At 61.0% G+C, this 111877-nt stretch carries 111 protein-coding genes, 1 other RNA gene and 1 riboswitch (2 of these 113 cut by a window edge); of the genes, 62 read left to right on the forward strand and 50 right to left on the reverse strand.

Features of this window, described 5'->3' with window-relative positions; translation table 11 throughout:
* The 3 genes in view from BLW22_RS01695 to tldD are tightly spaced (at most 48 nt apart) and all read left to right on the forward strand, a layout consistent with a single transcriptional unit that may run on beyond the window.
* Nucleotides 1-2417, forward strand: the 3' portion of a protein-coding gene (locus BLW22_RS01695) for a YhdP family protein (protein WP_074843902.1). It extends 1399 nt beyond the left edge of the window; the window shows 2417 of its 3816 coding nt (coding positions 1400-3816); its start codon lies beyond the left edge, outside the window; its stop codon occupies nt 2415-2417.
* 48 nt (nt 2418-2465) lie between these two features.
* Nucleotides 2466-3314, forward strand: a complete 849-nt coding sequence (locus tag BLW22_RS01700; protein ID WP_065924299.1) for a carbon-nitrogen hydrolase family protein — start codon at nt 2466-2468, stop codon at nt 3312-3314.
* 16 nt (nt 3315-3330) lie between these two features.
* Nucleotides 3331-4773 carry a metalloprotease TldD gene (tldD, locus tag BLW22_RS01705; RefSeq protein ID WP_065924298.1) on the forward strand — a complete coding sequence of 481 codons (1443 nt, stop codon included), beginning with the start codon at nt 3331-3333 and terminating at the stop codon, nt 4771-4773.
* Between the two features lie 44 nt (nt 4774-4817).
* On the opposite strand, the gene yjgA is transcribed toward tldD, so the two are convergent.
* The gene (gene yjgA / locus BLW22_RS01710) at nt 4818-5339 is read right to left on the reverse strand and encodes a ribosome biogenesis factor YjgA (protein ID WP_017138246.1); all 522 of its coding nucleotides are present in this window, start codon (nt 5337-5339) and stop codon (nt 4818-4820) included.
* Between the two features lie 108 nt (nt 5340-5447).
* Here yjgA and pmbA point away from each other — a divergent pair, with 108 nt between their 5' ends.
* The 6 genes from pmbA to BLW22_RS01740 all read left to right on the forward strand — a co-directional run bounded on the left by pmbA (nt 5448) and on the right by BLW22_RS01740 (nt 10702).
* Nucleotides 5448-6794 (forward strand): metalloprotease PmbA, encoded by a 1347-nt coding sequence (gene pmbA, locus BLW22_RS01715; protein WP_074843904.1) that lies wholly within the window; start codon nt 5448-5450, stop codon nt 6792-6794.
* A gap of 147 nt (nt 6795-6941) precedes the next feature.
* A complete protein-coding gene (locus BLW22_RS01720; protein ID WP_027604820.1) occupies nt 6942-7337 on the forward strand; it encodes a hypothetical protein in 396 nt (131 codons plus the stop codon).
* A complete protein-coding gene (locus BLW22_RS01725; RefSeq protein ID WP_065947116.1) occupies nt 7330-8706 on the forward strand; it encodes a class II fumarate hydratase in 1377 nt (458 codons plus the stop codon). Before BLW22_RS01720 ends, BLW22_RS01725 begins: the two co-directional genes overlap by 8 nt.
* 27 nt (nt 8707-8733) lie before the next feature.
* Entirely contained in the window at nt 8734-9162 is a 429-nt protein-coding gene (locus tag BLW22_RS01730; protein ID WP_024073462.1) for a hypothetical protein, read from the forward strand.
* Between the two features lies 1 nt (nt 9163).
* Nucleotides 9164-9775 carry a superoxide dismutase gene (locus BLW22_RS01735; protein WP_065924295.1) on the forward strand — a complete coding sequence of 204 codons (612 nt, stop codon included), beginning with the start codon at nt 9164-9166 and terminating at the stop codon, nt 9773-9775.
* A gap of 33 nt (nt 9776-9808) precedes the next feature.
* Nucleotides 9809-10702, forward strand: a complete 894-nt coding sequence (locus BLW22_RS01740; protein WP_065924294.1) for a ZIP family metal transporter — start codon at nt 9809-9811, stop codon at nt 10700-10702.
* A gap of 23 nt (nt 10703-10725) precedes the next feature.
* Here BLW22_RS01740 and BLW22_RS01745 read toward each other — a convergent pair whose 3' ends face one another.
* The 10 genes from BLW22_RS01745 to BLW22_RS01790 all read right to left on the reverse strand — a co-directional run bounded on the left by BLW22_RS01745 (nt 10726) and on the right by BLW22_RS01790 (nt 17746).
* The gene (locus tag BLW22_RS01745; RefSeq protein WP_027604815.1) at nt 10726-10998 is read right to left on the reverse strand and encodes an HPr family phosphocarrier protein; all 273 of its coding nucleotides are present in this window, start codon (nt 10996-10998) and stop codon (nt 10726-10728) included.
* Between the two features lie 16 nt (nt 10999-11014).
* A complete protein-coding gene (gene rapZ, locus BLW22_RS01750) occupies nt 11015-11872 on the reverse strand; it encodes an RNase adapter RapZ (protein WP_027604814.1) in 858 nt (285 codons plus the stop codon).
* 2 nt (nt 11873-11874) lie between these two features.
* A complete protein-coding gene (gene ptsN, locus BLW22_RS01755) occupies nt 11875-12339 on the reverse strand; it encodes a PTS IIA-like nitrogen regulatory protein PtsN (RefSeq protein ID WP_065924293.1) in 465 nt (154 codons plus the stop codon).
* A gap of 10 nt (nt 12340-12349) precedes the next feature.
* Nucleotides 12350-12655, reverse strand: coding sequence for a ribosome hibernation-promoting factor, HPF/YfiA family (hpf, locus tag BLW22_RS01760; protein ID WP_027604812.1), 306 nt, complete (start codon nt 12653-12655; stop codon nt 12350-12352).
* Between the two features lie 75 nt (nt 12656-12730).
* Nucleotides 12731-14224 carry an RNA polymerase factor sigma-54 gene (locus BLW22_RS01765; protein WP_065924292.1) on the reverse strand — a complete coding sequence of 498 codons (1494 nt, stop codon included), beginning with the start codon at nt 14222-14224 and terminating at the stop codon, nt 12731-12733.
* Between the two features lie 196 nt (nt 14225-14420).
* Nucleotides 14421-15146, reverse strand: a complete 726-nt coding sequence (gene lptB / locus BLW22_RS01770) for an LPS export ABC transporter ATP-binding protein (protein ID WP_027604810.1) — start codon at nt 15144-15146, stop codon at nt 14421-14423.
* Nucleotides 15146-15679, reverse strand: a complete 534-nt coding sequence (gene lptA / locus BLW22_RS01775; RefSeq protein ID WP_027604809.1) for a lipopolysaccharide transport periplasmic protein LptA — start codon at nt 15677-15679, stop codon at nt 15146-15148. The genes lptB and lptA overlap by 1 nt, the downstream gene beginning before the upstream one ends.
* Complete coding sequence (lptC, locus tag BLW22_RS01780; RefSeq protein WP_065924291.1) at nt 15666-16238, reverse strand: LPS export ABC transporter periplasmic protein LptC; 573 nt, start codon at nt 16236-16238, stop codon at nt 15666-15668. The genes lptA and lptC overlap by 14 nt, the downstream gene beginning before the upstream one ends.
* 8 nt (nt 16239-16246) lie before the next feature.
* Complete coding sequence (locus BLW22_RS01785; protein ID WP_027604807.1) at nt 16247-16771, reverse strand: KdsC family phosphatase; 525 nt, start codon at nt 16769-16771, stop codon at nt 16247-16249.
* On the reverse strand, nt 16772-17746 hold the full coding sequence (locus BLW22_RS01790; RefSeq protein ID WP_027604806.1) for a KpsF/GutQ family sugar-phosphate isomerase: 975 nt from the start codon (nt 17744-17746) through the stop codon (nt 16772-16774). It abuts the gene before it with no gap.
* Nucleotides 17747-18057: 311 nt separating this feature from the next.
* On the opposite strand from BLW22_RS01790, the gene BLW22_RS01795 reads away from it, so the two are divergent.
* The 10 genes from BLW22_RS01795 to hisC all read left to right on the forward strand — a co-directional run bounded on the left by BLW22_RS01795 (nt 18058) and on the right by hisC (nt 26087).
* Complete coding sequence (locus BLW22_RS01795; RefSeq protein WP_003171811.1) at nt 18058-18867, forward strand: ATP-binding cassette domain-containing protein; 810 nt, start codon at nt 18058-18060, stop codon at nt 18865-18867.
* The gene (gene mlaE, locus BLW22_RS01800) at nt 18867-19664 is read left to right on the forward strand and encodes a lipid asymmetry maintenance ABC transporter permease subunit MlaE (protein WP_010213107.1); all 798 of its coding nucleotides are present in this window, start codon (nt 18867-18869) and stop codon (nt 19662-19664) included. Before BLW22_RS01795 ends, mlaE begins: the two co-directional genes overlap by 1 nt.
* Nucleotides 19664-20131, forward strand: a complete 468-nt coding sequence (gene mlaD, locus BLW22_RS01805; RefSeq protein ID WP_003171814.1) for an outer membrane lipid asymmetry maintenance protein MlaD — start codon at nt 19664-19666, stop codon at nt 20129-20131. Before mlaE ends, mlaD begins: the two co-directional genes overlap by 1 nt.
* An 11-nt stretch (nt 20132-20142) precedes the next feature.
* Nucleotides 20143-20790: an MlaC/ttg2D family ABC transporter substrate-binding protein gene (locus BLW22_RS01810; RefSeq protein ID WP_065924288.1), complete on the forward strand. Its 648-nt coding sequence runs from the start codon at nt 20143-20145 to the stop codon at nt 20788-20790.
* The gene (locus BLW22_RS01815; protein ID WP_065924287.1) at nt 20787-21092 is read left to right on the forward strand and encodes an STAS domain-containing protein; all 306 of its coding nucleotides are present in this window, start codon (nt 20787-20789) and stop codon (nt 21090-21092) included. The genes BLW22_RS01810 and BLW22_RS01815 overlap by 4 nt, the downstream gene beginning before the upstream one ends.
* A 114-nt stretch (nt 21093-21206) precedes the next feature.
* Entirely contained in the window at nt 21207-21446 is a 240-nt protein-coding gene (locus BLW22_RS01820) for a BolA family protein (RefSeq protein ID WP_027604803.1), read from the forward strand.
* 23 nt (nt 21447-21469) lie between these two features.
* A complete protein-coding gene (murA, locus tag BLW22_RS01825; RefSeq protein WP_034102217.1) occupies nt 21470-22735 on the forward strand; it encodes a UDP-N-acetylglucosamine 1-carboxyvinyltransferase in 1266 nt (421 codons plus the stop codon).
* Nucleotides 22736-22947: 212 nt separating this feature from the next.
* On the forward strand, nt 22948-23583 hold the full coding sequence (gene hisG, locus BLW22_RS01830) for an ATP phosphoribosyltransferase (RefSeq protein ID WP_027604802.1): 636 nt from the start codon (nt 22948-22950) through the stop codon (nt 23581-23583).
* A gap of 128 nt (nt 23584-23711) precedes the next feature.
* On the forward strand, nt 23712-25031 hold the full coding sequence (gene hisD, locus BLW22_RS01835; protein ID WP_065924286.1) for a histidinol dehydrogenase: 1320 nt from the start codon (nt 23712-23714) through the stop codon (nt 25029-25031).
* Between the two features lie 3 nt (nt 25032-25034).
* Nucleotides 25035-26087, forward strand: coding sequence for a histidinol-phosphate transaminase (hisC, locus tag BLW22_RS01840; RefSeq protein WP_074843905.1), 1053 nt, complete (start codon nt 25035-25037; stop codon nt 26085-26087).
* A 234-nt stretch (nt 26088-26321) separates the two neighbouring features.
* Here hisC and BLW22_RS01845 read toward each other — a convergent pair whose 3' ends face one another.
* Nucleotides 26322-27596 (reverse strand): uracil-xanthine permease family protein, encoded by a 1275-nt coding sequence (locus BLW22_RS01845; RefSeq protein ID WP_027604799.1) that lies wholly within the window; start codon nt 27594-27596, stop codon nt 26322-26324.
* Nucleotides 27597-27598: 2 nt separating this feature from the next.
* Nucleotides 27599-28237, reverse strand: coding sequence for a uracil phosphoribosyltransferase (gene upp / locus BLW22_RS01850; protein WP_027604798.1), 639 nt, complete (start codon nt 28235-28237; stop codon nt 27599-27601).
* A 163-nt stretch (nt 28238-28400) separates the two neighbouring features.
* Here upp and BLW22_RS01855 point away from each other — a divergent pair, with 163 nt between their 5' ends.
* The 4 genes from BLW22_RS01855 (at nt 28401) to BLW22_RS01870 (ending at nt 30367) form a co-directional block, all read left to right on the forward strand.
* A complete protein-coding gene (locus BLW22_RS01855) occupies nt 28401-28958 on the forward strand; it encodes a hypoxanthine-guanine phosphoribosyltransferase (RefSeq protein WP_027604797.1) in 558 nt (185 codons plus the stop codon).
* Between the two features lie 3 nt (nt 28959-28961).
* Nucleotides 28962-29429, forward strand: a complete 468-nt coding sequence (locus BLW22_RS01860; RefSeq protein ID WP_065924284.1) for a WbuC family cupin fold metalloprotein — start codon at nt 28962-28964, stop codon at nt 29427-29429.
* 35 nt (nt 29430-29464) lie between these two features.
* On the forward strand, nt 29465-29950 hold the full coding sequence (locus tag BLW22_RS01865) for a hypothetical protein (protein WP_065924283.1): 486 nt from the start codon (nt 29465-29467) through the stop codon (nt 29948-29950).
* A 129-nt stretch (nt 29951-30079) separates the two neighbouring features.
* A complete protein-coding gene (locus tag BLW22_RS01870) occupies nt 30080-30367 on the forward strand; it encodes a PA4642 family protein (RefSeq protein WP_027604794.1) in 288 nt (95 codons plus the stop codon).
* 130 nt (nt 30368-30497) lie between these two features.
* Here the strand turns inward: BLW22_RS01870 and mqo are convergent, their stop codons facing one another.
* Entirely contained in the window at nt 30498-32024 is a 1527-nt protein-coding gene (mqo, locus tag BLW22_RS01875; RefSeq protein WP_074843907.1) for a malate dehydrogenase (quinone), read from the reverse strand.
* A 728-nt stretch (nt 32025-32752) separates the two neighbouring features.
* Nucleotides 32753-32986, reverse strand: a complete 234-nt coding sequence (locus tag BLW22_RS01880; protein WP_065924281.1) for a hypothetical protein — start codon at nt 32984-32986, stop codon at nt 32753-32755.
* 194 nt (nt 32987-33180) lie between these two features.
* Between BLW22_RS01880 and BLW22_RS01885 the strand changes: the two genes are divergently transcribed.
* Nucleotides 33181-33768 carry a YajG family lipoprotein gene (locus tag BLW22_RS01885; protein WP_065924280.1) on the forward strand — a complete coding sequence of 196 codons (588 nt, stop codon included), beginning with the start codon at nt 33181-33183 and terminating at the stop codon, nt 33766-33768.
* A gap of 58 nt (nt 33769-33826) precedes the next feature.
* Here the strand turns inward: BLW22_RS01885 and BLW22_RS01890 are convergent, their stop codons facing one another.
* Nucleotides 33827-34036 carry a hypothetical protein gene (locus tag BLW22_RS01890; RefSeq protein ID WP_027604790.1) on the reverse strand — a complete coding sequence of 70 codons (210 nt, stop codon included), beginning with the start codon at nt 34034-34036 and terminating at the stop codon, nt 33827-33829.
* Nucleotides 34037-34219: 183 nt separating this feature from the next.
* On the opposite strand from BLW22_RS01890, the gene BLW22_RS01895 reads away from it, so the two are divergent.
* Nucleotides 34220-34477 (forward strand): hypothetical protein, encoded by a 258-nt coding sequence (locus BLW22_RS01895; protein WP_065924279.1) that lies wholly within the window; start codon nt 34220-34222, stop codon nt 34475-34477.
* Between the two features lie 60 nt (nt 34478-34537).
* Here BLW22_RS01895 and BLW22_RS01900 read toward each other — a convergent pair whose 3' ends face one another.
* The gene (locus BLW22_RS01900; RefSeq protein WP_174562722.1) at nt 34538-35701 is read right to left on the reverse strand and encodes a 1-acyl-sn-glycerol-3-phosphate acyltransferase; all 1164 of its coding nucleotides are present in this window, start codon (nt 35699-35701) and stop codon (nt 34538-34540) included.
* Between the two features lie 132 nt (nt 35702-35833).
* On the opposite strand from BLW22_RS01900, the gene BLW22_RS01905 reads away from it, so the two are divergent.
* The 4 genes from BLW22_RS01905 (at nt 35834) to BLW22_RS01920 (ending at nt 37915) form a co-directional block, all read left to right on the forward strand.
* Nucleotides 35834-36016, forward strand: a complete 183-nt coding sequence (locus BLW22_RS01905) for a CPXCG motif-containing cysteine-rich protein (RefSeq protein ID WP_027604787.1) — start codon at nt 35834-35836, stop codon at nt 36014-36016.
* 11 nt (nt 36017-36027) lie between these two features.
* Nucleotides 36028-36288 carry a putative signal transducing protein gene (locus BLW22_RS01910; protein WP_027604786.1) on the forward strand — a complete coding sequence of 87 codons (261 nt, stop codon included), beginning with the start codon at nt 36028-36030 and terminating at the stop codon, nt 36286-36288.
* Between the two features lie 36 nt (nt 36289-36324).
* Nucleotides 36325-36945 (forward strand): SOS response-associated peptidase, encoded by a 621-nt coding sequence (locus tag BLW22_RS01915; RefSeq protein ID WP_074843909.1) that lies wholly within the window; start codon nt 36325-36327, stop codon nt 36943-36945.
* A gap of 151 nt (nt 36946-37096) precedes the next feature.
* Nucleotides 37097-37915, forward strand: a complete 819-nt coding sequence (locus BLW22_RS01920; protein ID WP_027604784.1) for a M48 family metallopeptidase — start codon at nt 37097-37099, stop codon at nt 37913-37915.
* Between the two features lie 141 nt (nt 37916-38056).
* Here BLW22_RS01920 and BLW22_RS01925 read toward each other — a convergent pair whose 3' ends face one another.
* The 3 genes from BLW22_RS01925 to BLW22_RS01935 all read right to left on the reverse strand — a co-directional run bounded on the left by BLW22_RS01925 (nt 38057) and on the right by BLW22_RS01935 (nt 40896).
* Nucleotides 38057-38641 (reverse strand): TMEM165/GDT1 family protein, encoded by a 585-nt coding sequence (locus tag BLW22_RS01925; RefSeq protein WP_005784895.1) that lies wholly within the window; start codon nt 38639-38641, stop codon nt 38057-38059.
* An 88-nt stretch (nt 38642-38729) separates the two neighbouring features.
* Nucleotides 38730-38851, reverse strand: a riboswitch (yybP-ykoY riboswitch).
* Nucleotides 38852-38901: 50 nt separating this feature from the next.
* A complete protein-coding gene (locus BLW22_RS01930; protein WP_074843911.1) occupies nt 38902-39900 on the reverse strand; it encodes a class I SAM-dependent methyltransferase in 999 nt (332 codons plus the stop codon).
* A gap of 30 nt (nt 39901-39930) precedes the next feature.
* A complete protein-coding gene (locus BLW22_RS01935) occupies nt 39931-40896 on the reverse strand; it encodes a 2-hydroxyacid dehydrogenase (RefSeq protein WP_074843913.1) in 966 nt (321 codons plus the stop codon).
* An 84-nt stretch (nt 40897-40980) separates the two neighbouring features.
* On the opposite strand from BLW22_RS01935, the gene BLW22_RS01940 reads away from it, so the two are divergent.
* From BLW22_RS01940 to BLW22_RS01960, 5 genes are all read left to right on the forward strand, one after another.
* Nucleotides 40981-41613: a LysE family translocator gene (locus BLW22_RS01940; RefSeq protein WP_065924273.1), complete on the forward strand. Its 633-nt coding sequence runs from the start codon at nt 40981-40983 to the stop codon at nt 41611-41613.
* A 203-nt stretch (nt 41614-41816) separates the two neighbouring features.
* On the forward strand, nt 41817-43499 hold the full coding sequence (locus BLW22_RS01945) for a fatty acid--CoA ligase (RefSeq protein ID WP_065947123.1): 1683 nt from the start codon (nt 41817-41819) through the stop codon (nt 43497-43499).
* A 330-nt stretch (nt 43500-43829) separates the two neighbouring features.
* A complete protein-coding gene (locus tag BLW22_RS01950) occupies nt 43830-45698 on the forward strand; it encodes a DUF1302 domain-containing protein (RefSeq protein ID WP_065924271.1) in 1869 nt (622 codons plus the stop codon).
* 29 nt (nt 45699-45727) lie between these two features.
* Nucleotides 45728-47092: a DUF1329 domain-containing protein gene (locus BLW22_RS01955; protein WP_074843915.1), complete on the forward strand. Its 1365-nt coding sequence runs from the start codon at nt 45728-45730 to the stop codon at nt 47090-47092.
* 241 nt (nt 47093-47333) lie between these two features.
* Nucleotides 47334-50063, forward strand: a complete 2730-nt coding sequence (locus BLW22_RS01960) for a winged helix-turn-helix domain-containing protein (RefSeq protein ID WP_074843917.1) — start codon at nt 47334-47336, stop codon at nt 50061-50063.
* 12 nt (nt 50064-50075) lie between these two features.
* Here BLW22_RS01960 and BLW22_RS01965 read toward each other — a convergent pair whose 3' ends face one another.
* From BLW22_RS01965 to BLW22_RS01980, 4 genes are read right to left on the reverse strand one after another with little or no spacing between them, the layout of a single operon-like run.
* Nucleotides 50076-50636, reverse strand: coding sequence for a PqiC family protein (locus tag BLW22_RS01965; protein ID WP_074843920.1), 561 nt, complete (start codon nt 50634-50636; stop codon nt 50076-50078).
* A gap of 17 nt (nt 50637-50653) precedes the next feature.
* Nucleotides 50654-52309 (reverse strand): PqiB family protein, encoded by a 1656-nt coding sequence (locus tag BLW22_RS01970; protein WP_065924267.1) that lies wholly within the window; start codon nt 52307-52309, stop codon nt 50654-50656.
* Complete coding sequence (locus tag BLW22_RS01975; RefSeq protein WP_065924266.1) at nt 52290-52934, reverse strand: paraquat-inducible protein A; 645 nt, start codon at nt 52932-52934, stop codon at nt 52290-52292. The genes BLW22_RS01970 and BLW22_RS01975 overlap by 20 nt, the downstream gene beginning before the upstream one ends.
* On the reverse strand, nt 52931-53521 hold the full coding sequence (locus tag BLW22_RS01980; RefSeq protein ID WP_027604773.1) for a paraquat-inducible protein A: 591 nt from the start codon (nt 53519-53521) through the stop codon (nt 52931-52933). Before BLW22_RS01980 ends, BLW22_RS01975 begins: the two co-directional genes overlap by 4 nt.
* Nucleotides 53522-53866: 345 nt before the next feature.
* Between BLW22_RS01980 and BLW22_RS01985 the strand changes: the two genes are divergently transcribed.
* The 4 genes from BLW22_RS01985 (at nt 53867) to BLW22_RS02000 (ending at nt 57450) form a co-directional block, all read left to right on the forward strand.
* The gene (locus BLW22_RS01985) at nt 53867-54898 is read left to right on the forward strand and encodes a hypothetical protein (RefSeq protein WP_074843922.1); all 1032 of its coding nucleotides are present in this window, start codon (nt 53867-53869) and stop codon (nt 54896-54898) included.
* Entirely contained in the window at nt 54877-55656 is a 780-nt protein-coding gene (locus BLW22_RS01990; protein WP_065924264.1) for a hypothetical protein, read from the forward strand. Before BLW22_RS01985 ends, BLW22_RS01990 begins: the two co-directional genes overlap by 22 nt.
* A gap of 161 nt (nt 55657-55817) precedes the next feature.
* Entirely contained in the window at nt 55818-56462 is a 645-nt protein-coding gene (locus tag BLW22_RS01995) for an MBL fold metallo-hydrolase (RefSeq protein ID WP_065924263.1), read from the forward strand.
* Nucleotides 56463-56676: 214 nt separating this feature from the next.
* Nucleotides 56677-57450 (forward strand): YiaD family glycine zipper/OmpA-like lipoprotein, encoded by a 774-nt coding sequence (locus BLW22_RS02000; protein WP_027604771.1) that lies wholly within the window; start codon nt 56677-56679, stop codon nt 57448-57450.
* Between the two features lie 68 nt (nt 57451-57518).
* On the opposite strand, the gene BLW22_RS02005 is transcribed toward BLW22_RS02000, so the two are convergent.
* The 4 genes from BLW22_RS02005 to BLW22_RS02020 all read right to left on the reverse strand — a co-directional run bounded on the left by BLW22_RS02005 (nt 57519) and on the right by BLW22_RS02020 (nt 60965).
* Nucleotides 57519-58100, reverse strand: a complete 582-nt coding sequence (locus BLW22_RS02005; protein ID WP_027604770.1) for a BON domain-containing protein — start codon at nt 58098-58100, stop codon at nt 57519-57521.
* The gene (locus tag BLW22_RS02010) at nt 58097-58690 is read right to left on the reverse strand and encodes a phosphoheptose isomerase (protein WP_007904374.1); all 594 of its coding nucleotides are present in this window, start codon (nt 58688-58690) and stop codon (nt 58097-58099) included. The genes BLW22_RS02005 and BLW22_RS02010 overlap by 4 nt, the downstream gene beginning before the upstream one ends.
* Nucleotides 58691-58782: 92 nt before the next feature.
* Nucleotides 58783-59154 carry a YraN family protein gene (locus BLW22_RS02015; protein ID WP_074843924.1) on the reverse strand — a complete coding sequence of 124 codons (372 nt, stop codon included), beginning with the start codon at nt 59152-59154 and terminating at the stop codon, nt 58783-58785.
* Nucleotides 59154-60965: a penicillin-binding protein activator gene (locus tag BLW22_RS02020; protein WP_074843926.1), complete on the reverse strand. Its 1812-nt coding sequence runs from the start codon at nt 60963-60965 to the stop codon at nt 59154-59156. The genes BLW22_RS02015 and BLW22_RS02020 overlap by 1 nt, the downstream gene beginning before the upstream one ends.
* A gap of 209 nt (nt 60966-61174) precedes the next feature.
* Here BLW22_RS02020 and rsmI point away from each other — a divergent pair, with 209 nt between their 5' ends.
* From rsmI to lpxC, 18 genes are all read left to right on the forward strand, one after another.
* Complete coding sequence (gene rsmI / locus BLW22_RS02025; RefSeq protein ID WP_027604767.1) at nt 61175-62047, forward strand: 16S rRNA (cytidine(1402)-2'-O)-methyltransferase; 873 nt, start codon at nt 61175-61177, stop codon at nt 62045-62047.
* A 96-nt stretch (nt 62048-62143) separates the two neighbouring features.
* Nucleotides 62144-62497: RNase P RNA component class A (rnpB, locus tag BLW22_RS02030), an RNA gene on the forward strand.
* Nucleotides 62498-62851: 354 nt separating this feature from the next.
* Nucleotides 62852-63307 (forward strand): division/cell wall cluster transcriptional repressor MraZ, encoded by a 456-nt coding sequence (gene mraZ / locus BLW22_RS02035; RefSeq protein WP_003171868.1) that lies wholly within the window; start codon nt 62852-62854, stop codon nt 63305-63307.
* Nucleotides 63304-64251 carry a 16S rRNA (cytosine(1402)-N(4))-methyltransferase RsmH gene (rsmH, locus tag BLW22_RS02040; RefSeq protein WP_010213048.1) on the forward strand — a complete coding sequence of 316 codons (948 nt, stop codon included), beginning with the start codon at nt 63304-63306 and terminating at the stop codon, nt 64249-64251. The genes mraZ and rsmH overlap by 4 nt, the downstream gene beginning before the upstream one ends.
* A complete protein-coding gene (gene ftsL, locus BLW22_RS02045) occupies nt 64248-64541 on the forward strand; it encodes a cell division protein FtsL (RefSeq protein ID WP_003216203.1) in 294 nt (97 codons plus the stop codon). Before rsmH ends, ftsL begins: the two co-directional genes overlap by 4 nt.
* Nucleotides 64541-66283 (forward strand): peptidoglycan D,D-transpeptidase FtsI family protein, encoded by a 1743-nt coding sequence (locus tag BLW22_RS02050; protein WP_162844256.1) that lies wholly within the window; start codon nt 64541-64543, stop codon nt 66281-66283. The genes ftsL and BLW22_RS02050 overlap by 1 nt, the downstream gene beginning before the upstream one ends.
* Complete coding sequence (locus BLW22_RS02055) at nt 66283-67746, forward strand: UDP-N-acetylmuramoyl-L-alanyl-D-glutamate--2,6-diaminopimelate ligase (RefSeq protein WP_065924259.1); 1464 nt, start codon at nt 66283-66285, stop codon at nt 67744-67746. Before BLW22_RS02050 ends, BLW22_RS02055 begins: the two co-directional genes overlap by 1 nt.
* Nucleotides 67739-69109 carry a UDP-N-acetylmuramoyl-tripeptide--D-alanyl-D-alanine ligase gene (locus BLW22_RS02060; protein WP_065924258.1) on the forward strand — a complete coding sequence of 457 codons (1371 nt, stop codon included), beginning with the start codon at nt 67739-67741 and terminating at the stop codon, nt 69107-69109. Before BLW22_RS02055 ends, BLW22_RS02060 begins: the two co-directional genes overlap by 8 nt.
* Nucleotides 69109-70191 (forward strand): phospho-N-acetylmuramoyl-pentapeptide-transferase, encoded by a 1083-nt coding sequence (gene mraY, locus BLW22_RS02065; protein ID WP_003171875.1) that lies wholly within the window; start codon nt 69109-69111, stop codon nt 70189-70191. Before BLW22_RS02060 ends, mraY begins: the two co-directional genes overlap by 1 nt.
* Nucleotides 70192-70197: 6 nt before the next feature.
* Nucleotides 70198-71544 (forward strand): UDP-N-acetylmuramoyl-L-alanine--D-glutamate ligase, encoded by a 1347-nt coding sequence (murD, locus tag BLW22_RS02070; protein WP_065924257.1) that lies wholly within the window; start codon nt 70198-70200, stop codon nt 71542-71544.
* Nucleotides 71541-72764 carry a putative lipid II flippase FtsW gene (gene ftsW / locus BLW22_RS02075; RefSeq protein ID WP_065924256.1) on the forward strand — a complete coding sequence of 408 codons (1224 nt, stop codon included), beginning with the start codon at nt 71541-71543 and terminating at the stop codon, nt 72762-72764. The genes murD and ftsW overlap by 4 nt, the downstream gene beginning before the upstream one ends.
* Entirely contained in the window at nt 72754-73824 is a 1071-nt protein-coding gene (gene murG / locus BLW22_RS02080) for an undecaprenyldiphospho-muramoylpentapeptide beta-N-acetylglucosaminyltransferase (RefSeq protein ID WP_065949002.1), read from the forward strand. Before ftsW ends, murG begins: the two co-directional genes overlap by 11 nt.
* A complete protein-coding gene (gene murC / locus BLW22_RS02085; RefSeq protein ID WP_074843928.1) occupies nt 73817-75265 on the forward strand; it encodes a UDP-N-acetylmuramate--L-alanine ligase in 1449 nt (482 codons plus the stop codon). The genes murG and murC overlap by 8 nt, the downstream gene beginning before the upstream one ends.
* Nucleotides 75262-76218, forward strand: a complete 957-nt coding sequence (locus BLW22_RS02090) for a D-alanine--D-alanine ligase (protein WP_065949001.1) — start codon at nt 75262-75264, stop codon at nt 76216-76218. The genes murC and BLW22_RS02090 overlap by 4 nt, the downstream gene beginning before the upstream one ends.
* A gap of 4 nt (nt 76219-76222) precedes the next feature.
* Complete coding sequence (locus BLW22_RS02095) at nt 76223-77092, forward strand: cell division protein FtsQ/DivIB (RefSeq protein WP_027604758.1); 870 nt, start codon at nt 76223-76225, stop codon at nt 77090-77092.
* Between the two features lie 15 nt (nt 77093-77107).
* On the forward strand, nt 77108-78370 hold the full coding sequence (gene ftsA, locus BLW22_RS02100) for a cell division protein FtsA (RefSeq protein WP_027604757.1): 1263 nt from the start codon (nt 77108-77110) through the stop codon (nt 78368-78370).
* A gap of 66 nt (nt 78371-78436) precedes the next feature.
* A complete protein-coding gene (ftsZ, locus tag BLW22_RS02105) occupies nt 78437-79642 on the forward strand; it encodes a cell division protein FtsZ (RefSeq protein ID WP_017526184.1) in 1206 nt (401 codons plus the stop codon).
* 112 nt (nt 79643-79754) lie between these two features.
* Entirely contained in the window at nt 79755-80666 is a 912-nt protein-coding gene (gene lpxC / locus BLW22_RS02110) for a UDP-3-O-acyl-N-acetylglucosamine deacetylase (RefSeq protein ID WP_003171886.1), read from the forward strand.
* Between the two features lie 106 nt (nt 80667-80772).
* Here lpxC and BLW22_RS02115 read toward each other — a convergent pair whose 3' ends face one another.
* The 6 genes from BLW22_RS02115 to BLW22_RS02140 form a co-directional block, all read right to left on the reverse strand.
* On the reverse strand, nt 80773-82266 hold the full coding sequence (locus BLW22_RS02115) for a sensor domain-containing diguanylate cyclase (RefSeq protein WP_074843930.1): 1494 nt from the start codon (nt 82264-82266) through the stop codon (nt 80773-80775).
* 86 nt (nt 82267-82352) lie between these two features.
* Nucleotides 82353-83681 carry an OprD family porin gene (locus BLW22_RS02120; RefSeq protein WP_074843932.1) on the reverse strand — a complete coding sequence of 443 codons (1329 nt, stop codon included), beginning with the start codon at nt 83679-83681 and terminating at the stop codon, nt 82353-82355.
* 287 nt (nt 83682-83968) lie between these two features.
* Nucleotides 83969-85333 (reverse strand): heavy metal sensor histidine kinase, encoded by a 1365-nt coding sequence (locus BLW22_RS02125; RefSeq protein ID WP_074843934.1) that lies wholly within the window; start codon nt 85331-85333, stop codon nt 83969-83971.
* Nucleotides 85323-86000 (reverse strand): heavy metal response regulator transcription factor, encoded by a 678-nt coding sequence (locus BLW22_RS02130; protein WP_027604753.1) that lies wholly within the window; start codon nt 85998-86000, stop codon nt 85323-85325. Before BLW22_RS02130 ends, BLW22_RS02125 begins: the two co-directional genes overlap by 11 nt.
* A gap of 31 nt (nt 86001-86031) precedes the next feature.
* Nucleotides 86032-89127, reverse strand: coding sequence for a multidrug efflux RND transporter permease subunit (locus BLW22_RS02135; RefSeq protein ID WP_074843935.1), 3096 nt, complete (start codon nt 89125-89127; stop codon nt 86032-86034).
* On the reverse strand, nt 89124-90290 hold the full coding sequence (locus BLW22_RS02140; protein WP_065924249.1) for an efflux RND transporter periplasmic adaptor subunit: 1167 nt from the start codon (nt 90288-90290) through the stop codon (nt 89124-89126). The genes BLW22_RS02135 and BLW22_RS02140 overlap by 4 nt, the downstream gene beginning before the upstream one ends.
* A gap of 213 nt (nt 90291-90503) precedes the next feature.
* Between BLW22_RS02140 and BLW22_RS02145 the strand changes: the two genes are divergently transcribed.
* Nucleotides 90504-90737 (forward strand): hypothetical protein, encoded by a 234-nt coding sequence (locus tag BLW22_RS02145; RefSeq protein ID WP_027604750.1) that lies wholly within the window; start codon nt 90504-90506, stop codon nt 90735-90737.
* A 166-nt stretch (nt 90738-90903) separates the two neighbouring features.
* On the forward strand, nt 90904-91686 hold the full coding sequence (locus BLW22_RS02150; RefSeq protein ID WP_065924248.1) for a transporter substrate-binding domain-containing protein: 783 nt from the start codon (nt 90904-90906) through the stop codon (nt 91684-91686).
* Between the two features lie 30 nt (nt 91687-91716).
* Here BLW22_RS02150 and BLW22_RS02155 read toward each other — a convergent pair whose 3' ends face one another.
* From BLW22_RS02155 to BLW22_RS02175, 5 genes are all read right to left on the reverse strand, one after another.
* Entirely contained in the window at nt 91717-92460 is a 744-nt protein-coding gene (locus BLW22_RS02155; RefSeq protein ID WP_074843937.1) for a YkgJ family cysteine cluster protein, read from the reverse strand.
* Between the two features lie 108 nt (nt 92461-92568).
* On the reverse strand, nt 92569-93051 hold the full coding sequence (locus BLW22_RS02160) for a GNAT family N-acetyltransferase (RefSeq protein ID WP_074843939.1): 483 nt from the start codon (nt 93049-93051) through the stop codon (nt 92569-92571).
* Nucleotides 93052-93054: 3 nt separating this feature from the next.
* Nucleotides 93055-93957 (reverse strand): chemotaxis protein CheV, encoded by a 903-nt coding sequence (locus BLW22_RS02165; RefSeq protein ID WP_027604746.1) that lies wholly within the window; start codon nt 93955-93957, stop codon nt 93055-93057.
* A gap of 99 nt (nt 93958-94056) precedes the next feature.
* Nucleotides 94057-95031, reverse strand: a complete 975-nt coding sequence (locus BLW22_RS02170) for a 2-hydroxyacid dehydrogenase (protein WP_065924245.1) — start codon at nt 95029-95031, stop codon at nt 94057-94059.
* Nucleotides 95032-95143: 112 nt separating this feature from the next.
* On the reverse strand, nt 95144-96112 hold the full coding sequence (locus BLW22_RS02175; protein WP_027604744.1) for a LysR family transcriptional regulator: 969 nt from the start codon (nt 96110-96112) through the stop codon (nt 95144-95146).
* Between the two features lie 183 nt (nt 96113-96295).
* Here BLW22_RS02175 and BLW22_RS02180 point away from each other — a divergent pair, with 183 nt between their 5' ends.
* From BLW22_RS02180 to BLW22_RS02195, 4 genes are read left to right on the forward strand one after another with little or no spacing between them, the layout of a single operon-like run.
* A complete protein-coding gene (locus tag BLW22_RS02180) occupies nt 96296-97831 on the forward strand; it encodes an efflux transporter outer membrane subunit (RefSeq protein ID WP_074843941.1) in 1536 nt (511 codons plus the stop codon).
* 26 nt (nt 97832-97857) lie between these two features.
* Entirely contained in the window at nt 97858-100035 is a 2178-nt protein-coding gene (locus tag BLW22_RS02185; RefSeq protein WP_074843943.1) for an FUSC family protein, read from the forward strand.
* Complete coding sequence (locus BLW22_RS02190) at nt 100025-100225, forward strand: DUF1656 domain-containing protein (protein WP_027604741.1); 201 nt, start codon at nt 100025-100027, stop codon at nt 100223-100225. The genes BLW22_RS02185 and BLW22_RS02190 overlap by 11 nt, the downstream gene beginning before the upstream one ends.
* A 10-nt stretch (nt 100226-100235) precedes the next feature.
* Nucleotides 100236-101096, forward strand: a complete 861-nt coding sequence (locus BLW22_RS02195; RefSeq protein ID WP_074843945.1) for an efflux RND transporter periplasmic adaptor subunit — start codon at nt 100236-100238, stop codon at nt 101094-101096.
* A 127-nt stretch (nt 101097-101223) separates the two neighbouring features.
* On the opposite strand, the gene BLW22_RS02200 is transcribed toward BLW22_RS02195, so the two are convergent.
* The 11 genes from BLW22_RS02200 to BLW22_RS02250 form a co-directional block, all read right to left on the reverse strand.
* A complete protein-coding gene (locus BLW22_RS02200) occupies nt 101224-101679 on the reverse strand; it encodes a hypothetical protein (protein WP_235865552.1) in 456 nt (151 codons plus the stop codon).
* Nucleotides 101669-102595: an Ssp4 family T6SS effector gene (locus BLW22_RS02205; protein ID WP_083221296.1), complete on the reverse strand. Its 927-nt coding sequence runs from the start codon at nt 102593-102595 to the stop codon at nt 101669-101671. Before BLW22_RS02205 ends, BLW22_RS02200 begins: the two co-directional genes overlap by 11 nt.
* Nucleotides 102596-102700: 105 nt before the next feature.
* A complete protein-coding gene (locus BLW22_RS02210; protein WP_074843947.1) occupies nt 102701-103102 on the reverse strand; it encodes a DUF4440 domain-containing protein in 402 nt (133 codons plus the stop codon).
* Nucleotides 103103-103915 carry an SDR family oxidoreductase gene (locus tag BLW22_RS02215; protein ID WP_074843949.1) on the reverse strand — a complete coding sequence of 271 codons (813 nt, stop codon included), beginning with the start codon at nt 103913-103915 and terminating at the stop codon, nt 103103-103105.
* Between the two features lie 14 nt (nt 103916-103929).
* Complete coding sequence (locus BLW22_RS02220; protein ID WP_074843951.1) at nt 103930-104394, reverse strand: multidrug transporter; 465 nt, start codon at nt 104392-104394, stop codon at nt 103930-103932.
* 381 nt (nt 104395-104775) lie between these two features.
* Nucleotides 104776-106227, reverse strand: coding sequence for a mannose-1-phosphate guanylyltransferase/mannose-6-phosphate isomerase (locus tag BLW22_RS02225; RefSeq protein WP_027604735.1), 1452 nt, complete (start codon nt 106225-106227; stop codon nt 104776-104778).
* Between the two features lie 105 nt (nt 106228-106332).
* Nucleotides 106333-106986, reverse strand: a complete 654-nt coding sequence (locus tag BLW22_RS02230) for an alginate O-acetyltransferase AlgF (RefSeq protein ID WP_065924236.1) — start codon at nt 106984-106986, stop codon at nt 106333-106335.
* Nucleotides 106987-107002: 16 nt separating this feature from the next.
* On the reverse strand, nt 107003-108187 hold the full coding sequence (locus BLW22_RS02235) for an alginate O-acetyltransferase (RefSeq protein ID WP_074843953.1): 1185 nt from the start codon (nt 108185-108187) through the stop codon (nt 107003-107005).
* A gap of 11 nt (nt 108188-108198) precedes the next feature.
* Entirely contained in the window at nt 108199-109731 is a 1533-nt protein-coding gene (locus BLW22_RS02240; protein WP_074843955.1) for an MBOAT family O-acyltransferase, read from the reverse strand.
* Between the two features lie 234 nt (nt 109732-109965).
* Nucleotides 109966-111075: a mannuronate-specific alginate lyase gene (locus BLW22_RS02245; RefSeq protein ID WP_143045088.1), complete on the reverse strand. Its 1110-nt coding sequence runs from the start codon at nt 111073-111075 to the stop codon at nt 109966-109968.
* A 24-nt stretch (nt 111076-111099) separates the two neighbouring features.
* Nucleotides 111100-111877, reverse strand: the 3' portion of a protein-coding gene (locus BLW22_RS02250; protein WP_074845124.1) for an alginate O-acetyltransferase. 668 nt of this gene lie beyond the right edge of the window; only the last 778 of its 1446 coding nucleotides appear in the window; the start codon falls outside the window, past its right edge; its stop codon occupies nt 111100-111102.

Raw genomic sequence — 111877 nt, forward strand, 5'->3', positions numbered from 1 at the left:
ATAAACAAGGCTTCACCCTGATCGCCCCGTATATCAAGGTGCTGGGGGAAGAGGGCAAGATCGCCGCCGATTTCCTGATTCGCCTGCATTTCGACCATAGCCAGGAAGACTATATGGACCTGCGGGTCGGTATGGTCGATGGCGATGGACGCTTTACCCCTAAATACCTGCCGGCCGTACTGAGCCCCGCGTTGGATGAGTGGCTGCGCACGGCAATTCTCAAGGGCGCGGTGGACCAGGGGTTCTTCCAGTACCAGGGCTCGCTGAACCACGACGCATTGCCGGCCGCGCGCAATATCAGCCTGTTCTTCAAGGTGCATGACGCCGAACTGGCGTTCCAGCCGGGTTGGCCCCATGTGAACAAGGTCAATGGTGAAGTGTTTGTCGAAGAGACGGGCGTACGCATCCTGGCCAGCAAGGGGCAGTTGCTCGACACCAAGGTCAAGGACGTCTACGTCAATATTCCCCACGCGCCGTCCGGCAAGGAAAGCCATCTGCTGCTTACCGGTGGTTTTGCCGGTGGCCTGGGTGATGGGCTGAAGATTCTCCAGGAAGCGCCAATTGGTACGGCCTCCACCTTCGCCGGCTGGAAAGGCGAGGGAGACCTGCAGGGCTCGCTGGATCTGGACGTTCCGCTGGTCAAGGGCATCGAGCCCAGGATCGTGGTGGATTTCCAGACTGACAAGGCACGCCTGCAATTGGCGGAACCGCCTCTGGACCTGACGCAGCTCAAGGGTAATTTCCGCTTCGATAGCGCCAAGGGCTTGAGCGGCGAAAAGATTACCGCCCAGGCATTTGACCGGCCGATCACCGCGCAGATCTTTGCCGATGGCAAGCCAGGCAATATCAGCACCCGTGTCGCTGCCAAGGGGCAGGTGACGGTCAAGCGTCTGACGGATTGGTTGAAAGTCAGTCAGCCGTTGCCGGTGTCCGGTGATATTTCGTATCAGTTACAGCTCAACCTGGACGGTGCCGACAGCCAACTGATGGTCAGCTCCAACCTCAAGGGCGTTGCGGTGGACTTGCCGGCGCCGTTCGGCATGCCGGCCAGCCAGGGACGTGACAGCGTATTCCGCATGACCTTGCAGGGGGCTGAGCGCCGCTACTGGTTTGATTACGGTGAGTTGGCCAACTTCACCTTTGCCGCGCCGCCGGACAAACTCAATGACGGCCGTGGCGAGTTGTTCCTTGGCGATGGCGATGCCGTGCTGCCAGGCGCCAAGGGTTTGCGCATCCGTGGCGTACTCTCGGAGCTGGATATCGACCCGTGGAAAAAACTGGTGAACCAGTATGCTGGCAATGACCCAGGTGGCAGTGCCAAGCAGCTGCTGAGCGGTGCCGAATTCAAGATTGGCAAGCTCACCGGCCCGGGTACCCAGTTCGATCAGGTTAACCTGCAGTTGGATCGAAAGCCCGCTGCCTGGGGCTTACAGTTCGACAGCCAGCAGGCCAAGGGGGCGGTGAACCTGCCGGATGCCAAGGGCGCGCCGATTGCGGTCAACCTGCAATACGTGAAGCTGCCGGCGGTGGACCCGACGGTACAGGCTGATGAAAATGCACCGGACCCGTTGGCCAGTATCGATCCCAAGGATATTCCGGCGCTGGATATCGCCATTGACCAGCTGTTCCAGGGGCCGGACCTGATTGGCGCCTGGTCACTCAAGATCCGGCCAACGGCCAAAGGCCTGGCCTTCAATACGCTGGACCTGGGCCTCAAGGGCATGCAACTCAAGGGCGCCGGCGGATGGGAAGGTGTCCCGGGTGACAGCAGCAGTTGGTACAAGGGGCGCCTGGACGGCAAGAACATCGCCGATGTACTCAAAGGCTGGGGCTATGCGCCCACGGTCACCAGCGAGGATTTCCACCTGGATGTGGATGGGCGGTGGCCGGGTTCGCCGGCCTGGGTCGGGCCTAAACGTTTCTCCGGCAGCCTGGATGCGACGTTCCGTAAAGGTCAGTTTGTCGAGGTGGAAGGTGGCGCCCAGGCGCTGCGGGTATTCGGCCTGCTCAACTTCAACTCCATCGGGCGCCGCCTGCGCCTGGACTTCTCCGACCTGCTGGGCAAGGGCTTGAGTTATGACCGGGTCAAGGGCCAATTGGTCGCCAGCAATGGCGTGTTCGTGACGCGCGAGCCGATCACCATGACCGGCCCGTCGAGCAACCTGGAGCTCAACGGCACCCTGGACCTGGTGGCTGACCGTGTCGATGCGAAGTTGCTGGTGACGTTGCCGGTGACCAACAACCTGCCGATTGCCGCGCTGATCGTGGGCGCGCCGGCGATTGGTGGCGCACTGTTCCTGATCGACAAGCTGATCGGTGACCGTGTTTCGCGTTTCGCCAGCGTGCAATACAAGGTGGAAGGCCCATGGAAGGATCCAAAAATCACCTTCGACAAGCCCTTTGAAAAACCAAACTGAGAGCCTGTGGAGTAGCATGGCCCCATGCCTTTTACGGAGTATCGGCCCATGTCCTTTGCAGTAATCCAAATGGTCAGTCAGAGCGATGTGCTGGCCAACCTGGTCCAGGCCCGGCGCTTGTTGGAACAAGCGGCGGCCGGCGGTGCGAAGCTGGCGGTGCTGCCGGAAAACTTTGCCGCCATGGGCCGCCGCGACGTGGCGGATATCGGCCGCGCCGAGGCGCTGGGTGAAGGTCCGATCCTGCCATGGTTGAAACAGACCGCCCGCGACCTCACCTTATGGATAGTGGCTGGCACACTGCCGTTGCCGCCCAAGGATCAACCGCACGCCAAATCCAATGCCTGCTCGCTGCTGATCGATGATCGCGGCGAAGTCGTCGCCCGTTACGACAAGCTGCATTTGTTTGATGTGGACGTGGCGGACGCCCGGGGTCGCTATCGGGAGTCCGATGACTATGCTTTCGGGAGTAACGTGGTGGTGGCGGATACGCCGGTCGGCCGTTTGGGCCTGACGGTGTGCTACGACTTGCGCTTCCCCGAGCTGTACAGCGAGCTGCGCGCGGCGGGGGCTGAATTGATTACTGCGCCCTCGGCCTTTACCGCCGTGACCGGTGCCGCCCACTGGGATGTGCTGATTCGTGCACGGGCCATCGAAACCCAGTGTTACCTGCTGGCGGCCGCCCAGGGCGGTGTGCATCCAGGGCCACGGGAAACCTATGGTCATGCGGCGATCGTCGACCCATGGGGCCAGGTGCTGGCACAACAGGATCAAGGCGAAGCGGTGTTGCTGGCCGAACGCGATAGCAGTGAACAGGCGTCGATACGGGCGCGCATGCCGGTGGTCAACCATCGGCGCTTTTTCTCGCAGGGCGCCCAGCGGCCTGCTTCAGAACGATGAATTTAAGGCCAAACCTATGAGCGAGTTGTTGTCCTCAGTCAGTGAACACCTCCTGGCACCCGGTGGCGTGACCATCGAAAGCTTGCAAACCGTGCTCGGCGATCTGGCCGGGCCAGGCATCGATGCCGCCGACCTGTATTTCCAGGGGCAGATCTCCGAGTCCTGGGCCCTGGAAGATGGCATCGTCAAGGAAGGCAGTTTCAATCTTGACCAAGGTGTAGGCGTCCGCGCGCAATCAGGTGAAAAGACCGGTTTTGCCTACAGTAACGCGATCACCCTGGAGGCGTTGGGCCTGGCCGCACGTGCTGCGCGTTCGATCTCCCGTGCCGGTCAACATGGCACGGTACAGGCGTTCAGTACCCAGGACGTGGCGCAGTTGTATGCGCCGGACAACCCCCTGGAAGTGATCAGCCGCGCGGAAAAGGTCGAGTTGCTCAAGCGTATCGATGCGGCCACTCGCGCTCTGGACCCGCGTATCCAGCAGGTCTCCGTGAGCATGGCCGGTGTGTGGGAACGCATCCTGGTGGCGTCCACCGACGGGGGGCTGGCGGCGGACGTACGGCCGCTGGTGCGTTTCAATGTCAGCGTGATCGTCGAGCAGAACGGCCGCCGCGAGCGTGGCGGCCACGGCGGCGGCGGGCGTACCGACTACCGTTACTTCCTCACCGACGACCGTGCCATGGGCTATGCCCGTGAGGCTTTGCGCCAGGCGTTGGTGAACCTGGAAGCCATTCCTGCGCCGGCCGGCACGCTGCCGGTGGTGTTGGGCTCGGGCTGGTCCGGCGTATTGCTGCACGAGGCCGTGGGCCATGGCCTGGAAGGCGATTTCAACCGCAAGGGCAGTTCCGCCTACAGCGGGCGCATGGGCGAGATGGTTGCGTCCAAGCTCTGCACCATTGTCGATGATGGCACCCTGGCCGGTCGCCGCGGCTCGCTGAGCGTCGATGATGAAGGCACGCCGACCGAATGCACCACCTTGATTGAAAACGGTGTGCTCAAGGGCTACATGCAGGACAAGCTCAATGCCCGCCTGATGGGCGTTGCGCGCACCGGTAATGGCCGTCGCGAATCTTATGCGCACCTGCCGATGCCACGCATGACCAACACCTACATGCTCGGTGGCGAAAGCGACCCGGCGGAGATCATCGCCTCGGTGAAGCGTGGCATCTACTGCGCCAACCTCGGCGGCGGCCAGGTGGATATCACCAGCGGCAAGTTCGTGTTCTCTACCAGCGAGGCATACCTGATCGAAGACGGCAGGATTACCGCGCCGGTCAAAGGGGCAACGTTGATTGGCAATGGCCCGGAAGCCATGAGCAAGGTGTCGATGGTCGGCAATGACCTGGCCCTGGACAGTGGTGTGGGCATGTGCGGGAAGGATGGGCAGTCGGTGCCGGTAGGGGTCGGCCAGCCAACGCTGAAAATTGATGCGATCACCGTGGGTGGCACGGGGTCGTAAGGGGGGAGCTTCGGGTGGCGAAGACCGCCACCCGGGGAAGGGCATCAACGCAGGCCGCGTTGAGTCTCGTCCAGCTCACGGATGTATTTGAAGATTTTACGGCTGGTGGCCGGCGCCTTGTTATGCGCCTGCTCGTGCTGGGCCTGACGGATCAGGGAGCGCAGTTGCTGGCGGTCCGCGTCCGGGTAGTCCAGCACGAATTTCTCCAGCACCGCGTCATCGCCCGAGATCAGGCGGTCACGCCAACGTTCCAGGTTATGGAAACGTTCGTTGTACTGGCGAGTGGAGGCATCGGTTTGATCAAGCAAGGCGAGAATGGCGTCAGTGTCCTGATCGCGCATCAGCTTGCCGATAAACATGATGTGTCGTTTACGCGCGATATTCGCGGTGTGCTTGGGTGCGTCCGCAAGCGCCCGGCGCATTTCGTCGGTCAGTGGCAGTTTTGCAATCAAGTCTTTCTTGAGCGTTGTAAGGCGCTCGCCCAGGTCAACCAGAGCATGCAGCTCACGTTTGACCTGGGTTTTGCTTTTCTCCCCATCGAGGGAGTCGTCGTAAGAATCAACCATGGTGGCAGTCCGTAAAGAAACGCCGCCATGATAACCAGTCGGGGGCCGCTTGTCCGGCCCGGTCGCTCGATGGCCTTAGCCGAAAGCAGAATTTGAGTGGAGAAAACCATGAGTGCAGCCCAAAGCGTCGGTCCGCAAGCGTTACCGGCCCTGCAGGAACAAGTCGAGCAGATCCTTGCCGAGGCCAAGCGCCAGGGGGCCAGTGCCTGTGAAGTGGCGGTGTCGCTGGAGCAGGGGTTGTCGACGTCGGTACGTCAACGGGAAGTGGAAACCGTCGAATTCAACCGTGACCAAGGCTTTGGCATCACCTTGTATGTGGGGCAGCGCAAAGGTTCGGCCAGTACGTCGGCCAGCGGTCCGGAGGCCATACGCGAAACGGTTGCCGCGGCATTGGCGATTGCCCAGCACACTTCCGAGGATGAAAGCTCGGGCTTGGCCGATAAGGCGCTGATGGCCAAGGACTTGAAGGATTTCGATCTGTTCCATGCCTGGGACATCACGCCCGAACGGGCCATCGAGCTGGCGCTGACCTGCGAAGCGGCGGCGTTCGATGCCGATGCCCGCATCAAGAACGCCGATGGCACCACGTTGAACACGCATCAGGGCTGTCGCGTCTACGGCAACAGCCACGGGTTTATCGGCGGGTATGCGTCCACGCGCCATAGTCTGAGCTGCGTGATGATCGCCGAGGCCAATGGCCAGATGCAGCGTGATTACTGGTACGACGTAAGTCGTCAGGGTGAGTTGCTGGCAGACCCGGTCAGCATTGGTCAGCGTGCCGCACAACGTGCCGCGAGCCGCCTGGGCGCGCGCCCGGTGCCGACGTGTGAAGTGCCTGTACTGTTTTCGGCGGAGCTGGCAGGCGGTCTGTTTGGCAGTTTCCTGGGGGCCATTTCTGGCGGCAACCTGTATCGCAAGTCTTCGTTCCTTGAAGGGGCGATTGGCCAGACGTTGTTTCCCGATTGGCTGACCATTGATGAGCGTCCGCACTTGATGCGGGCCATGGGCAGTTCGGCGTTCGATGGGGACGGCCTGGCCACGTATGCCAAGCCGTTCGTCGAAAACGGGGAGCTGGTGTCTTACGTACTCGGCACCTACTCAGGCCGCAAACTCGGCCTGCCAAGCACTGCCAACGCCGGTGGCGTGCATAACCTGTTCGTGACCCATGGCGATGAAGACCAGGCGGGGCTGTTGCGTCGCATGGGACGTGGTCTGTTGGTGACCGAATTGATGGGCCATGGCCTGAATATGGTCACTGGGGATTATTCCCGTGGCGCGGCGGGCTTCTGGGTGGAAAACGGTGAGATTCAGTTCGCCGTCCAGGAAGTGACCATCGCCGGCAATATGCGCGATATGTTCAAGCAGATCGTTGCCGTGGGAAATGACCTGGAGCTGCGCAGCAATATTCGCACAGGCTCGGTGCTGATCGAGCGGATGACTGTCGCAGGCAGCTAATCCCGCTACAGCGGCACAAAAAGGCGCGCCCTCTTACGGAGGGCGCGCCTTTTTTGTGGCCGTGTTTCAGGGGGATTGAGGTGCTACTCTTGTTTTGATTCTCAATATCATTTAATAATAAATATCATTACCGGATGAGTGTGGATCATGAGTTCTGTCCTGCATGAGGATCCTTACCTGGAAAGCTGGCGCTGGATGAGTCGCCAGATTCGCTGTGGTCTGGATCCCAATGAGCCTCGCCTGATCGAACATTACCTCAATGAGGGCCGATACCTGGCGTGCTGTACCGCGACCCATCCGTGGACCATCGCTGAAACCTCATTCCGCCTGCTGATCGACACCGCCAGCGATATCGCACTGCCGTGGCATTGGCGATCCCTGTGTCTGGATCAAGCCTGGCGCCCACTGCGCGACCTGGAAAAACTCTCTCACTGTGCGTGCCGCCTCAAGCGCTGGCAGACCTTTGCCTGGCAATTGGCGACCTGCGAACTGCTTCCCTCCATTTCCGTTTCTGACCTGGTGCAAGGATCTTCCGATGAGTAACACCCGTATCGAACGCGACAGCATGGGCGAACTGCAAGTCCCCGCCGAGGCCTTGTACGGTGCGCAAACCCAGCGCGCGGTGAACAACTTTCCGATCAGCCACCAACGCATGCCGGCGCAATTCATTCGCGCACTGATCCTGGCCAAGGCGGCGGCTGCCAAGGTCAACGTCGACCTCAAGCAGATCAGTGAAGGGCAGGGCAAAGCCATCGTCGATGCCGCCCAAGGCTTGCTCGAAGGCGATTACATGCGGCACTTCCCGGTGGATATCTTCCAGACCGGTTCCGGCACCAGTTCGAATATGAATGCCAACGAAGTGATTGCGACGCTCGCCAGCCGCTTGCTCGGCGAAGCGGTCAATCCCAACGATCATGTGAACTGCGGCCAAAGCAGCAACGACATCATTCCGACCACCATCCATGTCAGTGCTGCGCTGGTGCTGCACGAGCAAACGCTGCCGGCCCTGCTGCACCTGGTGCAGGTGATCGAGCAGAAAGCCGAAGAGGTTCACCCATTCATCAAGACCGGCCGCACGCACCTGATGGACGCCATGCCCGTGCGCATGAGCCAGGTGCTCAATGGTTGGGCCCAGCAACTCAAGGCCAACATCGGCCATCTGCAAGATTTGCTGCCGAGCCTGCAGGCTTTGGCCCAGGGCGGTACGGCGGTGGGCACCGGGATCAACGCGCACCCGGAATTCGCCGCGCGTTTCAGTCAACAGCTCAGTAGCCTGGCGGGTGTGAAATTCACCCCCGGCAAGAACCTGTTCGCGCTGATCGGCTCCCAGGACACTGCTGTCGCCGTCTCCGGCCAGTTGAAAGCCACCGCCGTATCGCTGATGAAAATTGCCAATGACCTGCGCTGGATGAACTCCGGCCCGCTGGCCGGCCTGGGGGAAATCGAACTGGAGGGCCTGCAGCCGGGGTCTTCGATCATGCCAGGCAAGGTCAATCCAGTGATTCCGGAAGCGACCGCCATGGTCGCTGCACAAGTCATCGGCAATGACACGGTGATCACCGTTGCCGGCCAATCCGGCAACTTCGAATTAAACGTGATGTTGCCGATCATTGCCCAGAACCTGCTCAGCAGCCTCGAGTTGCTGGCCAATTCCAGCCGTCTGCTGGCAGACAAGGCCATCGCCAGCTTCAAGGTCAACGAAGCCAAGCTCAAGGAAGCGCTGTCGCGCAACCCGATCCTGGTCACCGCACTCAACCCGATCATTGGTTACCAAAAGGCCGCTGAGATTGCCAAGAAAGCTTATCAGCAGGGCCGTCCGGTGATTGAGGTGGCCCTTGAGCACACCGACCTGCCCCGTAGCCAACTGGAAGTCCTGTTGGATCCGGAAAAACTCACGGCTGGCGGCGTGTAATCACCGACCCTGCTTTGGAGGCTCACCATGGAGCACTGGAAACGCACGATCGAACGGGCCAATCGCTGCTTTATGCAGGGCGAATTGGTTGACGCTCGCGAGGCCTATCTGCAAGCCCTGGCCCTGGCTCAAGTGCTGTTCGAGCGCTGGGCGAATGCCGACGAAGCAGTGGCGGCCTGCGTCATTTCCCATCACAACCTGGCGGATTTGCACCTGCGCCTGAATCAGCCCGAGGAAAGCGCCGAATACCTCTGCGCTATTCACCAGCGCTTGCTCCAGGCCATGCAGGACGTGCGCCTGAGCCCGCAGCTGCGGGAAGCGGCCCTGCGCCAGAGCAGTAAGACTTACGTCGAACTGTTGAATTTCATCAGCGATCACGGTGAGTACCCGCGCACCCATCGCTTGCTGGGCGGTACTGCGGTGCAGCCGACCACGTCTCAATACGGAGCACATTGATATGACCTACACCTTGCCTGCCTTGCCCTATGCCTACGATGCCCTGGAACCGCATATCGATGCGCAAACCATGGAGATTCACTACACCAAGCACCACCAGACCTACATCAATAACCTCAATGCGGCGGTCGAGGGCACCGAGTTTGCGGGCTGGCCTGTAGAGAAACTGGTGTCCAGCGTGCAGCAACTGCCGGAAAAACTGCGTGCGGCCGTCATCAACCAAGGCGGTGGCCACGCCAACCATTCACTGTTCTGGGCGGTGATGTCGCCTAAAGGTGGCGGCAAGCCCGACGGCGCGTTGGGAAAAGCCGTAGAAGAGCAACTCGGCGGTTTCGACAGTTTCAAGGAAGCCTTCACCAAAGCCGCCTTGACCCGTTTCGGCAGCGGTTGGGCGTGGTTGAGTGTCACTCCGCACAAGACGCTGATAGTGGAAAGCAGCGGCAACCAGGACAGCCCGTTGATGAATGGCAACACGCCAATCCTCGGCCTGGACGTCTGGGAGCATGCTTATTACCTGCGCTACCAGAACCGTCGCCCTGAATACATCAATGCGTTCTACAGCGTCATCAACTGGCCGGAAGTTGCCGCACGCTATCAGGCCGCGTTGGCCTGACATTCACCTCGATAACAAGATCTAAGGCCGACTATGGGCACTGAAACACTGGCGATCAGCAGCGTGCGAATGTTTCGTTATGCGTTTGGCTCGCTGCTGCTATTGGCAGGTACTGCATTGCTGGTGGCCCACGGGCTGGCCTGGCTGGATCTGGAGCCGCGCATCATGCGCGCCTTGCAGGGCGGGGCGATTTGCGCGCTTGGCACGGCGCTGGGGGCGGTTCCGGTCTTGGTGATTCGGCGGATGCCGGTGGCGTTGAGCGATACCTTGTTGGGCTTCGGTGCCGGTGTGATGCTGGCGGCGACCGCGTTTTCGCTGGTCGTGCCGGGAATTGCTGCGGCCGAAGCCCTTGGTCTTTCGCCCTGGGGTGCAGGTGGGCTGATCAGCTTCGGCATCATGCTGGGGGCATTCGGTTTGTATCTGGTGGACCGCAAGGTCTCCGGCGCCAGTCCGGAAATGTTGGTGGGCACACCGGATAAACCGGTGATTCCACCGCGTATCTGGCTGTTCGTGTTTGCCATCATCGCCCACAACATCCCCGAAGGCATGGCGGTTGGCGTCTCAGCCGGCGGCGGCATGCCGGATGCCGATAGCTTGGCCATGGGCATTGCTTTGCAGGATGTGCCCGAAGGTCTGGTCATTGCGCTGGTATTGGCTGGGGCAGGGATGTCGCGGATCAGGGCGTTCCTGATCGGCGCCGCGTCAGGCTTGGTGGAGCCGGTGTTCGCCGTGCTTTGCGCCTGGCTGGTGACCCTGGCCGAGGTGCTGTTACCGTTGGGCCTGGCACTGGCCGCTGGCGCGATGCTGTTGGTGGTCACCCACGAAGTGATCCCGGAGTCGCGCCGCAACGGTCACGAAAAACTCGCGAGCCTGGGGTTGTGCATGGGGTTCTGCTTGATGATGGTGATGGATACCGCCTTGGGGTGAGGCCTCAGCGGGGATAGGGGTTACTACTCACCCTCATCAAAGAAGTTGTTGATCAGCGCTACCAGGGCGTCCATTGCTTCCTGCTCTTGCTCGCCCTCGGTGCTCAAATGAATCTTGGTGCCCTTGCCGGCCGCCAACATCATCATCGCCATGATGCTTTTGCCATCGACCATGCTCTCCGGTGTACGCCCGGCGCGGATCTGGCAAGGGAACTGCCCGGCAATACCGACGAATTTGGCCGAGGCGCGGGCATGCAGGCCCAGCTTGTTGATGATTTCAATTTCCAGAGCGGGCATCGCGGGGGTGTTCCTTTCAGCTAAGGTCGCGGTGGCGAACCTGGACGTTCTTGAGGGTTTGTTGCAGCACCTGGCCCAGGCGCTCGGTCAGGTAGACAGAGCGGTGGTGACCGCCGGTGCAGCCGATGGCAATGGTGACATAGGCTCGGTTGCTCGCGGCAAAGCGCGGCAACCATTTGAGCAGGTAGCTGGAAATGTCCTGGAACATCTCCTCCACATCCGGTTGCGCGGCCAGGTAATCGGCCACAGGCTGATCCAGCCCCGACTGGTCGCGCAGTTCCGGCTTCCAATAAGGATTGGGCAGGCAGCGCACGTCGAACACCAGGTCGGCATCCACCGGCATGCCACGCTTGAAACCAAAGGACTCGACCAGAAATGCAGTGCCAGGCTCCGGCTGGTTCAGCAGGCGTAGCTTGATGGCATCGCGCAACTGGTACAGGTTGAGGCTGGTGGTGTTGATCTTGAGGTCAGCGAGGTCAATGATCGGCCCGAGCAGCTTGGTTTCATCCTCGATGGCTTCGGCCAGGGAGCGGTGTGGGCTGCTGAGGGGGTGACGTCTACGGGTCTCTGAGAAGCGCTTGAGCAGGGTTTCTTCGTCGGCGTCCAGATATAGCACATCGCAATGAATGTGTTTGGCACGCACCTCTTCGAGCAATTCCGGAAAACGCGTGAGGTGGCTCGGCAGGTTGCGGGCGTCAATCGAAACGGCGACCAGAGGTTGTGCCAATTCGGTATGGATCAGTGCCCGCTCCGCCAATTCCGGGAGCAGGCCGGCGGGCAGGTTGTCGATGCAATAGAAGCCGTTGTCCTCAAGGACGTTGAGGGCGGTACTTTTACCCGAGCCGGAGCGGCCGCTGACGATGATCAAACGCATGATTACTGCCCGTTTTGCTCATCCAGGACAACTTGATACAGCGCCTCGTTGCTACTGGCACTGCGCAGTTTGTCGCGTACTTCCTTGCGGTCGAGCATGCTTGCGATCTGCCGAAGCAGTTCCAGGTGTGCATCGGTGGCGGCCTGTGGGACCAGCAGAACAAACAGCAGGTCTACCGGGGCGCCGTCGATCGCGTCGAAATCTATAGGTGCGTCCAGGTGCAGCAGGGCGCTGACAGGTGACTCGCAGCCTTTGAGGCGGCAGTGGGGAATGGCGATGCCGTTGCCAAAACCGGTGGAGCCGAGTTTTTCACGGGCAATCAGAGCCTCAAAGACATCTTGCATCTCCAGTTCAGGCACTTGGCTGCTGATCAGGTTGGCAATTTGTTCGAGGGCTTTCTTCTTGCTGCCGCCCGGCACGTTCACGAGGGAACGGCCGGGGGTCAGGATGGTTTCAAGTCGGATCATGGGGGGAGAGTTAACGACCTGTGCCCTGAAGCAGGCTCAGATTCTTTTCCTTATGCTTTTTGAGTTGGCGGTCAAGCTTGTCTGTGAGCAAGTCGATTGATGCATACATGTCTTCATGTTCGGCATTGGCGACCACTTCTCCACCGGGTATCTGAAGAGTCGCTTCGATTTTCTGCTGAAGCTTGTCGACCTTCATGATGACCTGCACGTTGGTGATCTTGTCGAAATGACCCTCAAGCTTCCTCAGCTTCTGCTCGACGTAGTCGCGTAGTGGAGGGGTGACTTCTACATGGTGTCCACTGATGTTGACTTGCATACAGCTTCTCCTTCGTTGCCAGTGCATAAAGCGGCGGGTAGGAATACCCACCACTGGAACGCTGTGGCCCGCCCGTCACATCAAACGCTTACGCTCGCTGGAAGGCGCGATCCCAAGGGACTCGCGGTACTTGGCGACGGTTCGACGGGCGACCTGAATGCCTTGTGCCTCCAGTAAACCAGCGATCTTGCTGTCACTCAACGGCTTTTTCTGATTTTCCGCAGCAACCAGTTTTTTGATGATTGCGCGGATCGCCGTGGACGAGCATTCGCCGCCTTCGGATGTACTGACATGACTGGAGAAAAAGTATTTCAGCTCATATATGCCCCGTGGGGTATGCATGAATTTTTGTGTGGTCACCCGGGAAATCGTCGATTCGTGCATGCCCACCGCTTCTGCGATGTCGTGCAGGACCAGCGGTTTCATCGCCTCGTCACCATATTCCAGGAAGCCGCGCTGATGCTCGACGATCTGGGTGGCCACTTTCATCAGGGTTTCGTTGCGGCTCTGCAGGCTCTTGATGAACCAGCGCGCTTCCTGCAACTGGTTGCGCATGAAGGTGTTGTCGGCGCTGGTGTCGGCACGGCGCACAAAACCGGCATATTGCGGGTTGACCCGCAGGCGCGGCACCGACTCCTGGTTCAGTTCCACCAACCAGCGCTCGTTGTCCTTGCGCACGATCACGTCGGGAACGACGTATTCGGCTTCGCTGGACTCGATCTGCGAGCCTGGACGCGGGTTGAGGCTTTGCACCAGCTCGATGACCTGGCGCAGGTCGTCTTCCTTGAGCTTCATGCGCCGCATCAACTGGCTATAGTCGCGGCTGCCCAGCAGGTCGATATAGTCGGTGACCAGGCGCTGGGCCTCGGCGAGCCATGGGGTCTTGGCGGGCAGTTGGCGCAGTTGCAGCAGCAGGCATTCGCTCAGGGTGCGGGCACCGATGCCGGCGGGCTCGAACTGTTGGATGCGGTGCAGGACCGCTTCGATTTCGTCCAGCTCGATGTCCAGTTCCGGGTCGAAGGCCTCGAGAATCTCTTCGAGCGTCTCGTCCAGGTAACCCTGGTTATTGATGCAGTCGATCAGGGTCACGGCGATCAGGCGATCGGTGTCCGACATCGGCGCGAGGTTCAGTTGCCACAGCAGATGGCTCTGCAGGCTCTCGCCGGCGGAAGTGCGGGTGGTGAAGTCCCACTCGTCATCGTCATTACTGGGCAAGCTGCTGGCGCTGGTCTGGTAGACGTCCTCCCAGGCGGTGTCCACCGGGAGTTCGTTGGGAATGCGTTCGTTCCAATCGCCTTCCTCAAGGTTATCCACCGTGGGGGCGGTTTCCTGGTAGGAGGGTTCCTGTACGTCGGAATTGGGTTTTTGCTCGATGTTGTCGGCCAATGGGTCTGCATTATCGAAGTCGTCGCCTTCTTCCTGGCGTTCGAGCATCGGATTGGACTCCAGGGCCTCCTGGATTTCCTGTTGCAGGTCCAGGGTCGACAATTGGAGCAGGCGGATGGCCTGTTGCAGCTGCGGTGTCATCGTCAGCTGCTGGCCCATTCTCAGGACTAGCGATGGTTTCATGGCAGGGGCTTAACACCTTATTCGCCGGCGCAATGCGCCATCCACGACAGGGCGCGTGAGCGCCAAACATAAGCAAATTATATGCCTGATATCGGGGCTTTGCCTAGAGCGCGGTAACAATAAAAATCCGGAGGTTTTCATTGACTCCCGCGCGTCGGGCAAACGACCTGCCGCCGCCTTGTTTTTGCAGGCGGCCTTACAGGCGGAACTCGTGACCCAGGTACACTTCCTTGACCAGTTCGTTGGCCAGGATGGTGGCAGAGTCGCCCTCGGCGATCAGCTGGCCATCGTTGACGATATACGCGGTTTCGCAGATATCGAGGGTCTCACGCACGTTGTGGTCAGTGATCAGTACACCGATGCCCTTGGCCTTGAGGTGGTGGATGATCTGCTTGATGTCGCCGACCGAGATGGGGTCGACGCCGGCAAACGGTTCGTCCAGCAGGATGAACTTGGGGGCAGTGGCCAGGGCGCGGGCGATTTCCACGCGACGACGCTCACCACCGGACAGGCTCATGCCAAGGTTGTCGCGAATATGGTTGATGTGGAATTCCTGGAGCAGGCTTTCCAATTCTTTGCGGCGGCCTTCACGGTCGAGTTCCTTGCGGGTTTCAAGGATGGCCATGATGTTGTCGGATACCGACAGCTTGCGGAAGATCGACGCTTCCTGCGGAAGATAGCCGATACCTGCGCGGGCACGGCCATGCATTGGCTGGTGGCTGACATCCAGGTCGTCGATCAGTACGCGACCTTGGTCCGCCTGGACCAGGCCGACGATCATGTAGAAGCAGGTGGTCTTGCCGGCGCCGTTAGGGCCAAGCAAGCCGACGATCTGGCCGCTGTCGATCGACAGGCTGACGTCGCGCACGACCTGACGGCTTTTATAGGCCTTGGCCAGATGCTGGGCTTTCAGGGTTGCCATTACTCGGCCTTCTTCTTCGGCTGGATAACCATGTCGATACGTGGGCGTGGCGCGGTGACCTTGCTGCCATTGGCGCGACCGGCGTTGGCGATCTGCTTCACGGTGTCATAGGTGATCTTCTCGCCTTCCGTGGAGTTGCCATCGGGGCTGAGTACCTTGGCCTGGTCGATCAGCACGATGCGATTCTGCTGGGCGTGATACTGGATGGTCTTGCCGTAGCCCTTCATCGGGCCGGTGTCGGTAGCCGACTGCTTCTGTTCGAAGTAAGCCAGGTTGCCCACCGAAGTCACCACGTCGATATCGCCCGCCTGGGTGCGCGTCAGTGTCACCGTGTTGCCGGTGATCTTCATCGAGCCCTGGGTGATGATCACGCCGCCGGTATAGGTGGCGACGCCTTGCTTGTCATCCAGCTGCGCATCGTCAGCCGAGATGTGGATCGGTTGCTGGCTATCGTTCGGCAGAGCCCAGGCGCTCACGCTTCCCAGTGCTGCGCCCAGACCGAGCAAAATAGGGAGAGTTTTAACGAGCCTCATACTGTCCTCTTACGTTCGATAGCAGGTGTATCCTGCTTTCTTTCAAATACGCTTTCATTCCCTTGCCAGTCGATACACCGCCAGCGCCGTCGATTCTAACGTCTTGCTCGGTCTGCGCATATTGCTTCTGTGGGAATACGGTCATGCGACTGCTGGTAATCACGGTGTCACGGTTTTTGGCGTCAGTACGCGCAACGCGTACCGAGTCAATCAGTTCTACCTCGGTGCCGTCCGGGTTCACCTCGCCACGCTTGCTCGTGACATGCCATGGGAACTCGGTGCCGCGGTACAGGTTCAGGTCCGGGTTAGTCAGCAGGGTGACTTCGGTGGCCTTCAAATGCTCGACTTTGTCCGAGGTCATTTCGTACTGCACCTTGCCGTCAGGCAGGAACTGCACGCTGTAGGCATTGGTTGCGTAATAGTCGATAGCCCCTTCTTCAACCTGCGCTGCAGGCTGGTCGAGGAAGCGCCCCGGGCTGATATTCCAGTAGCCCACCGCGAGGAACAGTGCGGCGATGACTCCGAATAGCAGGAAGTTGCGAATCTTTTTACTCAGCATAAAACGCTCTATAGGTAGGCGGCGTGGGCCGCTTCAAGACTGCCCTGGGCTCGCAGGATCAGTTCACAGAACTCGCGGGCGGCACCTTCGCCGCCACGGGCGGTGGTGACGCCATGGGCGTGCTCGCGAACAAACGTCGCCGCATTGGCGACGGCCATGCCCAGGCCCACTCGGCGAATGACCGGCAAGTCGGGCAGATCATCGCCCAGATAGGCGACCTGCTCATAGCTTAGGTTGAGTTGGCCAAGAAGCTCGTCCAGAACCACCAGTTTATCCTCGCGGCCCTGATACAGGTGAGGAATACCGAGGTTTTGTGCGCGGCGTTCCACAACGGGGGTTTTTCTGCCGCTGATAATCGCCGTTTGCACGCCCGAAGCCATCAGCATCTTGATGCCCTGGCCGTCGAGGGTATTGAACGTCTTGAATTCGCTGCCATCTTCGAGAAAGTACAGGCGGCCATCGGTCAGCACGCCGTCAACGTCGAAAATCGCCAGTTTGATGTGTTTGCCGCGTTGCAACAGGTCGCTGGTCATTTACATCACTCCCGCACGCAGCAAGTCGTGCATGTTCAGGGCGCCAACCGGGTGGTCGTCGCTATCGACCACCACCAGCGCGCCGATCTTGTGGTCTTCCATGATCTTCAAAGCTTCGGCCGCCAGCATTTCAGGGCGTGCAGTCTTGCCATGGGGGGTCATCACGGCGTCGATGGTCGCGGTGCGGATATCGATGGTGCGGTCCAGGGTGCGGCGCAGGTCACCGTCAGTGAATACCCCGGCCAGGCGCCCGTCGGCTTCCAGGATCACGGTCATGCCCAGGCCCTTGCGGGTCATTTCCATCAGCGCATCCTTCAGCAGGGTGCCGCGCTGGACGTGGGGCAATTCCTCGCCCGAATGCATGACGTTTTCCACTTTCAGCAGCAGGCGGCGGCCCAAGGCACCACCCGGGTGGGAAAATGCGAAGTCTTCAGCGGTGAATCCACGGGCTTCCAGCAGCGCCACGGCCAGGGCGTCGCCCATGACCAGGGCGGCGGTGGTGGAGGAGGTCGGCGCCAGGTTCAGCGGGCAGGCCTCGTGGTCCACGTGAACATTCAGGTTCACGTCGGCGGCCTTGGCCAGGGTGGATTCCGGGTTGCCGGTGAGGCTGATCATCTTGATGCCCAGGCGCTTGATCAGCGGCAGCAGGGTCACGATTTCGTTGGTGGTGCCGGAGTTGGACAGCGCCAGGATGATGTCATCCTTGGTGATCATGCCCATGTCGCCGTGGCTGGCTTCGGCCGGATGCACGAAAAATGCGGTAGTCCCGGTGCTGGCCAGGGTGGCGGCGATCTTGTTGCCGACGTGGCCCGATTTGCCCATGCCAACCACGACAACACGGCCCTTGCTGGCCAGGATCATCTCGCAGGCGCGTACGAAATCTGCGTCGATATGGGCCAGCAAGCCTTCTACGGCTTCAACTTCGAGGCGGATGGTGCGTTGCGCGGATTGAATAAGGTCGCTGGATTGGCTCATGTCTGAAGTCGTATAGCCTGACGAAAAGTCGGCGATTATAGCGGTAATGATCAATTCCCTCACGCAAGTTCGTCAGGCTTTATTCAACGAATGCCTGAGATCGATCCTCAGTAACATAGCCAGCAACGTTTTTTCCCTGTCCTTAAACTGAACTAGCGCAGTTCCGGCCTTGGGCGCCCTGTACCAGCAGTGATATAGTTCGCCGCCAGTTCGGTCCGCCCAGCCCATGTGGCTATCTATATGCGTCACCGTTGCAAACGTTTGTCGCATGCATGGTGTCTGAGTGAGAGGCTGCATCCCAAGGAGTTTAGATGAGTGCCGATAACGCCTACGCGGTCGAGCTGAAGGGACTGACCTTCAAGCGCGGGACGCGCAGCATCTTCAATAACGTCGATATTCGCATTCCCCGCGGCAAGGTCACGGGCATCATGGGTCCGTCCGGTTGCGGCAAGACCACGCTGCTGCGTCTGATGGGCATGCAATTGCGCCCCAGCGCCGGTGAAGTATGGGTCAACGGCCAGAACCTGCCGACACTGTCGCGCAGCGATCTGTTCGATGCGCGCAAGCATATGGGGGTGCTGTTCCAGAGCGGTGCGCTGTTTACCGACCTCGATGTGTTCGAGAACGTGGCATTTCCGTTGCGGGTGCATACCCAGCTGTCCGATGAAATGATTCGTGACATTGTGTTGCTGAAATTGCAGGCCGTGGGCCTTCGCGGCGCCATCGACCTGATGCCCGACGAACTGTCCGGCGGCATGAAGCGCCGCGTGGCCCTGGCGCGCGCCATTGCCCTCGACCCGCAGATCCTCATGTACGACGAGCCCTTCGTCGGCCAGGATCCGATTGCCATGGGCGTGCTGGTACGCCTGATCCGTCTGCTCAACGATGCCCTGGGTATCACCAGCATCGTGGTCTCCCACGACCTTGCAGAAACCGCGAGCATTGCCGATTACCTTTATGTAGTCGGCGATGGCCAGGTGCTGGGGCAGGGTACGCCTGAAGAACTGATGAACGCCGACAACCCGCGTATTCGCCAATTCATGACCGGCGATCCCGATGGCCCCGTGCCTTTTCACTTTCCGGCAGCGGATTACCGCTCAGACCTTCTGGGGAAGCGCTGATGCGCAAGACATCTCTTATCGAGAAGGTTCGCCTTTTCGGTCGATCCGGTATCGACATCGTCGAAGTGCTGGGCCGCTCGACGATTTTCCTGTTCCACGCGTTGCTCGGCCGCGGTGGCATTGGTGGCGGCTTCGGCCTGTTGATCAAGCAGTTGCATTCGGTGGGCGTGATGTCCCTGGTGATCATTGTGGTCTCCGGGGTGTTCATCGGGATGGTGCTGGCGTTGCAGGGCTTCAATATCCTGTCCAGCTACGGTTCGGAGCAGGCAGTGGGGCAGATGGTTGCCCTGACGCTGCTGCGTGAGCTGGGGCCGGTCGTGACTGCGTTGCTGTTCGCCGGGCGTGCAGGTTCTGCGTTGACCGCCGAAATCGGCAACATGAAGTCCACCGAGCAGTTGTCCAGCCTGGAAATGATCGGCGTGGACCCGCTCAAGTACATTGTTGCCCCGCGCCTGTGGGCCGGCTTTATTTCCCTGCCGTTGCTGGCGATGATCTTCAGCGTGGTCGGTATCTGGGGCGGCTCGTGGGTGGCGGTGGACTGGCTGGGCGTCTATGACGGCTCCTACTGGGCCAACATGCAAAACAGCGTGACCTTCAGCGGTGACGTGCTCAACGGCATCATAAAGAGCATCGTCTTCGCCTTTGTAGTGACCTGGATCGCCGTATTCCAAGGCTATGACTGTGAGCCCACTTCAGAAGGGATCAGTCGCGCCACCACCAAGACCGTTGTGTACGCCTCGTTGGCAGTACTGGGCCTTGACTTCATTTTGACCGCCTTGATGTTTGGAGATTTCTGATGCAAAACCGCACTGTGGAAATCGGTGTCGGCCTTTTCTTGCTGGCTGGCATCCTGGCTTTACTGTTGCTGGCCCTGCGAGTCAGCGGCCTTTCGGCCAGCCCCACCGCCGATACTTATAAACTTTACGCGTACTTCGACAATATCGCCGGTTTGACTGTCAGAGCTAAAGTGACCATGGCCGGTGTGACCATCGGCAAGGTCACGGCAATCGATCTGGATCGCGACAGCTTCACCGGGCGAGTGACGATGCAACTGGACAAGAAGGTAGATAATCTGCCGACCGACTCCACTGCATCTATCCTCACTGCGGGTCTGCTGGGCGAGAAGTACATCGGTGTCAGCGTGGGCGGGGAAACAGCCCTGCTCAAGGATGGCTCGACCATCCACGACACGCAGTCGTCGCTGGTACTTGAAGACCTGATCGGTAAATTCCTGCTCAATACGGTCAATAAAGACGCCAAATGAGGAATCTGTACATGATCTCTACCTTGCGACGTGGCCTCCTGGTACTGCTGGCAGCGCTGCCGTTGATGGCCAACGCAGCGGGTTCTGCGCACGAACTGGTGCAGGACACTACCAACAGGATGTTGGCTGACCTGACTGCCAATAAAGAGCAGTACAAGCAAGACCCGAGCAAATTCTACGAAGCACTGAATACCATCGTCGGCCCGGTCGTCGATGCTGAAGGTATTTCGCGCAGCATCATGACGGTCAAATATTCGCGCAAGGCCACCCCTGCGCAAATGCAGACGTTCCAGGAAAACTTCAAGCGCGGCCTGTTCCAGTTCTATGGCAACGCTTTGCTTGAGTACAACAACCAGGGCATTACCGTCGCTCCCGCCGGGGATGAGTCGGGCGACCGCACCAGTGTCAACATGAGTGTCAAGGGCAACAATGGTGCCGTCTACCCTGTGCAGTACACGCTGGAGAAGATCAATGGCGAGTGGAAACTGCGCAATGTGATCATCAATGGCATCAACATCGGCAAGCTGTTCCGTGACCAGTTCGCCGACGCCATGCAGCGCAATGGCAACGACCTGGACAAAACCATCAATGGTTGGGCCGGTGAAGTCGCCAAGGCCAAGGAAGAGACCGATAAAGCCGCTGGGAAACCTGCCCAATGACCGAGTCGGCTGTTCGTCTCGGCGACGCGGGCGAGCTGTTCCTCAGCGGCGTGCTCGATTACCGCACCGGGCCTGACCTGCGCAAGCAGGGCCAGGCGCTGATCAAGACCAGCACGGCCCCTGCGTTGGTGCTGGATTGCTCGGCGGTAACCAAGTCCAGCAGTGTCGGCTTGTCGTTGCTGCTGTGTTTCATGCGCGATGCCGAAGCGGCCAAAAAGTCGGTCACCCTTCGTGCATTGCCCGAAGACATGCGTGAAATCGCCGAAGTTTCCGGTTTGACCGAGCTGTTGGCGCATCCTTAATACACATTATCGATAAAGCCCCCCGTCAGAGTCCTGCTATGCGGGGTTCGCAGGCGCGGGGCTTTTTTGTATGATGTGCGACCCGTGCGCACTGGGCGCCGATAGAGGTTGATCATGCAGGCCCTAGAAGTTAAGAGCTTTCTCGAAGGAAAGCTGCCGGATACGAACGTAGAAGTTGAAGGCGAAGGCTGCAACTTCCAGCTGAACGTGATTAGCGATGAACTGGCGGCACTCAGCCCGGTCAAGCGTCAGCAGCAGATCTATGCCCATTTGAACCCGTGGATCACCGATGGCAGCATCCACGCGGTCACTATGAAATTTTTCAGCCGCGCGGCCTGGGCCGAGCGCACCTGAGCCCCCAAGGCGTCGAGATTCTTATGGATAAATTGATTATTACCGGCGGTGCCCGCCTTGATGGCGAGATTCGCATTTCCGGTGCGAAAAACTCTGCCTTGCCGATCCTGGCTGCGACCCTGCTGTGCGATGGCCCTGTGACCGTGGCCAACCTGCCGCACCTGCACGACATCACCACCATGATCGAGCTGTTTGGTCGCATGGGTATCGAGCCGGTAATCGACGAAAAGTTGGCCGTCGAAATCGACCCGCGCACCATCAAGACCCTGATCGCCCCGTACGAACTGGTAAAAACCATGCGTGCGTCGATCCTGGTACTGGGCCCGATGGTCGCTCGTTTCGGCGAAGCCGAAGTCGCATTGCCTGGCGGCTGCGCCATTGGCTCGCGTCCGGTGGACCTGCACATCCGTGGCCTCGAGGCCATGGGCGCGACCATCGACGTCGAAGGCGGCTACATCAAGGCCAAGGCTCCGGAGGGCGGCCTGCGTGGCGCCAACTTCTTCTTTGATACCGTCAGTGTGACCGGTACCGAGAACATCATGATGGCTGCCGCCCTGGCCAACGGCCGCAGTGTGCTGCAAAACGCTGCGCGCGAGCCTGAAGTGGTCGACCTGGCCAACTTCCTGATCGCCATGGGTGCCAACATCACCGGCGCCGGCACCGACACCATCACCATCGACGGTGTGAAACGCCTGCACCCGGCCACCTACAAAGTGATGCCGGACCGCATCGAGACCGGTACCTACCTGGTTGCTGCCGCCGTCACCGGTGGTCGCGTCAAGGTCAAGGACACCGATCCGACCATCCTGGAAGCGGTCCTGGAAAAACTGCGCGAAGCCGGTGCCGAAATCACCACCGGTGAAGACTGGATCGAGCTGAACATGCACGGCAAGCGGCCAAAAGCCGTTAACGTGCGTACCGCTCCGTACCCGGCGTTCCCGACCGACATGCAGGCGCAGTTCATCTCCTTGAACGCCATTGCCGAAGGCACGGGGGCCGTGATCGAGACCATCTTCGAAAACCGTTTCATGCACGTGTACGAACTGCACCGCATGGGCGCGAAGATCCAGGTCGAAGGCAACACTGCCATCGTGACCGGCACCGAGAAGCTCAAGGGCGCGCCAGTCATGGCTACCGACCTGCGCGCTTCGGCCAGCCTGGTGATCTCGGCGCTGATCGCCGAAGGCGATACCCTGATCGACCGCATCTACCACATAGACCGTGGTTACGAGTGCATCGAAGAAAAACTGCAGATGCTCGGCGCGAAAATCCGCCGCGTACCGGGCTAGTCCCTCTGCATTGTAGGAGCGAGCTTGCTCGCGAAGAACTCGTGGGCACCGCGTTGAGTCTGAATAAACGCGTTATCGTTGACGTTTTTCGCGAGCAAGCTCGCTCCTACAGACACTGGTTTGTTTCAAATCGAGGCTGTCATGGCCTCGATCTGTGTCTGGCGCCGTTTGCGACCGGACAGCAATAGCCTGATGAAGGACTGACGTTTCCCATGTTGACCATCGCACTGTCCAAGGGCCGCATCCTTGACGACACTTTGCCGCTTCTGGCTGAAGCGGGCATCGTGCCGACCGAGAATCCGGACAAGAGCCGCAAGCTGATCATCCCAACGACCCAGGACGACGTTCGCCTGCTGATCGTACGGGCTACCGACGTGCCGACCTATGTTGAACATGGCGCGGCCGACCTCGGTGTCGCCGGTAAAGACGTGCTGATGGAATACGGCGGCCAAGGCCTGTACGAGCCGCTGGACCTGCGCATTGCCCTGTGCAAGCTGATGACCGCCGGCCGTGTCGGTGATGTCGAGCCTAAAGGCCGCCTGCGCGTGGCCACCAAGTTCGTCAACGTCGCCAAGCGCTACTACGCCGAGCAAGGCCGCCAGGTCGACATCATCAAGCTCTACGGCTCGATGGAGCTGGCGCCGCTGATCGGCCTGGCCGACAAGATCATCGACGTGGTCGACACCGGTAACACCCTGCGTGCCAACGGTCTCGAGCCACAGGACTTTATCGCCGACATCAGCTCTCGGCTGATCGTCAACAAAGCGTCGATGAAGATGCAGCACGCCCGTATCCAGGCGTTGATCGACACCCTGCGCCAGGCAGTGGAGTCTCGACACCGCGGTTGACTCACCCGCGTAGCTGAAAAGCTGCGCCCGTCTATCCGCCTCATAGCCAGAATTCTCAGGTGCCCAAGCGGAAACGACTGCTAGTTTAGGGCGCCTGAGTTTTTGCCAATTCTATTGAGGCCCTCGCTATGACCACGTCCACTGCAATTGCCCGACTCAACGCTGCCGACCCGGATTTCGCCCATCATCTGGATCATCTGCTGAGCTGGGAAAGCGTGTCCGACGACTCGGTCAACCAGCGGGTCCTCGACATTATCAAGGCCGTGCGCGAGCGCGGTGATGCGGCGCTGGTGGATTTCACCCGGCAGTTCGACGGTCTGGACGTCAAGTCCATGTCCGACCTGATCCTGCCCCGCGAACGCCTGGAACTGGCCCTGACGCGCATCACCGCGCCCCAGCGCCAGGCCCTCGAAGTCGCCGCGACCCGAGTGCGCAGCTACCACGAAAAACAGAAGCAGGACTCCTGGAGCTATACCGAGGCTGACGGCACCGTACTGGGCCAGAAGGTCACGCCCCTGGACCGTGCCGGCTTGTACGTGCCGGGTGGTAAGGCCTCGTACCCCTCGTCGGTGTTGATGAACGCGATTCCCGCCAAGGTGGCCGGCGTCACCGAAGTGGTCATGGTGGTACCGACCCCGCGCGGTGAAATCAACGAACTGGTACTGGCTGCCGCCTGCATTGCCGGTGTCGACCGCGTGTTCACCATCGGCGGTGCCCAAGCGGTTGCCGCCCTGGCTTATGGCACCGAAAGCGTGCCGAAGGTCGACAAGGTGGTCGGCCCCGGCAACATCTACGTGGCCACTGCCAAGCGCCACGTGTTCGGCCAGGTCGGTATCGACATGATCGCTGGCCCTTCGGAAATCCTCGTGGTGTGCGACGGCCAGACCGACCCGGACTGGATCGCCATGGACCTGTTCTCCCAGGCCGAGCACGATGAGGACGCCCAGGCGATCCTGGTCAGCCCGGACGCCGAGTTCCTCGACAAGGTCGCCGCCAGCATCAATAAGCTGCTGCCGACCATGGACCGTGCCGAGATCATCGAGAAATCGATCAATGGCCGTGGCGCGCTGATCCTGGTGCGTGACATGGAGCAGGCTATCGAAGTGGCCAACCGTATCGCGCCGGAGCACCTGGAGCTGTCCGTGGCCGATCCACAGGCCTGGCTGCCGTCGATTCGCCATGCGGGTGCGATCTTCATGGGCCGCCACACCAGCGAAGCCCTGGGCGACTACTGCGCCGGCCCCAACCACGTCTTGCCAACCTCTGGCACCGCGCGCTTCTCGTCGCCGCTGGGGGTGTATGACTTCCAGAAGCGTTCGTCGATCATCTTCTGCTCGCCACAAGGCGCGTCCGAGTTGGGCAAGACCGCCTCGGTGCTGGCCCGTGGTGAATCCCTGAGCGCCCACGCCCGTAGCGCTGAGTATCGAATCCTGGAAGAGGGGAAATAACACATGAGCAAATTCTGGAGCCCCTTCGTCAAGGACCTCGTGCCTTACGTGCCCGGCGAGCAACCGAAGCTGACCAGGCTGGTCAAGCTCAACACCAATGAAAACCCCTACGGCCCGTCGCCCAAGGCGCTGGCTGCGATGCAGGCCGAGTTGAACGACAACCTGCGCCTGTACCCGGACCCCAACAGCGACCTGCTCAAGCAGGCCGTGGCCAAGTACTACGGGATAGACGCCGACAAGGTGTTCCTCGGTAACGGCTCCGATGAAGTCCTGGCACACATCTTCCACGGCCTGTTCCAGCACGAGCTGCCGTTGCTGTTCCCGGATATCAGCTACAGCTTCTATCCGGTGTACTGCGGCCTCTACGGCATCAAGTCCGACCCGGTGCCGTTGGACGAGCAGTTCCAGATCCGCGTAGCGGACTACACCAGGCCCAACGGCGGGATCATCTTCCCCAACCCGAACGCGCCCACCGGCTGTGTGCTGGCGCTGGACGCCGTGGAGCAGATTCTCAAGGCCAGCCCGGATTCGGTGGTGGTGGTCGATGAAGCCTATATCGACTTTGGCGGCGAAACAGCCATCAGCCTGGTGGACCGCTACCCGAACCTGCTGGTGACCCAGACCCTGTCCAAATCGCGCTCACTGGCCGGTTTGCGCGTGGGCCTGGCCGTGGGCCACCCGGACCTCATCGAGGCGCTGGAGCGGGTCAAGAACAGCTTCAACTCCTATCCGCTGGATCGCCTGGCGATTGTCGGCGCGGCGGCGGCGTTCGAGGACCGGGAGTACTTCGAGAAGACGTGCCGGTTGGTCATCGACAGTCGCGACCAATTGGTCGCGCAACTGGAAGGCAAGGGCTTTGAAGTGCTGCCGTCAGCAGCCAACTTCATCTTTGCCCGCCACCCACGGCACGACGCAGCCGGCCTGGCGGCCAAGCTGCGTGAGCAAGGGGTGATCGTGCGGCACTTCAAACAGGAGCGGATTGCCCAGTTCCTGCGGATCAGCATCGGTACGCCGGAGCAGAACCAGGCGCTGATCGATGGGTTGGGTGAGCTCTAAGCCACACTGAAGATCAAAAAATGTGGGAGGGGGCTTGCCCTAATGCCAGTCAGTTAAGCGTACATCGCCTCCTGTAGGAGCGAGCTTGCTCGCGAAAAACGTCAACGATAACGCGTGCTTCCTGAATGAGCGCGGCGCCTGTGAGTTTTTCGCGAGCAAGCTCGCTCCTACAAAAAGCCTTAACTGACTGGCATTAGGGCTTGCCCCCTCCCACATTAGGTTCTGCCATATGTGTTAGATCAGCGGCTCATCCGGCTTCTTGTTCTTCCAGCCATCATTGCCCGGCAGCAACAGGTTCAGGCCAATCGCTACCACCGCACACAGGGCAATGCCTTTCAGGCCGAAGTCATCCGGACCGGTCCCGGTTCCCACCAGCACCCCACCAATCCCGAACACCAGGGTCACCGACACAATCACCAGATTGCGCGCTTCACCCAGGTCGATCCTGTGGCGGATCAAGGTGTTCATCCCCACCGCGGCAATCGAGCCGAACAGCAGGCACAGGATCCCGCCCATCACCGGCACCGGGATGCTTTGCAGCAGTGCGCCGAATTTGCCGATGAACGCCAGGCTGATGGCAAACACTGCCGCCCAGGTCATGATCTTTGGGTTGTAGTTCTTGGTCAGCATCACCGCGCCCGTCACTTCGGCGTAGGTGGTGTTCGGCGGGCCGCCAAACAGGCCGGCGGCCGTGGTGGCGATCCCGTCACCGAGCAGGGTGCGGTGAAGGCCAGGCTTCTTCAGGTAGTCGCGACCGGTCACGCTGCCCACCGCAATCACGCCGCCGATGTGTTCGATCGCCGGGGCCAGGGCCACTGGGACGATAAACAGGATCGCCTGCCAGTTGAACTCCGGCGCGGTGAAGTGGGGCAGGGCGAACCACGGGGCGGCGGCGATCTTCGCCGTGTCGACCACGCCGAAGTAGAACGCCATGGCAAAGCCCACCAGCACGCCGGAGATGATCGGCACCAGGCGGAAGATACCCTTGCCGAACACCGCGACGATCAACGTGGTCAGCAGCGCCGGCATCGAGATCATCATCGCCGTCTGGTAATGAATCAACTCGGCGCCATCGCCGGATTTACCCATCGCCATGTTCGCGGCAATCGGTGCCATGGCCAGGCCGATGGAAATGATCACCGGGCCGATCACCACGGGTGGCAGCAGGCGGTCGATGAAACCGGTGCCTTTGATCTTCACGGCCAGGCCGAGGAAGGTATAGACAAAACCGGCCGCCATCACCCCGCCCATGGTCGCTGCGAGGCCGAACTGGCCCTTGGCAAGAATGATCGGGGTAATGAAGGCAAAGCTCGACGCCAGGAAGACCGGCACCTGCCGCCCTGTCACCAGTTGGAACAACAGCGTGCCCAGGCCGGCGGTGAACAGGGCGACGTTTGGATCAAGACCTGTGATCAGTGGCATCAACACCAGCGCGCCAAATGCTACGAAGAGCATCTGTGCGCCAGACAGGATCTGGCGCCAAAGCGGGTCGTTGAATTCATCCTGCATGCTCACGCGTCCTTCTGCTTGGTGCCGAAGATCTTGTCACCGGCATCGCCCAGGCCTGGGATGATGTAACCGTGTTCGTTCAGGCGCTCATCGATGGAAGCGGTGTAGATCTGCACGTCCGGGTGGGCTTTCTCGACGGCGGCGATGCCTTCGGGCGCGGCCACCAGCACCATGGCGCGGATGTCCCGGCAACCGGCTTTTTTCAGCAGGTCGATGGTGGCAACCATGGAGCTGCCGGTAGCGAGCATCGGGTCGATGATCATGGCCAGGCGCTCGTTGATTTCCGGTACGAGTTTTTCCAGATAGGTGTGGGCCTGCAGGGTTTCTTCGTTGCGGGCGACGCCGACGGCGCTGACCTTGGCGCCCGGGATCAGGCTGAGCACGCCTTCGAGCATGCCGATACCGGCACGCAGGATCGGCACCACGGTAATTTTCTTACCGGCGATTTTCTCGACCTGGACAGTGCCTGCCCAACCTTCGATGTCGTAGGTTTCCAGGGGCAAATCTTTGGTGGCTTCGTAAGTGAGCAGCGCTCCAACTTCCTGAGCAAGCTCACGGAAATTCTTCGTGCTGATGTCGGCACGGCGCATAAGGCCGAGTTTGTGTCGGATCAGCGGGTGGCGGATCTCGCGAGTGGGCATGGGAAAGGCTCCGGCGGCGGGCAAAAAAACCGGCCTAGATTAATCTATCCGAGGGTGTTGTCCTATAGACATCTAGTACGTTAGTCCATTAAGGCTTGCTCGGAGCGCATGAGAAGCGTACCTTCGCCCGCTTTTCTTGCCACAGCACCCCTTGGAGAGCGCCATGTCCGCTGATCTCGAGCATATCCGTCAAATCATGCGCGAGGCTGACTGCCTGTACACCGAAGCGCAAGTCGAAGCAGCGATCGCTAAGGTTGGCGCACACATCACCCGCGAAATGGCCGACACCAACCCGGTGGTCTTCTGCGTGATGAACGGTGGCCTGATCTTTGCCGGCAAATTGCTGACTCACCTGCAGTTCCCGTTGGAAGCGTCCTACCTGCACGCCACTCGCTATCGCAACGAAACCAGCGGTGGCGACCTGTTCTGGAAAGCCAAGCCGGAAGTTTCGTTCATCGACCGCGATGTGCTGATCATCGACGACATCCTTGATGAGGGCCACACCCTGGGCGCGATCATCGACTTCTGCAAACACGCTGGCGCACGTAAGGTGCACACCGCCGTGCTGATCGACAAAGACCACGACCGCAAGGCCCGTCCCGAGTTGAAAGCCGATTTCGTCGGCCTGCCGTGCATCGATCGCTACATCTTCGGTTACGGTATGGATTACAAGGGCTACTGGCGCAACGCCAATGGAATCTACGCCGTCAAAGGTATGTAACCTATGACTCGCTTTCTTGATCAGACGCTGTTTGCCGAGTTGGCCGAGAAAGCGGGCGCCAGCCCCCGTGGCCGGCATCATCACAACTTTCATCAGATGGAAGAACCGTGCCATCGCCTGGCCGTGGGCCTGCAGCCCAGCACGTATGTGCCGCCACATCGGCACTTGAGCGCGGATAAGGCGGAAACCTTGCTGGTCCTCCAGGGGCGCTTGGGCTTGCTGGTGTTCAGCGACACCGGCGAGGTGCTCGCCAAGCGCGTGATGCAGGCCGGCGGCGAATGCTCGGGCGTCGACCTGCCGCCCGGCGTGTTCCATGGCCTGGTGGTGCTCGCCCCCGACACGGTGATGTTCGAGTGCAAGGCCGGGCCTTATCGGCCGGTGGGCGAAGGCGAACTGGCCGATTGGGCGCCCCGTGAAGGCGACGCCAATGTGGCCGAGTATCAACGCTGGATGCTTGCCCAGTTCGATTGAGCTACAGTGCTGGGCCACCTCTTGCGGAGCGGCCCATGAGCCTGTTGATACGCACCTGCGCCGCCCTGGCGTTGACCCTCAGTCTGCCGCTGGCTGCGGCGCCTGCGCCGATGCATGCGCAGTTCCTGCCGCCGGACGATCTGACCCTGCGCGCCGAAACCCCTGACCAGCAGCAACTGCTGCAAGTCACCGAATATGCGGTGGTGGTGGGCAACCAGCGTCAATCCACGCAACAACCGATCCCGGTGACCTCGCCGCTGATGATCCGTCTCAAGGGCAAGTCCCTGAACAAAGGCGCGACTATCAGCCAGGTGGTGCTCAACTTCGATGCCGAAAGCAAAAGCTTGAAAAAGCCGGTCTACGATGACAAGAGCAAAACCTTGACCCTGTCCTACCCGGTGGCCCAGTACCGAGTGATTGTCGACCTGCTGCGCAATGACGCGGTGTATGTGCAGTTCCTCAGTTACGCCAACGGGCATGTCTGGGCGGATTTGCATACCGGTGCTGTTCGTAGCAAATAGCAAAAACACTGAAGAACCAATGTGGGAAGGGCTTGCCCCCGTCCACATTGGTTCTTCACCGCTTTCGAAGCCTGCGCCTCGCAGGTAGACTTCAAACCCCGTGTAAATGTCTGCTGGCTGGAGTCGGTAATGCGTAAAGATAAGAAACAGGTGATTGGTGACGAGATCGGCGACGACCAGATCAAGTTGTTCCTGGACTTCGAGCCGGTTGACGCGACTTCCCCGTCCCTGCACAAACTGATCAAGGCCTACCGTGGCCTGCGTATCGACGACTTCGAACGCTTCCTGGTTTTCTTCAAGGCGGCCGGTTTGGACCTGGATGGCAAGGATGAGCACGGCCAGACCTTTGTCGACCTGATCAAGGACCAGCGCAACGCCGCCGACTATATCGAGCTGATCGACAACGCCCGCGGCTGATTATTCCCGGCCACAAAAAACGCCCCGTTCTCATCGCGAGAACGGGGCGTTTTTGCTTTTTACTGTAGGAGCGAGCTTGCTCGCGAAAAAACAGAGAACGCCGCGTTAAACCAGATGCGCTGCGTTATCGTTAACGATCTTCGCGAGCAAGCTCGCTCCTACCGGTCTCGGCGGCAGATTCAACCAGTTCGAGGCTGATGTTGTTCTGCGTATTGATCTTGCGATACAGCTCGGCATTAGTCTCCAGGACCTTCTCCCGTGCCGGGAAGATCTCGTGCAGCTTGGTCGCCCACTCACCGGCAGTTTTCTGCGGGAAGCACCGCTCGATCAGTTCCAGCATGATCGACACGGTCACCGAAGCGCCTGGGGACGCACCCAGCAGTGCTGCCAGTGAGCCATCTTTAGCCGCGACCAGCTCGGTGCCAAATTGCAGCACGCCGCCTTTCTTCGGGTCTTTCTTGATGATCTGCACCCGTTGGCCGGCCACTTCCAGGCGCCAGTCTTCGGCTTTCGCTTCGGGGTAGAAGCGACGCAGGGATTCCAGGCGCTGCTCCATGGACTGCATCACTTCGCTGACCAGGTACTTGGTCAGGTCCATGTTGTCGCGGGCCACGGCCAGCATCGGGCCAATGTTGCCGGCGCGAACCGACAGCGGCAGGTCGAGGAACGAGCCGTGCTTGAGGAACTTGGTGGTGAAGCCGGCGTAGGGCCCGAACAGCAGGGATTTCTTGCCGTCGACTACGCGGGTGTCCAGGTGCGGCACGGACATCGGCGGCGAGCCCACGGCGGCCTGGCTGTAGACCTTGGCCTGGTGGTGCTTGACCACTTCCGGGTTGTCGCAACGCAGCCACTGGCCGCTGACCGGGAAACCGCCAAACCCTTTGCTTTCTTCGATACCCGAGGCCTGCAGCAGCGGCAGGGCCGCGCCACCGGCGCCGAGGAACACGAACTTGGCGTCCACTTCGCGGCTGTTGCCGCTGTTGACGTCCTTGATGCTCACGGTCCAGCCTGCGCCGTTACGCTTGAGGCCGGTCACGCGCTTGCTGTACTTGACCTGAGCGTCCGGGGAGCTGGTCAGGTGAGTGAGCAACTGGTTGGTCAGGGCGCCGAAGTTGACGTCGGTGCCGTTCATCACACGGGTGGCCGCGATTTTTTCGTCGAGCGGGCGCCCCGGCATCATCAGCGGCATCCACTCGGCCATTTCGCTGCGGTCTTCGGTGTAGTGCATGTCCGAGAACGCATGGTGCTGGCTGAGGGTTTCAAAGCGCTTCCTGAGGAACTCCACGCCTTTTTCGCCCTGCACGAAGCTCAGGTGCGGCACCGGGCTGATAAAGGACTTGGACGAGCCAAAGGTGCCCTTCCTGGTCAGGTAGGCCCAGAACTGCTTCGACACCTCGAACTGGGTGTTGATGTGCACGGCTTTCTTGATGTCGATGGAGCCATCGGCGGCCTGGGGCGTGTAGTTCAGCTCACACAGCCCGGCGTGACCGGTACCGGCGTTGTTCCACGGGTTGGAACTTTCCGCGGCACCCGAGTCCATCAGCTCAACGACTTCCAGCTTGAGGCCGGGGTCGAGCTCTTTGAGCAGTACGGCCAGGGTGGCACTCATGATGCCGGCCCCTACCAGTACTACGTCGACTGCTTCGTTATGCGCCATTTAACGCGTCTCCAAAATCTGCAGCACCAAATTGACGGCATGACTGCCAGGAGTGACGGGGCGTTTCACGTGTTGCCCCAGGTTACCCATGGCCAGGATCGCCATGTCCGTTTCGCAATTCCTTGCACATTCAGCACACGCTTCCTGCCCGGCCTGATCTGCCTATGAACGCATTCATGGGCGCCTGTGGCAATTCGACTTATGGTCAAAGCGTGCGATTCGTGCAATCAATCCGTAGCGGACAGGCTCAAGCTCCGGTGTTTGCGGAGTACTCGGGCCTGTGTGGTTGGGCTGTTCCAGACGCTGATGGTGCTTGTACAAACGCCAAACTATTCATTTGCTCGCCACACTCTTGTGAAGTTGTGAAAACCCGTTTTTTTCACGCTCTTTTGAAGACGTGAACCTCAAAAAAGGGCTGCCCCGGCCTGGCACCTGGCCCGCAAACCTCTGCCGACACGCGGCAAAACGGGCAAACAACTCAAGTGGCCGAGCGCAATGGCAGCTCTGGCAGATTCGGTAAAGGCGGGTGGTTTGCAAAGGAAACAGCAAGCGCGCCAGCTTCACAGGATCTGTGTGGGCGGCTCTCTGTGGGCGATTCTTGGGGTTAATACCGAGGCATTAACGATGCTGCGAGGCCCGATCAGGAGACGTCCTTATAATCGGGGGGAGATTGTAGCGAAGAACGCCGGGGAAATGGGCGGGTTTTATGACTTTTATTAGGCGTTCGGTCAGGCGGCCAACGCCTGGTGACGTAGCGACCGCGCAGGGCGTGGGCTTACACGGGCGCGGGCCGGCAACGGATGATGCATCCAGCTCAGGCGAATTTCTTCGATTTCCACCCAGCCTTCGCCGACGGGAGGCTGGCAGCACGCTTTGAACGCCTGGCAACGGCCTTGCGCATCGAGCAGGGCGAACTGGCGAAGGGCGGGCTTGCGCGTAAACAGCGACCAGAGAAAATGCATGGCGATCAACCTCCTGAGATTGAGGCCAAGCATGCCTGCTTCGGATGACGAGCCCATGTAACGGCTATGACATATCGGTGACATCGAACCGCAGGCGACGCCCCGGGTCACAGGTTGTAACTGACGCTAGTTCCCTGCAGGGGCGCCCCGCTATACTGCCGGCCTGTCGGTACCTGATTTCTGGAGAGAAGCGCATGTTGCAACGCCTGTTGTTCGGTTTGATCACTGTGACCAGCTTGACCCTGGTTGGCTGCGCCAACAGCCCGCAGCAACTGACCCCGGAACCGAAAATCACCACGCAGCTGGCCCCGGTGGGCCATGGCCAGCCGGTGTCGGTACGGGTGGTGGACGGTCGTCCGTCGCCGACACTCGGTTCGCGCGGTGGCCTGTACCCGGAAACCGCCCTGGTGTCGGTGAACGCTCAAGACGTGCTGCCCAAGCTGCAAGCCCAGGCGGAAGCGGCCGTGCGCCTGCTGGGTTTCACCCCCAGCCCCAACGCGCCGGGCGCTCCGCAGTTGACGATCACCCTGGCCGAGTTGAAGTATCAGTCGCCTAAAGACGGTCTTTACGTGACCGAGGCGTCCATTGGCGCCACCTTCAAGTCCGACGTCACCGCCGGCACCCGTCGCTACAGCGGCCGTTACGGTGCGTCGCTGAACCAGCGCTTCGGCATGTCGCCTAACCAGGAAACCAACACCAGGCTGGTCAGCGACGTCCTGAGCGATGCCTTGACCCGCCTGTTCAAGGACCCAAGCATCGGTTCATTGCTCAGCTCGCAGTAATCGCTCAAACAAAAAAACCGGGCTCAGCGATGAGTCCGGTTTTTTTATGCCTTCAGTTTCACGCGGCCGTGTCGATACAAAAGTCCAGCATGCTCACCCCCGTCAACAGATCGGCCTCGGGCAAGTCCGCATGCTGGTGCCCGCCAAGGGCGCAATACACCAGCCAGTGGCGGTCCTGCACGTTGAACGCCAGGCCGCCGATCAGCGCCTCCTGCTCGTCGCTTTGGGCAATCAGATACAGCCGATCCTGGTTGTGCGCGTGCAGCATGACAAGCTCCTGAATGTTCGAAGGGCAACAGAGTGGCTTGTTAAGGTGACGTTCAGGTGACGGCGTAAATTACTGGATACATTAGCCGTCCATGGGAGATGGAGCGGTTTTGGTGCTCGAGGCCACTACCGTCAAGGTTTGTATCTGAACCGATACCCACAGACTGTTTCATCGAGGTTTGCGATGGCGCTGCCCGCACTATTGATCAATGCCGTGGCTTTATCAGTGGCCTGCCCAGGCGCTGCGCTGCTGTTCATCACCCGCCTGCGCGAGCAACGCGCCATGGCTGAACTGACGGCGCAAAGTGAAGATCGCGCAATCGACCAGCCCATGCTGTTCCTGGATGTGCGCACCGAGCGGGCGCACCGTGTGGCTTACCGCATCGGGTTCGCCTGCCTTGGACTGGCGCTGGCTACTTCCTGGCTCAGCACCCGAATCTAAAAAAACGCAGAACCAATGTGGGAGGGGGCTTGCCTCCTCCCACATTTTCTTGATCGGTGTTTACAGCGGGATTCCAGCCTTGACCCGATACTGATTGCGCACTGGCGTCGCGTATTGCACCACCAGGAAAGGCCGGTGCTCGGCCGGGCAGTCGTTCAGGCGCCGCTCCCACTCCGCCTTCGCCTTGGCCAGTTCATCGGCCGGGAACACGTCGGCCGCCTTCGGCACCTGCAACTGCGGGTCGGCATCGCTCCACTGGGCGTACGCCAGGTAGTGCACAGGGAACAGCCGGTAGCCGCCGAGAATCTGCCGATCCATTTCCACGGCCAGGACCTTGGTGTCTTCGAAACGCTCGGTAATCGGCGGCGCGAAGTTGATATGTACGCGGCCTTTGTAGCCGGTGATGCCCAGCGCAATGCTGACGTCATCCTCGCCTTGCGCCTTGACGTAGGTGCCGGTGGTGGCGCGGATATACAGTTCGCGGGCCTTGGCGGCATCGCACGGGTCGTACTCGTAGCTGATGGACACCGGCGTCAGGTTGAGTGACTGGATCACTTCGGCAAACGGCTCGTCCTTGCGGCTGACATGGAACATCTTGAGGATCGCCGACTCGGTGCGGTCATCCCCGTCCTTGGCGCGGCCTTCGGCCTGGGCGATCCAGATCGACTGGCAGTCGTTGCGGATCGAATGGTTGATATAGGCCGACAGCAGGTTGAACGCCGCCATCTTCTCCTTTCGCCCGGTGATCGAACGGTGCACGATGAAGCTCTTGTTCAGGCGCATCAGGTCACTGACAAACGGCTTTTGCAGCAGGTTATCGCCGATGGCGATGCGTGGCGTCGGCAGGCCGGCGTGGTAGACGGCATAGTTGACGAAGGCCGGGTCCATCACGATGTCGCGGTGGTTGGCCAGGAACAGGTAGGCGGTGCCGGATTTGAGCTGTTCGACGCCGGTGTAGGTCACGCCGTCGGTCGCCCGGTCAATGGTGTGGTCGACGTAATACTCGACTTTGTCCTGAAGCGTGGCCACGGTGGTGACACCGGCGAACTCGCGGCGCAGTTTGCGCGCGATCATCGGCTTGAGCAGCCAGCCCAGGGCGCCGGCAAAGCGCGGGAAGCGGAAGTGGGTCAGGATGTCCAGAAAGGCCTTGTCACTGAACAGCCGGGCCAGCACTGCCGGGACTTCGCTGTCGTTGTAAGGTCGGATGGTATCGAATTCGCCCATCATGCTCTCTTGTTAGAAACGGCTAGGGTAAGTAAAGGAAATACCAGGGAGCGTCCGGGCAATTGGCCCGGCCGGAAAATAGCCCTGTAAATAGACCGGCGATTATACGCACAAGTCACCTGGGAGACTGCGATGCTGGAAACTGCTCTGTACGATTGTCCTTATTGTGGTGAGGCGGTAGAGACCGCGGTGGATTTATCCGGCGGTGATCAGACATACATCGAGGACTGTCAGGTGTGTTGCCGACCGATCATTTTCAACCTGCAGGTCCATGGTGAAGAGTGGATGCTCGAAACCCGCAGTGAAAACGAATAACAGGTACGCCCATGCAGCGAATCTACGAACCGGAAAACCTGATGGAAGGCGAGTTGCTGCAGCAAATGCTCGCCAGCGAGGGCATCGAGGCGCACCTGGTAGGGCGCCATTTGCTCGGCGGCACGGGGGAGTTGCCGATCTTCGGCCTGCTGGGGCTGGAAGTGGACAACGACCGGGCGGCTGAAGCCCGCGAGCTGATTACCGCCTATATCGGTGCGCAACCCCTGCCCGGCGACGAACCCGACAGCTTCCCCGACGTATTGGTCTGTTAGGCTGTCGGTCGGTTTACCCAAGAGTCGTGTTGCCCCATGTGTGGACGTTATGCCCTGTTTCGCTGGAACCCTACCTTTGCTGCCCTGCCGGGCTTTCCGACCGACCAGCAGGCCCAGTGGAACATCTCCCCGAATGATTCGGTGCTGATCCAGCGCCTAAATGACGGCCAGCGCACCCTGGCACGGGCGCGCTGGGGCCTGACGCCGCCCTGGCTGACTGACCTTTCCCGCACCCCGGCCCATGCCCGTGCCGAAACCCTGGCCGAGCAACCGATGTTTCGCGAAGCATTTCGCCAGCGCCGTTGCCTGCTGCCCGCCAACGGCTTTTACGAATGGCGCGGCACCCAGCGCAAGCGTCCGTACTGGTTGACGCCGGGGGAGGGCTCGACCCTGTTTTTTGCAGCGATCTGGGAGGCGTACCCGGTGCAGGAGCAGGTGTGGCTGAGTACGGCAGTGGTGACCCAGGCCGCCCAGAATCAGCGCCGGCCGTTGATTCTGGACGGGGCGGGTCAGGCCGCCTGGCTCGATCCCGAGACGCCCTTGCATGTGTTGCAAGGCTTGCTGGCCAGTGAGCCGGTCCCATTGCGTGAGCGAGTCCTGGCCAACATGGTCAATGATCCCAAGCTCAACGGGCCGGAGTGCCTGACCCCGGCCTGAGCCTGAGGCCGGTTGCTCACTGAAGTTGCCGGGCGTGTGAGATGTGTCCGAAATTCATCGGTTACACGTCTGTTGTATCTGGCGCCGATACAAATGAGCGCCTACGATACGCGCCATGTTTTCAGGGCGTCTTTTCAGGGAGAGTGTATTGATGAAGAAATCATTGGCCGTAAGTGTATTGGCGGCAGGCGTGTTGCTGGCCGGGTGTCAGTCGGTCAACACCACCAGCGGCGGCGCGGTCGGGGTTGAGCGCAAGCAATATATGTTCAGCATGCTGTCGAGCCAGGAAGTCGACCAGATGTATGCCCAGTCCTACCAGCAGACCCTGGGCGAGGCCAGCAGCAAAGGCCAGTTGGACAAGACCAGCGCCAATGCCAAGCGCGTGCAGGCGATCGCCAATCGCCTGATCGCCCAGGCGCCGACCTTCCGCCCGGATGCGGCGCAGTGGAAGTGGGAAGTGAACCTGATCAAGAGCGATGAGATGAACGCCAACTGCGGGCCTGGCGGCAAGATCTTCGTGTACAGCGCGTTGATCGACAACCTCAAGCTCACCGACGATGAACTGGCCGCGGTGATGGGCCATGAAATCGCCCACGCCTTGCGTGAGCATGGCCGCGAAGCCATGTCCAAGGCCTACGGCATCGAGATGGCCAAGCAGGGCGCCGGTGCGTTGTTCGGCCTGGGCCAGGACAGCCTGGCGCTGGCCGATACCGTGGCCAACTACGGCATGACCTTGCCCAACAGCCGCAGCAATGAAAACGAAGCGGACCTGATCGGCCTGGAACTGGCGGCCCGTGCCGGCTACAACCCGAACGCGGCGATCACGCTGTGGAACAAGATGGCCAAGGCTTCGGAAGGCGCACCGCCGGAGTTCATGAGCACTCACCCGGCTTCCGACAGCCGGATCGCCTCGTTGCAGGCAGCGATTCCGAAGGTGATGCCGCTCTACCAGCAGGCCAAGAAGTCCTGATCGACGCCGTGTAGGAGCGAGCTTGCTCGCGAAAAACGTCAACGATAACGCGTGTTGCCTGAATAAACGCGGCGCCGGTGAGTTTTTCGCGAGCAAGCTCGCTCCTACAGGCATCAGGGTAAACCATCTTCCGTGTTTGGCTTAGATCCAGCCACTGCTCTGCATGGCCTTGTACACCGCCACAATCGCCAGGACAAAGAACGCTGTAGCCGCCAATCGGCGAATCAATGTCAGCGGCAGTTTCTCCGCCGCAAAATTCCCCGCCAGAACCACCGGCACGTTGGCAATCAACATGCCCAGGGTGGTGCCGATAATCACCAGCCACAGTTCCGGGTACTGCGCCGCGAGCATCACCGTGGCGATCTGGGTCTTGTCCCCGATTTCCGCCAGGAAGAATGCAATCAGCGTGGTCAGGAACGGCCCGAACTTGCGCGTGGTGCTGGCTTCGTCGTCGTCGAGTTTGTCTGGCACCAGGGTCCACAGCGCGGTGGCGCAGAAGCTGGCCGCGAGAATCCAGTGCAATACCGCATCCGAGAAGAAACTCCCGAACCAGGCCCCCACGGCACCGGCGGCCGCATGGTTGGCCAGGGTTGCAGCGACGATGCCGGCGATGATCGGCCAGGGCTTGCGAAAGCGTGCAGCAAGGATGAGCGCGAGCAGTTGCGTCTTGTCGCCGATTTCGGCCAAGGCAACGATTGCGGTAGGAACGAGCAATGAATCCAGCATCAGGTAGGTTTCCAGGGGCGGGTCGACACGGCTATGACACGTACAGCCTTCCCGCCCCGGGTAAGGTGTGCGTGTCATAGGTCTTGTCAAACCCCGGTCCGTCTGTGCGGACTCCTGGGTCGCATACGCCATGGCCTGTTGACCAAGTATGTTGACGTATGCCGGACGAGCGTGGCGCTCGTGGGAGACTACTCCCCTAGGACGGAGCGGATTCTGCCTAGGCAAAATCCATTCGGCAAGCGTTCTTTTTCAAACCGCCATCAGCTGCGTTTGGCACGGTAGATGCGAAAACCATTGCCTTCGGCCTTGACCGCACACACGCCCAGATGCTCTTCGATCAACGGCTGGTACTTCAGGAAGCTGTTAGCCACCAGGCGAAGTTCGCCACCTTTTGCCAGGTGTTTCGCCGCTTTTCGCAGCAGGTTCTCCGTGGCGAAATAGTCGGTGTGCACGCCGACATGGAACGGTGGGTTGCTCAAGATTGCATTCAACCCCATCGGCGCAGCGTCAATGCCATCACCGGTCAGCACATCGGCTTCCAGCCCGTTGGCGGCCAGGGTCAGGCGACTGCTGGCGGCGGCGAAAGCATCCACATCCAGCATCGTTACGCTGTTGTGCGGGTAGCGACGTTTGACCGCCGCCCCCAACACGCCGGCGCCGCAACCGAAGTCGAGCAAATGGCCGCTCGGCAGTTTGTCCAAGTGTTCCAGCAACAGCTCGGTGCCGCGATCCAGACGGCCGTGGCTGAATACACCCGGCAGGCTCACCACCTTGAGCGGGCCTTCGGCCAGCGGCACATCGAACACCTGCGCCAGGCTTTCCAGCTCGACCGCTTGCGGGGCGTTGGCCACGGTGATTTGCCACAGCTGGCAATGCCGCGCGCTGTCGAGCTTGCGCGGTTTGCCATACGGGGCCATTTGCCTGGCGGCGCTTTCGATACCGCCTTTTTTCTCGCCTACCAGGAACAGCTCGGCGCCGGGCAGTCGCGCTGCCACTGCGTTGAGCAGGTAATCGGTGAGGTCCTTGGACTTGGGCAGGAAGATCACCGCCGCATCGAACTCGCGCTCGGGCGCATTCACCCCAAACTGGCTGCGCTCCGGGAAGCGCGCGTCGAGCGCCGCCTGGTCGCCGGCATGCCAGCACCAGCCGTGGGCGTTGGGCAGGCGACCCAGCAGGTCGTCGGCGGGCAAACCCACCAGCAGCAGGTTGCCTTGAAAAAGTTCGGCCTGACGAAGCAGTACTTCACTGCGCGGATCCATGGTCTGCTCCTTGAAAAGGAGCGCAGTTTATCAACTGACGACACGCAGCGGGGCGCCGCTGAAAAAGCCCCGGGCGTTTTCCGCCAGTTGGCCGACGATACGCTGCCGCGCTTCGCGACTGCCCCAGGCGTTGTGGGGTGTGACGATCAGTCGAGGAATATTGCCGGCCAGCAGCGGGTTGCCATTGACCGGTGGCTCAACACTCAGCACGTCGGTCGCTGCGCCGCCCAGGTGGCCGCTGCGCAAGGCATCGGCCAGGGCCTGCTCGTTGATCAAGCCACCGCGCGCGGTGTTGACGATAAACGCGCCGGGCTTGAGCAGCGCCAGTTCACGGGCGCCGATAAAGTCGCGGGTGTGTTCATTGAGCGGGCAGTGCAAGGTGAGTGCGTCCACCTGCGCGAGCAATTCATCCAGCGGCACGCGGTCGGCACGGGCGGGGCGCCCGGGAATCGCGCCGAGTAGCACGCGCATCCCGAAGGCTTCGGCCAGGCGCGCCACGGCACTGCCCAATTCGCCATGGCCCAGCAGGCCGAGGGTCTTGCCTTCCAGCTCGACAATCGGGTGGTCCAGCAGGCAGAACTGCTTGGCCTCTTGCCATTTGCCGGCGCTCACATCGCGCTGATAGTCCTGCAGCCGCGTCGCCAGGTTGAGCAACAGCATGATCGTGTGCTGCGCCACCGACGGTGTGCCGTAGCCCTGGCAGTTGCTCACGGTGATGCCATGGGCGCGGGCGGCTTCCAGGTCGATGTTGTTGGTGCCGGTGGCCGATACCAGGATCAACTTGAGTTCCGGGCAGGCCCCCAGGGTCTCGCTGTTGAGCGGGATTTTGTTACTGATCGCCACCTGCGCGCCTTGCAGGCGCTCGACCACATTCTGCGGCGTGGTGCCTGTCAACAACTGCAAGTCGCTGAAACTGTCTCGCAACTCGCTGAGATCGAGGTCGCCCAGATCCAGGGACGGGTGATCAAGGAAGACGGCGCGGCGATTGTTCGTCATCAACTGTACCTTTTGCGACAGGGTTCGAAGGCGTAATCTGCCGAGCCTACCAGATGAAATAATCCGTTACTTAATGGAGTGAGTATGTACGCCGCCGAGTTTTTGACCGTAGCCCTGATTCACCTGTTGGCGGTGGCCAGCCCCGGCCCGGATTTCGCGGTGGTGGTGCGTGAGAGCGTGACCCACGGCCGCCGCGCCGGAACCTGGACTGCGTTGGGCGTGGGCTCGGCGATTTTCCTGCACGTGGGCTATTCGTTGCTTGGCATCGGCCTGATCGTGTCCCAGTCCATCGTGTTGTTCAACGCACTGAAATGGGCCGCCGCCGCCTACCTGCTGTACATCGGCTTCAAGGCCCTGCGCGCCAAACCGGCCAAGCCTGCCGTCGAGGGCGAGTTGCACCGCGAAGCGGGCGAGCGTACCCCGCGTGGCGCGTTTACCGCAGGCTTCGTCACCAACGGCCTGAACCCCAAGGCGACGTTGTTCTTCCTGTCGCTGTTCACCGTGGTGATCAACCCGCACACACCGCTGGCGATCCAGGCCGGCTACGGCGTGTACCTGGCGGTGGCGACGGCGTTGTGGTTCTGCCTGGTGGCGATGTTGTTCAGCCAGCAGCGCGTGCGCGCCGGGTTTGCACGGATGGGGCATTGGTTTGATCGGACCATGGGAGCAGTGTTGATTGCGATTGGGGTGAAGTTGGCGTTTACCAGCGCGAAATAAACGCTGTTCTCAAGTAAACACAATCCAGTGTGGGAGGGAGCAAGCCCCCTCCCACATTTGACCTCCATTGTCCCTGAATAATGGCTCAAAGCTAGCATTCCCCAGCCTCTGCAAATCATTCCTTTGGCTGATTTAGCTGAAACATAACCTCTCTACAGTGCAGGTCTTCAAGCCAAGACCGTGCAGTCATAAAAGGGATTCGTATGTTGCAGACCCGTGTTATTCCGCCCGCCGAAGGTGCGTATCAATACCCGCTGTTGATCAAGCGCCTGTTGATGTCCGGTACCCGTTACGAGAAGACCCGGGAAATTGTCTATCGCGACAAGCTGCGCTACACCTACCCGACCTTGATCGAGCGCGTCGCGCGCCTGGCCAACGTGCTCACCGAAGCCGGGGTCAAGGCCGGTGACACTGTGGCGGTGATGGATTGGGACAGTCATCGTTACCTGGAATGCATGTTCGCCATCCCGATGATCGGTGCGGTGATCCACACCATCAATGTGCGCCTGTCGCCGGAACAGATTCTCTACACCATGAACCACGCCGAGGACCGCTTCGTGCTGGTCAACAGCGAGTTCGTGGGGCTCTACCAGGCCATTGCCGGGCAGCTCACCACCGTGGACAAGACGCTGCTGCTCACCGACGGCGAAGCCAAGACCGCCGAGTTGCCCAACCTGGTCGGTGAGTATGAAACCCTGCTGGCCGCCGCCAGCCCGAAGTACGATTTCCAGGACTTCGACGAACACTCCGTCGCCACCACCTTCTACACCACCGGCACCACCGGCAACCCCAAGGGCGTGTACTTCACCCATCGCCAACTGGTGCTGCACACCATCGGCGTGGCGACCATCATGGGCAGCGTCGACAGTGTGCGCCTGCTGGGCACCAACGACGTGTACATGCCGATCACGCCGATGTTCCACGTGCATGCCTGGGGCCTGCCGTATGTGGCGACCATGCTTGGCCTGAAGCAGGTCTACCCCGGCCGCTACGACCCGGAATACCTGGTAGAGCTGTGGCGCAAGGAGAAGGTCACCTTTTCCCACTGCGTGCCGACCATCCTGCAAATGGTGCTCAACGCCAAGGCTGCCCAAGGCGTCGATTTTGGCGGCTGGAAAATCGTCATCGGCGGCAGCGCCCTCAACCGTACGCTGTATGAGGCGGCGAAGGCCCGTGGGATTCAACTGACCGCCGCGTACGGCATGTCCGAGACCGGCCCGCTGGTGTCCTGCGCCCACCTCAACGAAGAACTGATGGCCGGCACCGAGGACGAGCGCATCAGCTACCGCATCAAGGCCGGCGTGCCCGGGCCGTTGGTGGAAGCGGCGATCATGGACGCCGAGGGCAATTTCCTGCCCGCCGACGGCGAGTCCCAGGGTGAGTTGGTGCTGCGCGCGCCGTGGCTGACCGAGGGGTATTACAACGAGCCGCAGAAGGGCGCCGAGCTGTGGGCGGGTGGCTGGATGCACACCGGCGACGTGGCCACCCTCGATGCATTTGGGGTGATCGATATTCGCGACCGCATCAAGGACGTGATCAAGACCGGCGGCGAGTGGATCTCCTCCCTGGCCCTCGAAGACCTGGTCAGCCGTCACCCGGCGGTACGCGAAGTAGCGGTGGTGGGCATCGCCGACCCGCAGTGGGGCGAGCGCCCGTTTGCGTTGCTGGTGGTGCGTGATGGCCATGAGATTGGGGCCCGCGAGCTCAAGGAACACCTCAAGCCTTTTGTCGAACTGGGCCATCTGAGCAAGTGGGCGATTCCGAGCCAGATCGCCGTTGTTACGGAAATTCCCAAGACCAGTGTCGGCAAGCTCGACAAAAAACGTATCCGTATTGACATCATTGAATGGCAGGCCAACAACAGCACCTTCCTGTCCACCCTCTGAGCTGATTTGCCGTGCCCTCGTGGCACGGCGATGCTCTATCTCGCGCCTTCACTTGTGATTTGCCAATTTTCAGCCATCCTTGCCGCGTCGGCCTTCGCCGACATGGCGAAAGGGCTGTGGCAGACGGGTTGGTGATGCAAATCACACTTTAGAGGGATCAAGCGATACCCCCTGCTGGCTATAGTCCCACCCAGAGTTTTTCAAGGATGCATCGCTTCGGGCCATGGAGGTTCAGTTGCCAGGCGGCATTGGAATCGTTGTATTCCGGCCGTTACAAGCATCACAGAACAAACTCACTGCCATAACAATAATGCACATGGAGTAGCGTCGATGACCTCAGTAAACCAGTTCTGGCGCCGGGCAAGACTGCCCCTGGCCGTCAGTCTCGCCTCTACGCTCGCCGGGCCCGCATTCGGCGTCAGTTTCAATATCGGTGAAATCGAAGGTAGTTTTGACTCGTCGCTTTCTGTGGGGGCGAGCTGGTCGACAGCCAAGCCCAACCAGGACCTGATCGGTGCCAACAACGGCGGCAACGGTCTGTCCCAGACCTCCGATGACGGCCACTTGAACTTCAAGCGTGGCGAAACGTTCTCGAAGATTTTCAAGGGCATTCATGACCTGGAGTTGAAATACGGCGACACCGGCGTGTTTGTGCGCGGCAAGTACTGGTATGACTTCGAACTGCAGGATGAGAGCCGCGAGTTCAAGGACATCAGCAACAACAACCGCAAAGAGGGCGCCAAGTCTTCTGGCGGGCAGATTCTCGATGCGTTTATCTACCACAACTACTCCATTGCCGATCAGCCCGGCAACGTGCGGTTCGGTAAGCAGGTAGTGAGCTGGGGTGAAAGTACTTTCATCGGTGGTGGCATCAACTCCATTAACCCGATCGATGTGTCTGCATTCCGTCGTCCGGGCGCCGAAATCAAGGAAGGTTTGATTCCGGTCAACATGTTCTACGTGTCGCAGACCCTGACCGATAACTTGTCGGCGGAAGCCTTTTATCAGTTGGAATGGGACCAGACCGTTACCGATAACTGCGGCACTTTCTTCTCTCAGCCTGATGTTATTTCCGATGGCTGCAGTGACAATTTGCGAGTATTGAACAGCCGTCGCTTCCTACCCGCCGGAGTACTGCCAGGGCTCGCCGCAAATGGCGTCGACGTTAACAACGAGGGCGTATTGGTGCGTCGCGGCCCGGATCGTGATGCGCGCGACAGTGGTCAGTTCGGTGTCGCGTTCCATTACAACTACGAGCCTCTGGATACAGAGTTCGGCGCTTACTTCATGAACTACCACAGCCGCGCTCCGATCTTCAGTGCCCAGGGCGCCCCGCAATCGAAATACACCGGCGCAACGCCAGGTGTGCCTGGTCAATTGCGTCCGCTGGTGGTCGCGGGTAACTCCAATTATTTCGTTGAGTACCCAGAGGATATTCGTCTCTATGGCTTGAGTTTCTCCACCACCCTGCCCACGGGGACTGCATGGAGCGGCGAGTTTAGCTACCGTCCTAATGCCCCGGTCCAACTGAGCACCACCGACATCCTGTTTGCCGGTGTGAAACCTATTGGTGGGCCGGTCCTCGGCAATGCGTCGTTGCTCAACGGGGCTCCGGGCCAGGACTTGCATGGTTATCGTCGTAAGGAAATCAGCCAGTTCCAAACGACATTTACCCACTTCTTCGACCAAGTCATGGGCGCTAGCCGTTTGACCCTGGTGGGTGAAGTAGGTGTAACCCATGTGGGTGGTCTGGAGAGCAAGTCGGATGTGCGCTACGGTCGTGACCCTGTCTTCGGCCCTGGTACGCTGCCGAATAATGCCTGTGCGGCGTTGAACACGTCTACGGCTCAAGGCGCCGGCCTGGCAAATGCCAACGGACTGAACACTAACTGCAACAACGATGGCTTCACCACTGCCACTTCCTGGGGGTATCGCGGTCGGGCTATCTGGGAATACCCGGACGTTTTCGCCGGCGTAAACCTCAAGCCAAACGTGGCATGGTCCCATGACGTCAAGGGGTACTCCCCGGGTCCTGGCGCCAACTTCGAAGAGGGCCGCAAAGCCGTCAGTCTGGGCCTGGATGCCGAATACCAGAACACCTACACCGCCAGCCTGAACTACACCAACTTTTTCGGTGGTGATTTCAGCACGGTGAATGACCGCGACTTCGTCGCCCTGAGCTTCGGCGCCAACTTCTAAGCACACTGTATTTTCAGGAAGACCAGAACATGAAAATAACCAAAAGTCTGTTGCACGTGGGTGTGCTTGGGCTGTCGATCCTGGCGAGCAATGTCATGGCGGCAGTGTCGACGGATGAGGCCGCCAAGCTGGGCACGACCCTGACGCCGATGGGCGCGGAAATGGCCGGTAACGCGGCCGGCACCATCCCGAAATGGTCGCCGATGCCGACCAACGCCGGCGCTGTGGATGCCAAAGGTTTCCTCGCCAACCCGTACGCCAGTGAACAACCGCAATTCACCATCACCGCGCAGAACGTCGAGCAGTACAAAGACAAGCTGGCACCGGGGCAGTACGCGATGTTCAAGCGTTACCCGGAAACCTTCAAGATGCCGGTCTACCCGACCCATCGCGGCGCTACCGTACCGGCCGATGTGTTCGCCTCCATCAAGAAGAACGCCACCACCACCAACCTCGTGTCTGGCGGCAACGGCCTGGAAAACTTCGAAACCGCCATACCGTTCCCGATCCCGAAAAGCGGCGTGGAAGTCATCTGGAACCACATCACCCGTTATCGCGGTGGCAGCGTGACCCGCCTGGTGACCCAGGCCACGCCGCAAACCAACGGCTCCTACAGCCTGGTGTACTTCCGCGACCAGTTCGTGTTCCGCGACAAGATGAAGGACTTCGACCCGAAGAACCCGGGTAACGTGCTGTTCTACTTCAAGCAGCAAGTGACCGCCCCGGCACGTCTGGCCGGTGGTGTGCTGCTGGTGCACGAAACCCTGGACCAGGTGAAGGAGCCGCGTTCGGCGTGGGTCTACAACGCCGGCCAGCGCCGCGTGCGCCGGGCGCCGCAAGTGTCCTATGACGGGCCGGGTACCGCCGCCGACGGCCTGCGTACCTCCGACAACCTCGACATGTACAACGGTGCGCCGGACCGCTACGACTGGAAACTGGAAGGCAAGAAGGAAATCTACATCGCCTCCAACAGCTACAAGATCGATGATCCGAAGCTCAAGTACGCCGACATCATCAAGGCCGGCCACATCAACCAGGACCTGGCACGCTACGAGCTGCGCCGTGTCTGGCACGTGGTCGCGACCTTGAAGGAAGGCCAGCGCCACATCTACGCCAAGCGTGACTTCTACATCGACGAAGACACCTGGCAAGCCGCAGTGATCGACCACTACGACGGCCGTGGCCAACTGTGGCGTGTCGCCGAAGCCCATGCCGAGAACTACTACGACAAGCAAGTGCCGTGGTACGCCCTGGAAACCCTCTACGACCTGCAGTCCGGCCGCTACCTGGCCCTGGGCATGAAGAACGAAGAGAAGCAGGCCTATGACTTCGGCTTCACCGCCACCACCAGCGACTTCACCCCGGCGGCCCTGCGCCAGGACGGTGTTCGCTAAGTTGCACGAGTAACTCAAGGTGGGAGGGGGCTTGCCCCCGATAGCGATGCGACAGTCAGCGCAGCATTGACTGATCCGCCTCTATCGGGAGCAAGCCCCCTTCCACTTTTTGTTTGCGGCGATATTTCTTGTCTCAGTTCTTTTTCAGGCAAATGTTGCAAAGATCTACAAACCCGCCGCTTTTACCGCTAGTCTGCGGACATCTGCAATGCCGATAACAGCCTTCTACAAGAGCCCGGCGATGACTGATCTGTCCCGAATCCAAGGGCCTGCCAGCCGGGTAATCCCGACCCTGGAAGGTCGCTTCTACAGGCCCCCGCTGCCTGATGGCTACGTGCTGCGCCCGCGCCTGTGTGAACGGCTGGGCGCCGGCCTGGAGGGGCGGTTGCTGCTGGTCTGCGCACCGGCCGGGTTCGGCAAGAGCTCGTTGGCGGTGGAGTTCTGCCAGGGCCTGCCGGCTCAGTGGCACAGCCTGTGGCTGGGCCTGAGCCCACGGGACAACGACCCAGGGCGTTTTCTTGAGCGCCTGCTCGAAGGGTTGCAGCACTACTTCCCGGCACTCGGCACCCAATCCCTGGGCTTGCTGAAAATGCGCCAGCGTCATCAACCCTTTGCGTTTGAAGAGTGGCTCGACGGCCTGCTCGATGAGCTGACCGTGCACCTGTCCACCCGTGCGCCATTATTACTGGTGCTGGATGACTACCATCTGGCCCAGGGACCGGTGCTGGACCGTTGCCTGCAATTTTTCCTCAACCATTTGCCCGATGGCCTGGTGGTGCTGGTCACCAGTCGCCAGCGCCCGGACTGGCATCTGGCGCGCTTGCGGTTGTCACGGCATTTGCTGGAGTTGCACGAGCAAGACCTGCGCCTGACCCATGCCGAATCCCAGGCGTTGCTGGATCGCCACAGCAGTTCCTTGAGTGGTGAAGCCCTCGACAACCTCATCCGCCGCAGCGAAGGCTGGGTGGCCGGCCTGCGATTTTGGCTGCTGGCGGCTTCCGAAGCCGGCAATGAGGGCGCCTTGCCGCAAAGCCTGCACGGTGGGGAAGGGCTGATCCGCGACTACCTGCTGGAAGAAGTGATCGACTGCCTGCCTCCCGAAGTGCAGGCGTTCCTGTTCGACACCGCGCACCAGGAGCGTTTTTGCAGCGAGCTGTGCGATGCCGTGCGCGAAGCCCATGACAGCGCCGAGATCCTGCGCTACCTGCAAGCCCACCAAGTGTTCCTGGTGCCCCTGGACGAGCAGGGGCACTGGTACCGTTATCACCATTTGTTCTCCGACCTGCTGCGCACCCGCCGCGCGAGCAGCAATGTCTTGCCGGCCGCCAGCCTGCATCTGCGCGCGTGCCGCTGGTTCAACGCCCAGGGCTTGATCGACGAGGCGGTGGAGCAGGCATTGCGCGCCGGGCACCTCGACGTGGCGGCCAACCTGGTGCAGAACCTGTCCGAAGAACAACTGCTGGCCGAGCAGAATGTCGGCATGTTGCTGCGCTGGAAAATGGACTTGCCCGACAGCCTGCTGATCAGCACGCCGCGCCTGATTGTGCTGTACAGCTGGGCGTTGGCACTGGCCTGCCAGTTGGATGCGGCGCAGGAGTTATCCGCGTACCTCAGTCGCTTCCTGCCGGCACCCTCGGCTACCGCACAGCGCTCGATGCTGGCCCAGTGGCTGGCGCTGAGCGGGATTATCGCCCGCGGTCGAGGTGACCGTGAATGGACGCAGCGCTATTGCAGCGAGGCGTTGGACAGCCTGCCGCAACGGCGTTACGGCCAGCGCCTGGTGTGTCTGTCGACCCTGTCCAACCTGGCCATCGCCGATGGCGATCTGTGGCGCGCCCGTGGCCTGAACCGCGAATCCCTGGAACTGGCGCAGCGGGTCGGCAACCCGCTGTTCGAAGCCCTGGCCCATTACGACCGTGCACGGGTGCTGCAGGCCCGTGGCGAAATCCTGCGCGCGCTCGATGAGGTGCGCCAGGGCCTGCAGCGCCTGCACGGCCTGGCACCGCAGCGACTGTATGCGGTGCGTGCGCGGCTGTCGCTTTACGAAGGCTATTTGCTGTTGATGCGCAACCAGCCCGAAACCGGCATTGCCCTCCTGCGCGCAGGCCTGGCCGAGGCGCGAGCCTGTCGCGATATCAGCGTGCTGATCGGCCATTGCGTGATCGCCAGCTTCGAAGGGCGGCGCCATGACTTTCCCAAAGCCTTCGCCGAACTCGCCGAAGCCGAGCGCCTGATGCATATCTGGGATGTGCCGCCGATCTACTACCTGGCGATGATTACCCTGATCAAATGCGAACTGTGGCTGGCCCAAGGCCGCACCGACCTGGCGGATGCCTGGCTGACGCGCCTGGGGCAGACTTACCACGGCGAACAGGCCGCCGCTGCACCGGAATTCCACCCGCACTTGCCGCAACATATCGGGCTGCAACAAGCCGCCCTCGATGCCGTGCGCCATCAGCCCCAGGCGGCGCTGGAGCGGCTCGAAGCACTGGCGCAACAGGCCCACGACAGTGGGCGCCAGATGATTGCCCTGATGGCGCTGACCCAGCAGACCCAGTTGCTGCTCGAGTGCGGTCAGGAAACCAGGGCGCGGCCGGTGCTGGCCCAGGCGCTTGAGGCGGGCGCCGGGGGCGCGTTACAGCCGTTCCAGCGCTTGTTGGACGGGCATCCGGACTGGATGCGTGAGCAATTGGGCAAGGACCCGCAAGGTGTGTTGCACCAGAGCCTGCTCGCGCTTCTCCCGGCGGTCGTGACGCCCGAGGTCACGACTGGCCACGAAACCCTGAGCACGCGCGAGCTGGCGGTCCTGCAACTGATCGCCCAAGGCTGCTCCAACCAGGAAATCAGCAACCAGCTGTTTATCTCCCTGCACACCGTCAAGACCCACGCCAGCCACATCAACAGCAAACTTGGGGTCGAGCGACGCACCCAGGCCGTGGCGCGAGCCAAGGCGATGGGCTTGCTGGCGTAAGTGCCGGGCGGTTTACGGTGCCGGCGGGCACTGGCCGGTTGACCTGACGACCGCCTGGCTGACCTGCGCGGCAAAGCGCTTGAGATTGTTTTGATGGGCGAGCACCACGTTGTCGATGCTCGGCCCGGCGGGCGACTGCAACGTGGTCCGGCAGGTCAGCGGTGGGCGCTCGGTGCCCCCGGCCGGGCGCAGGCGCCATTTGACGTCGAGCAGCGCGTACTGGCCGGGTACGGAGTCAAAGCGCTGCACTTCAAGACGCAACAACATCGATTGTCGAGGGTTGCTGTTGGCCAGTTGGTCCACCAGCGCACTCCTCAGCTCATCCGCGAGGCTCGCGGCCCACCACTGGGTTTCCAGGATCGCCACGCCACTGTCGCCCTGGCGGATCACAATCTGCGGTCGGTCGACCTGGGGGGGAACGGTGATGCTTTCAATCCGGATGCTGCCCGCGTCCGCCCCAGTGGCCGTATTCCAGTGCGCCGGTGTCAGCGTATGAAAGGTAATCGGAGTACTGCTGCACGCCGCCAGCAACAGCAGCATGCCGACCACTGTGATTTTCAACGGAAACGTCATGGCGTTTGCTCCAGGGGTCATTTGCGCGGTGGTCCTTGCAGGTCCAGGGGCGCGGCGTTGTCGGGACGGCCGCGAATCAGCGATTCCGGGTGACGGCCCAGGTAGTCCGACAGTTCGCGCAGGGAGCGCGACATGCGCCCCAGTTCATCCAGGGTCTGGGTCAACTGCTCGCGCTGCGGTGAATCCTCGGCCAGGGTGGAACTGGCCGATTGCAGGGTCTTGCTCACGTCAGCCAGGGTGTTCTGCACGCCGGGCAGGGTCTTGGCATTGAATTGGGTCAGGCCTTTGCGCAGCTCGACCAGGTTGCTGTCGAGGTTGCCGGCAATACGTTCGATCGGCAGTTGGTTGATCTTGTTGACGATGCTCTCGAGTTTTTCCTGCAGTTGCTCGAGGTTGCCGGGAATGGTTGGAATGCTGACCGGGCGCAGGCTGGGGTCAAATTTGACCTTCTCGGCTTTCGGGTAGAAGTCCAGCGCGATGTATAACTGGCCGGTCAACAGGTTGCCGCTGCGTGCCTGGGCGCGCAGGCCATTTTCGATGAACGAGCCGATCAGCCGTACGCCGGCGGCCTCATCGTTGGGGTCATGGTTCATGACCTTGAGCAGTTTGGTGTGGGCCTGTCCGAGCAACTGTGGATAGATCACGATACCGACGTTGAGTGGGAAGCTGCGTTTATTGGCATCGAAGTCGAGGTTGATCGATACCACTTTGCCAAACTCGACGCCGAGGAACTCCACCGGCGCCCCGACCTTGAGCCCGCGCAATGCCTGGTCGAAGCGCAGGGCCATGTATTGCCCCTCGCCATTGGGTGGGGCGAGGGCGCTGTCCTGGTCGTCGAAGAGCTCAAAGGTACGTGCCTCGTCGGCCGGTTTGTCGTTGGGGCTGTACGGCGGCGCCCGAAAGGCGATACCACCGACCAGCATGGACGAAAGCGATTCGGTCTTCAGCGCGAAGCCATTGGCGCCGACGCTCAGGTCAACCCCGCTGGCATTCCAGAAACGCGTGTTTTCGGTGACATAGGCATCATTGGGCGCATGCACGAACACCTCGACATTGACACCCTTGCCTTCGGCATCCAACTCGTAGGCCACCACCTGGCCGACCTCGATTTTGCGGTAGTACACCGGTGAGCCGATATCCAGCGAACCGAGGGTCTGCGTGTGCAGCGTGAAACGCTTGCCCGGTTCGCCGTAGGTGATGGGCGGCGGGTTTTCCAGGCCTTTGAACTGCTTGGCACGGGTCTCCGATTGGCCGATGTCGGCACCTATGTAGTCGCCGGAGAGCAGGGTGTCGATGCCGGATACGCCGCCGGCGCCGATACGCGGGCGTACCACCCAGAACTGCGAATCGGCGCGGGTGAAGCTTTCGGCCTGCTTGGCCAGTTGAACCGTGGCGTTGACGCTTTTCTGGTCGTCGCTCAAGGCGACATCGGTCACCTGGCCGATCACCACGTTGCGGTACTTGACCTCGGTTTTGTTCGCGATCAGACCGCTGCCGGTCTTGAAATTGAGGGTGATGGTCGGGCCCTGTTGGAGGACGCTGTGTACCACCAGCGAAATCCCCACCAGCACCGCGACGATCGGCACGATCCACACCAGCGAAACGCTGAAGCGCCGTGTCTTGATTGCAGGCGATCCTGGGGCTTGCGGGGTGTCAGTGGGATGTGACGTCATCCGCGGTCTCCTTGTTGTGTGGGGTTTCCCAGATCAGCCTCGGGTCGAAGCTCATGGCGGCCAGCATGGTAAACACCACCACCAGGCCGAAAAACAGGATACCCAGGCGCGGCTCGATGGTGCCCAGGGCCTGGAACTTCACCAGTGCGGCCACCAGCGCGACCACGATGACATCCAGCATCGACCAGTAGCCAATCAGTTCGACGAAGCGGAACAGCTTCGAACGTTCCTTGCGTGCCCAAAGGCTATTGCGCTGCACGGTGACCAGCAGCAGGGCCAGGGACACAAACTTGATGCCGGGCACTGCGATGCTGGCGATGAAAATAATCAGCGCAATGTCCCACGCGCCGTGCTGCCAGAACTCCAACACCCCACTCATGATAGTACTGTCCGCCCCCGAGCCGAGCATGGTGGTGTTCATCACCGGCAGGAGATTGGCCGGCACATAGAACGCCAGCGCGGTGAGCATGTAGGCCCAGGTGCGCGTCAGGGAACTGACCTTGCGCCGGTGCAAGGGCGCGCCGCAGCGCTCGCATTCGTTCGGCCCGTCGCGCATGTCGCAGGACAATCCACAGCTGTGACAGAGGCACAGGCCGAGCTCGCTGGCCGTCGGCGGTGTGCTCATACGCTGTCCCACAGGTCGCGCACATCACGCCCGGCAATGCGGATCAGCAACAGGCTGAGTACGGCCAGGGCAAACAGGCCGGTGCCGGGGATCACATCAAGCATGCCGGCCAGCTTGAACACCGCCACCATTGCCCCGAGCAGACACACCTCCAGCATGCTCCAGGGCCTGAGTGCCTCCAGCCAACGCATGCACAATCGGAACGCCGGTGAGCGCTTGCCCGCGAGGGCGAAGCTCAAGACCCACATCAGCAGCAGTAACTGGAACACTGGCGCGATGATGATGGAAATGGCCGCCACCAACGCGATAAACGTGATCGGCCCCAGGCTCAGCGCTACCACCGAGTCCCATAGCGTGGCGCTGCTTTTCAGGCCTTGCAGGCTGATACTCATCACGGGATAGAAATTGGCGAACGTCCACAGCACCGCAGCCGTCAGCGTCAGGGCGAGACGCTGTTGCACGGTCAGGCCGTTGTAGCGCTGGAGCACGCCTGCGCAACGTATGCAGTGGGCTTTTTGATGTTTGGCGAGCGTGACTTTTTCGTACACACAGTCGCAGTGCTCGCAGATGATCAGTTGATTCGCCATGGGGATCGCTCCAACGCGGCACGGTGGCGGGGGCCTGGGTTGTTTTTCGATGGCGTGGGCAAGCTTAGCAGTCGCTGCTCTTCAGGTCTGGCACCGCGTCAACCATACTGTGCGGAATATGCCATAGCGCCCGCAGGAGCATCGATGAATATTGAAAAAGCCGCGCTGATCCGCGAAACCTTCCCGGTCGGCCCGTTGCAGTGCAACTGCAATGACGAGTGACTGGCCCTCACGTTGATCTACAGAGGACCGGGTGGGTAATCCTCCTGCAGTGTTAACCACTTTTTTGACTTGTTAATCGCCATGGTTTACGGTGTAAAAAAGTGGTTAACAAGGTGGCGTGAAATGCCGGTTTTACTGGATGATATCAAGGGTTACCTCGAATCCACTGTGGGCTTGGAAGCGCACCTTCAAGCAGCCTCAGGCCTGAAGGTTCCCTTTCATATCAAGGATGCCTACAAACTCGTCTATCTGGCCCTTATGGTCGGGCCGAAGGCGAAACAAACGCTACCGATGCTCCTACTGCTTCCAGTGGAAAATAAGTACCCGGGATCTGTAACGCTTGGGAAGCACATCGCTCAGGTACAAAAAACCACGGACAAGGTGGTTGTGTACGTATGCCAGTCACTGTCGGTGCCGGAGCGGCGTAGCCTGATCGCCAACAACATCAATTTCATCCAGCCTGGCTATCAGATGTTCATCCCAGAGTTGGCGATGGACCTGCGCGAGACCGTTCGGACGCGCCGAAACGAGGAAGACGTTTCAGCCCTTCTTCCTGCTGCACAAGCGATGGTCTTGGCTCGCCTGTATGAGGGATGGGACAGCGATACGATCTTCAACTCCAACGGCATCATGAACGGTTTCAAATACAGCCGCGTCACACTTGCCAAAGTGATCGATCAGTTGCTGAAGCTGGGCATCGTCCATCCTGCACAAAGTCAGGGGTTCAAAAATTGCTATTCGTTCGGTGCACCTCCGGCCAGCGTCTTCAAAAATGCTCGCCCCTTTATGCGCTCTCCCGTTAAACGGAAGGTTGCGATCGACCGAGTGCTTCATACAGGCGGCGGCGTATTTCTCGCGGGCGAGACCGCTCTGGCCAAATGCACGATGCTGGCGGGTCCCATACAACCGGTTTTTGGAATGACCAAAAAGCAGTTCGACGACATGGTCCAGGAACTGGCATTCAAGGTAACCGACTCGGTTGATGAGATCCGGGCATGGGTGGAGATATGGTCTTATCGAAGCCTAAAGGAAGGAAAAAACATCGCAGATGAAGCGTCATTGCTTCTGAGCTTGGAAAACGTCCCGGACGAACGTGTCCAGTTGGCTTTAGATGAACTTAAGGAGGCAGTGACTTGGCTGAAATCAGAGGACTAGACGTATTCGGACAACACTTCAGCGATTTTCGTGATCAGTATGTGCTGATTGGCGGTGTTGCCTCCTGGCTCACGATGGATGCGGCGGGCCAATCGTTCCGCGCAACCAAGGATCTCGATATCGTGCTGGTTATCGAAGCGCTCAATGCCGAGTTTGCCGGGGCGTTCTGGGCCTTCATACGTGCCGGACGGTACGCCATCCGGCAGGTTGGTGGGATTGACGGTCAGCGGCCTGTTTTCTATCGGTTCCAGCACCCCGAGGACGAGGCCTATCCCGTCCAGATCGAATTGTTCTCGCGTGCTCCCGAGGGTGTCGCGCTCCCGGCGGACGCGACGCTGACCCCTATTCCTACAGACGAATCGGTATCAAGCCTGTCCGCCATCTTGCTCGATGACCCCTACTACCATTTCCTCCTTGAGGGCCGGCAGCGCAATGACGTTCTGACCTTCATCGGCGCCGACCGGCTGATCCCACTCAAGGCGCACGCTTGGCTCAATTTGTCAGCGCGAAAGGAGGCTGGCGAACAGGTCGACAGCAAGAACCTCAAAAAACATCGAAATGACGTACTGAATCTGAGCGGCCAATTGACGGATGACCCCATCAACCTGCCGGAAAGCATTCAGACCGACATGAGGGCGTTTCTGGCGCTCTTGGCGAACGAAGAGATCGATCTCAAGTCCATCGGACTGAAAGGCGCCCTGGGGGACTATATCGAGCGTCTTACATTGAGCTTCGGATTACAGCCACCAATCCAATAGGAACACATTCTGAAAAACTGTCAGCCAACGATCATGACCGCGAGCACATGAACGCATTCCTCGGGCATGCGCTCGATGCTTACAAACAAAGCAGGTGACATCACTCGTCATCGCTTTTCACACAGTGCCAAAAATGTGCCGTTAACTTTATAGGAGCACCCATGGAAGCCGAAAAGCCCACGCTGATCCGCGAAACCTTCCCGGTCGGCCCGTTGCAGTGCAACTGCACGATCATTGGCGACCCCATCACCAAGAAGGCCATCGTGGTCGACCCGGGTGGCAATCATGAACTGATCCTGGCGCGCCTCGATGCCCTGGGCCTGAAAGTGGTGAGCATCATCCACACCCATGCCCATCTCGATCACTTCCTGGCCTCGGGGCAATTGAAGGAAAAGACCGGTGCAACCCTGCACCTGCACAAGGAAGACCAGTTTCTCTGGGACAACCTGGAGATGCAGTGCCAGATGTTTGGTGTGCCCTACACGCCGGTGCCGTCGCCGGATCGCTGGCTGGCCGATGATGAGGCGTTGGCCTGTGGGTGCGGTGTGGCGCTGCATACACCGGGGCACACGCCAGGCTCGATGAGCTTCTGGTTCGCCGATGCCAGGCTGCTGATTGCCGGGGACACGCTGTTTCGGCGCGGTGTTGGGCGTACGGATTTGTGGGGTGGGGACCAGGCGACGATCGTGCGTTCGATCAAGCAACGGCTCTACACGCTGGATGAAGGCGCGACGGTGGTGACCGGCCATGGCCCGGACACGCGCCTGGGTGACGAGATGCGTGAGAACCCATTTGTGCGGGCGTGAAGCAATGGTTCGAACGGCAACCCGCTGTAGCAAAAACTCAGGCCGCGTTCAGCATGTGTCTGCTACGGTTTCTGTAGCAACGCAAGACCCGAATGTTTTGTTACAGCTCTGGGCGCGCCCACGGAATTTTTACCGTTTGTCGCGTTCCAAACTCGGCACGGGTCCATTGCCAATGTCCTTTGCACCACAGAATGCAAAAGTAGGAGCTCCCTTCATGTTCACTCCGCGTCGTCTGCTTGTTGTCGCTACCGCCGTAGCCCTGTTGTCCGGCTGCGCTTCACCTAATCCTTATGGCGGTGGCAGCCAGGGACAGGCGAATAATGAATCCAGCGGTATGAGCAAGACCGCCAAGTACGGTGGCCTGGGTGCCCTGGCCGGTGCATTGGCGGGTGCTGCCATCGACCATAACAACCGTGGCAAGGGCGCGCTGATCGGCGCAGTGGTTGCGGGTGCCGGCGCCGCGGGTTACGGCTACTACGCCGACCAGCAGGAAAAGAAACTGCGTGAGAGCATGGCCAATACCGGGGTTGAAGTTCAGCGCCAGGGCGACCAGATCAAGCTGATCATGCCGGGTAACATCACCTTCGCCACCAACTCGGACGCGATCTCCAGCAGCTTTTACCAGCCGCTGAACAACCTGGCCAACTCCCTCAAGCAGTTCAACCAGAACACCATCCAGATCGTGGGTTACACCGACAGCACCGGCAGCCGCCAACTGAACATGGACCTGTCGCAGCGCCGTGCCCAGAGCGTGGCCAACTACCTGACCTCCCAAGGCGTTAATGGTGCCAACCTCAGCGCACGCGGTGCCGGCCCGGATAACCCGATAGCCAGCAACGCCGACGTGAACGGTCGTGCGCAGAACCGTCGCGTAGAAGTGAACCTCGGCCCGATCCCCGGCCAGCAGTACGGCCAGCCTGGCGCGCAGCAGCAAGCGCCGCAGCAGAACAACCAGTTCCAGGGCAACCCGTACCAGCAATACCAATAAACGCTGGCCACTAAAAAGGGCGCCATGCAGTGAATGCATGGCGCCCTTTTTTATGGCTGCCGCTTACATCAATCGATGTACTCGAACACCTTGACGATCTTCTGCACGCCGGATACGCCCTGCACCAGGTTGGCTGCGCGCGTGGCTTCCGCCTGCGTCAGCAGGCCCATCAGGTAGACGATGCCGTTATCGGTGACCACTTTGATCCGCGAGCCGGGAATCGCGTTGTCGGTCAGCATCTGTGCCTTGATCTTGGTCGTCAGCAGGGCATCGTTGCTGATGGCCAGCAGGGTGATCGGGTCCATGACCTGCAATTCGTTGTGGACCTTCTTGACCCGCTGTACGGCCGAGGCTGCCTGTTCGGCCTGGGCCTTGAGGTCGGCGCGTGGCGTTTGGCCTGCGAGCAGTACCACGCCGTTGAAGCTGGTCACGACGATGCGTGAAGCACCGTTGCCCAGGTCCGTGGCGGCTTTGGCAATGTTGACTTCGACCTTGGTTTCGATCAGCGAGTCGTCAATCTTGCTGCCGAAGGTGCGGGTGCCCTTGTCATCCTGAATAGGGGTGTCACGTGTCGCAGTGATTGCCGTGCTGCAGCCGCTGATGCCGAGGCACAACGTAATGGCCAAAAGGCCGAGGCGGTTAACGGTCATTCTTCACTCCCAAACAGTTGGCTGTCGATCAGATCGCACAGGCAGTGGATCGCCAGCAGGTGGACTTCCTGAATACGTGCGGTGACATTGGCCGGGACGCGAATCTCCACATCTTCGGGCAGCAGTAGCGAGGCCATGCCGCCGCCGTCGCGTCCGGTCAATGCTACGACAATCATTTCGCGATCATGTGCGGCCTGGATCGCTTGAATAATATTCGCCGAGTTGCCGCTGGTGGAAATCGCCAGCAGCACATCGCCTGGTTGGCCCAGTGCGCGGATCTGCTTGGAGAAAATTTCGTTGTAGCTGTAGTCGTTGGCGATCGAGGTGATCGTTGACGAATCGGTGGTCAAGGCGATAGCCGGCAGACTCGGGCGCTCACGCTCGAAGCGGTTGAGCAGCTCGGACGAAAAATGCTGGGCATCGCCGGCCGAACCGCCGTTGCCGCACGAAAGCATTTTGCCCTCGTTGAGCAAGGCATTGACCATGACCTGACTGGCTTGCTCGATGTGCGGTGCAAGTACGTCCATCGCCTGTTGCTTGGTGTCGATGCTGGCCTGGAAAAGCTGGCGAATTCGGGATTGCATGTCCATCTGTGTGACCTTAAGTAGCGCGGCTGTTTGGCACAGGAATGTGCAGCCCGCAAAGCAAAGAGCAAAAGTGTGTGATGAAGGTGTCCGGCGAATCAGCTGTCGAAGGCATTTTGCAGCCAGTTCAGATCAACTTGACCAGACGGTGTGCTTTCCATGGCAACCACATCGAAACGGCAGGGGGCGTCGGCCCAGCGATGCTCTTTTTGCAGGAAAAACTGCGCAGCGAGTATCAGCTTCTGACGCTTGCGCCCGTCGATACTGGCGAGCGCGCCACCCCATTGTGCGTGTTTTCTGTAGCGGACTTCGACGAATACTACTGTATCGCCGTCAAGCATGACCAGATCAAGCTCGCCGCGTTTACACAACCAGTTCTGCGCCAGCAGGCGCAGACCCTGTTGTTGCAAGTGTTTCAATGCTTGAAGTTCGGCATCCTTGCCGCTTTGTGCAGTAGACCGCTCCGGCATCAGCGCGGGGTGTCCGGCAGGCGCTGGATCTCGCCACCAACGAACTTCGCCCATGGCATCTGGCGATCGACGCGCTGGTTGGTGCTGATGCCCAGGTTGCCCGAGAGGCCGTCAATGCGTGTATCCGGCAGTGCCTTCAACTGGCCCAGGCGCGGGGCCAGGCGGTAGGCGTCGACGCCCATCGCATACAGGCGGCCAAGGCTGCCATTGGCTTGCGGCCATTGTGCGGCAACCTGGTTACGCAGCGGGTCGGTGGTGTTGAGCAGCCAAGGGGTTTCGCAGAACATCACGTTGGTCATGTCCAGGTATTGGTTCTTGTCACCGCTGGCGCTGAATACGTGGGACGTGGCGTACACCGGCACATCACCGGCGTACTGGAAGTTCAGGGTCGGCTTGATCTGCTGGGCCAATTGCGGGGTAACGGCCAGGAAGATGAACTCGATGTCCTGGCGACGTGACGGCTGTGCCGCTACGTCTGTGCCCACTGTGCTTTGCAGGCTCTTGGCGCGGCCTTCGCTTTTACGCAGTTGGAACAGGTCGGCGATTTGCTGGGCAAGGGCGACCGGCTGGTCGACATACTCGACACCGACAACCATGCCACCGTTGGCTTCCCAATCCTGGCGGAAGGCCCTGTAGACACGCTCGCCCCATTCGCCACGCGGCACCATGGCAGCGGCGCGATGCAGGCCGTCGGCACGCGCGCGGCGCGACACTTCGCGGGCTTCGTCTTCAGCGGCGAGGCCGAACTGGAACAGTTGCGGCGGGCTCTGGTCGGTCTCGCTGTAGTTCAGCGCGAGGGTGGTGATCGGTAGCTGAGGGCGCGTGCTGAGCTGCTTGACCAATGGCTTCTCCAGCGGACCAACTACCAATTGCACGCCGGCAGCCTGGGCCTTGGCATAGAAGTCGTCGATGGAGGCCAGGCGCGAGCTGTCATAGAACTCGATGACCGGTGGCTTCTGCCCGGCTTGTTCAGCCTGGTAGTGCGCCGCCATGAAACCTTCGCGCAGGGCCTTGCCGACGGAGGCCAGCGGGCCTTCCTGGGGCAGCAGCAGGGCGATCTTGTTCAAGGGCTGGCTGGCCAGCTCCTTGAGCTTGGTCAGCGGGGTTGGCAGTTGCACGGCGGCCGGGTGGCCCGGGTTCTGTGCGCGCCAGGTGTCTATGGCGGCCTGCTGTTGCTCAAGCGTACCGGCGCCCTTGACCGCTTGGGCCAGGGTAATCCAGCCGTCCAGGGTCGGGTTGCCGCTGGCTTGCAGTTGTTCCGCAGGCAGTGCGGCAATCAAGGTCCAGATGGCTTCGTGATTGCTTTTGGCGGCATCGCCGCTGAGCAGTGGCGCCATGGCGACGCGCTCGCGGGCAGCGGCCAGGGTCTGGCCATCGGCTTCATAAGCGCGGGCGTGCACGGTGCCAGTGCGAATCTGCTGTTCGGTCGGCAGCTCCTTCAGGCTTTGCAGGCTCGGATGGTTCAAGGCGGTCAACGCGGCCTTGGGCTGGTTGCGCGTCATGGCCAATTCGGCAGCCAGGGTGCTGGCAAAGACTTGCGCGGCTGGCTTGAGGACATCCAGGGACACTTGCGCAAGAATCTGCGACGAGCGGCCAGGGTTGTTCTGGCGGTAGGCCATGTCTGCCGCACTCAGGCGCAGCAACGCGGCCTTTTCTGGCGTCTTGGCGGTGGTGGCCTGTTCGAGCAGTTGCTCGATACTGGCGTCCGGGGTCCGTGGAAGGTCGCCAAGGCTGGACGAGGGCGAGCTGGCGCAAGCGGCCAGTAAGGCAGCGAGGCAGAGGGCGGAGAGCAGCCGCAGGCAAGCGATCATGTAAGTGTTCCTGATACCGATCAAATTAGCGTGGAATTGTACCCAAGCACTGGCCCAGGCGCGATGTTACTGGCGTGAAACCGTCGATTTAGATCGTGCAAGTGGTGCGATCAGCCATGCACGGCTGAAAAGCCATCGGCCGTGATGGCATATTTTCAAGGCGCCTACGCGCTACAATATGGCTTTTGCCAACCATCGAGGTGTGCGCTTTGACTGCTCCAGGTCCTTTGAATTCCACGGCAGGCTCGCTTTTTGTCGTGGCGACGCCCATTGGCAATCTGGACGACATCAGTGCCCGGGCGCTGAAAGTGTTGCGCGAGGTTAAATTGATTGCGGCGGAAGACACTCGACACTCCCAGCGTTTGATGCAGCATTTTGGTATCAGCACGCCATTGGCGGCTTGTCACGAGCATAACGAGCGCGAAGAAGGCAGTCGCTTTATCGTGCGGTTGTTGGCGGGCGACGATGTGGCGCTGATCTCGGACGCGGGTACGCCGCTGATCTCCGACCCTGGGTACCATCTGGTCCGCCAGGCGCGTGCCGCAGGTATCAATGTAGTGCCTGTTCCTGGAGCGTGCGCGCTGATCGCTGCATTGTCGGCGGCAGGCCTGCCGTCGGACCGTTTTATTTTCGAAGGTTTCCTGCCGGCCAAGGCCGTGGGGCGTCGTGCGCGTCTACAGGCATTGAAAGAGGAGCCGCGCACGCTGATCTTCTACGAAGCGCCTCATCGTATTCTTGAATGCCTGCAGGATATGGAGCTGGTGTTCGGCGGCGAGCGCCTGGCCCTGCTGGCCCGTGAGCTGACCAAAACCTTCGAAACCCTCAAGGGCCTGCCGCTGGAAGCGCTGCGCGCGTTCGTCGAGGGCGACAGTAATCAGCAGCGCGGCGAGTGTGTGGTGTTGGTGGCGGGCTGGACCGCGCCGGAAAATGAAGAGGCCGTCGGCAGCGAGGCCATGCGTATCCTCGACCTGCTGCTCAAGGAGATGCCCCTCAAGCGCGCTGCGGCGTTGGCGGCGGAAATCACCGGGGTACGCAAGAATGTGTTGTATCAAGTCGCGCTGGATAAACAGAAAGCCGAATAGTTCCGGGGGTAAACCGGTATTCCGTCCGAACGTGATGGCAATGCTGCACTTTTAATACTTGTCCTGAGGCCGTCGTGCCGTTAACCTGCGCGGCGGAGAGTCGATTGGACAGTCGCTGCCCTCTATGAAAATTAGGGGGGGGAGGAAAGTCCGGGCTCCATAGGGCGAAGTGCCAGGTAATGCCTGGGAGGCGTGAGCCTACGGAAAGTGCCACAGAAAATAACCGCCTAAGTACTTCGGTGCCGGTAAGGGTGAAAAGGTGCGGTAAGAGCGCACCGCACGACTGGCAACAGTTCGTGGCTAGGTAAACCCCACTTGGAGCAAGACCAAATAGGGTCCCAAGGCGTGGCCCGCGCTGGGACCGGGTAGGTTGCTAAAGATGTCCAGTGATGGCCATCGTAGACGAATGACTGTTCAAGACAGAACCCGGCTTACAGATCGACTCTCCACCTTTTTCCTTCTGTCCGAATCTCGGGCAGAAAACCGGTAGTAACGCAAGAATCCCTCCCTGCCAAATCATTGGCAGATGCATCTTCGTAATACCAAAAAAATCTTACTCTTAATAAATCACTTTAACTTTGATCTGTAGCTCTTTGAGCTATTTGTGCTTGTCGAGCCAAAAACACCGCCGAACTCTGATTTCTCCTCCTTTTACGCTCCTAAATCTCCGATCTGTAAGGCTTTTCCTTGAATCCGCGCCTTGACGGTGTGGTGGGCGCATTCCTATAGTGTGCGCAAGTGGCGGAAAGTGGCACAAAGTGGGTTTTTTGAACGTAAAACGCTAAAATTTGGAGAAACGCATCTGTGTTTCGCGGAGCTAACGCTATCAGTCTCGATGCAAAAGGCCGTCTCGCCATGCCGAGCCGGTATCGTGACGAGCTGATTTCGCGAAGTTCCGGACAGTTGATCATCACAATCGATGCCGTTGACCCTTGTTTATGTGTTTACCCCCTCGATGAGTGGGAGTTGATTGAGACCAAGTTGCGTGCCTTGCCTTCATTGCGTGAAGAAAACCGCCGTCTGCAGCGTTTGCTGATTGGTAATGCCGTCGACCTCGAGCTCGATGGCAGTGGTCGTTTCCTGGTGCCCCCGCGTTTGCGCGAGTACGCCAAGCTGGATAAGCGCGCAATGCTGGTCGGCCAACTGAACAAGTTCCAATTGTGGGACGAAGATGCCTGGGATGCTGTTTCTGCAGCTGACCTGGCTGCTATTCAACAACCGGGCGCCATGCCTGATGAACTGCGTGATTTGATCCTGTGACTATTGATAGCGGCTTTAACCACATCACCGTACTGCTTGACGAAGCCGTTGAGGCTCTCGCCGTACGCGCGGATGGCTGCTATCTGGACGGTACCTTTGGCAGGGGCGGGCATAGCCGGTTGATCCTCAGCCAGCTCGGGCCCGACGGCAAGCTCCTCGGGTTCGACAAAGACCCCCAAGCGATTGCCACCGGGCAAGCGCTAGCGGCCGAAGACGGCCGCTTTGTCGTTGTGCAGCGCAGCTTTGCCGAGCTCGGTGCCGAAGTCGCCGAGCGCGGCATGGCGGGCAAGGTGGCCGGGGTTTTGCTCGACCTGGGCGTGTCTTCGCCGCAGCTCGATGACCCGGAGCGCGGCTTCAGCTTCATGAACGACGGCCCCCTCGACATGCGCATGGACCCTACCCGTGGTGTCAGTGCCGCGCAGTTCATTGCCACTGCGCCGGTGGAAGAAATCGCCCGTGTGTTCAAGGAATACGGTGAAGAGCGCTTCGCCGGCCGCATGGCCCGTGCCGTGGTGGAGCGTCGCGAAATCCAGCCGTTCGAGCGCACCGCCGACCTGGCCGAAGTGCTGAAAGTCGCCAACCCCGCGTGGGAAAAGGGCAAGAACCCGGCGACCCGCGCGTTCCAGGGCCTGCGTATTCACGTCAACAACGAATTGGGCGACCTGGAGGCTGGCCTCGAGGCTGCCCTCGAGGCGCTGGAAGTAGGCGGTCGCCTGGTGGTGATCAGTTTCCACTCCCTGGAAGACCGCATCGTCAAGCTGTTCATGCGCCGCCTGGTCAAGGGCGAGTCCGACAACCTGCCGCGCAACCTGCCGGTACGTTTCGAAGCCTTTGTGCCGAAAATCAAAATCCATGGCAAAGCGCAGTTCGCTTCCGAAGCCGAACTCAAGGCCAACCCACGTTCCCGTAGCGCCGTCATGCGCGTCGCGGAGAAGCTGCGGTGAGCAAGCTTTTCGCCAAGCCCCTCCCGGGCGGCAGCTTCTTTATGTTGCTGCTGTTTGTCGGCGTGCTGGTGTCCGCAATTGCGGTGTCCTACAGCGCCCATTACAACCGCCAACTGCTCAATACCCTCTATGGGGAATTGAGCGTGCGTGACAAGGCGCAGGCGGAGTGGGGGCGGTTGATCCTCGAGCAAAGCACCTGGACGGCCCATAGCCGTATCGAAGTGCTGGCCACCGAACAGCTGAAAATGCACATCCCGGGCGCGGCCGAAGTGCGCATGGTGGCGCCATGATGAAGCTTGAAGGCGCACTCTACCCATGGCGCTTCCGCCTGATGCTCGGCTTGCTGGCATTGATGGTGGGTGCGATTGCCTGGCGGATCATCGACCTGCAAGTGGTCGACCGTGACTTCCTGATCGGCCAGGGCGATGCCCGTAGCCTGCGTCATATCCAGATCCCTGCGCACCGTGGCCTGATCACTGACCGTAACGGCGAGCCGTTGGCGGTGAGTACGCCGGTGACCACCCTGTGGGCCAACGCCAAGGAATTGCAGGTTGCCAAGGACAAGTGGCCGCAACTGGCTGCCGCCCTGGGCCAGGATCCGAAAGCCTTGGCTGAGCGCCTCGAGGCCCAGGCAAATAAAGAATTTATCTACCTCGTTCGCGGCCTTACCCCCGAACAAGGCCAGCAGGTGCTCGACCTTAAAGTCCCTGGTGTCTACGGCATCGAGGAGTTCCGTCGTTTCTACCCTGCCGGTGAAACCACTGCCCATATGGTCGGCTTTACCGACATTGATGATCATGGTCGTGAAGGTGTGGAACTCGCCTACGATGAATGGCTGGCCGGGGTACCGGGAAAACGACAGGTCATCAAGGATCGGCGCGGCAGGTTGATCAAGGATGTCCAAGTCACTAAAAACGCCAAGGCCGGAAAGCCCTTGGCGTTGTCGATTGACCTGCGCCTGCAATATTTGGCCAACCGTGAGCTGCGTAACGCGATCATCGAGAACGGTGCCAAGGCCGGCAGCCTGGTGATCATGGACGTGAAGACCGGCGAGATCCTCGCCATGGTCAACCAACCGACCTACAACCCGAACAACCGACGCAACCTGCAACCGGCGATGATGCGTAACCGCGCGATGATCGACGTGTTCGAGCCGGGCTCGACCATGAAAGCCATCTCCATGAGTGCCGCCCTGGAAACCGGACGCTGGAAACCCAGCGACAAGGTCGAGGTGTATCCGGGTACGTTGCAACTGGGCAAATACACCATTCGTGACGTGTCCCGTACTGAAGGCCCGGTGCTGGATTTGACAGGTATCCTGATCAACTCCAGTAACGTGGGCATGAGTAAGGTCGCCTTCGATATCGGTGGTGAAACCATCTACCACCTGGCGCAGAAGATCGGCCTGGGGCAACCCACCGGCCTGGATTTCCCGGGTGAGCGCGTCGGCAACCTGCCCAACTACCGCGACTGGAAAAAAGCCGAGACCGCCACGCTTTCCTACGGCTACGGCCTGTCGGTGACCGCCATCCAGCTGGCCCATGCCTTCTCCGTGCTGGCCAATAACGGACGCATGGTGCCGTTGAGCCTGATCCACGTCGATGAAGCGCCGAAAGCCACCCAGGTGATCCCGGAAAACGTCGCCAAGACCATGCAGGGCATGCTGCAACAAGTGATCGAAGCACCGCGCGGCGTATTCCGTGCCCAGGTGCCGGCGTATCACGTGGCGGGCAAGTCCGGTACCGCGCGTAAGACGTCGGTGGGCACCAAGGGCTACGCCGAAAACTCCTACCGCTCGCTGTTCGCCGGCTTCGGCCCGATGAGCGATCCGCGCTACGCCATCGTCGTTGTGATCGATGAGCCGAGCAAGGCCGGTTACTTCGGTGGCCTGGTATCGGCACCGGTGTTCAGCAAAGTAATGTCCGGCACCCTGCGCCTGATGAACATCACCCCGGATAACCTGCCGCCGACCCAACAAGCGAATGCCGGACCACCGGCCGCTGCAGTAAAAGCCAATGGAGGGCGCGGCTGATGTCTCTTAGCCTGAACAAGATTTTTGCCCACGCCGGCCGCGATCTGCTGATTCGCGAGTTGACCCTGGACAGCCGTAACGTGCGCGCTGGCGACCTGTTCCTGGCGGTGCCGGGCGGCAAGTACGATGGCCGTGCGCACATCGCCGACGCGCTGCAGCGCGGCGCGGCTGCCGTGGCCTATGAAGTCGAAGGCGCCACGGTGCTGCCGATCACCGACGTGCCGCTGATCCCGGTCAAGGGACTGGCCAAGCAACTGTCCGATATTGCCGGGCGTTTTTACGGCGATCCGAGCCGCCACCTCAATCTGGTGGGCGTCACGGGTACCAACGGCAAGACCAGCGTGACCCAATTGGTCGCCCAGGCCCTTGACCTGCTGGGCCAGCACTGCGGCATTGTCGGCACCCTGGGTACCGGTTTTTATGGCGCGCTGCAAAGCGGCCTGCACACCACGCCGAACCCCATCGCCGTGCAAGCGACCCTGGCCGACCTGAAAAAGGCCGGTGCCAAGGCGATTGCCATGGAAGTGTCGTCCCACGGTCTGGACCAGGGCCGCGTTACCGCCCTGGCCTTTGATGTGGCAGTGATGACCAACCTGTCCCGCGATCACCTGGATTATCACGGCACCATGGAGGCGTACGCCGCCGCCAAGGCCAAGCTGTTTGCCTGGAATGACCTCAAGTGCCGGGTGATCAACCTGGACGACGCTTTTGGTCGCCAACTGGCGGCCCAAGACAGCGAAGCGCGCCTGATCACCTACAGCCTGGAAGACGCCGGCGCGTACCTGTATTGCCGCGAAGCCCAATTCAATGACGAAGGCGTGCGCGCCACGCTGGTCACGCCTCAGGGCGAGCACCACTTGCGCAGCACCCTGCTCGGGCGTTTCAACCTGAGTAATGTACTTGCCGCCATCGGCGCGCTGCTCGGCCTGGATTACGCACTGGACGAGATTCTCAAGGTGCTGCCGAAGCTCGAGGGCCCGGCCGGTCGCATGCAGCGCCTGGGTGGCGGTACGCAGCCGCTGGTGGTGGTTGACTACGCCCATACCCCGGATGCGCTTGAAAAAGTCCTCGAAGCCTTGCGCCCTCACGCCAAGGGCAAGTTGCTCTGCCTGTTCGGCTGTGGCGGTGATCGTGATCGCGGCAAGCGGCCGTTGATGGCCGAGATCGTCGAACGCCTGGCCGATGGTGTGCTCGTCACCGACGACAACCCGCGCAGCGAAGACCCGAGCCGGATTTTCGATGACATTCGCACCGGCTTCAAAGACGCATCCAAGGCCACCTTCGTCGCCGGTCGCGGCGCGGCAATCGCCCAGTTGATCGCCAGCGCCAGCGCTGACGACGTGGTTGTGCTGGCTGGTAAGGGGCACGAGGATTACCAGGAAATCAACGGCGAGCGTCATGCCTTCTCCGATCTGGTCGAGGCCGATCATGCCTTGACCGCCTGGGAGGTCGCCCATGCTTAAGGCGATGACGTTCAGCGAACTGACCCAGGCCTTGTCGGCACGCGTACTGTCGAGCGATTGCAGCTTCAGGGGTGTGAGCATCGACAGCCGTGCGATCCAGCCGGGGCAACTGTTTGTCGCCCTGGCCGGTCCGCGTTTCGACGGTCACGACTACCTGAACGAAGTCGCCGCCAAAGGCGCCGCAGGTGCCTTGGTGCAGCGCGAAGTGGCTGATTCCACCTTGCCGCAACTGCTGGTCGCCGACACCCGCCTGGCCCTCGGCCAATTGGGGGCGCTGAACCGTGCCGCTTTCGATAAGCCCGTTGCCGCCATCACCGGCTCCAGCGGCAAGACCACGGTCAAGGAACTGCTCGCCGGTATCCTGCGTACGCGCGGCCCCGTGCTGGCCACCCGTGGCAACCTGAACAATGATTTCGGCGCTCCGCTGACCCTGCTCGAACTCGCCCCGGAACACACCGCGGCGGTGATCGAACTGGGTGCATCGCGCATCGGCGAAATCGCCTACACCGTGGCGCTGACCAAGCCCCACGTCGCCATTATCAATAACGCCGGTACGGCCCACGTCGGCGAGTTCGGTGGCCCGGAAAAAATCGTCGAGGCCAAGGGTGAAATCCTTGAGGGCCTTGATGCATCGGGCACCGCAGTCTTGAACCTGGACGACAAGGCCTTCGAGACCTGGCGTCTACGCGCCGCCGGTCGCAAGGTCCTGACGTTTGCCGTGCTTAACGCCGCAGCTGATTTCCATGCCTCCGACATCACCGTCGATGCCCGTGGCTGCCCGTCCTTCACGTTGCATACCCCGCAAGGTAGCGAGCACGTGCAACTGAATTTGCTCGGCAACCATAACGTCGCCAATGCCCTGGCTGCTGCGGCTGCGGCTGGCGCCTTGGGCGTGTCGCTGTTCGGTATCGCCACGGGCCTGGGCGCGGTGCAGCCGGTCAAGGGCCGTACCGTGGCGCAGTTGGCGACAAACGGCATGCGCGTGATTGATGACACCTACAATGCCAACCAGTCCTCGGTGTGCGCTGCCATTGATCTGCTCAAAGGCTTTGACGGTCGCAAGGTGCTGGTGCTGGGCGATATCGCCGAACTGGGCGACTGGGCCGAACAGTCCCATCGTGAAGTCGGCGCCTACGCCATCGGCAAGGCCGACGCGCTCTATGCGGTCGGCCCGAACATGGCCCATGCCGTGGCTGCCTTCGGCCCCGGTGCGCGCCATTTCGCCACCCAGGCCGAGTTGATCCAGGCACTGGGCGTGGCAGAACAAGACAAACACACAACCATTTTGATCAAGGGATCGCGCAGCGCGGTGATGGAAAACGTCGTCGCGGCCTTGTGTGGCTCAAGTACGGAGAAACATTAATGCTGCTGCTGCTGGCTGAGTATCTGCAACAGTTCCACAAAGGCTTCGCGGTCTTTCAGTACCTGACCCTGCGCGGGATTCTGGGTGTGCTGACCGCGCTGTCTTTGTCGCTGTTTTTAGGGCCGTGGATGATCCGCACCCTGCAGAACCTGCAAATTGGTCAATCGGTTCGTAATGACGGCCCGCAGTCGCACCTGTCCAAGTCCGGCACCCCGACCATGGGCGGTGCGCTGATCCTGTCGTCCATCGGTATCAGCACCTTGCTGTGGGCCGACCTGCACAACCGCTACGTATGGGTGGTGCTGCTGGTGACCTTGCTGTTCGGCGCCATCGGCTGGGTCGATGACTACCGCAAGGTGATCGAGAAAAACTCCAAGGGGCTGCCAAGCCGCTGGAAGTATTTCTGGCAGTCGGTGTTCGGCCTTGCCGCCGCGATCTTCCTCTACACCACGGCGCCAAGCGCAGTGGAAACCACCTTGATCATCCCGATGCTCAAGGACGCCAGCATCCCGTTGGGCATCGGCTTCGTGGTGCTGACCTACTTCGTGATCGTCGGCTCCAGCAACGCGGTGAACCTGACCGACGGCCTCGACGGCCTGGCGATCATGCCGACGGTGATGGTAGGCGGCGCGCTGGGTATCTTCTGCTACCTGTCGGGTAACGTGAAATTCGCTGAATACCTGCTGATCCCCTACGTACCGGGCGCGGGTGAGCTGATCGTGTTCTGCGGCGCCTTGATCGGTGCCGGCCTGGGGTTCCTGTGGTTCAACACCTACCCCGCACAAGTCTTCATGGGCGACGTCGGCGCACTGGCGCTGGGCGCGGCCCTGGGCACCATCGCGGTGATCGTTCGCCAGGAAATCGTGTTGTTCATCATGGGCGGCGTGTTCGTGATGGAAACCCTGTCGGTGGTCATCCAGGTGGCGTCCTTCAAGTTGACCGGGCGCCGCGTGTTCCGCATGGCGCCGATTCACCACCACTTTGAACTCAAGGGCTGGCCTGAGCCGCGTGTGATTGTCCGTTTCTGGATCATCACCGTGATTCTGGTCCTGGTCGGCCTTGCCACCCTGAAACTGAGGTAGAAACGAGTGTCCCTGATCGCTTCAGACCACTTCCGCATCGTTGTCGGCCTCGGCAAGAGCGGCATGTCCCTGGTTCGCTTCCTGGCGAACCGGGGCACGTCGTTTGCCGTGGCCGATACGCGGGAAAATCCACCGGAGCTGGTCACGCTGCGCCGTGACTACCCGCACGTGGAAGTGCGTTGTGGCGAGCTGGATGTTGAGTTTCTGTGCCGCGCCGATGAGCTCTACGTGAGCCCCGGCCTGGCCCTGGCGACACCGGCCCTGCAAGCCGCAGCGGCCCGTGGCGTGAAGCTGTCCGGCGACATCGACCTGTTTGCACGCAATGCGAAGGCGCCGATCGTGGCCATCAGCGGTTCCAACGCGAAAAGCACCGTGACCACCCTGGTCGGCGAGATGGCGATGGCGGCCGGCAAGCGCGTGGCCGTGGGCGGTAACCTCGGCACGCCGGCGCTGGACCTGCTCAGCGACGACGTCGAGCTGTACGTGATGGAACTGTCGAGCTTCCAGCTGGAAACCACCCACGACCTGGGTGCTGAAGTGGCCACCGTGTTGAACGTCAGCGAAGACCACATGGACCGTTACAGCGGCCTGCCGGCGTACCACCTGGCCAAGCACCGGATCTTCCGCGGCGCCAAGCAATTTGTGGTCAATCGCCAGGATGCGCTGAGCCGTCCGCTGATGGGCGAGGGCATGCCGTGCTGGACCTTCGGCCTGGGCAAACCCGACTTCAAGGCCTTCGGCATTCGTGAAGAGAACGGCGAGAAGTACCTGGCCTTCGAATTCCAGAACCTGATGCCGGTGCGCGAGCTGAAAATCCGTGGCGCCCATAACCAATCCAACGCCTTGGCCGCATTGGCGTTGGGGCACGCCGTGGGCTTGCCGTTCGACGCCATGCTGTCGAGCCTGCGCACCTTCGGCGGCCTTGAGCATCGCTGTCAGTGGGTTCGCGACCTGGACGGCGTCAGCTATTACAACGACTCCAAGGCCACCAACGTGGGGGCCGCATTGGCCGCCATCGAAGGCCTGGGCGCCGATATCGAAGGCAAACTGGTGCTGATCGCCGGTGGCGACGGCAAGGGTGCCGATTTCAAGGACCTCAAGGCACCGGTGGCTGCCCATTGCCGCGCCGTGGTGTTGATGGGCCGCGACGCCGATTTGATCGCTGCCGCGCTGGGCGATGCCGTGCCACAGGTGCGCGCCACCTCCCTGGACGACGCCATTACCCAATGCAAAGCCCTGGCCCAGCCAGGCGATGCGGTGCTGCTGTCGCCGGCGTGCGCCAGTTTCGACATGTTCAAGAACTACGAGGAGCGCGGCCAGTTGTTCGCCCGCACCGTGGAGGGCTTGGCATGAGCATTGACTTCAGAAACATCATCAAGCCGTACCCGTCGCCGATCATTACCGGGCGCGGCATCGACCTTGATTTCCCGATGCTCGCCGGTTGCCTCGCGCTGCTGGGCCTGGGCCTGGTGATGATCACCTCGGCTTCTTCCGAAGTGGCCGCCGTGCAATCGGGCAATACCCTGTACATGATGATCCGTCACCTGGTCTACCTGATCATCGGCCTGGGCGCGTGCATCGTCACCATGATGATTCCCATCGCTACCTGGCAGCGCCTGGGCTGGCTGATGCTGATCGGCGCGTTCGGCTTGCTGATCATGGTGATCCTGCCCGGCATTGGCCGCGAGGTGAACGGCTCGATGCGCTGGATTGGCTTCGGTGCGTTCAACGTGCAGCCGTCGGAAATCGCCAAGGTGTTCGTGGTGATCTACCTGGCCGGTTACCTGGTGCGTCGCCAGAAGGAAGTGCGCGAAAGCTGGATGGGCTTCTTCAAGCCATTCATCGTGCTGCTGCCCATGGCCGGCCTGTTGCTGATGGAGCCTGACTTCGGCGCCACCGTGGTGATGATGGGCGCGGCGGCGGCGATGCTGTTCCTCGGCGGCGTGGGCTTGTTCCGCTTCAGCTTGATGGTGGTGCTGGCAGTGGCTGCGGTGACCATCCTGGTACAGGCGCAACCGTACCGGATGGCGCGTCTGATCACCTTTACCGACCCCTGGTCCGACCAGTTCGGTTCCGGCTACCAATTGACCCAGGCCTTGATCGCCTTCGGTCGCGGCGAATGGTTGGGCGTGGGCCTGGGCAACAGCGTGCAGAAGCAGTTCTACCTGCCGGAAGCGCACACCGACTTCGTGTTCTCCGTACTCGCCGAAGAACTCGGCGTGGTCGGCTCGCTGTGCACCGTCGCCCTGTTCGTGTTCGTGTGTGTACGCGGCATGTACATCGGCCTGTGGGCCGAGAAGGCCAAACAGTATTTCGCCGCCTATGTGGCCTACGGCTTGTCGTTCCTGTGGATCGGCCAGTTCCTGATCAACATCGGGGTGAACGTCGGCCTGCTGCCGACCAAGGGCCTGACCTTGCCGTTCCTCAGTTACGGCGGCAGTTCGTTGGTGATCTGCTGCGCCTGTCTTGGCTTGTTGCTGCGTATCGAGTGGGAGAGTCGAACCCACCTGGGCAGCGAAGAGATGGAGTTCAGCGAAAGCGACTTCGCCGAGGAGCCGACCCATGGGCGCTAACGTGCTGATCATGGCCGGCGGCACCGGGGGCCATGTGTTCCCGGCCCTGGCGTGCGCCCGGGAATTCCAGAACCGTGGCTACACCGTGCACTGGCTGGGTACACCGCGCGGCATCGAAAACGAGTTGGTGCCGAATGCGGGCTTGCCGTTGCACCTGATCAACGTCACGGGCCTGCGCGGCAAGGGCAAGTTGTCCCTGCTCAAGGCACCGTTCGTGTTGCTCAAGGCGGTGTGGCAGGCGCGCAAGGTCATCCGTGAATTGCAGCCGGTGTGTGTGCTCGGCTTCGGTGGTTATGTGACCGGCCCCGGTGGCGTCGCCGCCAGGCTTGCCGGCGTGCCGGTGATCGTGCACGAGCAGAACGCCGTGGCCGGTACCGCCAACCGTTTGCTGGTGCCGTTGGCTGCACGGGTGTGCGAGGCGTTCCCCAACACCTTCAGTGTGTCGGATAAGCGCCGTACCACCGGCAACCCGGTGCGCACCGAGCTGTTTATGGATATCGCCCGCGAAGCACTCGCAGGGCGCAAGGCGCACCTGCTGATCCTGGGCGGAAGCCTGGGGGCCGAGCCGCTGAATAAATTGCTGCCGGAAGCCGTGGCGCAACTCCCTGTGGAATTGCGCCCGGAGATCTTCCACCAGGCCGGCAAGAACCACGATGAAGTCACCGCCACGCGTTATCGCGACGCCGGTGTGGCGGCCAATGTGCAGCCCTTTATCAAAGACATGGCCCATGCCTATGGCTGGGCCGACCTGGTGGTCTGTCGCGCGGGTGCGTTGACCGTCAGTGAACTGGCTGCTGCCGGTCTGCCGTCCTTGCTGGTGCCCTTGCCCCACGCCATCGACGATCACCAGACCCGCAACGCCGAATATTTGGCCGGGGAGGGCGCTGCCTTCCTGCTGCCGCAAAGAACGACTGGCGCCGCCGATTTGGCCGCACGCCTGACCGAGGTTTTGATGCAACCGGAACGACTCAACAACATGGCGAGCACCGCAAGCCGCCTGGCCAAACCTGACGCAACCCGCACCGTGGTCGATATCTGCCTGGAGGTGGCCCATGGTTGAGAATCAGAAAGCCATGCCACAACCGGAAATGCGCCGCATCCGTCGCATCCACTTCGTCGGTATCGGCGGCGTGGGCATGTGCGGCATCGCCGAAGTGTTGCTGAACCTGGGCTACCAGGTGTCCGGCTCGGATTTGAAAGAGTCGCCGGTCACCGAGCGCCTGAAGTCGTTTGGCGCGCAGATCTTTATCGGTCACCGCGCCGAGAACGCTGCCGAGGCTGACGTGCTGGTGGTGTCCAGCGCCGTGAACACCTCCAACCCGGAAGTGGCCACTGCTCTTGAGCGCCGCATTCCCGTGGTGCCACGCGCCGAGATGCTCGCCGAGCTGATGCGCTATCGCCACGGCATCGCCGTCGCCGGTACCCATGGCAAGACCACCACCACCAGCCTGATCGCCTCGGTGTTCGCCGCCGGTGGCCTGGACCCGACCTTCGTCATCGGTGGCCGCCTGAATGCAGCCGGTACCAATGCCCAGCTTGGTACCAGCCGCTACCTGATCGCCGAAGCCGATGAAAGCGACGCCAGCTTCCTGCACCTGCAACCACTGGTCGCTGTGGTCACCAACATCGACGAAGATCACATGGCCACCTACGACGGTGACTTCAACAAGTTGAAGAAAACCTTCGTCGAGTTCCTGCACAACCTGCCGTTCTACGGTCTGGCCGTGCTCTGCCTGGACGACCCGGTGGTGCGTGAAATCCTGCCCCAGGTCAAGCGTCCGACCGTGACCTACGGCTTCAGCGAAGACGCCGACGTGCGCGCGATCAATGTGCGCCAGGAAGGCATGCAGACCTACTTCACCGTGCTGCGTCCCGACCGCGAGCCGCTGGATGTGTCGGTGAACATGCCGGGCAACCACAACGTATTGAATTCCCTGGCGACCATCTGTATCGCCTCCGACGAGGGCGTCAGCGATGAAGCCATCGTCGAGGGCCTGTCGCGCTTTGCCGGTGTCGGCCGACGCTTCCAGGTCTACGGCCAACTGTCGGTGGAAGGCGGTGACGTGATGCTGGTGGATGACTATGGTCACCACCCGACCGAAGTTGCCGCGGTGATCAAGGCCGTGCGCGGTGGCTGGCCGGAGCGTCGCCTGGTGATGGTCTACCAGCCGCACCGCTACAGCCGCACCCGCGATTTGTACGACGATTTCGTCAATGTGCTGGCCGATGCCAACGTGCTGCTGTTGATGGAGGTCTACCCGGCCGGTGAAGAACCGATCCCGGGCGCCGACAGCCGCAAGCTGTGCAACAGCATCCGCCAGCGCGGCCAGTTGGACCCTATCTACATCGAGCGCGGTGTGGACCTGGCACCGATCGTCAAGCCGCTGCTGCGTGCCGGCGATATCCTGCTGTGCCAGGGCGCCGGTGATATCGGCGGCCTTGCGCCTAAGTTGCTGGCGAGCCCGCTGTTTGCGGCCGCCAAGAAGGGGGCGTCGAAATGACCGCTGACTACGGCTCCCTGTTCTCCACCATCACGCCAGCCGACTTCGGCCGCGTGGCCGTGCTGTTCGGCGGCAAGAGCGCCGAGCGCGAAGTGTCGCTCAAGTCCGGCAACGCCGTGCTCGAAGCGCTGCAAAGTGCCGGCGTGAATGCGTTCGGGATCGACGTGGGCGATGACTTCCTCGCCCGCCTGCAGGCCGAGAAGATCGACCGTGCCTTCATCATCCTGCACGGCCGTGGCGGTGAAGACGGCAGCATGCAGGGCCTGTTGGAGTGTGCCGGTATCCCTTACACCGGCAGCGGCATCCTCGCTTCGGCACTGGCCATGGACAAGTTGCGCACCAAGCAGGTGTGGCACAGCCTGGGTATTCCCACCCCGCGTCACAGCGTTCTGTGCAGCGAAGACGATTGTATTTCTGCAGCCAAGGAACTGGGCCTGCCTTTGATCGTCAAACCTGCCCATGAAGGCTCCAGTATCGGCATGGCTAAAGTGAACTCGGCCGCCGAATTGATCGACGCATGGAAAGCGGCAAGTACCTACGATTCGCAAGTGTTGGTGGAACAGTGGATCCAGGGTCCCGAGTACACCATCGCCACCCTGCGTGGCCAGGTATTGCCGCCCATCGCATTGGGCACGCCCCACACCTTTTACGACTACGACGCCAAGTACCTGGCCTCCGATACCCAGTACCGGATCCCGTGCGGCCTTGACGCAACCAAAGAACAGGAATTGATGGACCTCACGGCGAAAGCCTGTGAGGCGTTGGGTATTGCCGGTTGGGCACGGGCAGACGTGATGCAGGATGACCAAGGGAATTTCTGGTTCCTGGAAGTCAACACCGCGCCGGGCATGACCGACCACAGCCTGGTACCGATGGCCGCTCGCGCAGCCGGCCTGGATTTCCAGCAATTGGTGCTGGCGATTCTGGCCGCCAGCATCGAGCCAAGAGGCTAAGGACATGAAAGGCGCATCGCTTCGTCATCAGCCCCCACAAGCACCGAGCCGCAAGCCGGTGCCACGGGGTGCCAGTCGAATGGTGGCTAAAGAGCCGATGTCGGCGCGCCTGCCGAAAGCCAACTTTGGTTTCCTCAAGGCGCTGTTCTGGCCGGTGATGCTGGTGGTGCTGGGCTTCGGCACTTACGAGGGCGCGCAGCGTCTATTGCCCTATGCCGACCGGCCGATCACCAAGATCAGCGTACAGGGCGATTTGAGCTACATCAGCCAGCAAGCGGTGCAGCAGCGTATCGGCCCGTTCCTGGCGGCGAGCTTCTTCACCATTGACCTGGCGGGTATGCGCCGGGAGCTGGAACAGATGCCGTGGATCGCCCACGCCGAAGTCCGCCGCGTATGGCCGGACCAGGTAACGATCCGCCTGGAAGAACAACTGCCCGTGGCCCGTTGGGGCGATGAGGCGCTGTTGAACAACCAGGGCCAGGCGTTCACCCCGCGTGAGCTGGCCAATTACGAGCACCTGCCGCAGCTGTTCGGGCCGCAGCGGGCGCAGCAGCAAGTGATGCAGCAGTACCAGGCCTTGAGCCAGATGCTGCGGCCAATGGGCTTCTCCATTGCACGCCTGGAACTGCGTGAACGGGGCAGCTGGTTTTTGACGACCGGGGCAGGCAGTTCCGGCCCGGGCATCCAGTTGTTGCTGGGACGCGATCGCTTGGTGGAAAAGATGCGCCGCTTCATCGCCATCTATGACAAGACCTTGAAAGAACAGATTACGAACATTGCGAGCGTCGACCTGCGTTACGCCAACGGCCTTGCCGTCGGCTGGCGTGAACCGGCTGCGCCCACGGCAGCGCAACCCGCTGTCGCGAAGAATTAAGAAGAGGCAGGACCCATGGCAAACGTGCAAAGCGGCAAAATGATCGTCGGTCTCGATATCGGCACCTCCAAGGTGGTGGCGCTGGTGGGCGAGGTCGGGGAAGACGGCACGATCGAAATCGTCGGTATTGGCACGCATCCTTCCCGTGGCCTGAAGAAGGGCGTGGTGGTCAACATCGAGTCCACCGTGCAATCGATCCAGCGCGCCATCGAAGAAGCGCAGCTGATGGCCGGTTGCCGGATTCACTCGGCGTTCGTCGGCGTGGCGGGCAACCATATCCGCAGCCTGAACTCCCACGGCATCGTGGCGATTCGCGACCGCGAAGTCAGCGCGGCCGACCTTGAGCGCGTCCTCGACGCCGCCCAGGCCGTGGCGATCCCGGCTGACCAGCGCGTGCTGCACACCCTGCCGCAGGACTACGTGATCGATAACCAGGAAGGCGTCCGCGAGCCCCTGGGCATGTCGGGCGTGCGTCTGGAAGCCAAGGTCCACGTGGTGACCTGTGCCGTCAACGCCGCGCAGAACATTGAAAAATGCGTGCGCCGCTGCGGCCTGGAAATCGACGACATCATTCTCGAGCAGCTTGCCTCCGCGTATTCGGTACTGACCGACGACGAAAAAGAGCTTGGCGTATGCCTGGTGGACATCGGCGGCGGCACCACCGACATCGCGATCTTCACCGAGGGTGCTATTCGTCACACCGCCGTGATCCCGATTGCCGGCGACCAGGTGACCAACGACATCGCCATGGCGCTGCGTACACCGACCCAGTACGCCGAAGAAATCAAGATCCGCTACGCCTGCGCCCTGGCCAAGCTGGCCGGTGCCGGTGAAACCATCAAGGTGCCAAGCGTGGGCGACCGTCCACCGCGTGAGTTGTCGCGCCAGGCCCTGGCTGAAGTGGTCGAGCCGCGCTACGACGAGCTGTTCACACTGATCCAGGCTGAACTGCGCCGCAGCGGCTACGAAGATTTGATCCCGGCCGGCATCGTGCTGACCGGTGGCACCTCGAAGATGGAAGGCGCGGTCGAACTGGCCGAGGAAATCTTCCACATGCCGGTCCGCCTGGGTGTTCCCCATGGCGTCAAAGGCCTGGGCGACGTGGTGCGCAACCCGATTTATTCCACCGGTGTGGGCTTGCTGTTGTACGGGCTGCAAAAGCAGACCGACGGCATTTCCCTGTCGGGCCCAAGCAACCGTGACAGCTACCGCAGCGACGACGAGGCCAAGGCGCCGTTGTTCGAGCGGTTGCAGGCTTGGGTTAAAGGCAATTTCTAAAGATTTACCGCAACACCGTTTCAAGTAGTAGGCGAAAAAACTAGAGAAAACGAAAGGAGAGGGAACATGTTCGAACTCGTAGACAACATCCCCGCCAGCCCGGTCATCAAAGTGATCGGTGTCGGCGGTGGCGGCGGCAACGCTGTCAACCATATGGTCAAGAGCAACATTGAAGGCGTTGAATTCATCTGCGCCAACACTGACGCCCAGGCGCTGAAAAGCATCGGCGCGCGGACCATCCTGCAATTGGGCACAGCCGTGACCAAGGGCCTCGGCGCCGGCGCCAATCCGGAAGTCGGCCGTCAAGCCGCCCTGGAAGACCGCGAGCGTATTGCCGAAGTGCTGCAGGGCACCAACATGGTGTTCATCACCACGGGCATGGGTGGCGGTACCGGTACCGGTGCAGCGCCGATCATTGCCGAAGTGGCCAAGGAAATGGGGATTCTGACGGTTGCGGTCGTGACCCGTCCGTTCCCGTTCGAAGGCCGCAAGCGCATGCAGATCGCCGACGAAGGTATCCGTCTGCTGTCTGAAAGCGTCGACTCGTTGATCACCATTCCCAACGAGAAGCTGCTGACCATCCTGGGCAAGGACGCGAGCCTGCTGTCCGCGTTCGCCAAGGCTGACGATGTACTGGCCGGTGCCGTTCGCGGTATCTCCGACATCATCAAGCGCCCGGGCATGATCAACGTCGACTTTGCCGACGTCCGTACTGTCATGAGCGAAATGGGCATGGCGATGATGGGCACTGGCTGCGCCAGCGGTCCGAACCGTGCACGCGAAGCCACTGAAGCGGCCATCCGCAACCCGTTGCTGGAAGACGTGAACCTGCAAGGCGCACGCGGCATCCTGGTGAATATCACCGCCGGTCCTGACCTGTCCCTGGGTGAGTACTCCGACGTGGGTAGCATCATCGAAGCCTTCGCTTCCGAGCACGCCATGGTCAAGGTCGGTACCGTTATCGACCCGGACATGCGCGACGAGCTGCACGTGACCGTGGTTGCCACCGGCCTGGGCGCGAAAATCGAGAAGCCTGTGAAGGTCATCGACAACACCCTGCATAACAGCCAGGCCAGCCACGCGAGCCAAGCGGCTGCCGCTCCAGCGCCTTCGCGCCAGGAACTGCCGTCGGTGAACTACCGTGACCTGGATCGTCCGACCGTGATGCGCAACCAGGCTCAGGCCGGTGCTGCGGCGTCCCGTAGCCCGAATCCGCAAGATGATCTGGACTACCTGGACATCCCGGCATTCCTGCGTCGTCAGGCCGATTAATGGAATGTATCAGGGCTATGAAGGTGATTGGTGTTCAGCAAAGGTCTGGTCTGCTATTATCGCCAGCCTTTGTTGATACCAGTTCGCAATTTGCGCTGAAGCGGTCCAAGCCATGATTAAACAACGCACCCTGAAGAATATTATTCGTGCCACAGGTGTAGGTCTGCACTCCGGGGAGAAGGTATACCTGACCCTCAAGCCTGCACCTGTCGACACCGGCATCGTGTTTGTGCGTGCCGACCTGGACCCTGTGGTGCAGATTCCTGCTCGCGCGGAAAATGTTGGCGAAACCACGATGTCGACCACGTTGGTCAACGGTGACGTCAAAGTGGACACGGTGGAGCACTTGCTCTCGGCCATGGCCGGTTTGGGCATCGATAACGCCTACGTCGAGCTCTCCGCGTCCGAAGTCCCGATCATGGATGGCAGCGCTGGACCCTTCGTATTCTTGATTCAATCTGCCGGCCTGGAAGAACAGGACGCAGCCAAGAAGTTCATACGCATTCTGCGGGAAGTGACAGTAGAAGACGGCGACAAGCGCGCCACCTTCGTCCCGTTCGAAGGCTTTAAAGTGAGCTTTGAGATCGATTTCGATCACCCGGTATTCCGTGACCGCACCCAGAGTGCAAGCGTGGATTTTTCCAGCACTTCGTTCGTAAAAGAAGTCAGCCGCGCCCGTACCTTTGGTTTCATGAGTGACATCGAGTACCTGCGCAAGCACAACCTCGCACTCGGCGGCAGCGTTGAAAACGCCATTGTGGTCGACGCGGATGGTGTACTGAACGAAGACGGCCTTCGCTATGAAGACGAATTCGTGAAGCACAAGATCCTCGATGCAATCGGTGACCTCTACCTGCTGGGCAATAGCCTGATAGGCGAGTTCAAAGGCTTCAAGTCGGGCCACGCCCTTAACAACCAGCTGCTGCGCAAGTTGATTGAGCAGACAGACGCTTGGGAAGTCGTGACCTTCGAAGATGCCAGCACCGCACCGATCTCTTACATGCGTCCCGTTGCGGCGGTGTAAGTAACAACTCTCTTTCTTTAGTTTTTAAAGGCTGCCTTCGGGTGGCCTTTTTTTATGTGCCTGTGGCGCGCCTCCCTCGTTCCCATGCGCAGCGTGGGGGCGATCATCACCCCTCACTGGCATCCACAATCCGATTGCGCCCCGTGTGCTTGGCCTCATACAACGCGCGGTCCGCACTGAGCAGCAAGGCCTCCAGGGACATCCGGCTGCGCTTGTCCCGGGTGCTCATGCCGATGCTCGCCGTGATCGGCTGCTCATCCCCCGCCACCCGCGGCAAATGTTCGATGCTGCTGCGGATATGCTCGGCGATGACCCACGCGCCCTTGGCGTCCGTATTGGGCAGTACAACCGCGAACTCCTCGCCGCCGTAACGCGCCGCGAGGTCGGCAGGACGGCGGATATTGCTGTTGATCACCTGGGCCACCGTACGCAGTGCTGCATCGCCACCATGATGGCCGTGGCGGTCGTTGAAGGCTTTGAAGTGGTCCACGTCGATCATCAGCACGGTCAGTGGTTCGAGCGAACGTTGCGCGCGGTCCCATTCAAGGCGCAGGCGTTCGTCGAGGATGCGGCGGTTGGCCAGGCCGGTCAGGGCGTCGGTGGCTGCCAGTTCTGACAGTACGCGCTCTGCGCGATAACGGCGGCGCAGTTCCCGGCGCAGCATCCAGGTCAGCCATAACAAGCCGATACACAGGATGCCCGTGGCGCCACTGGTCAGCAGTGCGGCGCGCTTCCAGGGGGCGAATACATCTTCACTGGACAGGGCTACTACCACGATCAGCGGCAGGTCTCCGACATTGGTGAAGGTGTACAGGCGCTCCTTGCCGCTGATGGCAGAGATGGCCTGGAAGCTGCCACTGCCTTCGCGCAGCATGCGCTTGAAGTTAGGACGTTCGCTCAGGTCCTTGTCGATCATGTCGCGCTCCAGCAGCGGTTGCTGGGCGAGCAAAATGCCTCGGTTGCTCAGCAGGTTGACGCTGCTGCCGTTGCCGATGGTGAGCGTACTGAAAAGCTGATCGAAGTACGCCAGGCGCATGGTTGCGACGGCAACGCTGGCAAATTCACCATTGGGGCCTGATACGCGCCGACTGAACGCCATGCGCCAGACCTGGTCGCAATCGCAGTGGATCTTGAACGGTCGGCTGATGAACAAACCGGCCTGGGCGTCTTTGGCATGCACCTGGAAGTAATCGCGGCTGGCAAAGTTGCGCGGGGTGGGCTGCAGGGTAGAAGAGTCCGCGATCACTGCGCCATCTGCGTCCAGCAACAGGACTTCGCCTTTGAACGGCGCAGCGGTAGACAACTCAAACTGCACCAGGTGCTGGATATTCGCCGTAACCTGGGACAGGTCATCGCGTTGCCTGGCAGCAATCAACCCCTTGAGGGCCAGGTCGTAGAGTTCGACGTTGCGCAGCACGTCGGCATTGATCAACTGCGCAATATTGGTGGTTGAGCGCGTAGCGGCCTGCAGGGTGCTGGCGTGTTCGCGGATCAGCAACGCTGCGACGATGACCACGATCAAGACAACAGTGATACCGCTGCCCAAAACCATTAACAGTTCTGGGCGTGCGGGCAGGATACGGACATGGCGTTGGCTCATCGGGCAGACTTCAGCGATGTGGATGCTGGCAGTTTAGTTCTACCCGATGAAAATTAAATACTCGGTTAAAAAGAAAGATCTACGCGTTAGAACACGTTGATCGGGTAGTCGACGATCACCCGGTATTCATCCACATCCCGGTCTACCGCCGAGTAGCCATGACTGCCGCGATTGGTCGCCCATTGCAGGCGCACGGCCAAATCCTTGGCCTTGCCACCCTGCACCACATACTTCAAATCGATATCCCGTTCCCAGTGCTTGGCGTCCTTGCCGTCAGCGCTGTACCAGGCACTGTAGCCACGGCTTTGCGGGTCGACTTTTGTCAGATCGGTCTTACCGCTGATGTAGGACACCGCCGAGGTAAGGCCAGGCATGCCGAGGCCCGCGAAGTCGTAGGCGTACTTGAGCTTCCATGAGCGCTCATTGGGGCCGTTGAAGTCCGAGTATTGCTGAGAGTTGTCCAGGTACACGCTGTCGCCCTGGCTGATGTAGTCGAACGGCGTGTTGCCGTTGACCCGCTGGTAGGCGGCGGTGACGCTGTGGTGACCCACGCCGACGGTGAGGTGCAGGCTGTAGGTGTTGTTGTCGATATCCCCGAGCAGCGACTGGCCGGTGTCCTGGGTGTGGTAGTAGTGCAGGCCCGGGTTGAGGCTGACCAGGTCGTTCAGCGCGTAGGTGTAGTCCAGGTCGTAGTAGTACTGGTGCCACACGTCCTTGAGTTCGGAAGCGTACAGGTTGCTGGTCACTCCCGGGATGCCGCTGAACGACACGCCCGCCCAATTCATGTGCTGGCTGTCAGCGTTGCTCGGCAATGCGCCATAGCTGGTGCCGATGCGTCGGTGGCCGCTCTGGTTGTAGAGCTTGGTGAAGCTGGCCTGGCCGCCTTCGAGCATCCAGCCGTCGAAACTGTGGTTGCTCAGGCTCACGCCACGGAAAGTCTGCGGCAGCATGCGCGTCATGCCGCCGGCGATCACCGGGTTGTTGAGGAACAGGTCGCCGGCCTTCAACTCGGTATCGAAGGCGCGCATCTTCAAGGTGCCCCCTGCGGTGGAAAACGAACCGGGCGCTTTGCCGCTGCCGTCAGTGCTGCCGTAGGGAAGGATGCTGGAACCGTCGGTGCCGCCACCGCCGTCGAGCTTGAGGCCGAGCATGGCGTGGGCGTCCAGGCCGAAGCCGACGGTGCCCTGTGTGTAGCCGGATTCGAAGGTGCCTATAAAACCCTGGCCCCATTCCTTGCTGTCATCGGTGTGGATGTCGCGACGGTCGCGGTTCATGTAGTAGTTGCGGGTGTTGATGTTGAGGTGCGAGCCTTCGACGAATCCGTCGGCGGGGGTGGTGTCTGCCGCGTGGGCAAGGGGAACGATCGTTGCTGCAATCGCGAGGAATAACGGGGTGAACGTCAGCGAGTTCTTCACCGGTGGAGCTCCTTTGGTCAATCGAAAACGGCCAGTGTCGTGGGGGTGTGCCTGGCCTTTTTTTAGCGCAAAAAAAAGCCGCTGAAGTCAGCGGCTTTAAGACAGATTCCCAGTGTAGAGCCCTGGAAATAAGTCGAGGGAAATTCGGGTAAGCGGGTCAGCTGTCTTTGCCGTCGCGCTCATCGATGCGTCAAAGTAACGCAGGCGAGCGCTGCGATACAGAGTGTAACAAGATAATGACTGTTGCCAAAACAGCAACAGTGATGCTGGGGCCATGGGGGAGATGTCTAGACCGGCAGAGTGATGCCAAAGGTATTGCCGCTGACATCGCTGCGCACGAACACATCACCGCCGTGCATCAAGGCAATCGCCTTGACGATGGCCAGCCCCAAACCGTGATTCGCCCCGCTGTTACTGCGCGACGCATCCACTCGATAGAAACGTTCGAACAGCCGGGGCAGGTGTTCGCTGGCAATCACATCGCCAGGGTTGGTCACGCCGATGGCTACCTGATGCTCCAGCACGTCGATGTTCACGTCGATCACCTGCCCGGGCGCGGTGTGCTGCACCGCATTGCTCAGCAGGTTGATCAGCGCGCGGCGCAGGTGGGCTTTTTCGATCTGTACCTGGGCGTCGCCGTGGACCTGCACCCGGACCTGGGCGTCTTCGAGGATGAAGTCCAGGTAGTCGAGGGTGGTGGCTACCTCGTCGGCCAATGAGCTTTCAATCAGCTTGGTGGCCTTGCTGCCCTGGTCGGCGCTGGCGAGGAACAGCATGTCGTTGATGATCGAGCGCAGGCGTTCCAATTCCTCGAGGTTGGATTGCAGCACCTCGAAATAATGCTCGGCCGAACGCCCGCGCGTCAGGGCGACCTGGGTCTGGCCGATCAGGTTGGTGAGCGGTGAGCGCAGTTCGTGGGCGACGTCGGCGTTGAACGACTCCAGGCGCGAGTAGGCCTGTTCCACGCGGTCCAGCGTGGAGTTGAACGAGTTGACGAACTGGCTCAGCTCCGGCGGCAGCGGTGACAGTTGCAGGCGCCCGGAGAGCTTCGGCGGCGCCAGCTTCTGTGCTTCATCCGAGAGTTTGCCCAGCGGCTTGAGGCCAATGCGCGACACCCAGAACCCCAGCAGCGCCGCCAGCGCCACGCCGACCAGCGCCAGGCTGACCAGTGCCACCAGCAGATGGTGCTGGGTCGCGCGGAAGTTCTCAGTGTCGATGGCGATCATGAAACGCAGCGGCGGGCGTTGGTCCTTGGCCGGGAACTGGCTCACCAGCACTTTGAACGGGTATTCGCGCCCCGGCAGGTGCAGGTCGCGCTTGCCCGTCGGGCCTTCGGCGAAGGTGCGGATCCGCGCATCGGGGTTGCCGTACTCGTAGTTCGGATCGCTGCTGACGACCCAGAAGCGGATACGCTTGTCTTCCTCACCCAATAATTTGAGCTTGGCTTGAATCTTCACCCAATGGTCCGGCGTGCCGAAGCGGTTCACAGAGGATTCCAACACGCTGTAGCGCGCATCCAGCTCCGCCCCTGGCAGCAAGCCCAGGCTGCGATCCACCTGCTGATACAGCGCGCCGCCGATCAACAGGAATATCAGCGCCGCCACCAGGGTGAACATGCTGCTGAGGCGCAGCGCAATGGAATTAGCCGACACTGCGATTCTCCAGCACATAACCCATGCCGCGAATGGTGTGCAGCAGCTTGTGTTCGAACGGCCCGTCAAGCTTGGCGCGCAGGCGCTTGATCGCCACTTCCACGACGTTGGCGTCACTGTCGAAATTGATGTCCCAGACCATTTCTGCAATCGAGGTCTTGGAGAGGATCTCGCCCTGGCGCCGCGCCAATACGCTGAGCAGCGAGAACTCCTTGGCGGTCAGGTCCAGGCGCACACCATTGCGGCTGGCCTTGCGGCTGATCAGGTCGATCCACAGGTCGGCAACGGTCACTTGCACCGGCTCGTGGCCGCCGCTGCGGCGGGTCAGGGCTTGCAGGCGCGCCACCAGTTCGAGGAAGGAAAACGGTTTGCCAAGATAATCGTCGGCGCCTTCGCGCAGGCCGCGGATACGGTCTTCCACGCGCTCGCGGGCGGTCAGCATGATCACCGGTGTCTGTTTGCGCGCACGCAACGCCCTCAGCACGCCAAAGCCATCGAGGCCGGGCAGCATCACGTCGAGCACGATCACCGCGTAATCGTTCTCCAGCGCCAGGTGCAGGCCCTCGACGCCCTCGCGCGCCACATCGACGGCGTAGCCTTGCTCCGTCAGGCCTCGGTGCAGGTAATCGGCGGTTTTTTCTTCATCTTCAACAATCAGTACGCGCATGAGCCTTTTGCTCCAGGGCGGTGCCTTGGCCTCAGTGTGTGGTCGCCAGCTCGGCACCTGGCTTGGGCCGGTGGAAAAATTTCTCAAGGTACAAGTATATGACCGGTGTGGTGAACAGCGTCAGCGCCTGGCTCACCAGCAAGCCGCCGACCACCGCGATGCCCAGGGGCTGGCGCATTTCCGCGCCAGGGCCAGCGCCGAGCATCAACGGTACCGCGCCCAGCAGAGCGGCGAGGGTGGTCATGATGATCGGCCGGAACCGCGTGATGCAGGCTTCATAGATTGCCTCTTCCGGCGGCAGCCCGCGTACCCGCTGGGCGTCCAGGGCGAAGTCGATCATCAGGATGCCGTTCTTCTTCACGATGCCGATCAGCAGCACCAGGCCGATCAGCGCCATGATCGAAAAGTCCTGGCCCATCAGCGACAGCATGATCAGCGCGCCCAGCCCCGCCGAGGGCAAGGTGGAGATAATCGTCAGCGGGTGCACGAAGCTCTCATACAACACACCCAGAATGATGTAGACAGCCACCAGCGCCGCGAGGATCAGCCAGGGCTGGCTGGCCAGCGAACTCTGGAACGCCTGGGCCGCGCCCTGGAAGTTGCCGATGATGGTGGTTGGCATGCCGATTTCATTCTTGGCCTGGTTGAGCATGATCACCGCGTCACCCAGCGCCACACCGGGTGCCAGGTTGAACGACAGGTTGGCGGCGGGGAACATGCCGTCATGGCTGATGGACAAGGGCCCCACGGTCGGCGCGTCGACCTTGGCCACTGCCGACAACGGCACCATCTCATTGGTCAGTGGCGAGCGCAGGTAGAAGTAGTTCAGGCTTTCGGCCTTGCCGCGCTGTTGACTGTCCAGCTCCAGCACCACCTGGTATTGGTTGATCTCGGTCTGGAACTCGTTGATCTGGCGCTGGCCGAAGGCGTCGTAGAGCGCCTGGTCGACATCGGTGGCGGTCAGCCCAAAGCGCGCGGCGGCCTGGCGGTCGATGCTGATATGGGTGATGCTGCCGCCCAGTTGCAGATCGTTGGACAGGTCGCGAAACGCCGGGTTGGCGCGCAGTTTTTCGGTCAGGCGCTGGGTCCAGGTGTTGAGTGTCGGGCCATCGTTGCTCTTGAGTACGTACTGGTACTGGGCGCGGCTGGGGCCGGAGCTGAGGTTGATGTCCTGCCCCGCGCGCAGGTACAGCACGATGCCCGGCACTTTCGCCAGCTTGGGCCGGATGCGGTCGATGAACTGGCTGGCGGACACGTCGCGATCACCGCGGTCTTTCAAGGCGATCCAGAAGCGCCCGTTGGCGATGGTCTGGTTGCTGCCGGTCACGCCCACCGAGTGGGAAAACGCCTGCACCGCCGGGTCATCCTTGACGATCTCAGCCAGGGCCTTGTGCTTGGCGACCATGTCCGGGTATGACACATCGGCCGCCGCTTCGCTGGTGCCGAGCACAAAACCGGTGTCCTGTACCGGAAAGAAGCCCTTGGGGATAAACACGTAGCCGGCCACGGCCAGGGCCAGGGTCACCACGAATAGCGCGGCCATGCTGCGCTGATGGGCCAGCGCGCGGCGCAGGTTGCGCGCATAGCCGGCCAGCAGGCGTTCGCTGAAGCCGGGTTTGTCGTGGGCCGGATGGGTCGGGGCGTGCATGAACAGCGCGGCCAATGTCGGTGCCAGGGTCAAGGAGACCACCACCGAAATCAGGATGGTCGAAGTGGCCGTCAGCGCGAATTCCTTGAACAGCCGTCCGACCACACCGCCCATGAACAGCAGCGGAATAAACGCCGCCACCAGCGAGAAGCTGATGGACACCACGGTAAAGCCAATCTCGCCGGCGCCCTTGATCGCCGCTTCGCGCTTGTCGAGCCCGGCTTCGAGGTGGCGGTGAATGTTTTCCACCACCACGATGGCATCGTCGACCACAAAGCCCACGGCGATCACGATCGCCACCAGGGTCAGGTTGTTCAGGCTGAAGCCCATCAGGTACATCAGGGCAAAACTGGCGACCAGCGACACGCCGAGCACGCTGGACACAATCAGCGTCGCCGACAACTGGCGCAGGAACAGCGCCATCACCGCCACCACCAGCAGGATGGCGATCAGCAGGGTGACTTCCACTTCATGCAGGGACGCGCGGATGGTCTTGGTGCGGTCAGACAATACGCTGACCTGCACCGAGGCCGGCAGCATGCCTTGCAGGCGCGGCAGTTCGGCCTGGATGCGGTCTACGGTCTCGACAATGTTGGCGCCGGGCTGGCGCGAGATCACCAGATTGACGCCCGGCGTGTCGCCGGACCAGGCCTGCACGTAGGCGTTTTCCGAACCGTTGATGACTTTGGCGATATCGCGCAGTTGAACGGGGGCGCCATCCTTGTAGGACACGATCAGTTGGGCGTAGTCCTCCGGGTGAAACAGTTGGTCGTTGGTCGACAGGGTCGACACGCTGTTCTCGCCGTAGATCGCACCCTTGGCCAGGTTGAGGCTCGATTGCTGGATGGCCAGGCGGATATCGGCCAGGGTCAGGCCGATGGCCGCGAGTTTGTCGGGGGAAGCCTGCACGCGGATCGCCGGGCGCTGCTGGCCGGTAATGTTGATCTGGCCGACGCCGTCGATCTGGCTGATCTGCCGCGCCAGCAGGGTTTCCACATAGTCGCTCAACTCGGTGCTGGGCATGCTGTCGGAGCTGACACTGAGGATCAGCACCGGGCTGTCCGCCGGGTTGACCTTCTTCCAGGTGGGCAGGCTCGGCATGTCGCTGGGCAGCTTGCCGGATGCGGTGTTGATCGCTGCCTGCACTTCCTGCGCGGCGGTGTCGATGCTCTTGTCGAGGGTGAATTGCAGGGTCAACAGGCTTGAGCCCAAGGCACTGCTGGAGGTCATCTGGGTCATGCCGGGAATGGCACTGAACTGCACTTCCAGCGGCGTCGCCACCGAGGAGGCCATGGTGTCCGGGCTGGCGCCAGGCAGTTGTGCCGTGACCTGGATCGTCGGAAATTCCGCCTCCGGCAGTGGCGCGATGGCCAGGCGCGGGAAGGCAATGATCCCGAGCAGCACCAGGGCAAACGTCAGCAGCAGGGTGGCGACCGGGTGGTCGACGCACCAGGCCGAGGGCGACCGGCTGCCGTTCATGGCTGCACCTTGGCGTCGACGGTCTGGATCACCTGCGGTGGCTCCTTGAGCACCTCCACCTGGGCACCGGCCTTGAGCCGCGACTGGCCATCACTGACCAGTACATCACCGGCCTGCACGCCCTTGATAATGTTGACGTCGCTGTTCTGATAGGTGACTTGCACCGGCACCACATCGACCTTGTCACCGTTGACCCGGTACACGAAGTGCGAATCCAGGCCGCGTTGCACCACGGTCGGCGGCACCACCAAGGCATTTTTGTCGAGGGCGGTCTGGATCTTGATGGTCACCAGTTGCCCCGGCCACAGGCGTTGCGAGGCATTGTTGAACTCGGCCTTGGCGCGCAGGGTACCGGTGGTGGAGCTGATCTGGTTATCGATCAGGCTCAAGTGGCCTTCGCCGAGCAGGTCTCCGGTCTGGCCGTCGGTGTCGGCACCCAGGTAGGCGTCGACGCTGGCCTTGGCAGGCGCTGCGATCAGGCCTTGCAGGGTCGGCAGCATCTGTTGCGGCAAAGAGAACTCAACGGCAATCGGGTCGATCTGGGTCACGGAGAACAGGCCCTGGGTATCGCTGGTGCGCAGGAAGTTGCCTTCATCCACATTGCGAATACCGACGCGGCCACTGACCGGTGAGCGAATCTGGGTGTAGGACAGCTGGACCTGGGCTGCATCGATGTTGGCCTGGTTACCTTGGACGGTGGCCTTGAGTTGGTTGACCAGGGCTTGTTGCTGGTCGTAGGTCTGCTTGGACACGCCGTCGTCGACGCTCAATTCCTTGTAGCGCTTGAGGTTGACCAGCGCCACCTGCAACTGCGCCTGGCTCTCGCCCAGTTGCGCCCTGGCCTGGTCGAGGCTGGCGCGGATCGAGCGATCATCGATTCTGGCCAGCAAGTCGCCGGCCTTGACCCACTGGCCTTCCTTGACCGGCAATTGGGTGAGAATGCCGTCGACCTGCGGGCGAATGACCACACTGTGCAGGGACAGCACCGTGCCGATGCCGCTGACAAAGCGTGGAATGTCCTGCTGCGCTACGCTCACCACCCGCACCGGGATCGCGGTGGGTGCCGTCAGTCTGGCCTTGGCTGGCCGGGTCAGCGCCCAGGCTGCAACCGCCACGACCACGAGTACACCCACGATCAGGGCAGTTTTTCGTTGAATGTGCATGGGTGAGGCGCCGGGGCAAAGGATGGGGAGAGTGAGCGGTCTTTATAGCCCTTCAACCCGGTCAGCACGGTGACGGCTAACTGACAGCGCTGTCAGCAAACTCCGACCATTCGTACCGGTGGTGGTTAAAGATCTGAAGCTCGCAGGTATACTGCGCGCCAGTGTGGCCCGCAAGCCGGCCCCGCATCATTTTTTGCACGCCCCGGAGCTTTCATGACTTCCCCGACACAACCCCCTGTTGAAGCGACCGACATCGTCGATCCGGCCAGCGCCGAAGGCGTTGAAAAAGCCGAGATCCCGGCGTTCAAGTTTCCGTTCAAGCCGGGTGAGTTGGCTGGGGCCAGGAATGCGGCCCAACCGTGGTACAAAAACGGCGCCAAGAACGGCCATACCAAGTCGCCAGGCATGGCACCGCCGGGTACTCGTCGTTCGATGGGTAAACGCTGAGATTAACAAGTCGCACATCGTGTCGATTATTGCCTACAGCCTCTGCTGAAATTTCTGATTGTAGGCCTACGACCGTTTCTTGAAAGCTTGCACAGCCTTTGCTCTGCCCCTGTGATTTCAGGGGGAAGCAGGGCGATGCTGGTCTTTCCGGAAAAGGACGTCTCCCTTGGCTCTGATACACATCTGTGTAGTGTTTGCCCTGTTGCTTGCGGCGGATGTCTCTGCGGCCGATGATCCACCGCTGCGTGAAATCCGTTTCGCCGTTGCTGCACAGTTCCCCCCGTTCCAGAGCCGCGACCCGCAAGGGCAGTTGGTCGGCTTGAATATCGAGTTGGGCAACGCCCTGTGCGTGCAGTTGAATGCACGCTGCATCTGGGTCGACCAGGTGCTTGCCGAAGATTTCATCTCCCTTGAAGCCAGGAAATTCGACGCGATCATGGGGATGGCGCCGACGTCGCAACGGCAACGCTGGGTGGGCTTCACCGATAACCTCTACCCCTTCACCACGCGCCTGGTGGCCCGTCGCATGTCCAACTTGCAGCCGCGGGTAAAGTCGCTCAAGGGCAAGCGTGTCGGCGTGTTGCTGGGAAGTAACCGTGAGGCTTTTGCCCGCTCGATGTGGGCGCCAAATGGCGTCATCGTCAAGAGCTTCTGGCTCAACAATGAATTAGTCAGCAGCCTTAAAGCCGGCGAGATTGATGCGACCCTGCAAGGCACGGTAGAAATTCGTGAAGCCTTGCTCGACACCGAAGACGGCCACGATTTCGACTTCGTCGGCCCTGCCATTTCGTCCGAGCTTTTGGGCGATGGTGTGGCCATCGCAGTGCGCAAACCTGACACCGCATTGCGCAACGAACTCAACTGCGCCCTTGAACAACTGAAGCAGAGCGGCGAGTACCAGCGGATCATCCAGCCCTACCGCCTTGACGCCGTTCCTGCCGAGCACTGATCGACCGCCGCACGAGGCGGCCTTTAAGGTCTACGCCGCCCGCAGCGAGATAAACGCATAGTTGGCCGGCACCTCGGTGGCAATCTGCGCCCCGGCATCCAGCATCTGCTCGGCGATGTCCATCCCCGAGACATGAAACACCCACTCACTGGCCACGGACGGCTGGTCCACCGCCAGCTCAATCGCCTGGGCAAACGCGCTCATGTCCGGCAGGTACGCGGTAAATCCATCGCCCTTGAGCGCCGTGGTGCGAATGCCGAGCAAGGCGCACACCGCCTCCTTGGTCTGCACGTCGTCTCGGTCGGCCTGGCGCGAGCGTTGGATCAGCTCCACCAGTTCCTGGTCCATCAATTCACCCCCGACGATCAACGCCGGGCCCTGTTCCCAGGATTCCGGCGGGCAATCCTTGGCGGCGGGGTTGAGCGGGATATGGGGGTTGATCTCCATCGGGTAGATGCGGCACACCAACGGGCGGCGCTCGTAGATGCGGCATAGGTTGTCTGCGTCAAGATTCCGGCAGCGCCCGGCGTTGTAGGCGGCAAAGGTGATTGCCACAAACGCCTCGGTGTTGCCGCTGGGCACCACCACCGAACGGCGCTCGGCATGTTCGCGCTGCTGCTGAGGCAGGCCCAGGCCATTGCTCAGGAAACCCTCCACCAGAACGATGACGTTACCGCCGTCAGCCGCCCATTGGCGGGCTTCCTGGAGGGTCAGGGGGACGTGGTGATCGCTGCAGCATTTGCCGCAACCGACGCAGGAAAAATGGGTGTTCATGGCGGATCTGTCACCAGGCTAGGTCAGAGGGCACACAGGAACAGTGACGGGTTTTTACCTCTATCCACCGTTGTGCTGCTCTGGAAGCAAGTTATGCGCCAGCGCCTGTCAGTCCTCGGCGACCACATCCCGCAGCACAAAGACCATGCCCGCGCTTTCGTACAGTTGCCGGGCGCGCAGGTTGCTCTCCAGTACCTTGAGGTCGACATAGGGTTCGCCACGCTGCTTGAACACCTGGAAGCAGTGCAGCAGCAACGCGCGGCCCAAGCCTTGGCCTTGAGCGCAAGGATGCACGGACAGGTTCTTGATAAACGCGCTGGTCCAGCACTGCGCCACGCCGAGAATGCCATCGCCGTTGCTGGCCACCAGACACAGCGTGGGATCGAATTCGGCATCGCTGACGAACAGATGCTGCCAGGCGTGCAGATGAGGAACGCGGCCTCCCCCTTGCTCCTGGGTCATGCGCAGCACCGCATGGATCGCCGGGGCCAGCTCGTCGCGGTAATGATCCAACTGCGTATGGGCCGGCCATTGAGGTGCAGGCAGGCTGCCGGTGAGGTCGCGGCGCAGCAGTTGGAAATGCTCCGCCACCGGTTACAGCCCCTGTTGCGCCACGGTCTGGGCGGCGACCACCAGGCATTTGGTCAGTTCGGGCGAGGAGAACTTGGTCAGCACTGCGTTGGCACCGGCCAGGCGCGCCTTTTCGCTGTTCATCGCGCTGTCCAGGGAGGTATGCAGCAGCACGTAGAGATCCTGGAAGTCCGGGGTTTCACGCAGGGTGCGGGTCAGGGCATAACCGTCCATTTCGGACATCTCGATGTCCGACACCACCACATTGATCTGCGCGGCGGTGCCTTGCAGCTCCAGCAGCACATCGATGGCTTCCTTGGCGCTGCGCGCGGTGTGGCAGGTCAGGCCGAGGTTGCGCAGGGTGTGTACCGACTGCTGCAGGGCGACCTGGCTGTCATCCACCACCAGGATCCGCGCATTGCCGAGCACTTCCGCCTCTTCCATGGTCAGGTCGGTAGGCGCCGCTTCAATCGGTGCCGGGGCGATGCCGTGGATGACTTTTTCGATGTCCAGCACCTGCACCAGGCCGCCTTCCACTTGGGTTACCCCGGTGATAAACGCGCGGTTGCCGCCGGAGCCGTAGGGTGGTGGACGAATATCGGTGGTCAGGCAGTGCACGATCTTGCTGACGGCCTGCACATGCAGGCCCTGCTTGGAACGGCTCACGTCGGTGACGATCAGGCAGCCTCCGTTCGGGTCTTCCAGGGGCATTTCCCCCAGGGCGCGACTCAGGTCGATCACCGCCAACGAATTGCCACGCAGGGTGGCGATGCCTTTGACGTGGGGATGAGACTCCGGCAGCTTGGTCAGCGGCGGGCAAGGGATGATCTCGCTGACTTTCAGCAGGTTGATGGCCATCAGCTTGCCGCTGCGCAAGGTAAAGAGCAGAAGCGAGAGTGAGTCTGCGCGGGCTTTGGTGGTGGACATAAAAACCTTCTGTGGATCAGGGATGACGAACTTCTATTGAAGGTTATCGACTCGGGAGAGCCAGGCTTTAACCCGATTTTTTGTCGGGTTGGGCCCGTGTCAGCCCTTCCACACCTGCGGGTTCACCAGGTCCTGCGGGCGCTGGCCCAGCAGGGCGCTGCGCAGGTTGTCCAGCGCGCGGTTGGCCATGGCTTCGCGGGTTTCATGGGTCGCCGAACCGATATGCGGCAGGGTCACCGCGTTGCTCAGTTGGAACAGCGGCGACTCGGCCAACGGCTCCTGCTCATACACATCCAGCCCGGCACCGCGAATGGTCTGGTTTTGCAGGGCCTGGATCAGCGCCGGTTCGTCGACCACCGGACCACGGGAGATATTGATCAGAATCGCGCTGGACTTCATCAGACCCAACTCGCGGGTGCTGATCAGGTGGCGGGTCTTGTCGCTCAACGGCACCACCAGGCAGACGAAATCCGCCTCGGCCAGCAACTGGTCCAGGCTGCGCAATTGCGCGCCCAGTTCCTGTTCCAGCTTGGTCTTGCGGCTGTTGCCGCTGTACAGGATCGGCATATTGAAGCCCAGGCGCCCACGCCGGGCCACGGCCGCGCCGATATTGCCCATGCCAACGATACCGAGGGTCTTGCCATGCACGTCACAGCCAAACAGCGGCGCGCCGACGCTGGCTTTCCATTGGCCGGCCTTGGTCCAGGCGTCCAGCTCGGCCACCCGGCGCGCGCTGCTCATCAGCAGGGCGAAGGCCAGGTCGGCAGTGCTTTCGGTCAGTACGTCGGGGGTGTTGGTGAGCATGATCCCGCGCTCGTTGAAGTACGGCACATCGTAGTTGTCGTAGCCCACCGACACGCTGGACACCACCTCCAGCTTGCCCGCGCCTTCGAGCTGCGCGCGGCCCAGCTTGCGACCCACGCCGATCAAACCGTGGGCGTGAGGCAGGGCTTCATTGAATTGAGCGTTGATGTCGCCCAGCTTGGGGTTGGGCGCGATCACGTCGAAATCCTGTTGCAGGCGTTCGATCATTTGCGGGGTGACACGGCTGAAGGCGAGGACGGTCTTTTTCATTGCAGGCGGGCTCATCGACTACGGAAGAATGCCAAGCACGCTAACATTCCTGCCGGCAATTGTCAGGACACCGCCCCTCCCACATTTAAAGACGTGTATCGCCTGGTAGAAATCAGTTCGCCAGCCGTGCACCGCTGAGGCTGCCGCTCAACTCATACGCCACCAGCTCCGCCTGGTGCGCCGCCAGGATCTCCGGCAACGAACCGCGCAGGTATTCCACCCAGGTCTTGATCTTCGCATCCAGGTACTGGCGAGACGGGTAGATTGCGTACAGGTTCAGCTCCTGGGAGCGATAGGTGGGCATGACTCGCACCAATGTGCCGTTGCGCAGGCCTTCGATGGCCGCATACACCGGCAGCAGGCCGACGCCCATGCCGCTGGTGATCGCGGTTTTCATCGCGTCGGCGGAGTTGACCAGGAACGGCGACGTATTGATCGCCACGCTTTCCTGGCCTTCAGGGCCGTTGAAGGTCCACTTGTCCAACTGGATCACCGGGCTGACCAGGCGCAGGCAGGCGTGGTTGAGCAAGTCCTGGGGGCGCTGCGCACAGCCTTTGGCCTTGACGTAGTCCGGCGAGGCGCAGGCGATGCTGTAGGTGATGCCCAGGCGCTGGGAGACGAAGCCCGAGTCCGGCAGCTCGCTGGCCAGCACGATGGACACGTCGTAGCCCTCGTCCAGCAAGTCCGGCACGCGGTTGGCCAGGGTCAGGTCGAAGGTCACGTCCGGGTGGGTGCGGCGGTAGCGGGCGATCGCGTCGATGACGAAGTGCTGGCCGATACCGGTCATGGTGTGCACTTTCAGCTGTCCGGCGGGGCGGGCGTGGGCGTCGCTGGCCTCGGCCTCGGCTTCTTCGACGTAGGCCAGGATCTGCTCGCAGCGCAGCAGGTAGCGTTTACCTGCCTCGGTGAGGGCAATGCGGCGGGTGGTGCGGTTGAGCAAGCGGGTTTGCAGGTGGGCCTCAAGATTGGAGACCGCGCGCGAGACGTTGGCGGTGGTGGTGTCCAGTTGCGCGGCGGCGGCGGTGAAGCTGCCCGCTTCGGCCACGCAACTGAAGGCGCGCATGTTTTGCAAAGTGTCCATGGAGAGTTCTCAGGGGAGATGCCAAATTGTGACAGAAAGTTACGCCGTCCAGTGATCCCTACCAACGGATTATCGCTTGAACGGTAACAAAGATTCACAGGAATGCCAGCTTATCGTCCTCCATGCCGCCGCCTAGAATTGCGCCACCTCCCCCCGCAACACCACCTCAGGAATTCGTTCGCCGTGCCGCGTCGCATCAGCAGAGAGCTGAAGACTCTCATTAACCGAGCGCTGAAGGCTCTCAGTGTTTGCGCTTTATCGTTAGCAATCAGCGGCTGCATCGGAACCGGAGGAATCGCCCCCAAAGGCCAGGCCCTCAATGCCACTACCCTGGCCACCGACGAAGCGATCCGCAGCGCCGCCCAGGATGCCCATTGGCCCATCGCACAATGGTGGCAGGCCTACGGCGACCCCCAGCTCAACCGCTGGGTCGAACTCGCCACCCAAAACAGCCCGAGCATGGCGATGGCCGCCGCGCGGGTGCGGGAAGCGCGGGCCATGGCCGGGGTTGCCGAGTCGGCCGAGTCGCTGCAGATCAACGCTGATACCACCCTCAAACGCCACAATTGGCCGAAGGATCAGTTCTACGGCCCGGGGGAATTGAGCGGCGCCAACACCTGGGACAACAATGCGTCCCTGGGGTTGAGCTACGCCCTCGACCTGTGGGGCCGCGAAAGCAACGCCACCGAGCGTGCCGTCGACCTGGCCCACATGAGCGCGGCCGAAGCCCGCCAGGCCCAGCTTGAACTGCAGAACAACGTGGTGCGCGCCTATATCCAGCTGTCGTTGCATTACGCCAACCGCGATATCGTCGCGGCGACCCTGGCCCAGCAACAGCAGATCCTCGACCTGGCCAACAAACGCCTGGACGCCGGGATCGGCACCCATTTCGACGTGAGCCAGGCCGAAACGCCGCTGCCGGAAACCCATCGCCAGTTGGATGCCCTGGACGAGGAAATCGCCCTGAGCCGTAACCAGCTGGCGGCGCTTGCCGGTAAAGGCCCGGGGGAGGGGGCCACGTTGCAGCGTCCGACGCTGTCCCTTGCCGCACCACTGAAACTGCCCTCGAGCCTGCCCGCGCAATTGCTCGGCCAGCGCCCGGATGTGGTTGCCAGCCGTTGGCAGGTCGCGGCGCAAGCCCGTGGCATCGATGTCGCCCACGCCGGTTTCTACCCCAACGTCGACCTGGTCGGCAGCCTCGGCTACATGGCCACCGGCGGCGGCATGCTGGCGTTTCTCGCCGGCAAGAAATTCAACTACGGCGTCGGCCCGGCGATCAGTTTGCCGATCTTCGACGGCGGCCGCCTGCGTGCCGAGCTGGGGGAAGCCAGCGCCGGCTATGACATCGCCGTGGCGCGCTACAACCAGACCCTGGTCAATGCGCTCAAGGGCATCAGCGACCAGTTGATTCGCCGTGAATCCATGGACAAACAAGCAGCATTTGCGGCGCAGTCGGTGGCCTCGGCGCAGAAGACCTACGACATCGCGATGATCGCCTACCAGCGCGGCCTGACCGATTACCTCAATGTACTCAATGCCCAGACCCTGCTGTTTCGCCAACAACAGGTCGAGCAGCAGGTCCAGGCCGCGCGGCTTGGCGCCCATGCCGAACTGGTGACCGCACTGGGTGGCGGTCTCGACGCCGGCAAAGACCTACCGCAGGACGCCAAGACCCTCCCGAGCAAGACCCCGGCGGCGCTTGCCATGTTTGATCACTGAATAGTTTGGTCACTGAGTAGGATTTAATGACTCCGATGCCTGCACCGCTGCGCTGGCTGCATTCCCTTGAGTGGCGCCGTGGTTTTTTCGACTGGGCACGCAGCGACGGCGTGACCTGGGTGTACATCTTCAAGGTGCTGATCGCCGCGTTCCTCACGCTGTGGCTGGCCATGCGCCTGGAGCTGCCGCAACCACGCACCGCGATGATCACCGTGTTTATCGTGATGCAACCGCAGAGCGGCCAGGTGTTCGCCAAGAGCTTCTATCGCTTCCTCGGCACCCTGGCGGGGTCGGCGGTGATGGTGGTGTTGATCGCGTTGTTTGCGCAGAACACCGAGTTGTTCCTGGGGGCGCTGGCGATCTGGGTCGGCATTTGCACCGCTGGCGCGACACGCAACCGTAACTTTCGCGCCTACGGCTTCGTGCTGGCCGGTTACACGGCAGCGATGGTCGGCCTGCCGGCCCTGGCCCATCCGGACGGCGCCTTTATGGCGGCGGTGTGGCGGGTGTTGGAAATCTCCCTGGGGATCCTGTGTTCCACCCTGGTCAGCGCGGCGATCCTGCCGCAGACCTCCAGTGCAGCGATGCGCAACGCGCTCTATCAGCGCTTTGGCGTGTTCGCGCTGTTCGTCACCGACGGCCTGCGCGGGCGCAGCCAACGTGAAGGGTTCGAGGCCAGCAACGTGCGCTTTATCGCCGAGGCCGTGGGCCTGGAAGGGCTGCGCAGCCTCACGGTGTTCGAAGACCCGCATATGCGCCGGCGCAACGGTCGGCTCAGTCGCCTCAACAGCGAGTTCATGAGCATCACCACGCGCTTCAATGCCTTGCACCAGTTGCTCGAACGCCTGCGCAGGGATTCCGCGGATCATGTGGTGGCGGCGATCAAACCGGGCCTGCAGGACCTCGCCGAAGTCCTCGACGGCTTCTCCGGCCGTGCCCTCACCAGCCCCGATGCCGCGCGCCTGGTCAACCAGCTCAGTGCCTACAAGGACAGCCTGCCTGCCAAAGTCCGCAGCCTGCGTGCGACCTTCCAGGAGGGCAACCCGAGTGAGGCCGAACAGCTGGATTTTCACACCGCTTATGAACTGCTCTACCGCTTCGTCGATGACCTGCACAACTACGCGCAAACCCATGCCTCCCTGGCCGATCACAGCCATGCACGGGAGCAATGGGACGAAACCTTCAGCCCGAAAACCAACTGGCTGGCCTGCGCCGCCTCGGGGATTCGCGCGTCGTTCATCCTGATTGTGCTGGGCAGTTACTGGGTGGCCACGGCCTGGCCCAGCGGTGCCACCATGACCTTGATCGCCGCTGCCACCGTCGGCCTGTCCGCCGCCACGCCCAACCCCAAGCGCATGGCGTTCCAGATGGCCTGCGGCACCTTGATCGGCGCGTTGGTGGGCTTTGTGGAAATGTTCTTCGTGTTCCCGTGGATCGACGGCTTCCCGCTGCTGTGCGTGATGCTCGCCCCGGTGATCATCCTCGGCGCGTTCCTCGCCTCACGCCCGCAATATGCCGGTGTGGGCGTAGGCCTGCTGATTTTCTTCAGCACCGGTTCGGTGCCGGACAACCTCACGGTCTACAACCCCTACACCTTTATCAACGACTACATCGCCATGATCATTGGCATGCTGGTATGCGCGGCGGCGGGGGCGATCATCCTGCCGCCCAACAGCCGCTGGCTGTGGCGGCGCCTGGAGCAGGACCTGCGCGAACAGGTGGTGTATGCCATCAGCGGCAAGCTCAAGGGGTTGGCGTCGAGTTTCGAAAGCCGCACCCGAGACCTCCTGCACCAGGCCTACGGCCTCGCTGTCGGCCAGCCGCAAGTGCAACGCGACCTGCTGCGCTGGATGTTCGTGGTGCTGGAAGTCGGCCACGCGATCATCGAGTTGCGCAAGGAACAGGCGATCCTGCCGGTACACCCGGCCTATGCCGAATCCCAGCCGTGGCGCCAGGCGATCCGGGTCATGGGGCGTTCGTTGGTGCGCCTGTTCCTGCAACCCAGCGCCAGCAACCTGGAGCGTGGCCTGATCGCCGTCGACCACGCGATCAGCCGCGTGCAGGCCACCGACGAACCCTTCGCCCCGCACTTCGATACCTCGGCCCTGCGCCGGGTGAAAAGCTACCTGCACTTTATCCGCACCTCGTTGCTGGACCCGCAATCACCGCTGGCGGCCCTCAAAGGAACCCCGAATGCCTCGTGAAATCGCATTCCACGGCATCTATATGCCGACCATGACCCTGATGTTCCTGATCGCGGCCGCGTTGGCCTGGGCCCTGGACCGCTTCCTGGCCGGCTTCGACCTGTACCGGTTTTTCTGGCACCCGGCGTTGCTGCGCCTGAGCCTGTTCGTTTGCCTGTTCGGCGCCCTGGCGCTGACCGTCTACCGTTGAGAATGCCCCGATGAAAAAGTTTTTCAGCCTGCTCGCGACCTTGCTGGTACTGGCTTTGGCGATCTGGATTGGCCGCACGTTGTGGGTGCACTACATGGAAACGCCGTGGACCCGCGACGGCCGCGTGCGTGCCGACATCATCAACGTCGCCGCCGACGTCACCGGCGAAGTGGTCGACGTGCCGGTGCGCGATAACCAGTTGGTGAAAAAGGGCGACCTGTTGATGCAGATCGACCCCGAGCACTACCGCATCGCGGTCAAGCAGGCGCAGTCCCTGGTCGCCTCGCGCAAGGCCACCTGGGAAATGCGCAAGGTCAACGCCCACCGCCGCGCCGACCTCGACGCCCTGGTGATCTCCAGGGAAAACCGCGACGACGCCAGCAACATCGCCGACTCGGCCCTGGCCGATTACCAGCACGCACTGGCACAACTCGAGGCGGCCGAACTCAACTTGAAACGCACCCAGGTCGTGGCAGCGGTGGACGGCTACGTCACCAACCTCAACGTGCATCGCGGCGACTATGCGCGCATCGGCGAAGCCAAGATGGCCGTGGTGGATATGAACTCGTTCTGGGTCTATGGCTTCTTCGAAGAAACCAAGCTGCCCCATGTGAACGTCGGCGACAAAGCTGACATGCAGTTGATGAGCGGCGAGACGTTGAAGGGGCACGTAGAGAGCATCTCCCGCGGCATCTACGACCGCGACAACCCGGAGAGTCGCGAGCTGATCGCCGATGTGAACCCGACCTTCAACTGGGTGCGCCTGGCCCAGCGGGTGCCGGTGCGGATTCATATTGATGAAGTGCCGGAGGGGGTGTTGTTGGCGGCGGGGATTACGTGCACGGTGATTGTCAACCAAACGCCGAACTGAAATGTGGGAGGGGGCTTGCTCCCGATCACGGTGAGTCAGTCAACGTATCAAGTGACTGATACTCCGCTATCGGGAGCAAGCCCCCTCCCACATTCGATTTTTGTTGATAGGCCGATTGGGCACCGCTTCAGGTTTGTGCGTTGGCTCTGATTTTTCGTCGACGTTTTACCCGCAGCATGCTGACGAAGCGGCGGTGGTTTCTTGTATTAAGAATCAGCAGGCAGAACAGCGATTGAAATAGTGGGAATAGTGCAAACAACGTAACTGGGTTGTTCCCCAGGTAGCCTGCCGACAGCAAGGCGTTCAAGGCCGCGACGCCTGCAAGCAGTGGCGGCCCAGAGCGAAACCCCAGCGCCACCAAGGTCAGGCCAATGCACATGGCCAGTAGCAGTGCCATGCTCGCCACGACCGCATATTCGCCAGGGAGATAATTTATTCGTGCGTAATACGACAGGCTATGTGACAGGCTGCCTGAAATACTGACTAGGTTCATTGAGATCCCCATACCCACGATAAATGCAAACCGTCGGGTGTATCGAGTTAACGTTCGGGGATCTTGCAGGGTATTGATGTCATTGTTCATGGCTGCTGAACTCTTCATAAATGCCGATAACAATAGCGTGGATGTTTCCGGACAGGCCGCTGCCGGTAACTGCCAGAGCGGCACCCACCTGATCGGAGAGTTGAATGAGAAGGTCTTGGCGTAACTGGGCATTGTTGAAGCGCTTGGGGAGTGTTCCGGCCAGCTGCTTTAGCCGAATTATTTCGCGAGGATGACTAGGGTTCTGCAGGCGCAGAACTTCGTTTGTCAGCTTTGCGCGTTCCTGGCGGCTCATGCGCCTCAAAATGTCGGTCAGGTTGCGGCCCGTCGTATTTTTGATCGTCATCACAGCCTTTACCGTGACAAACGTGGTACTGCCCGCGCCCACCAGCGAAATGCCATCCAAGGCTACGGTCATTGCCTGATACCAACTAAGGCTGTCGTAATAATCGTTTTCAGCCGGGTTGGTTAGTTCTTTGTAGGTTCTCCATATGCCGTTGCCACACTGCAAAGCACTGGCAGCCGCAGCGGTGTAAGCAATGTAAGTAACTGCAAGGCTGGAACCTAAGCTGAGAGGCGCCGATGCGATACCTGCCTTGGCAACGATAATCCCGATCACAGCCCCACCACACGCTAGGGTCATCCCCGCTGCCTCGCGCCATAGCTGCGACTCGCGCGGCGAGTTTGCCATCCACTGTGCGTACTCCTCGGCAGTCATCATCGGACCTGCCACTTCCCGAAGAATCACCCGTTTGGGCCTGATACTGCACAACGGCACAAACTCACGCAGCACCGTCACCTGATAATCACTGCCGATATGCACCACACCTGCCCCGACGATGGCCGGGTCGGCGTCAATGGTTCGATAAAGTTTGGGCAGGTCCAGCAGGCTGGTCAGCCGCTGGCGAGTCGTGGTGTGCGCATCCGGCACACCGCTTCGCATAAAATCCCTTGGCATCCTTTCACCTGTGAGTAGACAGAGGTGAAAGAGCCTGGGGATAGTTTCCTTGTAATGCTGTCAGCCCATTCGCTGTTTTTTGTAGGATCCGGCTGGGCAGTTAGTTCATTGAGCTACATAGGTTTCATGCAAATGGCGCCACAACAGCGCGCCACTCGCCTGCTTCTCAAACACCACGGTGGCCCGCCGATCCGTTTGGGTGCCGCTGTTGTCCACCTGATGCTCACGATAAGTCACCGTCGCACCGCGTGCATGCCGGTCAATCCCAGCCATTTCACTCAAGGTGATTTTCAGCCCCGGACGCATTCCGCCCAGGCGCGTGAACAGCGCGTTGACCCCGGCTGCATTGACGCGTGTGCCGGTGGCGGGGGCGATCATGCTGAACTCCGGCGAGAAGCGCGCAAGCAGGTTTTGCAAGGTGCCGTCAGGCGCAACCCCAGCAAACCATTGCTCGATCTCGACGTGGGTCTGGATGACTTCTTCGAAAAAGTCGCTGTAGTCGATCATTTACAAACTCCCCTTCAAACCAAAGCGTTTTTTCAACACGCTTTCCAATAATGCTTTGGGCAACAACGCCGCCATCAACGGCAACGCCCGGCTGCCATTGCCCGAGCGTAACAGGCGTGGCGGCTTTGCCTGTTGCACGGCGTTGAGCACATCCGCTGCAAACACCGTGGCTGGCGTCGGTTTGTCCTGGGACGCTTGGCTACGTGCGCGAATGCCTTCGCGCAATGGCCACCACGGCGATTGTTCGTTGATCAATAACTCGGCCTGGGCGCCGGCGTTTTTTGCAAAGCTGGTATCGATGGCGCCGGGCTGTACTTCCATCACCCGCACGCCAAACGGCGCCAGTTCCATGCGCAGTGCATCGCTCAAGGCATGCACCGCCGCTTTGGAAGCGCAGTAAGCACCAGCAAATGGCGTGACCAGCACCCCGGAAACGCTGCCGATATTCACCACCAGGCCTTTGCGCTTGCGCAGGGCCGGGAACAGTGCCTGGGTCACGCCGACGATGGAAAATACATTGGTCTCGAACTGGCGCTGCATCGCTTCGGTGCCGCCATCGAGCAGCGGGCCCATGGCGCCGTAGCCGGCGTTGTTGATCAGCACATCGAGTTCGTCCAGGTTCGTGGCCAGGGTCTGCAGCGCAGAAGCGTCATTCACGTCCAGTAGCAAGGCATGAAAACCCGCGTTGTTGAGGGCGATCACATCGTCTTCGCGGCGGGCGCTGGTCAATACGTGGTAGCCGGCGACCTTGAAGGCATCGGCCAACGCGCGGCCGATGCCACTGGAGCAACCGGTGATGAGTACATTGGGCATGGGTCAATCCTTTGTCAGTCCGAGAAACTGCCTTGCAGGTGCTCGGCACGAAATTCCAGGGTTTGCGGGCGGTAGCCGGGGCGCAGCGGCGGGGTGGGCAGGCAATCGTCCCAGGTGGCGCCGGCCTGCAACTCGCCGGGGCCGCGATAGCGCGGGGCGGCGTAGACGTTATCGGCCAGGTTGACCGTGTCCCCCGGCGCATAGGCCGCGACGCGCCAGCGCAGTTCGGTGAGGGGGACGTCGTTGCCGTTGTTCAGGGTCAGCTTGAGTGGTCGGTCGGCCGGGCATTCCTGCGGGGCGTAGGTGATGCGCAGTTCCAGGCGCGCCAGTTGCGAGGCTTCGCGGTTGTCCAGCCACACCACCCACACCGCGACAAGACCCAGGCCGACGGCAGCGGCCAACGACACCGGCAATGCCTTGGCCGGGTAGCGCAGCAGGAGGATCAGCCAGGTGATGATCAGTAGAACGCCGAAGAACATGGAGACCACCTCGAGTAGGGAACGAGCATCCTAACTTAAGCGTAGGTGGGATTGGCTACCTTGAGTGCTGTGGTGGGCGTGCCGACCTCATCGTGGGCTTGCCCCCGATAAGCATAAGTATCTACACAACTTCAGTAGGATAACGCGTAGCAGCTGTCGAGCCTTGGCGAGGCTGCGTTTGCGGCGCGTCTGACACACCGCCGACGCAGCCTCGCCAAGGCTCGACAGCTGCTACGCAGGGGGCTCGGCTCAAGATGTGTAGATACTTATGCCCCGATAAGGCCCTCACCGCCAGCGCAAATCCCAAACAAAAAGCCCCCACCCAACCCACTGCGGATAGGGGACGCAATGGGCTGGGCGAGGGCTTCTTGTACGACTGTTTTACTGCGCGATAGTTTTCACCGAAACGCCACGTTCAACCGGCGTCGAGCGACCATAGATATCTTCAAACCGCTCGATATCGTCTTCGCCCAGGTAGCTGCCCGATTGCACTTCGATAATCTCCAATGGGATCTTGCCCGGGTTGCGCAGGCGGTGCACCGAGGCGATCGGGATGTAGGTGGACTGGTTCTCGCAGAGCAGGAACACGTTCTCGTCACAGGTGACTTCGGCGGTGCCGCTGACCACGATCCAGTGTTCGGCGCGGTGGTGGTGCATCTGCAGCGACAGGCACGCGCCCGGCTTGACCGAGATGTGCTTGACCTGGAAGCGGCCGCCCATGTCCACCGAGTCGTAGGAGCCCCACGGACGATAGACTTCGCAGTGGTTCTGGGTTTCGCTGCGGCCCTGTTCGTTGAGGGTGTTGACCATCTGCTTGACACCCTGGACCTTGTCCTTGTGGGCAATCATCATCGCGTCCTTGGTTTCCACCACGACGATGTTTTCCAGGCCGATCACCGATACCAGCTTGCCGTTGCCGTGGATCATGCAGTTCTTGCTGTCCTGAATCACCACGTCGCCCTTGGTGACGTTGCCGTTGGCGTCTTTATCGTTGACCGCCCACAGCGAAGCCCAGCAACCCACGTCGCTCCAGCCGGCGCTCAACGGCACCACGCAGGCGCGCTGGGTTTTTTCCATCACGGCGTAGTCGATGGAGTTGTCCGGGCAGCAGGCGAAGGTGGCTTCGTCGAAGGTCACGGTGTCGGCGTCTTGCTGGCTGCGCTCCAGGGTCAGCACGCAGGTGTCGTAGATGTCCGGATCGTGCTTTTTCAGCTCTTCCAGGAAGCGGCTGGCGCGGAACAGGAACATGCCGCTGTTCCAGAAGTAACCACCGCTTTTGACGAACTCGACGGCGCGTTTTTCATCGGGTTTTTCCACGAATTGCTGTACGCGGCTCACGCCTTCGGGCAGCAGCGAATCGTTGGTGGACTTGATGTAGCCGTAGCCGGTTTCCGGACGGGTCGCCGGCACGCCGAACAGCACCATCTCGCCACGCTCGGCGGCCACGGTGGCCAGGGCCAGGGCGCGTTGCAGGGCTTTTTGGTCGTCGATCACGTGGTCGGCCGGCAGGACCAGCATCAGTTCATCACGGCCTTCGTTGACCAGCATCATCGCGGTGAGGGCCACGGCCGGCGCGGTGTTGCGGCCGAAGGGTTCCATCAGGATGCGTTGGCACTCCAGTTTACGGTTGGCCAGTTGCTCGTTGACGATGAAGCGATGGTCCTTGTTGCAGACCACGATCGGGGAGTCCATGCCTTCGAACACCAGGCGTTCCAGGGTTTGCTGGAACAGCGTGTGCTCGCCGGTCAGGGCCAGGAATTGTTTTGGGAACTGTTTACGGGAAAGCGGCCAAAGACGTGAGCCGCTACCACCGGAAAGGATTACTGGGATCATGTGTTTCTCCTTGAATCAATTTGGGTCAGAGCTACGAAGGTTTGTCGTTTCACTCTTGTTTTTGTCTCGTGTCCGGGCCGGCCGAAGCCGACCCGGAAAATTCATTCAGCGGGTCGACACCGGGCGTTTTACCCAGACTGGCGAAATGCTCGAACCCGAACCGGTCACGTACAGCACCGCTGCTTCACCGCGTTCCAGGGCCACTGGCTTCACGTCGCCGACTTTCTTGTCGCCGTCATACAACGCCAGGCTCACCTTCACCGGGTTGATTTCACGTTCGCCACGGCCTTTGGCAGCCACCGACTTGACCACGTCGGTCTTGCCGTCGGCGGTCTTCAGGGTCAGGGCCTTGTCGCTGAGGTTCTGCACGCGCACCAGGGATTTCTGCTTGTTCTTGAACGGCGGTTCTTCGATCAGCTGTGGCTGGCCGCTGTTGTTGTTGACCAGGGTGTAGTAGTGGTCCGGGGCGAGCTTGACCGGCACGGTCTGGCTGCCGACCTTGGCGCTGTAGTCGCCGCCGGGCATGAAGCTGAAGTCGCTGCTGGCCAGTGGGGCCACGTCGCTGAGGTTGGTGCTGCCGACAGTGGCGCTGACTTCCTGGTTGGAGGCGTTGTAGACACGCACGAAGCTTGAGCCTTTCGGTGCGACTGGGCCGTACAAGGCAGCGTCACCGGCGAAGGCGGACAGGGATACCAAGCTCATACCGGCAGCCAGGGCCAGAGTCTTAGCGAGACGACGCGGAGTAGTAGTGAAAGTCATGTGAGTTACCTCTCTTTCAGTTTTGCGCCCGGTCGGGCGTCTCGGATTTTGGGTTTTTAGCTGGGGTGTTCAGTGCCATGTTTTGTTGGCGCGAACCGGCTTGTTTAAGTTGCGCAACCCACGATGGGTCGGCATCACCGATTTCGTTGTTCACGGGCAGATAACGTTCAGGAAACTCCCAGATCAGCACCTGTGGCGGGCTGTTCTTGAAGTCGTCACTTTTCAGGTAGCTGAGCATCGGCAGGATCGGGCCGTGGCCGTCTTCGGCGTAGCTGACCACGTCGCTGCCCAGGGCTTGCTTGAGGGCGCCGACGAAGTTCCAGTTGGGGTTGGCGCTGTAGCTGGTGCCCACCAGCGCCACCGGGGTTTCGCTGTCGCTGAACAGCGCGTCGTCGCCTTTGGTTTCGGCCAGGTGCGTGACGCGTTTTTCCAGCGGCTCTTTCGGTGGCATCAGGTTTTCGAACAGCGGGTCCAGGGGCAGGAACAGACGCAGGTCGCCTTTATGCGGCTCGGTCTTCTCGGCCTCGGTGACAAAACGCTGCGGCTCGCCGTGGAGCGGGGTCTTGTCGGCGATGGTTTTAGCCAATTGCTTGGCAGCGATTTCGGCGCCGTCCGGGGTCCAGTGGGTGTCGGTGCGCAGGAACACCTGCTTGCCGCCCAGCTTGGCCTGTTGCAGCGGGCCGAGCAGGTCCGGGGCGATGATCTTGTCGGCGGCCACACGGGCGTGGAAGTCCTGGTACAGGTTGGCGTGGATGCTCGCCGGTTTCACTTCACCCAGGTGTTCCGGGTACAGGCGCACCTTGGCCGGCACGATCGCCATCACCAGTTGGATGCCCTGGGCCTTGAGCTTCTGGCGCACGCCTTCGACCAGCGCGTAGTTGCCTTGAAGGTTCTGGTCTTCGTTGACGGCGGGGTTGAACTCCTCGTCGCTGTACAACCAGTGATCGCGGCCCAGCACCACCCCAGGGCGGCCTTCATTGAACAGCTTGTAGTCCAGCGCGGCCCAGAGGTTGGTGCCCAATCGCTTGATCGGGAACTCCTCGTCGTAATGGGTCTCGACGGCCTTGGTCCAGCGACCGTTGAGCACGGTCGCGTCGGCGTTGGTGCGAAAGTCCAGGAAGCTGCGCAGCGACCAGGCGCCCAGGGCCAGCAGCAGCACCAGGAACAGGCCGATATAGAGGACGCGTAATGAACGGGTCATGGTCGGCTCCCTCAGAATTGGAAGTAAAGGAACGGCGAGAAACTCTGCGCCGACAGTTTGAGAATCGACGCCACGAACAGCAGCAGCACTGCAGCGCGCATGGCGTAGCGTGGCCAGTCAGCAGTCCAGTAGGCCGGTTGCACGGCAGCGTCACGGCCAACGGTGAAACCTGGCTCGTGGATGCTGCCCGGGTTGTCGCCCGGCACGGCCTTGATCAGGCTCGGGTCGGCCGGCTTGGTTTTTTCCGCAGGGCGGTTGGTGTAGAAGTCGCGCAGGCCGAAGAACGCCAACGTTGCGTAGGCCACCACCAGGGTTGCCACTTGCAGGCCGGTGAGGTTGGCGCGGTTGAGTTCCGACAGCGACCACTCGCCGAAGCTGAACATCGCACCGTACATACGACCGGCGACGTGCAGGTTTTCGGAGCGGAAGATCACCCAGCCCATCACCACCAGCAGGAACGTGAAGGCCCAGCGTAGGACGTTGAAACTGCGCGGTGCGGTGTTGAGGCCGATGGCTTTTTCAATCGCCAGCCACATGCCGTGCCAGGCACCCCACACGATGTAGGTGATGTTCGCACCGTGCCACAGGCCACCGAGCAGCATGGTCAGGAACAGGTTGCGGTAGGTGGTCAGCGTGCCTTTACGGTTGCCGCCCAAGGTGATGTACAGGTAGTCACGCAGCCAGGTGGACAGGCTGATGTGCCAGCGCCGCCAGAACTCGGTGATCGACTGGCTGATGTACGGCTGCTTGAAGTTTTCCATGAAGCGGAAACCCATCATCAAGCCCAGGCCGATGGCCATGTCGCTGTAGCCCGAGAAGTCGAAGTACAGCTGCGCGGTATAGGCCAGCGCGCCGAGCCAGGCATCGCCGGTGGTGGGGTTTTGCAGGGCGAAGCAATGGTCGGCCACTACCGCCAGGGTGTCGGCGATGAAGACCTTCTTGATGAAGCCCTGCATGAACCGCGTGCAGCCCTCGGAGAATTTGTCGAGGGTGTGGGTGCGATTGTTGAACTGGTCGGCCAGGTCGCGGAAACGCAGGACCGGGCCGGCGATCAGGTGCGGGAAGATCGCCACGAACGCCGCGAAGTCGATGAGATTGCGGGTCGCCGGGGTATCGCCACGGTACACGTCGATGATGTAGCTGATGGACTCGAAGATGTAGAACGAGATCCCGATCGGCAGCAGCACGTGGGTGAGGATAAACGGCTCCAGGCCGGCCGACTTCATCATCACGTTGATGCTGTCGACGCCGAAGTTGGCGTACTTGAAGTAGCCGAGGATGCACAGGTCGACCGCCACGCCCAGCAGCAGCCAGCGTTGGGCCGGCTTGGTGCGCACGCCGGCGGCACCGACCTTGAGGCCGATCCAGTAGTTCCACAGCGTGACGGCGGCGAACAGCGCCAGGAAGTCCACTCGCCACCAGGCGTAGAACACGTAGCTGGCCAACAGCAGCAGCAGGTTGCGATAGCGTTGCCCGCTCAAGTAGTACAAGCCGAGAAAGATCGGCAAGAACAGAAACAGGAACACATTGGACGAGAAAACCATCCCGATCTCTCCATGTTTAACCAACAGTCAAGGGCCAGAGCCCCCCCAAACCCCCCACAACTTCATGGGCGGCGATGCAGCTTTTGTAGTGAGCGGGCTTGCCCCGCGCTGGGTGGCGAAGCCGCCCCAAAACCCTACACCGCGGTATGCCTGGCACACGGCGGCGGATCGATTAGGACTGCTTCGCAGCCCAGCGCGGGGCAAGCCCGCTCACTACAGGTAATCCATTCAGCCTTAGCTACCTTTGTTGCCTTTTTCATGCGTCGGGTCGTAGACCTTGGTCAGGTCACCCCCGAGGCGGAAGGTCTTGAACGGTTGCATCCCGTGCTTGCGCTCGATCACATCCGGTGCGCAGGTGTAGAGGGTGCAGAACGGTTCGAGCCAGGCATACTTCATGTCCTTCTTGAGGTCCTTCATGTCCTGCTCCTTGCCGTTCTTCTGTTCGAAGATCTCCGGGTCCTTGACCCCGGCCAGCACTTTGTCGCCCAGGCGCTTGAGTGCGCTGTTGTTTTCCTGGCGCAGGTCAACACCGTTGACCAGGGCAAAACTGGCGATCATCGCCAGCGGCGGCAGGGCGTAGTTGTGGTACGACAAGGCGCGTTGCTGACGCTTCAATTCGTTGGGCAAGAAGCCTTGGTCGTCGACCTGGTTCACGCCGACCTTGTATTCCTTCACGGCCCAGTCAAACAGGTCGCGACGGTTGGTGGCGATGGAGGTTGCCATCACCGACCAGGCGGCCCAGTAGGAGTGGTTGTTGGTTTTTTCCAGCGGCAGGTTGTCCCAGTCGCTCACCACCTGATCGGCCAGTTTGTTGAACCAGGCTTCGATCAGTTGCGATTCCTGCGGGTGGTTGGCCAACGGGTGCGAGTCGGAGAACTTCAGGCGTACATAGGCCGACGCCATGCTGCCCAAGGCCCATTTGCGCATGGACTTGCCGGTGTGGTTGAAGTCCTTGGACATCAACGCATCGGCCTTGGCCCACGACACCAGCCAGTTCAGGGTGCATTCGAGCTGCTCCGGGCGACCGTCGCGCATGAATTGCATCACGCGCTTGCTGGTGTCTTTTTCCAGCTTGGTGATGTCGGCGGTGCTGTCGCGAAAGGCTTTTTCCGACTGCACGTTCAGGGTCGAACGGGCTTTGTCGGAACCTTCGTACTTGCTGCGAAATTGCAGAGGCCCGGTGTAGGGCGTCGGCATGGTGTCGCAGTTTTCCTTGAAGTCGCCGGTCTTGAACGCTTCAATCGGTGCGAAGTAGCCCTGGGGCGGACGCAGCGGGGCGGCGGCGTTGGCTGCACCGGCGAAGATCGCCAGGCCCAGCAACGATGGAATCCATAACTTCTGCATAAGTAACCTCATTGCACGCTTATTTCACGGCGTCGAGGCGGTCTGTTGACCGCCCGCTGGGAATACGTTGCGTGTGCAAATTTTCGCTTCGACCTTCTGCGCGGCAGCGCCCGCTTCGGGGCCCTGCACTTCCACGGCCAGCAAGTTCTGCGAGGCCCAGTCTTCATCGGTGCGCAGTTCAAAGGCGAAACGCCCGTCTGTATCGGATGTTTCGGGTTTCTCGATCTTGATGTCCTCGTGGCGCCCGTTCATGTACCAGAGGGTGGCTTGCAAGGTTTTCACCGAGGGGTCGGCGAAGCGGATATCAACCTGATGGTTGGCGTTGCGCAGGTCTTTATTCGAACTGTTAACCATCAATTCGTTCTTGCCGGGTTTCAATGTTGTGCTCGCACTCATCTGCGCGGTCTTGCCTTCGCAACCGTTGTCGAGCAGCGCCATCATCTGGCGGTAGATGGTCTCCTGGTCCAGGCGATAGAGCGGCGAGAATTCCCAGATAAGGATTTTCGGCGGGCTCTTCTGGAATTCGTCGCTGCCCAGGTACTGGATCATCGAGCCTTCCAGGCCACCGCCGGGGAAGGCGACGTTGAGGATGTCGGCGCCGATTTCTTCTTCCAGGAACCCGGCAAAGTTGTAGTTCTTGCCACTGTGGCTGGTGCCCACCAGGGTGATCTGCGGGTTGCCCGAATCGCCGAACAGGTCGCCGTCGCCGGCTTCGCCTTTCGGCTCGGTGGTGAACTGGTCCATGTACTGGATCGCGTAGCTGGTGCCGCACAATTGCCCGGCCATGTTGTGCAGGGTGCCG

Source organism: Pseudomonas marginalis (assembly GCF_900105325.1).
Taxonomy (GTDB): domain Bacteria; phylum Pseudomonadota; class Gammaproteobacteria; order Pseudomonadales; family Pseudomonadaceae; genus Aquipseudomonas; species Aquipseudomonas marginalis.

Coding starts and splice junctions, on each gene's coding strand:
- BLW22_RS01765 (WP_065924292.1), bottom strand. CDS start 14,224: ATGAAACCATCGCTAGTCCTGAGAATGGGCCAGCAGCTGACGATGACA.
- BLW22_RS02165 (WP_027604746.1), bottom strand. CDS start 93,957: ATGTCCACCACCAAAGCCCGCGCAGACTCACTCTCGCTTCTGCTCTTT.
- BLW22_RS01965 (WP_074843920.1), bottom strand. CDS start 50,636: ATGACGTTTCCGTTGAAAATCACAGTGGTCGGCATGCTGCTGTTGCTG.
- BLW22_RS02190 (WP_027604741.1), top strand. CDS start 100,025: ATGCCTCGTGAAATCGCATTCCACGGCATCTATATGCCGACCATGACC.
- BLW22_RS01735 (WP_065924295.1), top strand. CDS start 9,164: ATGACCTACACCTTGCCTGCCTTGCCCTATGCCTACGATGCCCTGGAA.
- BLW22_RS01720 (WP_027604820.1), top strand. CDS start 6,942: ATGAGTTCTGTCCTGCATGAGGATCCTTACCTGGAAAGCTGGCGCTGG.
- BLW22_RS02230 (WP_065924236.1), bottom strand. CDS start 106,986: ATGACTTTCACTACTACTCCGCGTCGTCTCGCTAAGACTCTGGCCCTG.
- mlaE (WP_010213107.1), top strand. CDS start 18,867: ATGCGCAAGACATCTCTTATCGAGAAGGTTCGCCTTTTCGGTCGATCC.
- BLW22_RS01870 (WP_027604794.1), top strand. CDS start 30,080: ATGCGTAAAGATAAGAAACAGGTGATTGGTGACGAGATCGGCGACGAC.
- BLW22_RS02095 (WP_027604758.1), top strand. CDS start 76,223: ATGAAAGGCGCATCGCTTCGTCATCAGCCCCCACAAGCACCGAGCCGC.
- BLW22_RS02145 (WP_027604750.1), top strand. CDS start 90,504: ATGACTTCCCCGACACAACCCCCTGTTGAAGCGACCGACATCGTCGAT.
- BLW22_RS02130 (WP_027604753.1), bottom strand. CDS start 86,000: ATGCGCGTACTGATTGTTGAAGATGAAGAAAAAACCGCCGATTACCTG.
- BLW22_RS01890 (WP_027604790.1), bottom strand. CDS start 34,036: ATGCTGCACGCGCACAACCAGGATCGGCTGTATCTGATTGCCCAAAGC.
- BLW22_RS01960 (WP_074843917.1), top strand. CDS start 47,334: ATGACTGATCTGTCCCGAATCCAAGGGCCTGCCAGCCGGGTAATCCCG.
- mraY (WP_003171875.1), top strand. CDS start 69,109: ATGCTGCTGCTGCTGGCTGAGTATCTGCAACAGTTCCACAAAGGCTTC.
- BLW22_RS02245 (WP_143045088.1), bottom strand. CDS start 111,075: ATGCAGAAGTTATGGATTCCATCGTTGCTGGGCCTGGCGATCTTCGCC.
- hisD (WP_065924286.1), top strand. CDS start 23,712: ATGACCACGTCCACTGCAATTGCCCGACTCAACGCTGCCGACCCGGAT.
- BLW22_RS01910 (WP_027604786.1), top strand. CDS start 36,028: ATGCAGCGAATCTACGAACCGGAAAACCTGATGGAAGGCGAGTTGCTG.
- BLW22_RS01730 (WP_024073462.1), top strand. CDS start 8,734: ATGGAGCACTGGAAACGCACGATCGAACGGGCCAATCGCTGCTTTATG.
- BLW22_RS01945 (WP_065947123.1), top strand. CDS start 41,817: ATGTTGCAGACCCGTGTTATTCCGCCCGCCGAAGGTGCGTATCAATAC.
- yjgA (WP_017138246.1), bottom strand. CDS start 5,339: ATGGTTGATTCTTACGACGACTCCCTCGATGGGGAGAAAAGCAAAACC.
- murG (WP_065949002.1), top strand. CDS start 72,754: ATGGGCGCTAACGTGCTGATCATGGCCGGCGGCACCGGGGGCCATGTG.
- BLW22_RS01950 (WP_065924271.1), top strand. CDS start 43,830: ATGACCTCAGTAAACCAGTTCTGGCGCCGGGCAAGACTGCCCCTGGCC.
- ftsA (WP_027604757.1), top strand. CDS start 77,108: ATGGCAAACGTGCAAAGCGGCAAAATGATCGTCGGTCTCGATATCGGC.
- BLW22_RS01790 (WP_027604806.1), bottom strand. CDS start 17,746: ATGAGCCAATCCAGCGACCTTATTCAATCCGCGCAACGCACCATCCGC.
- ftsW (WP_065924256.1), top strand. CDS start 71,541: ATGAGCATTGACTTCAGAAACATCATCAAGCCGTACCCGTCGCCGATC.
- BLW22_RS01700 (WP_065924299.1), top strand. CDS start 2,466: ATGTCCTTTGCAGTAATCCAAATGGTCAGTCAGAGCGATGTGCTGGCC.
- BLW22_RS01880 (WP_065924281.1), bottom strand. CDS start 32,986: ATGCATTTTCTCTGGTCGCTGTTTACGCGCAAGCCCGCCCTTCGCCAG.
- hisG (WP_027604802.1), top strand. CDS start 22,948: ATGTTGACCATCGCACTGTCCAAGGGCCGCATCCTTGACGACACTTTG.
- BLW22_RS02175 (WP_027604744.1), bottom strand. CDS start 96,112: ATGGACACTTTGCAAAACATGCGCGCCTTCAGTTGCGTGGCCGAAGCG.
- BLW22_RS02050 (WP_162844256.1), top strand. CDS start 64,541: ATGAAGCTTGAAGGCGCACTCTACCCATGGCGCTTCCGCCTGATGCTC.
- BLW22_RS02215 (WP_074843949.1), bottom strand. CDS start 103,915: ATGCCCAATGTACTCATCACCGGTTGCTCCAGTGGCATCGGCCGCGCG.
- BLW22_RS02205 (WP_083221296.1), bottom strand. CDS start 102,595: ATGCCAAGGGATTTTATGCGAAGCGGTGTGCCGGATGCGCACACCACG.
- BLW22_RS02200 (WP_235865552.1), bottom strand. CDS start 101,679: ATGAACAATGACATCAATACCCTGCAAGATCCCCGAACGTTAACTCGA.
- BLW22_RS01975 (WP_065924266.1), bottom strand. CDS start 52,934: ATGAGCACACCGCCGACGGCCAGCGAGCTCGGCCTGTGCCTCTGTCAC.
- BLW22_RS01995 (WP_065924263.1), top strand. CDS start 55,818: ATGGAAGCCGAAAAGCCCACGCTGATCCGCGAAACCTTCCCGGTCGGC.
- BLW22_RS02170 (WP_065924245.1), bottom strand. CDS start 95,031: ATGAAAAAGACCGTCCTCGCCTTCAGCCGTGTCACCCCGCAAATGATC.
- BLW22_RS02220 (WP_074843951.1), bottom strand. CDS start 104,394: ATGTTCTTCGGCGTTCTACTGATCATCACCTGGCTGATCCTCCTGCTG.
- ptsN (WP_065924293.1), bottom strand. CDS start 12,339: ATGATCCGACTTGAAACCATCCTGACCCCCGGCCGTTCCCTCGTGAAC.
- BLW22_RS02235 (WP_074843953.1), bottom strand. CDS start 108,187: ATGACCCGTTCATTACGCGTCCTCTATATCGGCCTGTTCCTGGTGCTG.
- BLW22_RS01900 (WP_174562722.1), bottom strand. CDS start 35,701: ATGGGCGAATTCGATACCATCCGACCTTACAACGACAGCGAAGTCCCG.
- mlaD (WP_003171814.1), top strand. CDS start 19,664: ATGCAAAACCGCACTGTGGAAATCGGTGTCGGCCTTTTCTTGCTGGCT.
- lptC (WP_065924291.1), bottom strand. CDS start 16,238: ATGCTGAGTAAAAAGATTCGCAACTTCCTGCTATTCGGAGTCATCGCC.
- BLW22_RS02090 (WP_065949001.1), top strand. CDS start 75,262: ATGACCGCTGACTACGGCTCCCTGTTCTCCACCATCACGCCAGCCGAC.
- BLW22_RS01865 (WP_065924283.1), top strand. CDS start 29,465: ATGAGCCTGTTGATACGCACCTGCGCCGCCCTGGCGTTGACCCTCAGT.
- BLW22_RS01925 (WP_005784895.1), bottom strand. CDS start 38,641: ATGCTGGATTCATTGCTCGTTCCTACCGCAATCGTTGCCTTGGCCGAA.
- BLW22_RS02060 (WP_065924258.1), top strand. CDS start 67,739: ATGCTTAAGGCGATGACGTTCAGCGAACTGACCCAGGCCTTGTCGGCA.
- BLW22_RS01940 (WP_065924273.1), top strand. CDS start 40,981: ATGTACGCCGCCGAGTTTTTGACCGTAGCCCTGATTCACCTGTTGGCG.
- ftsZ (WP_017526184.1), top strand. CDS start 78,437: ATGTTCGAACTCGTAGACAACATCCCCGCCAGCCCGGTCATCAAAGTG.
- BLW22_RS01915 (WP_074843909.1), top strand. CDS start 36,325: ATGTGTGGACGTTATGCCCTGTTTCGCTGGAACCCTACCTTTGCTGCC.
- BLW22_RS01795 (WP_003171811.1), top strand. CDS start 18,058: ATGAGTGCCGATAACGCCTACGCGGTCGAGCTGAAGGGACTGACCTTC.
- BLW22_RS01745 (WP_027604815.1), bottom strand. CDS start 10,998: ATGCCCGCTCTGGAAATTGAAATCATCAACAAGCTGGGCCTGCATGCC.
- rapZ (WP_027604814.1), bottom strand. CDS start 11,872: ATGCGTTTGATCATCGTCAGCGGCCGCTCCGGCTCGGGTAAAAGTACC.
- BLW22_RS01855 (WP_027604797.1), top strand. CDS start 28,401: ATGTCCGCTGATCTCGAGCATATCCGTCAAATCATGCGCGAGGCTGAC.
- BLW22_RS02015 (WP_074843924.1), bottom strand. CDS start 59,154: ATGCCGGAGCGGTCTACTGCACAAAGCGGCAAGGATGCCGAACTTCAA.
- BLW22_RS01810 (WP_065924288.1), top strand. CDS start 20,143: ATGATCTCTACCTTGCGACGTGGCCTCCTGGTACTGCTGGCAGCGCTG.
- BLW22_RS01740 (WP_065924294.1), top strand. CDS start 9,809: ATGGGCACTGAAACACTGGCGATCAGCAGCGTGCGAATGTTTCGTTAT.
- BLW22_RS01905 (WP_027604787.1), top strand. CDS start 35,834: ATGCTGGAAACTGCTCTGTACGATTGTCCTTATTGTGGTGAGGCGGTA.
- murC (WP_074843928.1), top strand. CDS start 73,817: ATGGTTGAGAATCAGAAAGCCATGCCACAACCGGAAATGCGCCGCATC.
- BLW22_RS02055 (WP_065924259.1), top strand. CDS start 66,283: ATGTCTCTTAGCCTGAACAAGATTTTTGCCCACGCCGGCCGCGATCTG.
- BLW22_RS02210 (WP_074843947.1), bottom strand. CDS start 103,102: ATGATCGACTACAGCGACTTTTTCGAAGAAGTCATCCAGACCCACGTC.
- tldD (WP_065924298.1), top strand. CDS start 3,331: ATGAGCGAGTTGTTGTCCTCAGTCAGTGAACACCTCCTGGCACCCGGT.
- BLW22_RS01980 (WP_027604773.1), bottom strand. CDS start 53,521: ATGGCGAATCAACTGATCATCTGCGAGCACTGCGACTGTGTGTACGAA.
- BLW22_RS02185 (WP_074843943.1), top strand. CDS start 97,858: ATGACTCCGATGCCTGCACCGCTGCGCTGGCTGCATTCCCTTGAGTGG.
- BLW22_RS01920 (WP_027604784.1), top strand. CDS start 37,097: ATGAAGAAATCATTGGCCGTAAGTGTATTGGCGGCAGGCGTGTTGCTG.
- BLW22_RS01860 (WP_065924284.1), top strand. CDS start 28,962: ATGACTCGCTTTCTTGATCAGACGCTGTTTGCCGAGTTGGCCGAGAAA.
- BLW22_RS01935 (WP_074843913.1), bottom strand. CDS start 40,896: ATGACGAACAATCGCCGCGCCGTCTTCCTTGATCACCCGTCCCTGGAT.
- murA (WP_034102217.1), top strand. CDS start 21,470: ATGGATAAATTGATTATTACCGGCGGTGCCCGCCTTGATGGCGAGATT.
- hpf (WP_027604812.1), bottom strand. CDS start 12,655: ATGCAAGTCAACATCAGTGGACACCATGTAGAAGTCACCCCTCCACTA.
- pmbA (WP_074843904.1), top strand. CDS start 5,448: ATGAGTGCAGCCCAAAGCGTCGGTCCGCAAGCGTTACCGGCCCTGCAG.
- mqo (WP_074843907.1), bottom strand. CDS start 32,024: ATGGCGCATAACGAAGCAGTCGACGTAGTACTGGTAGGGGCCGGCATC.
- BLW22_RS01930 (WP_074843911.1), bottom strand. CDS start 39,900: ATGGATCCGCGCAGTGAAGTACTGCTTCGTCAGGCCGAACTTTTTCAA.
- BLW22_RS02240 (WP_074843955.1), bottom strand. CDS start 109,731: ATGGTTTTCTCGTCCAATGTGTTCCTGTTTCTGTTCTTGCCGATCTTT.
- lpxC (WP_003171886.1), top strand. CDS start 79,755: ATGATTAAACAACGCACCCTGAAGAATATTATTCGTGCCACAGGTGTA.
- BLW22_RS02155 (WP_074843937.1), bottom strand. CDS start 92,460: ATGAACACCCATTTTTCCTGCGTCGGTTGCGGCAAATGCTGCAGCGAT.
- BLW22_RS02195 (WP_074843945.1), top strand. CDS start 100,236: ATGAAAAAGTTTTTCAGCCTGCTCGCGACCTTGCTGGTACTGGCTTTG.
- upp (WP_027604798.1), bottom strand. CDS start 28,237: ATGCCCACTCGCGAGATCCGCCACCCGCTGATCCGACACAAACTCGGC.
- BLW22_RS01985 (WP_074843922.1), top strand. CDS start 53,867: ATGCCGGTTTTACTGGATGATATCAAGGGTTACCTCGAATCCACTGTG.
- BLW22_RS01955 (WP_074843915.1), top strand. CDS start 45,728: ATGAAAATAACCAAAAGTCTGTTGCACGTGGGTGTGCTTGGGCTGTCG.
- BLW22_RS02000 (WP_027604771.1), top strand. CDS start 56,677: ATGTTCACTCCGCGTCGTCTGCTTGTTGTCGCTACCGCCGTAGCCCTG.
- BLW22_RS01820 (WP_027604803.1), top strand. CDS start 21,207: ATGCAGGCCCTAGAAGTTAAGAGCTTTCTCGAAGGAAAGCTGCCGGAT.
- BLW22_RS02140 (WP_065924249.1), bottom strand. CDS start 90,290: ATGCACATTCAACGAAAAACTGCCCTGATCGTGGGTGTACTCGTGGTC.
- BLW22_RS01845 (WP_027604799.1), bottom strand. CDS start 27,596: ATGCAGGATGAATTCAACGACCCGCTTTGGCGCCAGATCCTGTCTGGC.
- BLW22_RS02005 (WP_027604770.1), bottom strand. CDS start 58,100: ATGACCGTTAACCGCCTCGGCCTTTTGGCCATTACGTTGTGCCTCGGC.
- BLW22_RS02225 (WP_027604735.1), bottom strand. CDS start 106,227: ATGATCCCAGTAATCCTTTCCGGTGGTAGCGGCTCACGTCTTTGGCCG.
- BLW22_RS02115 (WP_074843930.1), bottom strand. CDS start 82,266: ATGAGCCAACGCCATGTCCGTATCCTGCCCGCACGCCCAGAACTGTTA.
- BLW22_RS01725 (WP_065947116.1), top strand. CDS start 7,330: ATGAGTAACACCCGTATCGAACGCGACAGCATGGGCGAACTGCAAGTC.
- BLW22_RS01885 (WP_065924280.1), top strand. CDS start 33,181: ATGTTGCAACGCCTGTTGTTCGGTTTGATCACTGTGACCAGCTTGACC.
- lptA (WP_027604809.1), bottom strand. CDS start 15,679: ATGAGGCTCGTTAAAACTCTCCCTATTTTGCTCGGTCTGGGCGCAGCA.
- BLW22_RS01970 (WP_065924267.1), bottom strand. CDS start 52,309: ATGACGTCACATCCCACTGACACCCCGCAAGCCCCAGGATCGCCTGCA.
- BLW22_RS02135 (WP_074843935.1), bottom strand. CDS start 89,127: ATGAACGGCAGCCGGTCGCCCTCGGCCTGGTGCGTCGACCACCCGGTC.
- BLW22_RS02010 (WP_007904374.1), bottom strand. CDS start 58,690: ATGGACATGCAATCCCGAATTCGCCAGCTTTTCCAGGCCAGCATCGAC.
- BLW22_RS01895 (WP_065924279.1), top strand. CDS start 34,220: ATGGCGCTGCCCGCACTATTGATCAATGCCGTGGCTTTATCAGTGGCC.
- BLW22_RS01785 (WP_027604807.1), bottom strand. CDS start 16,771: ATGACCAGCGACCTGTTGCAACGCGGCAAACACATCAAACTGGCGATT.
- BLW22_RS01815 (WP_065924287.1), top strand. CDS start 20,787: ATGACCGAGTCGGCTGTTCGTCTCGGCGACGCGGGCGAGCTGTTCCTC.
- lptB (WP_027604810.1), bottom strand. CDS start 15,146: ATGGCAACCCTGAAAGCCCAGCATCTGGCCAAGGCCTATAAAAGCCGT.
- BLW22_RS02020 (WP_074843926.1), bottom strand. CDS start 60,965: ATGATCGCTTGCCTGCGGCTGCTCTCCGCCCTCTGCCTCGCTGCCTTA.
- hisC (WP_074843905.1), top strand. CDS start 25,035: ATGAGCAAATTCTGGAGCCCCTTCGTCAAGGACCTCGTGCCTTACGTG.